Source organism: Streptomyces sp. NPDC026301, assembly GCF_055567935.1.
In genome coordinates this window covers 114,894-204,457 of the sequence record NZ_JBVHPN010000016.1, presented here as the reverse complement: position 1 = coordinate 204,457, position 89,564 = coordinate 114,894, and the positions used below count along the sequence as shown (strand labels likewise).

Here is an 89,564-nt window from a genome sequence, read left to right as displayed (position 1 = left end):
CCTCGTCCCAGCTAGTGCTGGAGACGGGGTATCAACATATCTGGCGTTGACTTTTGGCACGCTGTTGAGTTCTCAAGGAACGGACGCTTCCTTTGTACTCACCCTCGCGGGCTTTCCTCCGGGCGCTTCCCTTCGGTCTTGCGTTTCCGACTCTATCAGATCCTTGCGGGCCCGATTTTCGCCGGTGCGTTTCGGCCTTTCGGCTTCTTCGCGGTTCCGATCTTACCAGATCCGTTTTCGTTCCCTTTCGGGTCCGAATTTGTTTCCGGTGGCCGTTGGAGTGGCCTTGCCTTTCGGCTGATCCGACTTTATCAGATTTCTCTGGGCCGGATTTCCGCCTCCCTTTCGGGGGACGACGCCCGTGGGTCTCGGGACGCGTAGGCGTTCCCAGTTCCCCTCGGGCGGAGCCGTAAACGTACTGGAGCGGGGCTCCTGGATGCAAATCCGGGCGCCCCGCTCCACGCGTACATCCGACGGACCGTCAGACCTCCACGACGACCGGCAGGATCATCGGCCGGCGGCGGTAGTTGTCCGACACCCACTTGCCGACGGCGCGGCGCACGAGCTGCTGCAGCTGGTGCGGCTCCATGACGCCGTCCTGGGCGGACTTCGCCATCGCCTCGTCGAGCTTCGGCAGGACGCCGCCGAAGTCGGCGTCGTCGATGCCGGAGCCGCGGGCCTGGATGTGCGGCCCGCCGGTGATCTTGCCCGTGGTGCTGTCGACCACGACGAAGACGGAGATGATGCCCTCGTCGCCGAGGATGCGGCGGTCCTTCAGGGCGCTCTCCGTGACATCGCCGACCGAGAGGCCGTCGACGTACACGTATCCCGCCTGGACCTTGCCGGTGATCCGCGCCTTGCCGTCGACCAGGTCGACGACCACGCCGTCCTCGGCGATGACGATGTGGTCCTTCGGCACACCCGTGAGCGCGCCCAGTTCGGCGTTGGCCCGCAGGTGGCGCCATTCGCCGTGCACCGGCATCAGATTCTTCGGCTTGCAGATGTTGTAGAAGTACAGCAGCTCGCCGGCCGAGGCGTGGCCCGAGACGTGCACCTTGGCGTTGCCCTTGTGGACAACGTTGGCGCCCCATCGGGTGAGCCCGTTGATCACGCGGTAGACGGCGTTCTCGTTGCCCGGGATGAGCGACGACGCCAGGATCACCGTGTCGCCCGGGACGATGCGGATCTGGTGATCGCGGTTCGCCATCCGGGAGAGCGCCGCCATCGGCTCGCCCTGCGAGCCCGTGCAGACCAGCACGATCTCGTCGTCCGGGAGGTCGTCGAGGGTCTTGACCTCGACGACGAGGCCGGCGGGCACGTTCAGATAGCCCAGCTCACGGGCGATGCCCATGTTCCGGACCATCGAGCGGCCGACGAAGGCGACCCGGCGCCCGTACTCGTGCGCCGCGTCGCAGATCTGCTGGATGCGGTGCACGTGGCTGGCGAAGCTCGCCACGATGATGCGCTTCTGGGCGGTCGCGAAGACCTGGCGCAGCACGTTGGAGATGTCGCGCTCGGGCGGTACGAACCCCGGTACCTCGGCGTTCGTGGAGTCCGAGAGGAGGAGGTCGATGCCCTCCTCGCCGAGCTTGGCGAACGTGGGGAGGTCGGTGAGCCGACGGTCCAGCGGGAGCTGGTCCATCTTGAAGTCACCGGTGTGGACGACCATGCCCGCGGGGGTGCGGATGGCGACCGCGAGGGCGTCCGGGATGGAGTGGTTGACCGCGACGAATTCGCAGTCGAAGGGGCCGATGCGCTCGCGGTGGCCTTCGACGACCTCCAGCGTGTACGGCCGGATGCGGTGCTCCTGGAGCTTGGCCTCGATCAGGGCGAGGGTCAGCTTGGAGCCGATCAGCGGGATGTCCGGCTTCTCACGGAGCAGGTAGGGGACCGCGCCGATGTGATCCTCGTGGCCGTGCGTGAGCACGATGCCCTCGATGTCGTCGAGGCGGTCCCTGATCGATGAGAAGTCCGGCAGGATCAGGTCGATTCCGGGCTGCTCCTCCTCGGGGAAGAGCACTCCGCAGTCGACGATCAGTAGCCGGCCGTCGTATTCGAAGACGGTCATGTTGCGGCCGATCTCGCCCAGGCCGCCCAGGGGCGTGACGCGCAGGCCGCCCTCGGGAAGCTTCGGCGGGGCGCCGAGTTCGGGATGCGGATGACTCAAAAGACTCTCCTCACCACACGCGCCACGGGCCCTTGAGGCACGTGGCGCGCATGACATTCGTGCACTTGCTGTTGTGGCTGTGATGTTCGTCCTCAGCTGTGACGACCGTCGGGGTCGCGCGAGCCGTATTCAGTTGTGAAGTCTGGTCCTACAGGTGTACCCCGCCGGCGGCGAGATCGACCTTGAGCTGGTCCGTCTCCTCGGGCGAGAGCTCGACCAGGGGCAGCCGCAGCGGCCCGCCGGGCAGGCTCTGGAGGCTGAGCGCCGCCTTGGTCGTGATGACGCCCTGGGTGCGGAACATGCCGGTGAAGACCGGCAGCAGCTTCTGGTGGATCTCCTTCGCCTTCGTGACGTCGCCGGTCACGTGCGCTTCCAGGAGGGCGCGCAGCTCGGGCGTCACGACGTGGCCGACGACCGAGACGAAGCCGATGGCGCCGACCGAGAGCAGCGGGAGGTTCAGCATGTCGTCGCCGCTGTACCAGGCGAGGCCGGAGCGGGCGATGGCCCAGCTGGCACGGCCGAGGTCGCCCTTGGCGTCCTTGTTGGCGACGATGCGCGGGTGCTCGGCCAGCCGGACCATGGTCTCGGTGTTGATCGGTACGCCGCTGCGGCCGGGGATGTCGTAGAGCATGACCGGCAGGTCGGTGGCGTCGGCGATCGCCGAGAAGTGCCGGAAGAGACCTTCCTGCGGCGGCTTGCTGTAGTACGGCGTGACGGCGAGGAGGCCGTGTGCGCCGGCGTCCTGGGCGGCGCGGGCCAGCTCCAGGCTGTGGTGGGTGTCGTTCGTGCCGGCTCCGGCGACGACAAAGGCGCGGTCTCCCACCGCTTCGACCACGGCCCGCACCAGCTGGGCTTTCTCCGCATCGCTGGTGGTCGGGGACTCTCCGGTGGTGCCGTTGACGACGAGGCCGTCATTACCGGCGTCCACCAGGTGGGCGGCGAGCCGCTGCGCGCCGTCGAGGTCGAGAGCGCCATCCGCCGTGAAGGGCGTGACCATGGCGGTCAGTACCCGCCCGAAGGGGGTCTGCGGTGTGGAAGTCGGAGCCATGGGTCCCACGCTACTCGTAGCTCACCGCTGGTTGCTCCCCTGGGGAGGCCGGGATGTGGACCCGGCACTGCCTGCTCGGGGGTTCAGGCAGTGCCGGATCCGTGTGTTCAGCGTAGAGGAATTTCTCAAAACGCCGCAATACGGACACCTTCCGGCGTGACCCTCCGTCGGGCCGCGGAGATCTCCCTCGCGCGCCTTACGGAGCGACCCGCCCGTTCGCGTTGAAGGCGGCGTACGTGAGCGGCATGAGCTTGGCCCAGTGGGCCTCCATCTGCTCGCCGACCATCTCGATCTCGCGCTGCGGGAAGGACGGCACCTTCGCCTGCTCGTGCTGCGTGCGCAGGCCCAGGAAGTGCATCAGGGAGCGGGCGTTGCAGGTGGCGTACATGGAGGAGAAGAGGCCCACGGGCAGGACCGAACGGGCGACCTCGCGGGCGACGCCGGCCGCCAGCATCTCCTGATACGCCGCGTACGCCTGGCGGTAGGAGTCCTCCATCGTCCGAGTGGTCAGCTCGTGCTGCTCCTCGGTGCCCTCGACGAACACGTACTTGCCGGGGCGGCCCTGCTGGACGAGCTTGCGGTCGGTCGCGGGGACGTAGAAGACCGGCTCCAGCTGGCGGTAGCGGCCGGACTCCTCGTTGTACGACCAGCCCACGCGGTGCCGCATGAACTCGCGGAACACGAAGATCGGGGCGCTGATGAAGAAGGTCATGCTGTTGTGCTCGAACGGGCTGCCGTGCCGGTCGCGCATCAGGTAGTTGATCAGGCCCTTGGAGCGCTCGGGGTCCTTCTGCAGCTCCTCGAGGGACTGCTCGCCTGCGGTGGAGACCCGCGCGGCCCACAGGACGTCGCTGTCGCCGGCGGCGTGCTTGACCAGCTCGACCGTCACCTCGCTGCGGAATGCGGGGGGTGCGCTCTCGGCGCTCTCGGCGGGGGTGTGGGACACCGGCGGTCCTTTCGTTTCGTACGTCTTGCTGCGGCGTGCGCCCGTCCGTCAGCCGCCGTCTGCTGCGGCGCTCCTGCTGCTCATCGCCCGGGCGCGCCAAGCCTACGGCCCGCCACTGACAAGCCCGGAAATGCGCTGTGATGCGGCGCGATGCGACAAAAGGGACCCAAAAGGGACCCCCGGTGCGGACTGCACGCACGGCAGTTGATATTTTTCACAGAAGTCACGGAAAACGGGCACCTCACAGGTGCCTGTGACGTTGAACCATGTGACACTGCCCACTTCGAGGTTCCTAGGAGAGCCCGCTCATGTTCCGCCGGCGAGAGCCCGTCCCGTTCGCCTTTGTCGCCGAGGCAGACCGGTTCCGCAGCAATGTCACCCCTCCGCCGCGCCAGCGGGCGAGCCGTTCGCAGATCTTCGGCCGCACCCTGCTGGGTCTCACCGTAGTCGCCGGTCTGACCGGCTCTCTGCTGTTCGGCGTTCCCGCCCTGCAGCAGGACACGGTAGGCGGGCCGAATACGACCCACCAGTCCGAGGTCGCGCACGGCCGCTGAGCCGGCTGTGCGTTGCGCCGTTCGGGCGGGCAGCCCGGCGGTCCGGCACAGGATTGGTTCCGGCCGTCCTGCTGCCGCTAGCCTCACCGGTCACAGCTTTCGACCGTGTGCCCGTGCGTAACACGGGCCGTGAGTGAGGATCTGCCGTGCCCCTGCCCTTCCTGACGGCCGACCGCGACCTCGACGGGGACGCCGGAGACCCGGCGCCCCTTCCGTACGACGAGCGTGATCACTGGCGCCGTCCCTACCGCCCAGGACCGTGGCGGGTGGGGGCGGCGGCGGTGTTTCTGCTGCTCGCCTCCTTCGTCCTGCTGTCCGCGCTGATCATCGGGCTGGCCGGGGCGCCGGTCGGTGCCGCGGTGTGTGTCGTGCTGGCCGTCGTGATCATCGCGTGCGCGCTGCGGCTGCTGCGGATCGGCGTCTGGGTGAGCGCGGCGGGGCTGCGCCAGGTACGCCTGGTACGGACGACGACGCTCCCGTGGAGCGCCGTCACCTCGGTCCGTACGGTGCAGCAGCCGGTCCGCTGGCTGGGCCTGCCGCGGACGGTCCAGGGCCAGGCGCTGCTGATCGGCGGCCCGGGCGACGGCGAGCCGCGGACGCTCTTCACCGACCACAACGGCGACTTTCTGTCCCGCCCAGGAGCGTTCAACCGGGCGGCGGACACGGTCGAGGCGTGGGCCATGGACTACCGCGGCTGACGGCCGCGGCAGGAGCGCACGTACGCGAACGGGGCGCAGGCCGAAAGGCCCGCGCCCCGTTCAGCGCTGTACGGTCCCGTACGTGCCCACCTCAGGCGGCCCGTACCGGCTTCCCGTCGTGCAAGGCGATCGCCCGCTGCATCGCCTTCCGCGCGCGCGGGGTGTCCCGTGCGTCGTGGTAGGCGATCGCCAGCCGGAACCACGCCCGCCAGTCCTCCGGCGCCGCCTCGGCCTCGGCCCGCCGCCGTTCGAAGACCTCGTCGGCGGCGTCCCGGTCGATGCGGCCGCTCGGCGTCCGCCGCAGCTCGTCGACGGGCAGCCCGCCCTCGGCCTCCAGCTCCTTCGCCAGCAGCCCGGCCTTCCGGGCGAACTGGGTGGTGTGCCAGAGGAACCACACCCCGATCAGCGGCAGGACGAGGACGGCGACGCCGAAAACGACCGTGACCGGGGTGCCCTGCTGGATGAGCAGCACACCACGGTCGCCGACCAGGACGAAGTAGACGACCAGGACCGCCGCGAGGACGAAGTAAGTGATCTTTGCGCGCACTGTACGTACTGCCCTACTGCCCGTCAGGCAAGGTCGAGGAAGTTCTCCAGGCCCATGGTCAGGCCGGGAGTGTCCACCACGCGCCGCGCGCCGAGCAGGATGCCCGGCATGAAGCTGGAGTGGTGCAGGGAGTCGTGCCGGATGGTGAGGGTCTCGCCCTCGCCGCCGAGCAGTACCTCCTGGTGGGCCAGCAGGCCGCGCAGCCGTACGGAGTGCACGGGCACGCCCGCCACGTCCGCGCCGCGGGCGCCGTCCAGTGCCGTCGCGGTGGCGTCCGGCATCGGCGCGCTGCCGGCCTTCTCGCGGGCCGCGGCGATCAGCTCGGCGGTGCGCGCTGCCGTACCGGACGGGGCGTCCGCCTTGTTCGGGTGGTGCAGCTCGATGACCTCCACCGACTCGAAGAAGCGGGCCGCCTGCTGCGCGAACTGCATGGTCAGCACCGCGCCGATGGAGAAGTTCGGCGCGATGAGCACGCCGACCTGCGGCGCGGCGTTCAGCCAGGTCCGCAGCTGCGCGAGGCGCTCCTCGGTCCAGCCGGTGGTGCCGACCACCCCGTGGATGCCGTGCCGTACGCAGAAGTCGAGGTTGCCCATGACGGCGCCGGGGTGGGTCAGCTCGACCGCGACCTGGGCGCCGGCCTCGACCAGCGTCTCCAGCTTGTCCTCGCGGCCCAGCGCCGCCACCAGCTCCATGTCCTCGGCGGCCTCGACCGCCTTGACGGCCTCGGAGCCGATCCGGCCCTTGGCGCCGATCACAGCCACGCGCAGCTTGCTCATCGTCCTTGCTTCCTTCACGGTTGTGGCGCGGTCCGGGGACCGCCGGATGCGATCAGGCGACCGCTTCGTGCAGCCGGGCGGTCTGCCGGTCCTTCATCGGTCCGATGACGGACAGCGAAGGGCGCCGCCCCAGTACATCGCGCGCGACCTCGCGGACGTCGTCCGGGGTCACGGCCGCCATCCGGGCGAGCATGTCGTCCACCGACATCTGGTCGCCCCAGCACAGCTCGCTCTTGCCGATACGGTTCATCAGCGCGCCGGTGTCCTCCAGGCCGAGGACCGTGGAACCGCGCAGCTGCCCGATGGCCCGCTCGACCTCCTCGTCGGACAGGCCGTGCTCGGCGACCTCGTCCAGCTGGTCCCGGCAGATCTTCAGCACGTCGTGCACCTGGCTGGGCCGGCAGCCCGCGTACACGCCGAAGAGCCCGCAGTCCGCGTAGCCCGAGGTGTAGGAGTACACGCTGTAGGCCAGCCCGCGCTTCTCCCGCACCTCCTGGAAGAGGCGCGAGCTCATGCCGCCGCCGAGCGCGGTGTTCAGTACGCCCATGGCCCAGCGCCGCTCGTCCGTGCGCGGCATCCCGGGCATGCCGAGTATCACGTGTGCCTGCTCGGATTTGCGGCCCAGCACCTCGACCCGGCCCGCCGCGCGGATCGCCTTCGTGCCGCCGCGCGGGTCCATCGGCACCGCGTCCGTGCGGTCCAGCGCACCGGCCTTCTCGAAGGCGCGGCGGACCTGGCGGACGACCTTGGCGTGGTCGACGTTGCCGGCCGCGGTGACGACCAGGCGGGTCGGGTCGTAGTGCTTCTTGTAGAAGCGCCGTATGCGGCTCGCGTCCAGGGCGTTGACCGTGTCGACGGTGCCGAGCACGGGGCGGCCGAGCGGGCTGTCCCCGAGCATGGTGTGCGCGAAGAGATCGTGCACGCAGTCGCCCGGGTCGTCGTCCGTCATGGCGATCTCTTCGAGGATCGCGCCCCGCTCCACGTCCACGTCGTCCTCGCGGATCAGCGAGCCGGTGAGCATGTCGCAGACGACGTCGATGGCCAGCGGCAGGTCCGCGTCGAGGACCCGCGCGTAGTAGCAGGTGTACTCCTTCGCGGTGAAGGCGTTCATCTCGCCGCCGACCGCGTCGATCGCGGCGGAGATGTCCAGCGCGCTGCGCTGCTCCGTGCCCTTGAAGAGCAGGTGTTCCAGATAGTGGGTGGCGCCGTTCAGGGCCGGTGTCTCGTCGCGGGAGCCGACGTTCGCCCAGATCCCGAAGGTCACCGACCGTACGGACGGCAGGGTCTCGGTGACGACGCGCAGGCCGCCGGGGAGGACGGTCCTGCGGACGGTGCCCGCGCCGCCCTCGCCCTTGAGAAGCGTTTGGGTACGGGCGACGGCCCGCCCCTCCGAAGAGGTGCGGGCCGTCGTCCGGGAAGTACGGGACGTCACTTGGCGGCGTCGTCCTTCTTCTCCTCGTCGCCTTCCTCGCCCTCGATCACGGGGATCAGGGAGAGCTTGCCGCGCTGGTCGATCTCGGCGATCTCGACCTGCACCTTGGCGCCGACCGCGAGCACGTCCTCGACGTTCTCCACGCGCTTGCCACCGGCGAGCTTGCGGATCTGCGAGATGTGCAGCAGGCCGTCCTTGCCCGGGAGCAGGGACACGAACGCACCGAAGGTGGTCGTCTTCACGACCGTGCCCAGGTAACGCTCGCCGACCTCCGGCATGGTCGGGTTGGCGATGCCGTTGATCGTCGTACGGGCGGCCTCGGCGGCCGGGCCGTCGGCGGCACCGATGTAGATGGTGCCGTCGTCCTCGATCGTGATGTCGGCGCCGGTGTCCTCCTGGATCTGGTTGATCATCTTGCCCTTGGGGCCGATGACCTCACCGATCTTGTCCACCGGGATCTTGACGGTGATGATCCGCGGCGCGTTCGGGGACATCTCGTCCGGAACGTCGATCGCCTCGTTCATCACGTCCAGGATGTGCAGACGCGCGTCACGGGCCTGCTTCAGGGCCGCGGCCAGCACCGACGCCGGAATACCGTCCAGCTTGGTGTCCAGCTGCAGGGCGGTGACGAACTGCTTCGTACCGGCGACCTTGAAGTCCATGTCGCCGAACGCGTCCTCCGCACCGAGGATGTCGGTGAGGGCGACGTAGTGCGTCTTGCCGTCGATCTCCTGGGAGATCAGGCCCATGGCGATGCCGGCGACCGGGGCCTTGAGCGGCACACCGGCGTTCAGCAGCGACATCGTCGAGGCGCAGACCGAGCCCATCGAGGTCGAACCGTTGGAGCCGAGGGCCTCGGACACCTGACGGATCGCGTAGGGGAACTCCTCGCGCGTCGGCAGCACCGGCACGATGGCGCGCTCGGCGAGCGCACCGTGGCCGATCTCGCGGCGCTTGGGCGAGCCCACGCGGCCGGTCTCGCCGACCGAGTACGGCGGGAAGTTGTAGTTGTGCATGTAGCGCTTGCGCGTCACCGGCGACAGCGTGTCCAGCTGCTGCTCCATGCGGAGCATGTTCAGCGTGGTGACACCCAGGATCTGGGTCTCGCCGCGCTCGAACAGCGCCGAGCCGTGCACGCGCGGGATGGCCTCGACCTCGGCGGCGAGCGTACGGATGTCCGTCACGCCACGGCCGTCGATGCGGACCTTGTCCTTGATGACGCGCTCACGCACGAGGGACTTGGTCAGCGCGCGGTAGGCGGCGGAGATCTCCTTCTCGCGGCCCTCGAACTGCGGGAGCAGCTTCTCGGCGGCCACCGCCTTGACGCGGTCCAGCTCGGCCTCGCGGTCCTGCTTGCCGGCGATGGTCAGCGCCTGGGACAGCTCGTCCTTGACGGCCGCGGTCAGCGCCTCCAGGACGTCGTCCTGGAAGTCGAGGAAGACCGGGAACTCGCCGACCGGCTTGGCGGCCTTGGCGGCCAGGTCCGACTGGGCCTTGCACAGCACCTTGATGAAGGGCTTCGCGGCCTCGAGACCGGCGGCCACGACCTCCTCGGTCGGCGCCTCGGCGCCGCCCTTGACGAGCTCGATGGTCTTCTCGGTGGCCTCGGCCTCGACCATCATGATCGCGACGTCGCCGTCCGGGAGGACGCGACCGGCGACGACCATGTCGAAGACGGCGTCCTCGAGCTCGGTGTGCGTCGGGAAGGCAACCCACTGGCCGTTGATCAGCGCGACACGGGTGCCGCCGATCGGGCCGGAGAAGGGCAGGCCCGCCAGCTGCGTCGAGCAGGACGCAGCGTTGATCGCGACCACGTCGTACAGGTGGTCGGGGTTGAGCGCCATGATCGTCTCGACGATCTGGATCTCGTTGCGCAGGCCCTTCTTGAAGGAGGGGCGCAGCGGCCGGTCGATCAGGCGGCAGGTGAGGATCGCGTCCTCGGAGGGCCGGCCCTCACGGCGGAAGAAGGAGCCGGGGATCTTGCCGGCCGCGTACATGCGCTCTTCGACGTCCACCGTCAGGGGGAAGAAGTCGAGCTGGTCCTTGGGCGTCTTCGACGCGCTGGTGGCCGACAGCACCATGGTGTCGTCGTCCAGGTACGCCACGGCGGAGCCGGCGGCCTGCTTGGCCAGGCGGCCCGTCTCGAAGCGGATGGTACGGGTGCCGAAGGAGCCGTTGTCGATGACGGCCTCGGCGTAGTGGGTCTCGTTCTCCACCAGGAATATCTCCTCGTCTGCGTCCGCTGCCCGTGTGGCAGGGGACCGTCTTCGGTGGAGCGCCGGTGCGGGCCGGTCTTCGATCGAAGCACCCGGTGCGTGGGCCCGGAGGCCGTGCGCGTCACCGGAGGCCACTACCGAGGACCGGCGGCTGAGGGGCGCCCCACCGCTTTCGCTATGGCGTTATCGCGTATTGCGTTATCGCTTTTTGCGTCGTCGCGTATTGCGTTGTCGCGTTATTGCGTTGTCTGCACAGCGCGCCGGCTGTGAGCTCGGCGCGCGGCCACGGCGCTGCCGTTGCTGCGCCGTCGGTATGGCGTTGTGGGACCAGACTACAAAGCTTCCGTCCACCAGGGGGTGGTGAAGCGTCCGGTGTGTGGCGCGCGGGGTGTCCGCGCGTACGCCGTACACGGCGAACCGCCCGCGCGTACGGCAAAGGGAGCGGCTCCCGGCCCCGGGAACCGCTCCCCTCACGACGTCTTACTTGGCGCCCGCCGCGCCGCGGCGGATGCCGAGGCGCTCGACCAGCGCACGGAAGCGCGTGATGTCCTTCTTCGCCAGGTACTGCAGCAGGCGGCGGCGCTGGCCGACCAGCAGCAGCAGACCACGGCGGGAGTGGTGGTCGTGCTTGTGGGTCTTCAGGTGCTCGGTCAGGTCCGAGATGCGACGCGAGAGCATGGCGACCTGAACCTCGGGGGAGCCGGTGTCACCCTCCTTGGTGGCGAACTCGGCCATGATCTGCTTCTTCGTAGCGGCGTCGAGCGACACGCGGTACTCCTTAGGATTCTCACCCGCCGAGCGCCCCTGGTCCACTTCACAGGGGTTCTTCGATTACTCGGTCGGCGTGGCAAGGGTATCAGGGCGTGATGACTGCTCGTGACCGTCCGCAGCGAGCGGCCGGTCAGGGGGCTCTCCTCCCCGGTCCCCCGGTCCTCCGCCCCGCCGCGTCAGAAGACGGGCATGGCGGTGAGGGTACCGGCCTGGAGGAGGAAGACGCGGTTGTCGGCGGTGGCGAGGTGCCAGGGGCCTCGGGTGCCGGGGGCGTAGGTCCAGGCCAGGGCACCGGAGCGGGTGTCGGCGGTCGAGACGCCGTTCTCCCCTTCCTCACCGTCCGCGAGCCAGACGCTGTGGCCGATCGCAAGGGACGGTCCCACGGACGCCTCGGAGAGGTTCATCGGGAGGGTCCATGCCACCGAGCCGTCCTTGGGTCGGCGCGCTGACAGCTCGCCGCCCTGGGCGACGTACAGGGATCCGCCGCTCGGGACGGGCGCGCCGCAGCCGTCCTCGCCGTCCACCGGCTGCGCCCACTTTCGCGCGCCGTCCTTGAGCGAGAGCGCCGTGAGGCTGCTGCCGCCCAGGTACACCATGCCGTCCGCGACGGCCGGTGTCAGGGCCTTTCCGCCCTGTTTCCGCGGTCCCCACGCGGTCCCACCGCGGCCGGTCTCCAGCGCCGCCACACGCCCGTCGGTGCCGTGCAGGACGAGGCGCTCGGCCGCGAGCGCAGCACCCACGGCGGCCTCTGCGGCGGCCACGGGTGCGGGCACTGTCCAGCTGACCGTGTGCTCCTCCAGGCCGATCGCACGGATCCGGCCGCTGCCGGTGAGGACGTAGACCGCCGCGTCGTCGGCGGCCAGCAGGCGCTCGGCGTCGGCGTCGCGGACCGACCAGAGCCGCTTGCCGTCCGCCGCGCCGAGTGCGAGCAGGGTGCCGTCGGGGGCGGCGGTGAGCACCGTGCCGTCGGGGGTCTTGAGGGCACCGGCCGCCGTGGCGGCGGACGGCGAGGTCCAGCGGTGCTTCCCGTCCGTCACGGCGTACGCGCGCAGCACGCCGCTCGGCGCAGCGATCACGACGACACCGCGCACCGGCAGGGGTGCGGGCGCCTCGGCGTGGGCGACGCCGGGCCGGCTCCAGAGCGGTTCGGGCACGGCCCCCGGGGCGTACGTGGACAGCGGCTCGGCGTCCCAGGGCTGGCGGCCACCGTCCGCTTCCTGGCCGCGCAGGGCCCACCATAGGGCGCCGCCGCCCCCCGCGAGCAGGACGGCGCCGCCGGCCGCGAAGGCGCCGAGCAGCCTGCGCCGGGGCACGCCGGCGGCTTCGGCACCGGGCATTTCGGCGAGCCGGCGGGCATGTTCCTCACGCTGGGTGATCTCGGCCGCGAGCGGGCCGTTCTTCCAGGGAAGGGCGGGGCGGCGCGGTGGTGTCAGGGCGCGGGCGAGCCATACAGGGCTGGGGCGGGCGGCAGGGTCCTTGGCGAGGCAGTATGCGATCGGCTGCCGAAGGGCTCCCGGGACCGCGCTCAGGTCCGGCTCGCCGTGGACCACCTCGTACTGCACTGCGGCCACGTGCCCGCCGGTGAACGCGCTCCGCCCGCTCGCCGCATAGGCGAGCACCGCGCCCAGCGCGAAGACGTCACCGGCCGGTCCGGTGCGTTGCCCGAGCACCTGCTCGGGCGCGCCGTACCCGGGCGTCGCGGGGGCCTGTCCCGTGCTGGTCAGCGTCAGTCCGTGCTCGGGGCGGGCGATGCCGAAGTCGATGACCCGGGGCCCGCCGGAGGTGAGCACGATGTTCGAGGGCTTGATGTCCCGGTGGACCAGGCCGGCGGCGTGGACGTCGCCGAGCGTCGCGGCAAGTTCGCCGGCCAGGACCCGTACCGCGGACTCGGGCAGCGGGCCGTACTGCTGCACGGCCTGGTCGAGGGTGGGCCCCGCGAGGAATTCGGTCGCGATCCACTGCCGTCCGCCCTCGGTCTGCGCCCCGAGCACCCGCGCGACGCCCTTACCGGTCACCGCCTGGGCCGCCTGCGCCTCCCGGAGGAAGCGCCGCACCATCTGCTGGTCATGCGCCAGCTCCGGCCGCAGTACCTTCAGCGCGGCCGGCTGCCCCTGCCCGCCCCGGCCGAGGTAGACCTTGCCCATACCACCGGCACCGAGCACACCGAGGAGGCGGTACGGGCCCAGGCGGAGTGGATCGCCGGTGGAGAGGGGGTCCATGGGGAGAGCTCCTGGGGTGATTCGAGCGGGGCACGCGAGGGAGGAATGAGCGGTTATTCGAGGGGGATGGCGCAGACGGTGATGCCGCCCTCCATGAGGATCCGGCCGGCGTCAGGCAGCGCGGTCATCCGTGCGGTGTAGTCGTTCTCGCCCGGGCCTTGGAACGTCCAGGCCGCCCGGTGGGTGCGCAGGTCGATGGCCATGGCCCACTGGCTGCTCTCGGGCGTCGTGTAGAGGTACTTCTTACCGACGGCGGGCTGCGCCGCGTAGCTGGGGACAGGGCCGGCGCTCTTCTTCTGTTCCCAGAGGACCTTTCCGCTGGATTCCTCCAGCGCGACCACGCCGCTCTCCCGCTCGATGCAGTACACGACGCCGTCCTTGACGGCCGGCGGGCCGTAGAGGTCCTTGTCCTTGAGCGACTTGCGCCGGCTGACCTCGCGGTCCGTGCCGAAGTTCCAGCCCGCCTTGCCGTCGCTCAGCCGTATCGCGTGGAGCTCCCGGTCGTAGAGGAAGACGTGCGTCCGGCTGTACGCATGGCGGCCCGCGGTCTCCAGAACCTCGGTGTTCGAGTAGGACAGCTTGCGGGTCCACACCTGCAGGCCGTTGCGGGCGTCGAGCACGCCGATGTCATCGTCGGACGACACGATCAGCCGTTGGCCGACCGGAGTGATCATCCTGGTCGACTCGGCGGCCCGCTTGCTGATGAAGTGGCGCCAGCGTTCCCCGCCGGTCCGCTTGTCGTAGGCGATGATCCAGGCGCCCTTGCTGTTCGATGCCTGGACGAGGAACAACTCCTTGCTCACGGCCGGCAGCCGTTCCGTGCCGCTGTCGATGTCCTTGACACGGGCCACCGGCGTGCGACGGTTGCCGGTGACGGGATCGACCGGCGCGATGTGCGGATTGTCGCTTTCATCCAGGGCGAACAGCCGCTTTCCGTCAGAGGCGATGCGCTCCTTATCGGTGATGTCCTCGTTGCTACCGTGTTCGGCGCCGGTCCGTGCGTCCACGAACCTCAGGCCGTCGACGGCCGCCACTGCCACATTGCCGCCGATCGGATGCGCGGTCGCCCTGAACTCGTCGCGCGAGACGGACACTTTCCACGACATGGCCGGCGCGGTGCCGGGGCGGCGGCCTGTACTGCCCTTCGGTTTCGGAGCCCGGGCGGATTCGTCGGCGGACAGCCAGGCGACACCGCCGCCGATCGCTCCGACCGCGAGCACGCCGCCGCCGGCGCCGATCAGCGCACGGCGGGACAGCCGGCCGGTGCCGTGCTGCCCGGCCTCCTCGCTCCGGGCCACCGTGTCGTCGGTTTCCGGCGCGGGCAGCCGGGCCGGGCGGATCTCCCATACGGCCGCGCTGCGGCGCGCGATATCGGCGAGGAGAGGTGCGGGGAGACGATCGGCGAAGTGCGTGCCACCGTCATTGCCGTCCGCCAGCGCCTGCCCCAGCTCCACCGTGTGCGGGCGCTCGGCCGGATTCTTGGCCAGACATCGGGCGAGGAGCAGCCGCAATCCGTCCGGCACTCCCGCCAGATCGGGCTCGGCGTACCGCACCCGGTAGATCAGGTCGGCCGCCTGGCCGCCGCCGAAGGGCGCACGCCCGGTGGCCGCGAAGACCAGCACTCCGGCGAGCGCGAAAACATCGCCCGCCGGGGTGTGTTCCTGTGCCGTCGCCTGTTCGGGTGACATGAAGGCGGGGGTACCGGCCGCGGCGCCCGTACGGGTTAGCCGGTCGTCACCGGCCGCCTTGGCGATACCGAAGTCGATGACCTTCGGTCCGGCGGCGGTGAGCAGGATGTTGGACGGCTTGAGGTCGCGGTGGACAACGTCGGACCCATGAAGCTGGCCGAGCGCCTCGCACAGAGCGGCACCCAACGCCCGTACGGCGTCCTCGGGCAGGGGCCCGCACAGCGCGACGGCGTCGTCGAGCGGCGGGCCGAGCACGTACTCCGTGGCCAGCCAGGGTGTGGCGGCCAGCGGATCGGCGTCGACGACCTGTGCGCCGTACCGGCCGCCGATGACGCGGGCCGCGTCGACCTCCAGCCGGAAGCGGGTACGGAACTCCGTCTGCCCGGCGAGCGGCGCGTGCATGGTCTTCAGCGCGACCGCGCGGCCTCCGGGCGAGCGGCCGAGGTACACGGTGCCCATACCGCCGCCGCCGAGCCGGGCGACCAGGGTGTAGCGGCCCAGGCGTGCCGGGTCGTCGTGGGTGAGGGGGGAGGCCATGAGTCAGTCCACCGGCAGGGCGTAGAGGGCATTGGTGTGCAGGACGAATACCGCTCCGGGGGCGGAGCCGAGGAAGCTGCCTGCCCCGGCGGCCTCGTTGCCTCTGCCGGAGAGGGTGAGGCGCCAGCGCAGGGCGCCGTCCGCGGCGTCGAGCGCGTCGATCTCCGAGCCGTTGCTCTGAAGGAACATGCGTCCTGAATGGCTCACGGCCGTGCCGACGTCGATGCTCTCGAAACGGGAGCTCTTCGACCGACGGCGACGCCAGATGAGCTTGCCGCTGCGCATGTCGATGGCCTGTGCGCCTCCGTGGAAGTCCGCCGCGAACAGCGTGTTGCCGTGCCGCACCAACGCGTACGGAATCCGGCTGTCGCCCTGGTGCTTCCAGAGGTGCTCACCGCTGGAAAGGTCGACGGCATGAACGCCGTCTCCCAAGGCAAAGGCCACTCGGTTGCCCGGATCGACCACATACGGAACGGCAGTGTCGTTGACCGGCCAGCCGTCGACCTCCCGCGTCCACAGGCGCTTTCCGCTCCGCCGGTCGAGCGCGAGGAACGCCATCGGTGACTCGTCCGTGGCGCTGCCCGAACCGGGCAGCAGCAACGCGTCCTCGGTCGTCACCGCCGCCCCCGCGCCGTCTGTCGGGGCGATGCTCAGCTGGGTGACGAATTTTCGCGGAATCGGGGTACGCCACAGCTCCTTGTGTCCTGTGACGTCGTAGGCGATCACCATGTCGTTGTCGTCCGTGCTCCCCCCGAACCACAACGTCCGCCCGCGGGAGGCGATGATCTCCCCCAAGGACGGCTCCTTGACGCCGTCATAGCCCCGCTCGGACCGGAGGATGCGGCCGGTGCGGATCGAGGAGAAGGTCAGTTCGTCCAGGCCTCCCATCACCATCGACCCGTCCTCCAATGGCATGCTGGTGCCGTAGAGGTCGTCCCGCGACCATAGCTTCTTGCCCGTACGCAGATCCACGGCGACCCGGAGGCCGGCCGCGTCAAAGGCCGCGACCTTCCCCCGCCAGACGAACTGCGGTTCGGGATCGCTGACTTCCAGCTCGTAACGCCACAACGGGGCCGGTGCGGATCCGCGCGTGAGCAGGGGCCGCCGAGGCGTCGGCCGGCCCACGCCCGCTGCCCGGGCGGCCGCCACGCCGCCCATGCCCAGGGCCAGCCCGGCGGCGCCTCCGGCGAGGGCCGTGACCAGTGCACGGCGCGGATGGCTCGCGCCGGATGCGGCCCGCGGTCCCTCGGCAGGGCGGGTGGCGTGCAACGCCCCGCCGATATCGGCCGGATGGGCGGTTCTCTGGTCCTCCAGCGCACCGAGGAGGGCCGGGGGGAGCGCATCCGCACCTGGAGCGGGGCCACCGAACGCCAGCTCCCGGGCGAGGACGGCCGGAACGGGGCGCTGCTCGGGATCCTGCGCCGAGCAGGCCGTCAGAAGGTCGCGGAGCTCGTCCGGCAGTGCCGCGGGGTCGAGCACGGTCCGCCCGGTCGCGGCGTACGCGAGGACCGCGCCCAGCGCGAAGACGTCGCCGAGGGGACGCGGCCGGCCGCCGGTCCGCTGCTCGGGCGGCAGGGTGGCGGCGTCGATGCCCGGCACTCCGGTGCGGTCTGTGCCGTCCAGAGCAGCGGCCCGCACCAGGCCGTAGCCGGTCAGCCGCGGTCCGTACGGCGTGATCAGCACCGACGCACGAGAGATCCCACCGTGCACCATGCCCTGGGCGTGTGCGCGGGCCAGCGTCTCGGCGAGCACCGCACCCAGGGCCCGTACGGTGGCGGCGGGCAGCGGTCCCCCGCACGCGGCCAGCGCGGCCGGGAGGGGCAGGGCGGGGAAACAGTCGTAGGCGACCCACGGGCGTTCGGTGCCCTGCGGTGCGACGGCGGCCACAGGAGCGAGCCACGGACCGGTCAGCCGACGGGAGTTCTCCGCCTCGGCCCGGAAGCGGACACCGTACGCACGGTCGTCGGCCGATCGGTGTGCAGGGAGCATAAGCGTATGGACCCGGCCGCTGTGCGCGTCACGCGCCAGCGCGTACCGGATATCGGCGTCGGCGTGCTGACCAGCACCGTCCTGACCACTCCACTCGTGGAGGACCTGGTACGGGCCGATGTGCCGCTCGGCGCCCTGCTGCACCGCTTCCATGCGTTCCTTCCTGGTCGTGGCCGGTCGGCCCGGTCCTGTCGGTTCGTCGCGCCGGGCCGTTGCGTCAGTCCGCCGGCAGCGCGTAGACAGTGCGTCCGCTGAGTACGACGGCCATCTCGTCGGTCAGCGCTACCCTGCGGCGCAGCGGGACGCCTGCCTGTTTGCCACTGCCGTTCAGGTCGGCGAAGCGCCACCGGAGGGCGCCGTCGAGGGGGTCAAAGGCATCGACCTCGTAGTTGCCGGCCATGACGACCGTGTGCCCGGAAGGGCTGACGACCACGTCCGGCGGCGGCAGTACGCCCGGCATGTGGAAGCCGTTGTCGCGCTGCCATGTGATGTCTCCCGTAGCGGCCGCGACAGCGTGGACCATGTACCAGGCGTCCGCGGCGTACACCGTGCCGTCATGGACGGTGGGCGGCCCGAACGGTGGGACAACGCGCTGCCCTGCAGCCGTCGGGCGCCGCACGGTCCACTCGGCCGCTCCGCCATGACCCAGGTCGTAGCCTCGAAGGGCGTCGCCGGCGGCCACGATCAGCGTGCTGCCGTGCGCGGTGACCCGCTGTCCCTGCTTGGCGCCGTCGTACGTCACGATGCCGTGCCCGGAACCGTCCCGACGGGTCAGGGCGGTCGAACGCAGCGCTCCGCCGTCCGCCTTGTCCGCCGGCTCTCCCGAATCGGTTCCCGTCGTCACCACCAGTGCGTCGTCGGTGAGCCGCCCGTCGATGAACCCCGCAGCCAGCGGGCTGCGCCACATCTCCTTGCGGTGCCGGGTGTCGTACGCGACGGCGACGCGCTGTGCACCGCCTTCGCCCCCGACTGCGAACCAGACCGTGTCCCGGTCCATCGCCAGCAACCGCTCGAACGGGCTGTTTCCGTCCTTTCCGTACCGCTTCGCCTGCCAGGCGACCTTGCCGGTACGGGCGTCGAGGACGGTGAACGGCAGGCCCGGAATCAGCAGCAGGTCGTCGTTGATCGCCACCGCCACGCCCGTCGGCCGTACCGCGTCCTGGCTCCACAGCTGTTTGCCCGTGCGCAGGTCGAGGCCCACAACGGTGGTACGGCCGGTGATGACCGCGATCCGCTGCCGCCAGACGTACGGCGGGAAGAGCGGCGCCGGGCCCTTGAGGTCGTGGCGCCAGCGTGGCTGAGGCGGTGCACCCTTGAGCCGGTGGCGGGTGCGGTGGGCGGCAGCGAGGCGTTCGGCCGCGGTGGGCGGGTCGGGGGTCGGTAAGGTCGCACCCCAAACGGCGCCACCGCCGATCGCGAGACCGGCCGCACCGGCCGCCGTTCCCAGGAGGAGGGCGCGGCGCGAGGAGTCGAGGCGGGCGATTGCTGCGGGAACGTGCGAGCGCGTGACGGACGAACCTCCGGCCTCCGTCGGCGCGCCGTGCGGCGTGGTGTCCGCCCCGTGGGCGGGGGCCAACGCTACGGCCGGCCCGGACAGGGCCGTTGTCGGAGGTCCGGTGACCTCCTCCGTGGCCGGATGGACGCCTGCGGCGGCCGCAGCCGTCGCCGCTTCGCTCTCCGTGACGTCCGTCTCCGCAGCCAGCACGTCAGCGGACTGACCGGCGATCGCGGCGATCAGCCGACCGGGGAGCCAGCCCGGCCCCAGCAGGCTCGCCGCCTGACCGGCCGTTGCGTCGAGGCTGGTCGGTGTGGGAGCGCCGATGCCGGGTGCGACCACAGGCTGCCGTGCGCCGCGGACCAGCGACGTCGCGACGTCGTGTGCCTGAGGCCGGTGCGCGGGGTCGGCCGCGAGGCAGGCCGTCACGGTCGTGCGCAGTCCGACCGGGAGCCGGCCGGGATCGGGCGTGATCCGTCCAGTCGCCGCATAGGCGAGCACGGCGCCGAGCGCGTAGATGTCGCCGAGGGCGCGGGGGCGGCCACCCGTCAGCTGTTCGGGGGCCAGGAAGTCGGCGGCAAGGCCGGGGAGCCCGCGGCGCGGTGTGCCGTCCGCGGCCGCCGCCCGTGCGTCCCCGAAGCCGGTCAGCCGCGGGCCGTCGCCGGCCACCAGCACAGCGCCCGGGGTGACTCCTGCGTGCGCCTGCCCCGCCGCGTGCAGCACGGCCAGAGTCTCGGCCAGGGCAGCGCCCAAAGCCCGTACGGTTCCTTCGGGCAGCGGCGCTCCGTACAGCTCCAGCAGGGTCGGCAGCGGAAGAGCCGGGAGATACGGCGCCGCGTACCAGGGCAGCTCTGCGCCGGCCGCGCCCGCGGCCTCGTCGACGGCCCAGGACCATGGGATCGAATGGGCCTGCCGTATTCGGCGGGCGTTCTCCGCCTCGGCCGCGAACCGCACCCGGTGCTCCCGGTCGTCCGCCGCCTGCGGGTGCGGGCCGGTGACGACCACCGTACGGTTCCCGCTCACGTCCCGAGCGATGTACCGCCGACCCGGCACCGGCACTGCCGAGTACTCAGGATCGAGCCGCCCAATGACGCGGTACGGCCCGAACTGCCGCGGATCGTCCAGGCGTAGCGGTTCCATGACGTTCCTCCCCCGTGGCGCTGTGTTCCGTCCCCGTCCCCGTCCCCGTCTCCGCCCCCGTCAGCTCGTCATGCTGCGCACCGTGCCGTACACGTCCAGCACCGCGAGGCACAGCGGTACCAAGGACAACAGCACGAGGTTTTCGAAGAGTTCGGCCGTGCGACCCCAGAACGGCGTGAGGCCCTTGCGGGGGACGACGAGGCCGATCGCGGTGATCGCGGCCCCGAGGGCGGCGATGGTAACCGTCAGCCAGATGATCCGGATGTCGAAGGCGTTCCGCGCGTCCGGCAGCGCGACCGGCGCGTTCAGGGCCAGGCCCACCGCGAGCAGTACGAGGGCGACCAGGCCCGCGACCAGAGTGCAGCTGACCTGGCTGGTGTAGCGGAACAGGCGGGCACGCAGCAGCATCCCCAGGCCGGCGGCGAGGGCGAGGCCCTGGCCCCACGCGGAGTCGGAGAAGCCGAGGACACCGGAGGCCACAGTCAGCACCGCGGCGCAGCCCCCGACGAGACCGACCAGCATGTCGTGACCGCGACGGGCCTGGGCGGCGATGCGCTCGGCGTCGACCGGGCCCGGCCCGTCGGCGGAGGCGTCCAGATCGTCGTAGCCGCCGGTGCGCGGCGGCTCGTAACCGATCGGCAGCCGCGCGAAACGTGCGGAGAGTCCCGGCAGGAAGGCGATGACGCCGATGACGAACGGTACGCAGATCGCCGCGACGTCCACCGGGCGCAGATCGGTGAGGACGGCGGCGAAGGTCGCGAGGGTGCCGACGGCGGCGGCGAAGGCCGCGGCGACGAACGGTCCGCCGCCGCCCGGTGACGCGGCGATCAGTACCGCCGATGCGATCAGCACGGCGACGCAGCCCAGCAGGAACTGCAGCCGTCCCACGCCGTGTCCGTCGGCAGGCGGAAGCAGCCCGGAGCCGGCGATCAGTACGTTCGGCAGGGCGCCGAGCCCCAGGGCGATCGAGGAGGCCCGGTCGTCGTAGACCCGCGCGCGGACGGCGGACAGCGCGACCAGCAGCACGCCGGCGACCGCGGCGAGGATGCCCGCGAGGCCGTGCATGTCGTGGCGTACCGGGTCCGCGAACCACAGCACGAGCGCCATCAGCGACAGCAGCACCCCGCCGCCGGTGAGCCCGGCAACCCGCAGCAGGTCGTCGCTCCACAGCGTGCGGTCCCGGGTGACGGCGGTCGCGACCGCGTCGGACACCTCATCGAAGACGGCGGGCGGCAGCGATTCGCCGAACGGGCGGAGGATGAGCACCTCGCCGTCGAGGATGCGCTGCGCCGAAAAGGACCGGGCGCCGTCCAGGACGCTGCCGTCCCGGCGCACCAAGTGGTAACCGACGGGCGCGCCTTCGGCGGGCGTCTGCCCGCTCAGCCGCAGGATCTCGGGATAGATGTCCGCGGCCGGAATGTCGTCGGGGAGTGCCACATCGATACGACTGTCCGGCGCGACGATCGTGACCCGGCTGAAGCCCGTGGACACCCCCGCGGCCGTCGTCGTGGCCGTCGTACTCACCTGCTGGTCCCCCTCATTCCCGGTATTCACGCCTCAGTTCGCAATTGGGTACGCGCCTGTCTACGCGTCGCAACCCAAGGTCGCGCGGAGCTACCGCGCGTCACCCTAGCGCTCATCCGTCACTTCACTGCCCACTAGGATCTCCTGACCGGACGGAGGCCGTCGCCACGGGGGTGCCGGCAGCGAAGCGTCCCGTTCGTCAAGAGGGATTGGTACGTCGGTGAGCCAGATCGTCATGAAGCGTCCGCCGCGAACCCTTCCGGCGGAGGTGCCCACCGATCCGGTGGAACTCGAATCCCCGCCGGAGCTGCCCAGGGGGCAGCAAGAGGGCATGCTGATGCAGATCCTGCCGATGCTCGGCATGGGCGGATCGGTCGTCTTCTACTTCACCAGCGGCCAGCCGTTCATGCGCATCATGGGCATGGTGATGATGGCGTCGACGCTCGCGATGGCCATCGGCGCGATCGTCCGCTACCGCCGCGGTTCGCAGGGTCAGATGGCGGACGTCCGCCGCGACTACCTGAAGTACCTCGCCCAGACCCGGCGCAAGGTCCGCACCACTGCGGGCAAGCAGCGCGACGCGCAGTTCTACCTCCACCCCGCCCCTGACCAGCTGTGGTCGCTGGTGGCCGAGGGCAGCCGGGTATGGGAACGGCGCATCGGCGACCCGGACTTCGGCCAGGCCCGCCTCGGACTCGGCGCCCAGCAGCTCGCGACGCCGCTGATCGCCCCCGATACGGCACCCGTGGACGAGCTGGAGCCGCTGACGGCCGGCGCCATGCAGCAGTTCCTGTCCGTGCACAGCACACTGGACGGCCTGCCGATGGCCGTCTCGCTGCGGGCCTTCTACCACGTGACCATCTCCGGTGAGCGCGATTCCGTGCACGGAGCCGCCCGCGCGATGGTCGCCTCCCTGGCCGCCCTGCACTCGCCCGACGATCTGGTCATCGCGGTGGCCACCGGCGCGGACGCGGCCGGCCGCTGGGAATGGGTCAAGTGGCTGCCGCACGCGCAGGCGGCGGGCGCGGCCGACGGCGCGGGCTCTCCGCGCGTCATCTCCCAGAGCATGTACGACCTGGAGACGATGCTCGCGACCCACCTCGAGGGCCGCCCGCGCTTCAGCCCCGAGGGCCAGCCGCTGCTGGACAGTCCGCACGTACTGATCGTGCTAGACGGCGCCAACGTGCCTCCGACCTCGCTCCTGGCCTCCCCCGAAGGTCTGCAGGGCGTCACCGTCGTCGAGGTCGTGGAGGGCGAGCTGAGCGCCCCGCGCGGTGGCCTGTCGGTCGTCGCGCGCCCCGGAGCGCTGCGCCTGGAGTCCGGCCGCGGCATCGTCTACGACGGCACCCCGGACAGCCTCTCCCTGGAAGCCGCCGAGGCACTGGCGCGCCAGCTCGCCCCGCTGCGGATGGGCGCCGGCGGAGACGACGACGCCCCGCTCCTGGCCAACCTCGAGTTCACCGATCTCCTCAATTTGGGTGACGCCGCGTCCGTGGACACCCAGCGGACCTGGCGCCCCCGTTCGCAGGCCGAGCGGCTGCGCGTACCGATCGGCGTCGGCGAGGACGGCCAGCCGGTCATGCTCGACCTCAAGGAGGCGGCGCAGGACGGCATGGGGCCGCACGGCCTGTGCGTCGGCGCGACCGGCTCCGGCAAGTCCGAGCTGTTGCGCACGCTCGTCCTCGGCCTCGCGGTCACGCACACCTCCGAGACCCTCAACTTCGTCCTCGCGGACTTCAAGGGCGGTGCGACCTTCGCCGGCATGTCCGACATGCCGCACGTCGCGGCGGTCATCACCAACCTCGCGGACGACCTCACCCTCGTCGACCGTATGGGTGACTCCATCCGCGGTGAACTGAACCGCCGCCAGGAGATGCTCCGCGACGCGGGCAACTACGCCAACATCCACGACTACGAGATGGCCCGCGCGGCCGGCGCCCCGCTGGAACCGATCGCCTCCCTCGTCCTCGTGATCGACGAGTTCAGCGAACTGCTCACTGCGAAGCCGGACTTCATCGACATGTTCATCCAGATCGGCCGCATCGGCCGCTCCCTGGGTGTCCATCTCCTCCTCGCCTCGCAGCGCCTCGAAGAGGGCCGGCTGCGCGGCCTGGAGACCTACCTCTCGTACCGCATCGGTCTGCGCACCTTCTCCGCCGCCGAGTCCCGTGCGGCCCTGGGCGTCCCGGACGCGTACCACCTGCCGTCCGTGCCCGGCTCCGGATACCTGAAGTTCGGCACGGACGAGATGACCCGCTTCAAGGCGGCGTACGTGTCGGGCATCTACCGCTCCGCCGGCGCCCACACGGCCACGCCCGCGGGCCCGGTGCCGGCAGCACGCCGCCCGGTCCTGTTCACTGCGGCGCCCGTGGCCGTCCAGTACGCCGAGCCCGACCCGGCCGCCGTACCCGAACCGCGTAGCCCCGCCGACGACGACGCGCTCGCCGACACCGTCCTGGACGTCATCGTCCGCCGCCTGGAGGGCCGCGGCACGCCCGCCCACCAGGTGTGGCTGCCGCCCCTGGACAAGGCGTCGCCGCTCGACGAACTGCTGCCCGGCCTGACCACCACCCAGGACCGCGGGCTGACCGTCCCGGACCCCGCACAGCAGGGCCGCCTGATCGTCCCGCTCGGTCTCGTGGACCGCCCGTTCGAGCAGCGCCGCGACCCGCTCTACCGCGACTTCTCCGGCGCCGCAGGCCACATGCTGATCATCGGCGGCCCGCAGTCCGGCAAGTCCACGCTGCTGCGTACCCTCATCTCGTCCTTCGCCCTCACCCACACCCCGTACGAGGTGCAGTTCTACGGCCTGGACTTCGGCGGCGGCGGCATGTCCGCCGTCTCCGGTCTTCCGCACGTCGGCGGCATCGCCTCCCGCCTGGACCCCGAGCGTGTCCGCCGCACCGTCGCCGAGGTCGCCGGCATCCTCAACCGCCGCGAGGAGTACTTCCGCGCCCACGACATCGACTCCATCACCACGTACCGCCGGAAGCGGGCACGGGAGGAGATCACGGATCAGCCGTGGGGCGATGTCTTCCTGGTCATCGACGGCTGGGCGAACTTCCGCAGCGAGTACGAGTTCGCCGAGGCCCTGGTCTCCGACATCGCCGCGCGCGGCCTCGGCTACGGCATCCACGTCGTGATCGCGGCCTCCCGCAGCATGGAGGTCCGCGCCGCCCTCAAGGACCAGCTGATGAACCGGCTGGAGCTGCGGCTCGGCGACACCATGGACTCCGAGTTCGACCGCAAGGTCGCCGCCAACGTCCCGCCCGGCGTGCCCGGACGCGGACAGACGCCGGAGAAACTCCACTTCATGGCCGCGCTCCCGCGCATCGACGGCAGCAGTACCGCGGAGGACCTCTCCGACGGCACCGCCGCGATGGTCCGCACGGCGGCCGAGCACTGGCAGTACCAGCCGGCCCCCGCTGTCCGCCTCCTCCCCCGGGAACTGCCCGCGCACCACCTTCCGAAGGGCCACGAGTTCCCCGAGCGCGGCATCGCGTTCGGCATCGACGAGACCGACCTGCAACCGGTCTTCGTCGACTTCGAGACCGACCCGTTCTTCCTTGTCTTCGGCGAGAGCGAGTCGGGCAAGACGGCCCTGATCCGGCTGCTGACCAAGCAGATCTCCGAGCGGTACCACCCCGACGAGGCGAAGATCGTCGTCGGCGACTACCGCCGCTCCCTGCTCGGCGCCGTACCGGACTCCCACCTCCTGGAGTACGCGCCCATGGCGAACTCCCTGCAGCCCCATATGGAGGCACTCCAGGGCCTGATGAACCGGCGCGCACCGGCTCCGGACGTCACACCCCAGCAGCTGCGCGACCGCAGCTGGTGGTCGGGCCCCAAGGTCTTCATCGTCGTCGACGACTACGAACTCGTCGCGACCTCCAGCGGCAACCCGCTGGCCCTGCTCACCGAAAATCTGCCCTTCGCCCGGGACATCGGCATCCGCTTCATCATCGCCCGCAGTTCGGCCGGTGCCTCCCGCTCGATGTTCGAGCCCTTCATGCAGCGCATCAAGGAACTGGGTGCGCAGGGGGTCGTCCTTTCGGGCGACCGGAACGAAGGCGACGTACTCGGCGGGGTCCGCCCCCACCCGCTGCCCGCGGGCCGCGGCTACTTCGTCTCCCGCAAGCGGGGCACGCCACTGGTGCAGCTGGGGTGGATGCCCGAGCAGTGAGCACGATGGGGCCGGACGCCCGGATCCGGGTCCGGCCCCTTGATACGTTGATCAGACAGAACCGAAAATGACCCGCGACCCGCGCCGCACGAGGTACCCGCCGGTACCGCGAGGCCTCCAGGACCGGGTCCCGCACTACGGGGGAGCGGACATCCATGTCCTTCCACGACGAGTGGGCCTCGCTCAAGGCCGAGGCCGCGGCGTCCCGCCAGGAGAACGCCCGGATGAGCCTGGCGAGCGCCAATGGGGGTGGCGGCGGGGCCGATGACGGCAAGAAACTGCACGTCACACCGTCGGTGCTGAAGGAGCGGGCGAAGAATGCCATGACCGTGCGGCATGACTTCGCCACCGCCGACGACGCGGCGATGAAGGAGATCAAGTCGGCCCGGAAGGGACTCGACGGCTTCGAGTCGGCCACCGGCATCGACGCCTTCACCGAACGCTGGAAGAGCCAGATGGACTACCTCATGGGCGTACTGGAGCACCAAGTGGCGGGCCAGCTCCGCGGGGCCGCCCAGTCCTTCAAGTCCCAGGACCTCGCGCAGGCCGCTAAGCAGAAGCCCGACGAGGGCGACAGCAAGAAGAAGTGACCGGGGACCGGCCTCAGCCGGGCCCCGCAGCTCCCCCACTACGTCGCTCTGAACACCGGATCGGACCATGCTGAGCTACGCCACCGTCATCGGCGCCAATCTCTCCCACCTCTCCACCGCCGTCGAGAAGTGGAAGAAACTCCCCGGCGAATTCGACAAAGCCGCCACCGCCTTCCGCACGACCGTGACGAAGGGTCTGCAGGACTCCAACTGGAAGGGCGAGACCGCGAAGGCCGCCTTCCACAAGTTCGAGCTCGTCGAGAAGCAACTCAAAGCGGCGTCGGACGAGGCGAAGGACATCCACGGCCTTCTCGACGACGCCCTGGAGCGCTTCAAGTCCGCCAAGAGCCGCCTGGAGGCCGTGCGCACCGAGGTCGGTGACTCCGCCGACCTGCGCATCACGGAAGGCGGTCGCGTCGTCCCGAAGGGCGATCCCGGCGACAAGGACTACGAAAAGGCGGAGAAGAAGCACGCCGAGGACATCACGCACTTCCAGGAACGCATCACCCGCGCCCGCAAGGACGCCACCGATGCGGACGACGCCCTCAATTGGGCCCTCCAGCAGGACCCCAACGGTGCCAAGCACGGCTTCAACTCCAACGGCGCCGACAGCATGAAGGACGCGCTGGCCGGCGAGAAGGCGGCGGCGAAGGACGCCGACGCCGCGGTGAAGCTCGCAAGCCTGGACAAGCTGAGCGACAAGCAGTTGGCGCACCTCAACGCCTACCTGGCCAAGCACAAGAACGACCCGGTATTCGGCGAGCGCTTCGCCACCGAACTCGGCCCGAAGAAAACCCTGGAATTCTGGCGCAACATCGCCGATCCGGGCGGCGGAATGGGCCCGCAGGCCCACCCCGACCGCCTGAAGGCAGTCGCCAAACTCCAGGACAATCTCAGCTTCACCCTCGCCGCGGCCACCCGCACCGAAAGCCCGGCCATGCACCAGTGGGAAAACTCCGTCATCAAGTTGGGCGACAACCAGTTCAACGGTCCCGCCGCCAGCACGAACGCGCCCTTCGGCTACCAGGTCATGAGCAATCTGATGCGCAAGGGTGACTTCGACGACCAGTTCCTCGACAAGTACGGCAAGTCACTCCTGCACTTCGAGAACCAGCAGCAGGAAAAGAACGGCATGAGTCCGACAGACCTCTGGTCCCGCAACCGAGGCCAGCTGAACTTCGGCGCCGAGAACGACTTCGGCAGCGACCCCATGACCGGCCTCATGGAGTCCCTCGGCCACAGCCCCGACGCCTCCACCGACTTCTTCAACGATAAATTCGAAGGCGGCGACGGCAAGCAGCACTCCATCTTCAACTACCTGGTCAAGGGCGGCGACAACAACCGCGAATGGTTCGTCGACGGCGAACTCCAGGGCGAGGGGAAGGTTGTCGCCGGGTACAAGTCAATGGGGCATGCGCTGGAGGCGGCGACCATCGGCTACCCCTACGACGACAAGCCGTCGGGCGCCGAGCTGACCGACCATCGCAACAAGGACACTGCCGACGTCATGAAGAAGGTCATCGCCGCTTACACCGGCGACGGCGACCTGATGAACAAGCAGCAGGGCGTCGCCGACAGCCTGGGTCGCATGGGGGCGGCCTACATCGACGACATCAACTACGGCGTCTCGGATTACGAATTTGACCACTCGGGGGAATACGGCAGCCCTGAGGAGACCCGTGCGCACTCACCTTTCAAGGCCGGATACAAGGGCGCGCTCAACATCAGTAACGGCGACGCCGTCGACTTCCTCAGCGTCATCGCTCGCGACAAGGACGCCCACGCCGCCGTCTCCATGGCCAACAACAGCTACTCGCTCAGCACCATGATGGACAACCCGCCCGATCGGGACGAGCACGGAATGCTTCACTACTCGGAAGCCAAGCTGACAGCACGTGTCAATGCAACGACGCAGAGCGTCCTCGACTACACCTACGGCAACCAGGTGGCCAGCGACTCCGACGCCAAACTCGAGGATTACAAGAGCAAGCTGGAAACGGGAGGAGACTGGGCCGGACTCGTAGCCGGCGGCGCATCGGGGCTGGCCGTGGGGATGTTCAACCCGGCTGCCGGAGCGGTGGTCGCACCCGTTGCTGCGGACACCGCGGGAGAGGCGTTCAACACTTGGTTCGGCGAAGAGTACAGCGCCGGCGCCGATGCCTCATCGAAGAAGTTCGAGGATGCCCAAGACAAGGACGAAGTACTGAAGGCCTACTTTGAGACCGGGTCTCGGAGGGCACGCATTCCGGGCGACATCTACGCACAGAACAACGGTCTCTCGACGGATGATAGAAATACCGTAATGAACGAACTGCAAGAGTCGTCCATCCTTGGTTACACATCGGGCAAGAACATTACGAACGACATGGGAATCAAGCCGTACGAGCACAAGGAAGACCACAAATGGTTCGGAATCTTCTGATCGCCGCAACCGTCGGCGCACTGGCCCTCGGGGCGACTTCGTGTGCGTCCGGGCCTGCCGACGATGAGGCCACGGCCAAGGCAGGAGACCTTTGCGGAATTGCCGGCGACTCCACGGCGAAGAATGCCCTGACCGACCTGCTCGGTACCTCCGCCCTGGAGACCGACCATGACGGTGATGTCTCAGAGGCTGCCAAAGAGATGAAGGATGGGCTTACTCACCCGCTGGGTGCGGGTGACGAGTCGGGAAGCGACGTCTGCTCCATTGCACTTCGTGACCAGCACGCAGGGGACGATCTCACGTTCAGCTTCGCCTGGCGCTACGCCTTCTCTCTTGAAGAAACCTCTGAAACATCGCCCGGCTCCACCTTTTACAACCTGGACGGGGCGGTAGGAGAATCTTCCACCGACCGCGCACGCATTTACGTGCCTTGTACGCCGCCAGGCGACTCCGCCTCTCCGGATCGCGACAGGTTCCTTCTTGCCCAGTCCGAGAGCGCCCTGCCACGCAATCGCGATGCCAAAGCCAATCCCCGCGACAACCAGATGACGGCGCTCCACGCCGTTGCCCGCAAGATGGCACATGAAGTCGGCTGTGCGAATGAACCGCTGAAGGCCAAGACTGACCTGACGCACTACGACACGCTGCAGGATGCGGCCCGCGCCAAGGCGTAAGCCGTGTCGGCCTCCGCGTGAGGCTCTCATGGCGGTTCCGGTGACAAACCGGAACCGCCAGGGAGGAACATCGGAGGACAGCAAACGGGGTGGGCACCTCCCGCGTATGCCCACCCCGCTCAATCCGGCCTCTGTGCCGGGCCGTGTTCAGATGTCGAAGTACGACCGGCCCTTCAGGTCCGTATGCCGGTAGTCGTCGCTGGCCTGATTGACCTGGGCGGCGATCTTCAACATGACGTTGAAGAGTTCGTCAGCCTGCTTGTCCCAGTTCGTCTGGACCCGGGCGTACGCCTGCTGCGCTTCGCCTTCCCAGGATTCGACGACCGACTTCAGTTCGGACTGCAGCATCTCCATGTCGCCACGGAGACGCTCAGCGTTCTTCTTGATGCCTTCCGAGGCGTTGTGCAGCGAACCGTAGGACACTGCAATATCGTCGAGATTGTCCAAGGACACGTCCGACCTCCTTCATATGTGCTGTCCACAGGGACGTTGAGCATCGGCACGCGGCGGGCGCGCCGGGGGATTCAGAGCGCGTTGAGCTTGGAACCCTGGGCGTATTGAGCGTTGTGGGAGTTCTCCTGGTAGGAACCCGCACCGACCATTCCGTCGCCGGCCTTGGAACCGTTGAGGTCGATGCCGCCCAGCGAGGCACGGATCGCCTCGTCGTTGGCGCCCGAGCCCTTACGGTTGGCGGCGACAGCGTCCTGGACGTGGCCCATCAGGTTCTTCAGGTTGCGGTGGCGCTGATTGATCTCCGTCTGAAGGTTCTGGAACTGAGCGGCACCGAGACCACGCCACTGGGTCTTCAGCATCTCCAGCATCCGCTCCAGGTCACCGACCTGGTTGTTCATGGAGTCCAGCACGTGCTGGATATTGCTCTCAAGCTTCTGCAGCCGTGCTGCACTTACCCGCTGCTTGTCGGACATGACCTACCTCTCTTGTTGTCCCGCTGAATGCCCGGCGCCGTTGTCGCACCGGGTTCGATGCGTGTCAGGCGCGCCGGCGCCGCAGAAAGACAAATGCACCGGCCGCCACGACCACCACGGCAACGCCCCCACCCACGACGCCCCAGAGCAGGCCGTTGCCGGAGTCTTCCTTGTCAGCCGCGACGCTCGCCTTGTCGCCGGCCTTGGCACCGCTCTCCGACTTACCCTTGCCGTCAGCAGGATCGGACGGGTTTGGGGAAGGTGACTTCGTCGGTTTGGTGTAGAGCGGGCTGTGGTTCGGATCGCCTGGATCGCCCTTGCCCTCGAGAAGATTGATCCGCGGACGGACCGCGCCATAGCCGATGTACTTGCTCGCCGAGTCGCTCTTCGCCTTCCGCCCGGCGGTCTCGATCAGTACGCGAAGTACCTGGTTGGCCGTCCACTTGGGGTGCTTGGACCAGATGAGAGCGGCGGAGGCGGAGGCGATGGCGCTCGCGCTACTCGTACCGCCATCGCCGTCGCAGTAGCTCTTGAAGGAGCTGTCGCACCACCTGGGGAGGCTTGTGCCGGGTGCGGAAAGCGTCGTGTAGTCCCCGTGAGTGGAGGTCTCACTCACCTCGCCGGATTCTGCAATCGACGCGATCCCTGCGACATCCGGGTAGGCGGCAGGGTAATTCTTTTCATTCTTGCCGCCCCCTTCGTTCCCATTGCTGGCCATAAGCAGCTTGCCTTTGTTCGCTGCGTACTTGATGGCCTCGTACTCGTCGATCGTGGTCAGGTTACCGCCGAAGGACATGTTGATGATCTTGGCATCGCTATCCGCCGCTGCACGGATGGCATCGTCTACACGATCCACCTTGTTGTGCGATTTCGCCTTCATGTCGGACAGCTCAACCCTGAAAGGGATGATTTTCGCTCCCGGCGCGAGCCCTTGGAGTCCACCGTTCTTACCACTGCCGGCAATCAATTCGGCCATGGTCGTGCCATGTCCCATGTAGTCGTCGGTCTCGTCTCCCGAAGCCCCCGCGAAATCCTTCCCAGGGAGCACTTGACCACGCAGCGACGCCGTTTCCGCATTGACTCCGCTGTCGATGATCGCGACCTTCACGCCGCTACCGGTACTGACCTGCCACATCGCCTTGGCCTGCATGTCATCCAGGTACCACTGCCGAGAACGCATGTCGTCAGCGGTGACGGCAGGGGCGAGTCCGGCCAGCCCCACGGTCCATGTGCACGAAGCGACCAGCATCATGGTCCAGCGTCGTCGTGACGCGCGCCACGGCCTTTCGGCGCGGACTCGCCTGTTCAGCATCGTCATACCTGTTCTCATCTGGGCTAGTCGATTACTGGCGGAACAATGTCGCGCCGCCGTGACGTCCATGTCGCTTGGTCTTCAGAGAGGTAGTCCGGTCGCTTCGTCCCGTCCCGTTCGGGATCCCGCCTCACCGCTGAAGTTCGCGGTGACGACACCGCCCCATTCGTGTCCGACTGCGCTTTGGCTCCTCTCACCAAGCCAGTGCCGCCAGGCGTGAAGTCCTTCGTGCCACGGCTACGGCCGTTGGCTGCCCGCGGGGTGCCCACAGCCCCGCCCGGGCTCGAGGTCAAGCGGCGATTGGCTGCCCCCGCCGAACCGACACCGCCCTGTCCCGAAGTCCCGCGCTCCCCGCCGATGACCGTGCCACGAGGAAGATGTCCGGCAGTCCTGCGATCCGCCGACCGCTGAGGCGTACCGCCGACAACCCCGTCGGGGCGACCGGCACGAGCGGTCCCCGGAGCAGTCGATCGACCGCTGCCCATGCCTACAGGACCGGTCCCTCCCGGATTCGGGCGACCAGTGATCGACTGTGGGACACGCCCCATCTGACTGTTCTGTCCCACGGCGCCGGAGCGTCCGCCTGGCGTGAAGCGTGACGCCTTCCGCACCGCCTCGGGAGACTGGATCACGCCTGGCCCCAGCGGGCCCGGCTGCATGGGGCCCGTCCCGCCAGGAAGCGGCGAGGGGCCGCCAGAGGGCGTGGTCGGGCGCAGCGATGGCTCCGGCGAAGGAGCCTGAGGCAGGGCGACGCTGTCGAGATCGGTTCCGACCTCATGGTCGGGTACCGACGCTACGTCCGTGCGTCGCGCTGACGGACTGGTGACGTGGGGGCCGGGTGCTGAACCTGCGCTCGCGCCCGGCTCCGTGACAGACCCGTACTCGGCGCCCCTTCCTCCCCTGGGAGGCCGTGGCACACCCACGTCCTGTGGTGGCTTGAACACCGGCGCGTCCCGGGAGGCGACTTCGAGCTGTTCCTCAGACATCCGGTAGTAGGAGCTGAGCTTATTCATCTCGTTGATGGCCTCTTGCCGGGCGGCCTCGCGCTTCGCGTCATCAGCAGCCTTCGCCTTGACGTAAGCGTCGCTGGTGGTCACCTGGGCGGGCGTGGGGATCTTCTTGACCTCCGTGCCCTTGCCGTCAGCACGACTGGGCATGGATTTCTGGATCGTTGTCAGCCCGATGCCCACATTGTCCATTTCCTTGCCGACAGCAGCCGCGTACTCCCCCAGCTTCAGAGTGTTCTTCGCAAGGTCCTTGGCCCAGCTCCGGAACGCCTTGGCCGACTCCCCCTCCCACTCCACACCGTCGAGGTGGTCGATCAGCTCCTGACCCGCCTGGGCGATCTGCTGGGAGACAGGACCGAGCGCGGCGGCCACACCGATCATGTCGCTGGGCCTGGCCGACTCGACCAGGTCGATCATGTCGTCCAGGTCGTGATTTTCGAAGTTGGTGCGGCCTCGGCCGCCACCTTTTGCGTGTTTCCCCACTGCCTTCGCCTCCCGACCGTTAGAGAGTCGCGTGCTTGTCGTCTCCGGTGGCGCGCTTGGACTCACCCTGCTTGTGCTCCGTGCGGGTCTTGTCCTGTTCCTCGTACCGCTCCGCGGTCCGGCTCTGGATGTCCCAGAAGCGCCGCTTCAGATCGTCCTCGAGATTGTCGAACCCGATGTTCGCGCCGATGATGGCGATGCCCATGGCCTCGATCTGCTCGTTGAGAGTGCGGGACAGCGTCGTGAGGTGAGTGTGCACCTTGGTGAACTGCTGGTGCAGCCCGTCGGCCTCGGCGAATGTGCCCGGGCCGGAGAAGACGGATCGGGAGAGTTCCAAGAGGGAGACTTCGTTCTGGGGGCCGTGCTCCAGCGACCTCAGGATGTCGTCGATGCGTTGCCGGAACCTGACCAGTGTGGCGCGCGCCCGCTTGATGTCCGCCGCGCCGGCACCGGTCCCCAACGGTCCCGCGTAGTCGTGCGGCTGCGTCGTCGCGTCAGCTTGTGACTGCTGTCCCACGAGTATCCCCCTTTACCCGCTCATCGTTTCATAGCTACGGCAACAGGTCATTCCTGTCCAGCAGGTATTGCCGTTACTTGGTGCAAATCTTACGGCGCGTGATGCTTGTGCCAGGTAGCGGTTCTGATGCTTCGCCAGCTGCCGCCCGAGCGCGACTGAACTGTGAGGACTTGCCCTGCAGGTATGTCTGGCGCGCCGCCCCGTCCCATTTGTTGGTCGCAAATCGGTGGGCAAACCGACGCCCCTTCTTTCAGCCTTGTCGGGGACGCCGCCCGCTGAGGCGACGGCGCCAGTCTCTGTGGACCAGGGCAGCACCCGCGATCACGGCCACCACTATCGACGCTCCGACGACCGCATACGTGGCCAGGCGTGCGTTGCGCTGTTCCACGGTCTCGCCCACGGAGGCCGGCGGGACGTCCGGAAGTGCGGCCTTCTGTACGCCGCCGCTCGGGGTCGGCTTTTCGGCGGGTGGACTGTCGTCCGTGAGGGCGCGGACGGGGTCGACCACGCCCCAGCCGACGTGCATGTCGTGACCGGGGACGGTGCGCTCCGCGGTCTGTTCGATGCGGGTGATGATGTTGCGGGCCGTCCACTTCGGGTACTTGGCCTTGAGCAGGGCCGCCACGCCGGCGACGTACGGGGCCGAGAAGCTCGTGCCGTTGTCGATGCAGTGGCCCCCCTTCGGCACCGTGGAGACCACGCTGACACCGGGGGCCGCCACGTCGACGAACTCGCCGGACTGGGAGAACGGCGCCCGTTCGCCGTTACGGTCGGAGGAGGCGACGGCCAGGACGCCGTCGTAAGCGGCCGGGTAGGTCTTCTTGACGTTGCCGCCCAGGCCGTCGTTCCCGGCGGAGGCCACGACGACGATGCCGCGGTCCACGGCGCGGTTCACGGCGTTCTCCAGTGCCCCACCGGACGCCAGCGGTTTATCGGTGTCCTGCGAGATGTTGATGACGTCGACGTGCTGCGAAACGGCGTAGTTGATGGCCTGGGCCATCGTCCCGGTGTCACCGCTGCCGTTCTCGTCGTTCTGCTTGATCGGCAGGATCGTCGCCTCAGGGGCGATACCGACGAAACCGGTGTGCGCCTTGTCGGGGCGGGCGGCAATGATGCCTGCGACCTTCGTGCCGTGGCCCACCGTGTCGGTCGTGCCGTTCGACTTGCCGACCGGCGCCGTCTGGCCGGACTTGTCCTTCTTCGGCTTCAGGAGGTTCGTGCCGTTACGGGTGTCGACAGCGCCTTTGAGCTGTTTGTTGCTGGGGTCCACACCGGTGTCGATGACCGCGACGGTCGCGCCCTTCCCCCGGCCCTCCTCCCACAGTTGGTCCAGCTGTACGCGCTGCAGGGGCCAGGGGGTGCCTTTGAAGGGCTTGGCGGGGAAGGTGCACTGAGTACTGTCGTCGGCGTACGCGCGTGCGGGGCCGAGTACGGCGGCCGGACCGGTCGCCGGGGCCGCCACGAAGGCCGCGGCCATGACCGCCACCGTCGCGCGGCGCCGCAGCGGTGTGCCGCGGAGAATGGAATCGGACTTCAGCACGTTCCCCCGCCTCACGAGCCCTGCGGCTGCCGGGCACTGTTGGTGTCCAGGCGCGGTCCGGTCGGCAGCAGTTCCGACCAGCTGGCCGGTACCGGCACCGGGACGGTGTCCCCATACCCCAGCAGTTTCTGCGCCAGCCGCTCGGATTCCTGGGTCTCTTCGGTCTTCTTCTTGTCGTCCTTGCCGATGGCGGACTCGGACGTGTCACTGTCGTTGTTGCCCTGCACGGCGTACCGCAGGCCGGTGTCAGTGACGAGGAAGACCGGTCCGGTGGTCGGCTCCTTGCCCTGGAACTGGCGGAACAGCAGGCCCGTACCGGGGGTGACGTACGCGCTCGTGGTGCCTGCGGCGACCCGCTGCGGGTAATCGGTGCCCGCCCAGACGCTGAGGGTGGTGCCGCCGGTCTTGGTGTCCACGTGGCGCAGGACGTTGCAGACGGTGTCCCTGTCACCCTTGCCCGGCATCACCGCGTTGACGGGGGCGACTTCCTGCTTGGGCCATGTGAAGGTCTTGTCGGCCGCGAAGGGGAGGCCGGCGTGGAACTGGGCCCGGTTGATGCTCAACGCCTCGTCGCCCTGCCCGAGTACGGACAGTTCGTCGCTGCTCAGCAGCACCCGCGCCGTGAAGTTCGTGATCGGCGCGACGCGGTCCTTGAGGACGATGTAGTAACGCTCTTGCTGGCTCTCGGTGGTCTTGAGCACCGTACCGACCCGGCCGAGCCGCTCGCCGCCGGTGAAGCCCGGTGCCTGGGTCTGCGTGTTCACTCCCCCGCCGATCTGCGGGTACCGGATACGGCTGCCGTTCTTGAGGCTGTCCAGCCAGTCCTTGCTGACCCGCTGCGGCTTGGCGCCCTGGCCCATGAGGGTGCTGAGCAGCGCCTCGTCCTGGGTCAGCTCGTACTTACGACCGGTGCTGTCGACCATGTACGACGGTCCGCCCGAAGCCTGCACGTACAGCACGTCGCCGCCGCGCAGCCGACGCTCGTCGTCGACCTTCCTCGCGTCGGCCCCGGCCAGCACGAAGCTCTGCTTCTGTACGGCGCGGCCGCCCTGGCTCTGCTGTTCGCAGACCGCCCAGCGCTTCTGCTTCGCCGCTTCACCCGGATCGGGCAGGCGGTCGGGAGCGTACGGGATGCCGAGAGTCGGGCCGTGCGGGATCTTGCCGCTGTCGAGCATCTCTTCGTCGACGTTGAGAATGTCGCTGTTGCCCTCGGCCTTGGTGGCGAGGAGCTTGGCGGACGCGTAGTTCATCACCGGGTAGAGCTGCTTGTTCTTCTTCGTCCCCAGTACGACGTAACGCGTCGTCGACTTGTTGGCGACGATGACGTGAGCAGCCGTGTCGGCCCAGCCCTTCGGGGCCGTGGGCTTGAACATTCCCCACGCTCCGAAGACCGCCATGACGACGACACCCGCGATCGCGCCCGGCACGATCGCGCGCAGCGGGCGCGGGGCTCCTTCTTCTGTGCCGCTGGGGCTCGGTTGGAGGAATGACGCGACCAAGCGCCGCTTCGCGAAGGTGTAGGCGTTGAGTTCATCCCGCCGTGATGCCATGTCCGACCGTTATCTCCCGAATGGGCCCCGTAGTTCGGCATGCAGGCACACGCCGAGCGTCCCACTATGCCGAATCGTGGTGCGCGTACGTCGTCCGGGTCCCGGTTGGAGTGACGTAGGCGGGCAGCTGGTTGACGCGCGCTTCCCACGCTTCTACTGGACGGGAGATCTGGAGGGGAGGTATCGCTGGTTTCGACCTTCGGACCCACCTCGAGCAGGACCGCGAGCGTCCATGCAATGCCGTGCGTGGGTGGCGAACTCGCCGCCGCGACAGGGTTATCCACAGGCTGAAGGTGTCCGGCTCGGCGATCCCTCGCAGGTAGTAGTGTGATGCCCCTGTTCAAGGCCCTTGTCGAGAGGGATGAAGCGCGGATCACGAGGGGGCTGCGGGGGATGGCGACAGCGACGCGGGTGCGTTCCTCCGGATCGCACCGGAACAGGCCCGGCACGCCCCGGGGGGACCGGTCAGGTGGCACGACGGATGCCGCCTCCGTGCGGCGGGCGACCGCCCCTGCCTCCACGACTCTGGCGAAGAAGTCCCACAGCAACCGCATGGGGCCTCTCCAGCTGCAGCAACTGGTGCTGATCGAGCTGGCGTTGGCCGTGGTGCTGGTGGCTGCCGCGGTGGACATGCTGCTTCTCGTGCCGGCCGTGGTGGTTGCCGTGGCGCTCGTGTTGCTCGCGGTGTTGCGGCGGCGGCGGTTGTCGGTGCGGGACTGGCTGGCGACCGTGTTGGCGCTGCGGGCTCGGAAGAGTGCTGCGCGGCCGCTCGACCAGCGGGTGGATCCGAGTCTGGCGCCGGCCGCCGAGGCGGTGCCCGGGTTGCGGACGTACGGATATCTGGACCGGGACCGGCGGACGGTCGGGATGGTCGGGGACGGGACGTTCCTGACGGCCGTCGTGCGGGTCGAGGCCAAGGGGAGTGCGCTGCGGCCGCCGGGCGGGGCGCGGGCGTTGCCGATGACCTTGCTGCACGATGCGCTGGACGTGGACGGGATCCGGTTGGAGTCCGTGCAGGTGGTGCAGCATGTGCAGCCTGCGCCGGCGCCGCACCTGCCGGAGCATGCCATGGCCCGGCAGAGCTACGTAGCGCTCCAGCAGCAGACGGGGGCGCCGGCGCTGCGGCTGATGTGGGTGGCGCTGAAGTTCGACCCCGAGCTGTGCCGGGAGGCGGTCGAGGCGCGCGGTGGCGGCCTGACGGGCGCGCAGCGGTGTCTGACGCGCGCGACCGATCACTTGGCCAGCCGCCTCACCGGCGCCGGCTTCCTGGCCACGGTCCTCGACGAGCAGGAGCTGATAGCGGCCCTGGCGACCTCGGCGTGTGCCAATCCGGTCGCGACCGCGCGGGCCGGGCTGCCCGATGCCGGACCGGCACGGCGTACACAGGAGACCTCGCGGGTCTGGAAGTGCGACGACCGGCTGCACACGACGTACGGGGTCGGGCGCTGGCCGGAGTTGGGGCGGTCGGCGACGCCGCTGCCGCGCCTGGTGTCGGCGCTGACGTCCGTACCGACGCTGGCCTCGACGTTCAGCCTGACCGTGACGGCCGGTGACCGGCACGGCGCTGCCGGGGTGAGCGGTCACGTACGGCTGACCGGGCGTTCGGACGCCGAGCTCTCGCGGGCGCGGCAGCGGTTGGAGGCGGCGGCGCGCGAGGCGAAGCTGGGCCTGGTCCGGCTGGACCGGGAGCAGCTGCCCGGTGCGGTGGCGACGCTGCCGCTGGGAGGTGCGCGCTGATGGCTTCGGCGACTTCGGCCCTGCGGGGCCTGTACGGACCCCGCAGGGAACGGCATGTGGTGCCGGTCGACGACCTCGGCGCGCTGACGCTGCCGCTCGGCGACGACGGTCTGACGGTGGGCCACGACGCGGAGAACCGCCCGGCGGTGCTGGGGCTCTACCACCCCGCGCCGTTCGACGTGCTGCTGATCGGCGGGCTGTGGACGGCCCAGGCGCTCGCGCTGCGGGCGGCCGGTACGGGGGCGCGGGTCGCCGTCGAGACGGGCCGGCCCCACCTGTGGACGAACCTGGCGCATGCGGCGGGCGCGGGTCAGGAGTGCCTGACACTGCACGATGTCGGGCGGGTGCCGCCGATGGGTGCGACGGTCGGCAGCCCCGTACTGGTCGTGCGCGACTGCGGGATGCGGCCGCCGCGCGGGCGGGTCTCCTCGGCGCCCTGGCAGTCGGTGCTGACACTGCTGCCGTACATGAGCCCGGTGGCCCCTCGGCTGATGAACGCCGCCGGACTCGTCGGCCTGCAGCGGATCTCTCCCGATGAGGCCGCGCACGCCGCACGCATTCTGGGGCTCTCGCAGACAGATGTCGCCGCGCTGTCGTCGATCGGCGACGGGGTCACCCTCTGGTGCGGTGACAACCAGGCGCGGCAGTACGTCATGACCCAGCCGACGGAAGCGGAAATAGGGCTGCTGGGGAACCCTCGCCGGGTGGACTGAGGGTCGGGGGACTGACGGTCCGGGGGGGGCAATTCCGGACTGTCGGGGCGATCGGGATAGTTGGGGCGGTCGGTAGTGCTTCGGGGGTTGGGGCGGTTGGCCTGCTGTCCGGTGGAGCGGGCCGGGGGTGGGCGAGAGGGCGGCTGGGGTTGGTTGGTCTCTTTGCTGCTACGGCGTATGGGGACATGCGTAACCTGAGGCAACAGACAGGTATCGGGCGAAGGCGGGCCTGCCGGGCTGTCGGCGATGGCGTTTAGGCTTGGGTCCAAGCGACAGGGGAACCCACGGGAACGCCCGGCGTGTCAGGGGGATCCGGCGATTCGACGTACGTGTGTCGGCGATGCGCGTGAACGGTGCCGCGTCGCGGGATTCAGAGGTACCAGACCACAGCAGGAGGCGTAGTGAGCAGCGATCGGGACGAGATCCGCACGGGCGGCATCACCCCCGGCGAGGATCAGTCCGACGCGGATCCCGAAATGACGGGTGAGTTCACCATCGACTACACCCCGCCTGCTTGGTACACGCAGAACGCCGATACGGGAGCGGGCGCCGGGTCCGGCGCGGGTACGAGCGGTGCGGTGCCGCCGCCTCCGCCGCCGTCGGGTGAGCCGCTGCCGTTCCCTCCGGCGGTGCCGCCGACGCTTGCCACCGGTACGGGTGCCGGCGCGGGTTCCGGGACGGGTGCCGGCGCGGGTTCCGGGACGGGTGCCGACACGGGATCTCAGGGCGGTACGGGGTCCGGAGCGGGAGCGGGGGCCGGGAACGAGGCTTCGGCCGGGGGACGGGACTGGGAACTGCAGAGCCCGGACGGGGACCTGGTCAGCGGGTCGACCATGCGGTTCTCGCCCGATGCGCCGCCCCGCGAGATCAATGAGCGGGCGGCTGCGGGAGAGAAGAGTGAGGGGACGGCCGGGTCGACGACGTCGGCTGCTGGTGAGTCCGCTCGGGACGAGCAGAGCGACGACGACGGCCGGAGTGGCGGTGGCGTGGCGGCTGAGGCCGCGGACTCCGGCACGGACCAGAACGCCGACGCGGCTGATGGCAGTGCCGGTGAGGCGGAGCAGAGCGAGGACGGCGGTGGTTCGGAAGCCGTCGTCGAGCAGCCTGAGCCGTTGAGTGAGGGGGCTGCGCCCTCGGCTCCGTTCGGGCCGGGTGGGGCGCCGGAGGCTGCCTGGCCGCCGCCCGCGTCGCAGGGGTCGGCGCCTTCGTTGCCGCCGCTGCCGCCGGAGTTCCGGCCTGCCGAGCCGCAGGAGCAGGGGCAGGGGCAGAGCGGGCTTGCGGGTCCGGGTGTGCCGTCGTCCGGTGCGTGGCCCCCGGCGGGGCAGGCGCCGGCCGCCGATGGGTCTGCCGCACAGGGCGGCTATGGGTTCCCGCCGCCTGCGGGTGCCACGCCCGGACAGTCGGGGCAGCCGGCCGGGCCGCAGCCTGCTCCGGGGGCCGGAGGTGCGCCTTCCGTGCCGCATCAGGCCGCGCCGCAGAGTGGTTACGGCTACCCGGCTCCGCAGCAGCCGATGCCGGGACAGGGCGAACAGCCCGGACAGCCCGGGCAGCCGATGCCGCCGAGCGCGGCGGCGCCGTCGCCGCAGTCGGGCCAGGCCTGGCCGCCGGCGCCGAGCGCGCAGGGCGCCCCGGGTCAGCCCGTACCGTCGGGACAGCAGCCCGGCACCCAGCCCGGACAGCCCGGCCAGCAGCCCGGTGCCCAGCCGGGACAGGCCGCCCCCCAGCCCGGCGCGCAGCCCGGCGCCGAGGGCTCCCCCGGTACCGCCGGTGGGCCCGTGCCCCAGACCGGTGGGCCCGTGCCCCAGAGTGGTTACGGGTACCCGCAGCAGCCCGCCGCGCCCGGCCAGCCCAACGGACAGCCCGGCGCGCAGCCCGGCCCCTACGGTCAGCCCGGCAATCAGCCCGGTGCGCCCGGTGGCCAGGCCGCCCCCCAGGGTGCTTACGGATACCCCCAGCAGCCCGCCGCACCCGGGCAGCCGACCCCCTACGGTCAGCCCGGCAACCAGCCCGGCGCCCATCCCGGTGCCCCCGGCCAGCCGCCGCACGGCCAGCAGCCCCAGCCCCAGCCGCACGCCCAGCAGCCCCAACAGCCCGGCCCCCAGGGCTTCCCCGGCGCGCAGGGCGCCGGTCAGGCCCCCGGTGCGCAGAACGCCGACCCCCGCGCCGGCGCCTGGTCCGCGCAGGCACCCGGGCAAGCGCCCGGGCAGCACAACCAGTACGGACAACCCGGACCGCAGCAGCCCGGACCGCAGCAAGGTGGGCCGCAGCAGCCCGGGCCGCAGCAGGGTGCGCAGGGGCCGGCCGGGGCGCCGCTCGGGTACACCGCTGCCGTCGAGCTGTCCTCGGAACGGCTGATCAAGGGCAAGCAGAAGGTACGGAAGCCCGGTGCCAACCAGCCCGGCAACTCCCGGTTCAAGTTCGGCGGCAAGAAGGAGGAGGCCGAGCGGGCGCGCAAGCTGGAGCTGATCCGTACGCCCGTGCTCTCCTGCTACCGCATCGCGGTGATCAGCCTCAAGGGCGGCGTGGGCAAGACCACGACCACCACCGCGCTCGGCGCGACGCTGGCGACGGAGCGGCAGGACAAGGTCATCGCGATCGACGCCAACCCGGACGCCGGCACCCTCGGGCGCCGGGTGCGCCGGGAGACCGGCGCGACGATCCGCGACCTGGTGACCGCGATCCCGTACCTCAACAACTACATGGACATCCGGCGGTTCACCTCGCAGGCGCCGTCCGGCCTGGAGATCCTCGCCAACGACGTCGACCCGGCCGTCTCGACGACGTTCAACGACGAGGACTACCGCCGCGTCATTGACATCCTGGGGCAGCAGTACCCGATCATCCTGACCGACTCCGGTACGGGTCTGCTCTACAGCGCGATGCGCGGCGTGCTGGACCTCGCCGACCAGCTCATCATCATCTCCACGCCGTCGGTGGACGGTGCGAGCAGCGCCAGTACCACGCTGGACTGGCTCTCGGCGCACGGCTACGCCGACCTCGTCTCGCGCAGCATCACGGTCATCTCCGGGGTGCGCGAGACCGGCAAGATGATCAAGGTCGAGGACATCGTGTCGCACTTCGAGACGCGCTGCCGCGGCGTGGTCGTCGTGCCGTTCGACGAGCACCTGTCGGCGGGCGCCGAGGTCGACCTCGACATGATGCGGCCGCGGACCCGGGAGGCGTACTTCAACCTCTCGGCGATGGTCGCCGAGGACTTCTCGCGGGCGCAGCAGGCGCAGGGGCTGTGGACCCAGCACGACGGCGGCAGCCAGCCGCCGAATGCCGCGCCGCCGATGCCGCACGGTTACCAGCAGGTGCCGGGCCAGCCGCAGCCCCAGCCGGGCCAGTACCCCGGCCAGCCCGGTCCGCAGCCGGGGCAGCCGGGGCAGCCCGGTCCGCAGCCGGGCTGGCAGCAGCCTCCGCAGGCGTACCCGCAGCAGCAACAGCCGCAGCCCGGCGGCCAGTACGGCTACGGCTACCCCCAGCAGCCCGCCCAGCCGGCACAGCCCGGCCCCCAGCCGGGCTGGCAGCAGCAGCCCCCGCAGCAGTGAGCCGATAGCAGCCCGCAAAGCACTGAACTCCCCTGCCTGAGCAGGGGAGTTCAGTGCTTTACAGTTCAGCGCTCAGCGCTCAGCGCTTGAGAGAAAGCGCGCGAGCGTCTCAGTTCGTCGACTCGGAGCCCGAAGCGACCAGTGCGCGGGCCTGCTTGACGTCTATGGCCATGCGCTCCAGCAGCGCGTCCAGGGTGTCGAACTTCTCCTGGCCGCGGATGTACGCGACAAAGTCGACGGCGACGTGCAGGCCGTACAGGTCGAGCCCGACGCGGTCGATGGCGTACGCCTCGACGGTGCGGACCTTGCCGTCGAACTGCGGGTTCGTGCCGACCGAGATCGCGGCGGGCATCGCCTCGCCCTCGACGTGCAGAAAGCCCGCGTACACGCCGTCGGCGGGGATGGCGGTGTGCGGCAGCGTCTCCACGTTGGCGGTCGGGAAGCCCAGTTCGCGGCCGCGCTGGGCACCGCGTACGACGACGCCCTCGACGCGGTGCGGGCGGCCGAGCACCTCGGCGGCGCCGGCCATGTCGCCGGCCGCGACCAGGCGACGGGTCAGCGTGGAGGAGAACGGCTCGCCGTCGCCCGCCTCGCCACGCTCGAAGAGGTCGACGACCTCGACGTCGTAGTCGTACGTCCGGCCGAGCTCGGCCAGCGTCTCGACGTTGCCCGCCGCCTTGTGTCCGAAGCGGAAGTTGGGACCTTCCACGACGAGCCTGGCGTGCAACTTGTCCACCAGTACCTTCACGACGAAGTCGGCGGGCGCCAGCTTCGAGAACTCCTTGGTGAAGGGGAGGATCAGCACGGCGTCCACGCCCAGTTCGGCCATCAGCTCGGCCCGCCGGTGGTGCGGCGCGAGCAGCGGCGGGTGGGTGCCGGGCCGCACGACCTCGCTGGGGTGCGGATCGAAGGTGACCGCCACGGCCGGTACGCCCAGCTCGCGGGCGCGCGCCACGGCCTTGCCGAGGATCAGCTGGTGCCCGCGGTGTACGCCGTCGTAGGAGCCGATGGTGACGACGCTGCGCCCCCAGCCCTCGGGGATGTCCTCCAAGCCACGCCAGCGCTGCACTGTGCCCGCTCCTTGCCCGAACTCTTGACTGTTCACTACACCGATACGGCATTGCGCAGGTCTAAGACTGCCATGCCGGACGGTGTGGTTCGCGCGAAGGGTGGGCTCACCTCGGTCGCCCGCGCGGGGAGCGGCCGATGAGCGCAGGCGGGGCCGCGTGTGCGGACGGCTGCCGGACACGGCTCAGGCCGGATGCGGGGCGCCTTGGGAGGGCGTGCGGACGGCGCCGCGCGCCATGGGGCGTGTGGGGACGGTGGGAGTGGTGGGGGTGGCGGAGGCGGTGGGGGCTGCTGCCGGGTGGCGGGGGCCGAGCATGGCGCGGGCGCTGGGGCCGACGATGGCGGCCCACTCCGCGGGGGCCGCGGCCAGCCATGTCCCCACCATCGCGGCGAAGTCCGGCAGCAGGCGACCGAGCTCGACGAGCCGGCGGTCGAAACGGGCCGCGCCTTCGAGGGTGCGGACGTGGAGGAGGCCTGTGCGGTGCACGAGGTCCCGGGTCCGCGCCTCGGGGCGGCGGGCGGCGCCCTGCGCGGCCGCGCACAGCAGCGCGTCCAGCACGGTGGCGTCGGGGACGGTGGCGTCGGGAGCAGTGGCCCGGGGAACGGTCGCATCGGGCAGAGCCGCGTCCGGTGCGCGGACCGGGCGGCGGCCGTTGCGTTCCCGCTCCAGCAGGACGTCCAGCAGTTCCTGGCGGAGCGGGCGGGACGCGGTGCTGCCGGGCCCGGCCAGTACGGGCACGAGCGCGCACCGCACCGGCGCGGCGTGTGCGGTCAGCAGCCGTACGGCCAGGGGGTGGAGCACCGAGCGGGCGCCGGGCCCGGCCTCCAGACGGTGGGCGACGAAGTCCGCGACGGGGCGGGCGGCCGTCCACGGGAAGCGGATGGCGTACTCGTCCACGAGGGCGGCGGCACGCCGGGCGAGCGCGGGGGTCGAGACGCCGGCGAGCGTACGGAGCACGGCTTCGGCGCCGTCGGGCCCGGCGCGACCGGCGTCGGTGTCGGCGTCGGTGTCGGTGTCGCTGGGCTCGCCACCGGGGGCGCCCTGGAGCCTCGTCGGCGACCGGCGCAGGCGGGTCTGGAAGGCGGCGAGTACCGGCTCGGGGTGGCTGGTGAGCGCGGCGGCGAACGCGGCGGGCGGCAACGCCGGGTCGCCCGCCGCGAAACCGGCCAGCGCCCGGTCCAGGTAGCGGGAACGGGTGGCCCGGTCGCCGACGAGCACGGCCAGCGCGGCCCCGTGGACGCCGGGGTCGCCCGGGCGGTCGAGGAGGGTACGGGCGGCCTGCCGCAGCAGTTCGCGGTCCGTGTCGGTGGCGGCGTGTGCCGCGACGACCAGCGCGTACGAGGCGGCGGCCGCCCGGCGCGCGGGCCGGTCGTCGCGGGACCAGCGGTCCACGGCGCGGCACAGCGCGGCGGGCTCGTCCTCGGCGAGCGCGGTGAGGAGTTCGTCGGCGCGCGGGTGCGCGGCGGCGGCGAGCGCCTCGGTGAGGCCGTCGGTGGCGCGCCGGCGGTGGGTGTGCAGCAGGGCCTGCGCGGCGGCCGCGACGGTGGGTTCCCGGGGCGGCCCGGCGTCGGCGCCGGGCCGTGCGGCGCTCCGGCCGCGCTGCAACGGGCGCTCGTCGTCGAACCAGCGGCACAGCAGCGGCTGCACCCGCCGGGGATCGGCACACAGCAGCGCCGCCGCGAGCCCGAGGAAGCGGGGGCCCGGGGCGACGGCGCGTCCGGCGTCCTCGGTCCGCTCGACAGGGGCCGGCCCGCCCTCGTACGCCGCCGCGCCCTCGCTCACCGCCGCCGCGCCCTCGTTCACCGCCGTCGCGCCCTCGGCCGGCGGTCCGTCCGCCGGCAGCAGGCGGCGGACGAGGTCGAGGCGGGTCGCCGGGTCCAGCGGCAGCCGCCGCCAGAACCAGGGCCCGAACGCGTCCAGGCCCGTACGTTCGAAGCCGCCCGCCAGCGCCGAACGGTCCGTCACCCGGGCCGCGAGGAGATGGAGCACACGGGCGTACGGGGCGGCGTCGGGCAGCCGCAGCAGGACCTCGCCGAGCAGGTGCTCGGCCCACCACCGGGCGTCCCGCGCCGAGGCATCGGCCCCTCCCCCGCTGGGCCGCGTCCGCTCGCCGCTCTTCGCGGCCGGTGCCGTGACCACCGCCACCAGCCCCTCCAGCCTGCGGGTCAGCGCTTCGGGGCCCGCTCGGCGGCCGAGGAGCAGCAGGGCCTGGACCACCGGTCCGATACGGTGCCGCGGCACGGCGGGCGGAGCGAGGGTGGCAACGGGGGGTTGCCCGGCGGCGCGTCCCCCGGCCGGCCCCTGCACCAGCGCCTCCAGCGTCTCGTCCACGTCGAGGTGCGTGCCCTGCAGCCAGTCGGCGAACTCTTCGTGCGGGAAGCGGTAGCCCGCGCCGGCCGGCACCAGCAGCCCTTCGGCGAGCACCGCGGACGCCCACCCCGTACGCCACGGGAACAGCTCGTCGAACGACGCGCGGTCCAGTTCGCCCCGGCCGGGGCCGAGGCAGCGGCGGGCCGCCTCGTGGGCGCGGCCGGCCACCCGCGCGGCCGACCGGCGTACGTCCGCGCCGCGCTCCCCCGGCGCCAGCCGCTGGGCGACGCGCAGGCACAGCAGGTCCAGGTAGCCGCCGAAGATCTCGTGCCGGTGGGGCGTGCCCATCCCGCGCGCGTCCTCGCCCGCGGCGACCAGGGACGTCCGTACCTCGGTCAGCAGCCGCAGGGCCAGCGGGTGGCCGGCGTCCGCCGTGGTCAGCGCGCCGGCCGGCAGACCGTACCGGGCGCGCGCCCGGGCCGCCTCGCGCGGCGCCAGGTCGCCCAGGCGTACGCAGGGCGGCAGCGCGCCGGCCGGTGCGCCGGGCGGGGTCACCGCCGGGTGGCGCGGCCGGTGCAGGAAGGCGGCGGGGAAGAGGGCCCCGGCGGTCTCCCAGTACTCGGGGCGGCAGGCGACGACGAGCCGGGCCCCGGCGCCGTGCAGCCATTCCGCGGTGTCACGGGTCCAGTCGGCGAGTCGCCGCGCGAGGTCCGGTGGCAGCTCCTCGGGACCGTCGAGCAGGACCAGGAGGGGGCGCCCGGCGGCCCGCGCGAGCCCGGCCACCTCCTCGGGGGTGGCGGCCGCGGGGTCGCCCGGGGCCGGCCCCGAGGCGCTGAGCACCCGGCCGGCCGAACGCAGCGTCCGGCCCACCGCGTCCCGCAGACCGCGGTCGGCGGCCCGCAGGTCGGCGCCGCGGAGCCGGAGGGTCGGCGCGGGCGCGGCGGCCCGCGCGCGGCGGGCGGCGAGCGCGGCCAGCTCCGTGCTGCGCCCGGTACCGGGATCACCGACGAGGGCGAGGACCCGCGCCGCCGGGACGCCCACCGGAGTACCCGCCGAAGCACCCGCCGCCCCCGCCACCGCACCGGCCACCGGCTCGGCCACCGCAGCGCACGCCCCGAACGCCGCGAACTCCTCCGCCACATCGGGCCGTTCGACCGGCTCCCGCCACGGCCCGGGACCGCCCGCCGTTCCCATGGCGGTCGTGGTGAGCGCCAGCACGCCGGCCAGGTTGAGGTCGGGGCCGTACGCGGGAACGGTCGCGGCGTTACGGGCCAGCAGCGCGGCGAGCGGCCCCCGCGGATCGGCCGCCGCCGCGGCGTGCAGCGGGATCGCGAACCCGCGCGGCACGGCCTCGGGCCCGGCCTCCCCCGGCCACGCGGACGTGCCCTCTCCCGACGCGTACGCCAGTACCCCCGTGCTCCCCGCCCGCCGCCCGCAGTGCAGTGCCGTGCCCGCCACGGCCAGTACCGCGCCCGTTCCGGCGTCGGTCACCAGCCCGCCGACGGCCGGACCGCCCAGCCGCAGCGCCTCGCCGGCCGGCCCGGGCACGGCCAGCTCGACCGCGTCGGGCAGCTGGTGGCGGCGATCGGTCGCGGTGTAGACGACGGCCGCCCGCCCGATGACACGCGCCGCGTCCCGCACCCCGTCCACGTACAGCCGTACCTCCGTCCCCGGCCCCGGGCGGCCCGCTGCGACCGGTAGCGGCGGTACGCCGAGGCCGGTGGTCCGGACGAGGGCGAGGCCGGACTCCGGGAGCGGGGTGACGGCGTCCGCGCCGACCGCGCAGGTCCGCCCGGCCGCGCCGTGCAGGACCAGGCGGGCCAGCCCGTCGACCGCTTCGTGGCTGGTCAGCAAGGTGCCGTCGAGGTCGGCGAGGAAGCCCGTGCCGCGCGGCCGCCCGGCCAGGTCGTGGATGCGCACCAGCGCCTTTGCCGCGTCGGCCGCCTGCACCACCATCGCCGTACCTCCCGCCGTCGCCGAAGATCCGGCTCCGCGCGCCGCTCACCTGGAGCGACGCGCGTACCGGGTCATTTCGACCGTAGGCAGCCAGTGATCGTCCTGGACAGGGCGCACGGCGAACGCGCCCCCGTCCGCGCCCGCGGTTCGCTCCGAGCGCCCGCCCGATGGGGTGAATACGCATACGCCTGTGTCCCGTGAGCCACCGGCTCACGGGACACAGGGACCGGACGTCAGACGAAGACCGCCAGGCTCTTCGCCTTCCCGCCCTTGTTCTCCAGCAGCGCGAGGAACGTGCCGTCCGGCGAGAACGCGGCGACCGTGCCGTCCGTGTCGAAGAGCGGCATCGGGATGCGCGCGCCGTTGCCGAGCAGCTTGGCCTGCTGCGCGGTGACGTCCCAGCGCGGGAACGCCGCGGCCGCCGCCTCGCCGATCGGCATGATCGGCAGGCCGCCGCCCTCGGGCTCGTCCACGGCCGCCTGCAGCTGGTCCAGCGTGCGGGCCGCGTCGAGCTTGTACGGGCCGACGCGGGTGCGGCGCAGCGCCGTCAGGTGACCGCCGACGCCCAGGCCCGCACCGATGTCGCGGGCGAGCGCGCGGATGTACGTACCGGAGGAGCACTCCACGGAGACCAGCAGGTCCGTGACGGGGGTGCCGTCGTCGGCCTCGGTCTCGTGGACGGAGTGCAGCACGAAGGAGGAGACGGTGACCGGGCGGGCCGGTATCTCCACCTCTTCGCCGCCGCGCACCCGCGCGTAGGACCGCTTGCCGTCGATCTTGATCGCGCTGACCTTGGACGGCACCTGCATGATGGCGCCGCTCAGCTTGTCGATCTCCGCCTGGATCGCGTCCCGGCCGATGTCCTTGGCGCCCAGGGACTCGGTGATCTCGCCCTCGGCGTCGTCGGTGACGGTGGTCTGGCCGAGCCGGACCGTGCCGACGTACTCCTTCTCCGTCAGCGCCAGGTGACCGAGCAGCTTCGTGGCGCGCTCGACGCCGAGGACGAGCACGCCGGTCGCCATCGGGTCCAGCGTGCCGGCGTGCCCGATGCGGCGCGTGCGGGCCATGCCGCGCATCTTCGCCACGACGTCGTGCGAGGTGAAGCCGGCCGGCTTGTCGACGATGACAAGGCCGTCCGGCGGGGTGACCTTCTGCTTCATTCGGCGGCGCTGTCCTCGTCGTCGTCCTCGCCCGGCTTGCGGTACGGGTCGGCCTCACCGGCGTAGTCGGCGCCCGAGGACACCTCGCGGACCTTGGCGTCGGAGGCCCGCGCCTTGTCCAGCAGGTCCTCGATGGTCCGGGCGTTCTCCGGCAGGGCGTCCGCCACGAACGTCAGGGTCGGCGTGAACTTGGTGCCCGCGGCACGCCCGACCTCGGAGCGCAGGATGCCCTTGGCGCTCTCCAGTCCGGCCGCGGCGCTGGCCCGGTCCTCGTCGTCGCCGTAGACCGTGTAGAAGACCGTCGCCTCCCGCAGGTCGCCGGTGACCCGGGTGTCCGTGATGGTCACGTGCGTGCCGAGCCGCGGGTCCTTGACCCCGCGCTGCAGCTTCTGGGCGACCACCTCCCGGATGAGGTCCGCCAGCCTCTTCGCCCGCGCATTGTCGGCCACTGGTCTTCTCCTTCTGGTTTCTTTCCACCATGGTGCTTGCGGCGCCGACGGCCCGCACGGCCTGCCGGTCACCCGGCCGGCCGTCGCGTCAGTCGTCGTGGTCGCCGTGGAACCGCCGCCGTACCGACAGCAGCTCCACTTCGGGACGTGCGGCGACCAGTCGCTCGCAGCGGTCCAGTACGTCTGTGAGGTGCCCCGCGTCGCCGGAAACCGCCGCCAGGCCGATCGTGACCCGGCGGTAGAGGTCCTGTTCGCCGACCTCCGCCACGCTGACCGCGTACTTGCGGTGCAGTTCGGCGACGATCGGGCGGACGACGGAGCGCTTCTCCTTCAGCGACCGTACGTCGCCGAGGAGGAGGTCGAAGGACAGCGTCCCTACGTACATGCAGTCCGGGTAAGCCACCCGTGGGGCCTGAGGTGTAGCGGTCACTGGCACCGTACACGCAACGGCCGGGGCCGATCGACGGAATTCCTCCCGCCGACCGGCCCCGGATCGAGTGGTGCGATCAGCCGCGCGGCTTCTCGCGCATCTCGTACGTCGCGATGACGTCGTCGACCTTGATGTCGTTGAAGTTGCCGAGGTTGATACCGCCCTCGAACCCTTCGCGGATCTCGGTGACGTCGTCCTTGAAGCGGCGCAGACCCTCGATGTTGAGGCTCTCCGCGATGACCTTGCCGTCGCGGACCAGGCGCGCCTTGGTGTTGCGCTTGACCTCGCCGGACCGGATGAGGACACCCGCGATGTTGCCCAGCTTGGACGACTTGAAGACCTCGCGGATCTCCGCCGTGCCGAGCTCGACCTCCTCGTACTCCGGCTTCAGCATGCCCTTCAGGGCCGCCTCGATCTCCTCGATCGCCTGGTAGATGACCGAGTAGTACCGGACGTCGACGCCCTCGCGCTCGGCCATCTGCGTCGCGCGGCCTTCGGCGCGGACGTTGAAGCCGATGACGATCGCGTCGGAGCCGGACGCCAGGTTGATGTCGGACTCGGTGACCGCACCCACGCCGCGGTGCAGCACGCGGATGTCGACCTCCTCGCCCACATCGAGCTGGAGCAGCGAGGACTCCAGGGCCTCGACCGAACCGGACGCGTCACCCTTGATGATGAGGTTGAGCTGCTGGACCTCGCCGGCCTTGAGCACCTTGTCCAGGTCCTCCAGGGAGACCCTGCGGGTGCGCTTGGCGAAGGCGGCGTTGCGCTCGCGCGCCGCGCGCTTCTCGGCGATCTGACGGGCGGTGCGGTCCTCGTCGACAACCAGGAAGTTGTCGCCGGCGCCCGGCACGTTGGTCAGACCCAGCACCAGGACGGGGGTCGAGGGACCCGCTTCCTGGACGTTGTTGCCCTTGTCGTCGAGCATCGCGCGGACTCGGCCGTAGGCGTCGCCGACGACCATCGTCTCGCCGACCCGCAGGGTGCCGCGCTGGACGAGCACGGTCGCCACGGCGCCGCGGCCGCGGTCGAGGTGGGCCTCGATCGCAATACCCTGCGCGTCCTGCTCCGCGTTGGCCCGGAGGTCCAGCGAAGCGTCCGCGGTGAGGACCACGGCCTCCAGCAGGCTGTCGATGTTCTCGCCCTGCTTGGCGGAGATGTCGACGAACATCGTGTCGCCGCCGTACTCCTCGGCCACCAGACCGAACTCGGTGAGCTGGCCGCGCACCTTGGTCGGGTCGGCGCCCTCGACGTCGATCTTGTTGACCGCGACCACGATCGGCACCTCGGCCGCCTTGGCGTGGTTCAGCGCCTCGATCGTCTGCGGCATGACACCGTCGTTGGCCGCCACCACGAGGATCGCGATGTCGGTCGACTTCGCACCACGGGCACGCATGGCGGTGAACGCCTCGTGACCCGGGGTGTCGATGAAGGTGAGGCGCCGCTCTTCGTCGTTGACCTCGGTCGCGACCTGGTACGCACCGATGTGCTGCGTGATGCCGCCGGCCTCGCCCGCGATGACGTTCGTCTTGCGGATCGCGTCCAGCAGTCGGGTCTTACCGTGGTCGACGTGACCCATGACGGTCACGACCGGCGGACGGGAGACGAGCATCTCCTCGCCGCCCTCGTTCTCGCCGAACTCGATGTCGAAGGACTCGAGAAGCTCGCGGTCCTCCTCCTCCGGGCTGACGATCTCGACGACGTAGTTCATCTCGTCGGCGAGCAGCTGCAGCGTCTCGTCGGAGACGGACTGGGTCGCGGTGACCATCTCACCCAGGTTCAGCATGACCTGGACGAGGGACGCCGGGTTGGCGTTGATCTTCTCCGCGAAGTCCGTCAGCGAGGCACCGCGCGACAGGCGAACCGTCGCACCGTTGCCGCGCGGCAGCATGATGCCGCCGACCGACGGGGCCTGCATGGCCTCGTACTCCTGACGCCTCTGCCGCTTCGACTTGCGACCGCGACGCGCGGGACCGCCGGGACGGCCGAAGGCGCCCTGCGTGCCACCACGGCCACCGGGACCGCCGGGACGGCCACCGAAGCCGGGACGACCGCCGAAGCCGCCGCCACCGGGACGGCCCGGAGCGCCGCCGCCACCGCCGGGACGGCCGGCGAAGCCGCCGCCACCGCCGCCGGGACGACCGGCGAAGCCGCCGCCGCCACCCGGACGACCGCCGCCGCCACCACCGGGACGACCGCCGCCACCGGGACCACGGCCACCGCCGGGGCCACCACCGGGACGCGGGCCGGCAGCCGGACGCTGCGGCATCATGCCCGGGTTCGGACGGGCGCCGCCGCCGGGACGGGGACCGCCCTGGCCTGCGCCGCCGCCCTGCGGACGGGGCATGCCGCCCGGAGTCGGACGGTTACCACCGGGAGCCGCGGGACGGGGACCGCCCTGGCCGGCACCCTGCGGGCGCGGGCCGCCGGGGCCACCCTGACCGCCGGGGCGCGGCGCGCCACCGGGACGGGGAGCCTGCGGACGGGCCATGCCCGTGGAGCCGCCGGAGGTGAAGGGGTTGTTGCCCGGACGCGGACCGGACGGACGGTTGCCGCCGGGACGCGGGGCGCCGCCCTGGCGGTCGCCGCCGGGACGCGGGCCACGGTCGCCGCGGCCCTGGCCACGGTCCTGACCGCGGTCCTGACGCTCCTGGCCGGGGCCGGGACGGCCCGGACGCGGGCCGGGGGCGGCACCGCCGGGCTTGGGAGCCTGCGGCGCGGCCGGCGGAGCCTGGAACTCGGGCTGCGCGGGCGCGGCCGGAGCGGGCTTGGGAGCCGGCTTCGGGCCGGGCGTGGGGCGCGGGCCCGGAGCGGGCGCCGCGGAGGGGGTGCTGCTCTTCGGCTCCTCGGGGGCCTTCGGGGCCTCGGGGGCGGCCGGAGCCGCGGGGCCCGGCTTGGGGGCACCCGGCTTCGGGGCAGCGGGACGGGCCGCCTGCGCCGGGGACGGCGTGGACGGCTTTGCGGGCGCCGACTTGCGCGGCGCCGCGGGCTTGCCAGAGGCACGGCCGTTGCCGTTGCCTGCCTGGAAAGCGTCGGTCAGCTTGCGAACAACCGGCGCCTCGATCGTCGAGGACGCCGAACGGACGAATTCACCAAGTTCTTGGAGCTTGGCCATGACGACCTTGCTCTCTACTCCGAACTCCTTGGCGAGCTCGTATACCCGGACCTTAGCCACTTCGCTCCTTCTAGGTCCGGGTTGTCCACCGGACCGTCGCTACTTCATGGGCGTACTCATCGCGTACTCATCGAGTGCTCATCGCAATCTCGACCTACTTCCGACTCGCGAGGTACCTGACCGCACGGTTTTCCGTGCGACGTGCTGTCTTACGGTGTTGCCTGCTCGACGTACTGGCGCAGTGCCGTGGTGTCGAGCGGTCCTGGGCCTCTGAAGGCCCTGGGGAACGCCCGGCGGCGGACCGCCAGGTCGAAACAGACCAGTGTGGGGTGCACGTAAGCACCCCGGCCGGGCAGCGTACCGCGAGGATCGGGGGTGCACTCACCATCGATCATCACGATGCGCAGCAAATCGCCCTTGGCCGCTCGCTCCCGGCATCCCACACAAGATCGCTCAGGGCATGCGCGGGCATGCGTCCGGCCAGACACTGCTTAAGTCTACCTCCCCGTAGCGGCCTCACCCCTATGGGGTAAGGACCGAACGGCTGCTCATATTCCCTCGGTGGCTGACAATCGACGCCGGCGGCACCGGGCCGCCGGCGTTCGTGACGTCAGTCCCGCGGGTCCGGGGCCTCGGTGTCCGGGCGGATGTCGATGCGCCAGCCGGTCAGCCGGGCGGCGAGCCGGGCGTTCTGCCCTTCCTTGCCGATGGCCAGTGACAGCTGGTAATCGGGCACGGTGACCCGCGCGGAGCGCGCGGCCAGGTCCACGATCTCGACCTTCGAGACGCGGGCCGGCGACAGCGCGTGCGCGACCAGGTCGGCCGGGTCGTCCGACCAGTCCACGATGTCGATCTTCTCGCCGTTCAGCTCGGCCATGACGTTGCGGACACGGCCGCCCATCGGACCGATGCAGGCACCCTTGGCGTTCAGCCCCGACCGGGTGGAACGCACCGCGATCTTCGTGCGGTGACCGGCCTCGCGGGCGATGGCGGAGATCTCCACCGAGCCGTCCGCGATCTCCGGGACCTCCAGCGCGAAGAGCTTCTTCACGAGGTTCGGGTGGGTGCGCGAGAGGGTGACCGACGGGCCGCGGACGCCCTTGGCGACGCGGACGACGTACGAGCGCAGGCGCGTGCCGTGCTTGTAGTCCTCGCCGGGGACCTGCTCCTGCACCGGCAGCATGGCCTCCATCTTGCCGATGTCGACCAGGACGTTCTTGGGGTCCTTGCCCTGCTGGACGACGCCGGTGACGACATCGCCCTCACGCCCGGCGTACTCGCCGAAGGTGATCTCCTCCTCGGCGTCCCGCAGCCGCTGCAGGATGACCTGCTTGGCGGTGGTCGCCGCGATCCGGCCGAAACCCGACGGTGTGTCGTCGAACTCGCGGGCCTCCTGGCCCTCCTCGAGGTCGGCCGGGTCCTCCTTCGCCCACACGGTCACATGGCCGGTGTTCCGGTCCAGCTGCACCCGTGCGTGACGGCGGCTGCCCTCGGTGCGGTGGTACGCGATGAGGAGGGCCGACTCGATGGCCTCCACCAGCAGGTCGAAGGAGATTTCCTTCTCCCGCACCAAACCCCGCAGGGCACTCATGTCGATGTCCACGGCTACGCCTCCTCCTGGCTCTCGTCGTTGCTGTCGCCCTCGGCGGGAGCCGGAGCGGTCTTGCGGTTGAACTCGATCTCCACGCGCGCCTTGGCGATCTCGCTGAAGGCGACCCGGCGGGCGGTGGGCTTGCGCCCCTTCACGCCCGGCACTTCGAGATCCAGGCCCTCGTCGTCGACGGCGGTGATCCGGGCGACCAGCTCCCCGCCCTCGTGCAGCTGGGCCTTGATCAGGCGGCCGACGGCCCGGCGGTAGTGCCGCGGCTCGGCGAGCGGGCGGTCGGCGCCGGGAGAGGTGACCTCAAGGGTGTACGCGACGTCACCCATGGCATCCGCGTCGTCCAGGGCCTGCGAGATCTCGCGGCTGAGTGCGGCGCACTCGTCCAGCTGAACGCCGTCGTCGGAGTCGACCACGATCCTCAGCACACGCCGCTTACCCGCGGGGGTCACCTCGATCTCTTCCAGATCCAGGTCTCGCGCGGCGACCAGCGGTTCAAGCAGTCCGCGCAGCCTCTCGCTCTGGGTGGTGCTCATCCGGGTGACTCCTCGGCCGCGTGTGCTGTTGTGGGATGGTCGCGTGTCTGGCCAAAGCCTATCTGTTCCGGCGGGGTACTGACGATTCCGTGCGCGGGCGCGGTTACGCTCGCCTGCGGTGATCACCGGATCACCACCGCAGACCCCCGGGAAGAGGACAGTGCCGCAGCCTGGAACGCACACGAGGAGAAGCATCCTGCTGACCGGCGCCGCGCTCGGAAGCGCGGCGCTGCTCACGGGCTGCGCCGAGCAGTCCGCCGCGTCCGACGACATGGACAGCGCGGCCGGGCGTGCCCTGCTCGGCCGGGCGGCGCGGGACAGCGGCGCGCTGCTGGCCCGGTACGACGCGACGCTGACCGCGCACCCGGCCCTGGAGAAGCGGGTGCGCCCGCTGCGGGACCAAGTCGCCGCGCACATCACGGCGTTCGACGCGCCGGAGGCCACCGGCACCCCGTCCGGCACACCCTCCGCGACCGCTTCGCCGTCCCGTACGCCGGGGAAGCAGCCGCGCGCCCCGAAGGTTCCGGCAAGCGCGCGGCAGGCGCTCGCCGCGCTGGCCGACGCCGAGCGGGACACGGCCGACCGGCGCACCGCGGCCCTCGTCGGCGCCCCGCCGGAGGTCGCCCGGCTGCTCGCCTCGGTCGCCGCGGCCGGCGCCGCGCACGCCTACGTACTCGACTCGCACGGCAAGGGCGGCGGGACGACGGACGAGAAGGACGGGAAGAACGCCTGATGCCGGCGGAGAAGCACGAGAACACGGAGCACGCGGCCGAGCTGAAGGCCCTGCAGAACGCGCTGGCCGCCGAGCACGCCGCGCTCTACGGCTACGGCGTGGTGGGCGCGCGCGTCGACGACGGGCGGCGCAGAGAGGCGCAGGCCGGCTACGACGCCCATCGTGCGCGCCGGGACGAGCTGAGCCGCCGGGTGAGCGCGCTGGGCGGGCACCCGAAAGCCGCTGCCGCGGCGTACGCGCTGCCCTTCCCCGTGCCCGACGCGGCCGCAGCCGTCCGGCTCGCGGCCGAACTGGAGGACCGGGTGGCCGGGGCGTACGCGGACCTCGTACGCGCCTCCACGGGTGCCCGGCGGCGCACGGCGGCCGGATCGCTCCGCGAGGCAGCGGTGCGTGCGGTGCGCTGGCGCGGCAGCGGCGTAGCCTTCCCTGGGCTCGCCGAACGGACCACGGCCGGCGGCCCGTCGCCCACCGCGACCGGATCCGCCGACGCGCTCTGAGCGCGCGGCGGCCACCGGCCGGGACGGCCGCAGGCCCCGCCGGCACCCCGGCACCGCCGACGAAAGGGACAGCTCCAGCATGGCAACGGCACCCATCGAACCGCCGAGACGATTGGTGCGCGCGATCGGCGACGACCCCGCGAGCCCCGCGCGCGCCTGGCTGGACACGCTGCCGGACCGGGTGACGGAGCGGCTGGCGGCCTGGGAACTCACCCCGGAGCGGGTGCACGAGCCCGGCGGCCGCGCCAGCCTCCTGGTCCTGGTCACGCAGCGGGACGGCACGCCGGCCGCGCTGAAGTTCCCGCTCCCGGGACAGCCGGGCGCGGAGGCCGAGGCGGCGGCGCTGACGCGCTGGGACGGCTGGGGCGCGGTACGGCTGTTGGACGCCGACCTGGACAGCGGCGCGCTCCTCCTGGAGCGCCTGCGCGGCGCGGTGTCGCTGCGCTCGCTCCCCGAGGCGAAGGCCCTGCTGGAGGCGGCGGGGACGGTCCGCCGGCTCTGGGTCGCTCCCCCGGAGGAGCACCCCTTCGAGACGCTGGCCGCCCGCACGGAGGCCGCCGTGGCGGCGCTGCGGACCTCGGGCGCGGCGGTCCCCTCCGCCGCCCCGCTGGTCGAGGAGGCCGCGGAGCTGCGCAGCGCGCTGCCCGCCGACGCACCCGAAGAAGTACTCCTGCACGGCGCGTTCCGCCAGGGCAAGGTACTGGCCGGCCACCGCACGCCGTGGCTCGCGGTGGGACCGCGACCGGTCGTCGGGGAACGCGCGTACGACCTGGTCGGACTGGTCCTGGACCGCATGGAGGACCTGGCGGCCGGCACGGGGGCCGCGGCCGCGGCGCGCCGCCGGGTCGCCAAGCTGGCCGACTCCCTGGAGGTCGACCGGGACCGCCTGCGGGGGTGGGTCCTGGTGGGCGCGGCGGAAGCGGGCCTCCAGGCCCTGACGACGGGCGACCGCCCCCGCGGGGAACTGCTGCTGGAGTTTGCGACGTGGCTGTAGCGCCGACGAAGCCCAAATCAAGCCCGTCCGGCGATTGAGGACGAGCGGCCGCCAGGCCGCGATACACGGGGGACGGACGGCAGGCCCGCACCGAACGGCACGGGCCCGCCCCAAGGTCGGAAACTACGCGCTGAGGCGCGCAACGGCCTCCTCGACCGTGACCTCTTCCCGCTCGCCCGTCCGCCGGTCCTTGATCTCGACGACGCCCTCCGCGGCGCGGCGGCCCGCGACGACGATCGTCGGGACGCCGAGCAGCTCCGCGTCGGTGAACTTCACGCCCGGGGAGACCCCGGCCCGGTCGTCGACGAGCACGCGCAGCCCCGCCGCGCCCAGCTTGTCGCCGACCTCCAGCGCCAGCTCCGTCTGCTTGGCCTTGCCCGCCGCGACGACGTGCACGTCCGCCGGGGCGACCTCGCGCGGCCAGCACAGGCCGGACTCGTCGTGGGTCTGCTCGGCGAGCGCCGCCACCGCGCGGGAGACGCCGATGCCGTACGAGCCCATCGTGACCCGGACCGGCTTGCCGTTCTGGCCGAGTACGTCGAGCTCGAAGGCGTCGGCGTACTTGCGGCCCAGCTGGAAGATGTGGCCGATTTCGATCGCCCGGTCGATGACCAGCCCGGCGCCGCACTTCGGGCAGGGGTCGCCCGGCTCGACGACGACCACGTCGAGGTAGTCGTCCACCTCGAAGTCGCGGCCCGCGACGACGTTGCGCGCGTGCTTGCCGTCCTTGTTGGCGCCGGTGATCCAGGACGTGCCGGGCGCGACGCGCGGGTCGGCGATGTAGCGGAACGCCTTGCCGGCCAGGCCCTGCGGGCCGATGTAGCCGCGCACCAGGTCCTCGCGGCCGACGAAGTCCTCGGCGGTGACGACCTCGACGACGGCCGGCGCCAGGTGCTCGCCGAGCTTGCCCAGGTCGACCTCGCGGTCGCCGGGCACGCCCACCGCGACGATCTCGCCGTCCACCTTGACCAGGAGGTTCTTGAGCGTGGCGGAGGCCGGGACGCCCAGGTGCTCGGCCAGCGTCTCGATGGTCGGGGTGTCGGGGGTGTCCAGCTCCTCGATCTCCCCGACGCCGGCCGCGTCCACCGGGGCGACCTTCACGGTCACGGCCTCGGTGTTGGCCGCGTAGTCGCACTGCGGGCAGTCGACGAAGGTGTCCTCACCGGCCGCCGCGGGGGCCAGGAACTCCTCGGAGGCGGAGCCGCCCATCGCGCCGGAGACGGCCGAGACGATGCGGTAGTCGAGACCCAGGCGCGCGAAGATCTTCTGGTACGCCTCGCGGTGCAGCGCGTAGGACTGCGCCAGGCCCTCGTCGGTGGTGTCGAAGCTGTACGAGTCCTTCATCTGGAACTCGCGGCCGCGCAGCACACCGGAGCGGGGGCGCGCCTCGTCCCGGTACTTCGTCTGGATCTGGTACAGCATGACCGGCAGGTCCTTGTAGGACGTGCACTGGTCCTTGACCGTGAGGGTGAAGATCTCCTCGTGGGTGGGGCCGAGGAGGTAGTCGGCGCCCTTGCGGTCCTGCAGGCGGAAGAGCAGGTCGCCGTACTCCTCCCAGCGGCCACTCGCCTCGTACGGCTCCTTGGGGAGCAGCGCGGGCAGCAGGACCTCCTGGCCGCCGATGGCGTCCATCTCCTCGCGCACCACGCGCGAGACGTTCTCCAGCACCTTCTTGCCCAGCGGCAGCCAGGTCCAGATGCCGGCGGAGGTGCGGCGGACGTACCCGGCGCGGACGAGCAGCTTGTGGCTGGCGGTCTCGGCGTCGGCCGGGTCGTCGCGCAGCGTCTTGATCATCAATCGGGACATGCGCTGGACCTGGGCCATGGTGATTCTCCTGCGTAAGAACGGTGTCTGTGGCGAGGTTATCGGGCCGGGCATCGCGCACGGAAATGGATACCGCTCCCCCGGCCCTGGGGAACAGCGGCCGGCCACCCGCCGGACGCCCCAGCCGGCGTCCCGGGCCCGGCCCGTCAGCGGGCCAGCGGCAGCGGCGCGCCCATCACGGCGTACGGCGCGGGGGCGCTCGGGAAGAGCACCCGGCGGGCGAGGTCCTGGTAGCCGAGCGAGCGGTACAGCGCGCGGGCCGGGCTCTCGGTGTCGATCGCGGAGAGGATGCTGCGCGGGTAGGGCGCCTCGTCGGTGATGCGGGTGATCAGCGCCCGGCCGATGCCGCGCTTCTGGTACGCGGGGTGGACGTGCAGCTCGGTGATGACGAAGGAGTCGTCCAGCCAGAAGTCCAGGCCAGTGGCGCGCAGATACGGCTCGACGACGCTGGACCACCAGTGGGAGCGGTCGTTGGGCAGGCCGTACACGAAGCCGGCCAGCCGCCCCTCGGGCGTGGTGGCGCCCAGGGCGCGGGCCCCGGGGGTGGTGAGGTGGCGCAGCACGATGTGGCGCCGTACGCCGATCTCGTCGTCGGTCAGGCCGAAGGCGAGCGCCTGTACGGCCAGCGCTTCGTCCACGCGGGCAGCGAGGTCGAGCGGGCCGACCGCGACGTCATCCATGGTCGGGAGCGTACACAGCGCGGGCGGTGAACACGATCGGTCCGGCCAGTGGGGCCGGGAGAGGCCGCGGCGGCACGGCATCGGCCGGAACGTTACGGCGCCGTTGACCGGCGGCTCGCGTCAGAACAGTACGCTCATGAACGCGCCGACCTCTTCGAAGCCGACCCTGCGGTAGGCGGCCCGCGCCGCGGTGTTGAAGTCGTTCACGTACAGGCTCACGATGGGCGCGACGTCGGCGAGGGCGTAGCGCAGCACGGCCGCCATGCCGGTCTCGGAGAGTCCCTTGCCGCGGTACTCGGGCGCGACCCAGACGCCCTGGACCTGGCAGGCGCGCAGGGTGGCGGCGCCGATCTCGGCCTTGAAGACGACCCGGCCGTTCTCCACCCGGGCGAACGAGCGGCCCGCGCCGACCAGCTCGGCGACCCTGGCCTGGTAGAGCAGCCCGCCGTCGCCGGCCAGCGGCGAGATGCCGACCTCCTCGGTGAACATGGCCACGCACGCGGGCATGATCATGTCCATCTCGTCCTTGCGGATGCGCCGGACGTACGGGTCGGGGGGGATCTCCGCGGCGGGCCGCGTGGTGACCATCAGCGGCTGGTGGGCGCGGACCTCTCGGGCGGGCCCCCAGGCGGGCTCCAGCAGGGACCACAGCTCGGCGGTGGGGGCCGCGGGGCCGACGATGGAGGAGCAGCGGCGGCCCTGGCGGCGGGCACGCTCGGCGAAGGCGCGTACGGCATCAGGGGTGGCGCAGACGGGGACGAGATTGGCCCCGGCGTAGCAGAGGGATTCCAGCCGGCCGTTCTCGTACCAGCCCCACATCTCGCCGCCGAGTCGCCAGGGGTCGAGCCCGGCGACCTGGACCCGGGCGGCGACGAACGCGTTGGCGACCGGGTCGCGGTCCAGGACCGCGAGGGCGTCGTCGAGCTCCCCGGGCTCCAGGACCTTGGTGGTGGTCGTCAGCACGTGTCGGATTGCCTCACCGTGACGGGGCCGGGGGCCGTAAGAGAGCAGGTCCAGGCACTGTACCTCGCGTCCATGCGGCGCGCCCCCCGCCCATCTCGGAGAGAGGTGCGGGGGGCGCGTTGTCGCGGTTGTCCACAGGGGGCGCGAGGGGGTGGGGGCGGGGGCTAGGTTCGGGGGTAGTGCGGTGGAGGTGGGGGAGGGGCCTCGCACCGGGTGGCGGGGAGAGGGAGGGGCCCTGCCACGTAACGGACGAAGGTCAGCCCGCCACAGCCACCGAAGGCTCCCCCGACTCCACCCCGTCCTTCTCCATCTGCTCGGCGATCTTCATGGCTTCCTCGATGAGGGTCTCCACGATCTTCGACTCCGGCACGGTCTTGATGACCTCGCCCTTCACGAAGATCTGCCCCTTGCCGTTGCCCGAGGCCACACCCAGGTCCGCCTCGCGGGCCTCGCCCGGGCCGTTGACCACACAGCCCATCACCGCGACGCGGAGCGGCACCTCCATGCCGTCCAGCCCCGCCGTGACCTCCTCGGCCAGCTTGTACACATCCACCTGCGCCCGCCCGCACGACGGACACGACACGATCTCCAGGCGGCGCTGGCGCAGGTTCAGCGACTCCAGGATGGAGATACCGACCTTGATCTCCTCCGCCGGCGGCGCCGACAGCGAAACCCGGATGGTGTCGCCGATGCCCTCGCTCAGCAGCGCGCCGAAGGCGACCGCCGACTTGATGGTGCCCTGGAAGGCCGGGCCCGCCTCGGTCACGCCCAGGTGCAGCGGGTAGTCGCACTGCGCCGCCAGCTGCCGGTAGGCGTTGACCATCACCACCGGGTCGTTGTGCTTGACGGAGATCTTGATGTCCCGGAAACCGTGCTCCTCGAAGAGCGACGCCTCCCACAGGGCCGACTCCACCAGCGCCTCGGGCGTGGCCTTGCCGTACTTCTGCAGCAGCCGCCGGTCCAGCGAACCCGCGTTCACCCCGATCCGGATCGGCGTCCCCGCGTCATTGGCCGCCTTCGCGATCTCCTTGACCTTGTCGTCGAACTGCTTGATGTTGCCCGGATTCACCCGCACCGCCGCGCACCCCGCGTCGATCGCCGCGAAGACGTACTTGGGCTGGAAGTGAATATCCGCGATCACCGGGATCTGCGACTTCTTCGCGATCACCGGCAGCGCGTCCGCGTCGTCCTGCGTCGGGCACGCCACCCGCACGATCTGGCAGCCGGACGCCGTCAGCTCCGCGATCTGCTGCAGCGTCGACCCGATGTCCGCCGTACGCGTCGTCGTCATCGACTGCACCGACACCGGTGCGTCCCCGCCCACGGCCACCGGCCCGACGTGGATCTTGCGGCTGACGCGGCGGTCGGCGAGCTTGGTCGGTACGTCCGGCATTCCCAGCGCAATGGCAGTCATCTGACGAGCAACCCCAAGGTGTGATTCAGGACCCGAGATCGGCGGGCTCCGGGGCCGAGGTTACGTCACAGGGGTTGCCGGAGGCACATCGCACGGGTTTACACCGCCCGAAAGGACGGTTGCCGGACACCCGTACGCGGCCGTACGGGTGTCCGGCAGTCCGGAAGCGGTCCGCTAGCCCGTCAGCCGTACCGGGTTGACCACGTCCGCGACCAGCACCAGCAGCGTGAAGCAGATGAAGATGCCGGCGACGACGTAGGCGACGGGCATGAGCTTCGCCACGTCGAAGGGGCCGGGGTCGGGGCGCCGGAAGACCTTGGCGAAGGCGCGGCGCAGCGACTCCCACAGGGCGCCCGCGATGTGCCCGCCGTCCAGCGGCAGCAGCGGCAGCATGTTGAACAGGAAGAGGGAGAGGTTGAACCCCGCGACCAGGAAGAGCATGGTCGCCACCCGCTGCGAGGGCGGGATGTCCAGGGAGAAGACCTCGCCGCCGACGCGGGCCGCGCCGACCACGCCCATCGGGGAGTCCTGCTTGCGCTCGCCGCCGTTGAACGCGGCGTTCCACAGGTCGGGGACCTTGCCGGGCAGCGCGATCAGCGAGCCGACGCCCTGCTTGACCATGTTGCCCATGCGGTCGACGGACTGGCCGAGGTCCTGCCGGACGATGCCGCTGGCGGGCGTGAAGCCGAGGAAGCCGGCCGTGACGTACTGGCCGGCGACGTAGCCGCCGTGGCCATCGGTCCTGGCGACCTTGTTCTTGATCAGGTCGGCGTGCAGGACCTTCCGCGCGCCGTCCCGCTCCACGGTGATCGTCGCGGGTCCCGTGGTGTCGCGGATGGACCGCTGGAGGGTGTCCCAGTCGGGCACGGCGCGCCCGTCGAAGGCCACGATCCGGTCGCCGGCCCGCAGGCCCGCCGCCTTGGCCGGGGAGTCCTTGGCGTCGGACGGGCACTTGTCGGTCTTGGCGGAGGCCGCGATGACGCAGTCCGAGACCGAGCCGACCTGGGTGGTCTGGGTGTTGATGCCGAAGCCCATCAGGACGCTCATGAAGATCACGACCGCGAGGATCAGGTTCATGAACGGCCCGGCGAACATCACGATGACGCGCTTCCAGGGCTTACGGGTGTAGAACAGCCGCTTCTCGTCCCCCTCCTGCAGCTCCTCGAAGGCGGCCGAGCGGGCGTCCTCGATCATGCCGCGCCAGGGCGAGGTGGAGCGGGCCGAGAGCTTCCCGTCGTCGCCGGGCGGGAACATCCCGATCATGCGGATGTAGCCGCCGGCCGGGATGGCCTTGACGCCGTACTCGGTGTCGCCCTTCTTGCGGGAGAAGATCGTCGGACCGAAGCCGACCATGTACTGCGGCACGCGGATGCCGAACATCTTCGCCGTCGAGAGGTGCCCCAGCTCGTGCCAGGCGATCGAGAAGAGCAGGCCGACGACGAAGACGACGATGCCCAGGACGGTCATCCAGGTCGTCATGCGCGAGCCTCCGATGGTGTACGTGCCGCACGGGCGGCCAGTTCGCGGGCGCGGGCGCGCGCCCAGGTCTCCGCTTCCAGTACGTCCGAGAGGGTCAAAGACGTTCCCGGCGCGGGCGTGCCGTGCTCGGCGACGACTTCGGCGACCGTATCGACAATTCCTGTGAACGGCAGCCCGCCCTTCAAGAATGCGTCCACGCATTCCTCGTTGGCGGCGTTGAAGACGGCCGGTGCCGTGCCCCCGAGCGTGCCGACGTGGCAGGCGAGCGGTACGGAGGGGAAGGCGTCCTCGTCCAGCGGGAAGAACTCCCAGGTGTGGGCCTTGGTCCAGTCGATGCCCGGCGCCGCGTCCGGCACCCGGTCGGGCCAGCCCAGCCCCAGCGCGATCGGCATCCGCATGTCGGGCGGGCTGGCCTGGGCGAGGGTGGAGCCGTCGGTGAACTCCACCATGGAGTGGATGTAGGACTGCGGGTGGACCACGACCTCGATGCGCTCGAACGGCACGTCGTACAGCAGGTGTGCCTCGATGACCTCCAGGCCCTTGTTGACCAGGGTCGCGGAGTTGATCGTGATGACCGGGCCCATCGCCCAGGTGGGGTGCGCGAGCGCCTGCTCGGGCGTGACGGCGGCCAGCTCGGCCTTGCTGCGGCCGCGGAACGGGCCGCCGGAGGCGGTGACGACGAGCTTGCGCACCTCTTCGCGGCGGCCGCCCATCAGCCCCTGGAAGAGCGCGGAGTGCTCGGAGTCGACGGGGACGATCTGGCCGGGCTTCGCGAGCGCCTTGACCAGCGGGCCGCCCACGATCAGCGACTCCTTGTTGGCGAGCGCCAGGGAGGCGCCGCTCTCCAGGGCCGCGAGGGTGGGGGCGAGGCCGATGGAGCCGGTGATGCCGTTCAGTACGGTGTGGCACTTGGTGGCGGCGAGCTGGGTGGCCGCGTCGGGCCCGGCCAGGATCTCCGGCAGCGGCTCGCCCGTTCCGTACTGCGCCGACAGCGCCTCGCGCAGCGCGGGCACCACGTCCTCGCGGGCCACCGCGACCGTACCGACGCGCAGCTGCCGCGCCTGCTCGGCGAGGAGCGCGACCCGGCCGCCCGCCGCGGACAGGCCGGTGACGCGGAAGCGGTCCGGATTGCGCAGGACGAGATCGATCGCCTGGGTGCCGATGGAGCCGGTCGAACCGAGGATCACGATGTCGCGTGGCTCGCCGGGTGCGGCGGCCGGCGGGTCGAAACGCAGGTGCGGATGGGCGAGGGATTCCGTCATGGGCACCATTGTGGCCGGTCACGTCCGGAGTACGGACACCAGCTCGCAGGAGATCCGGCCGGACGGGGGCGCCGGGAGGCGCGACGGGTGGTGCGCGCGGGTGTCGGCCACGCCGTACGGGCCGGTCCCCTGCCTGCGGGGACCGGCCCGTCCCCCGTCCCGTCACCGGCGGCTCCGCCCGTCACCGGAGCCGCCGGTGCACGTTCCGTTCCTCAGCCCCGGATCCGGCGGTGCACGTTCTCCCTCCGCGCGGGCCCCGGCGTCGCGTCCGCGATCCACGGACCGTCGCCGCTGGGGTCGATGATGCCCTCCTCCAGCCAGGTGTACGTGCCGGTCAGCACCCCGGCCACGACCTTGCGGTCCAGCTCGTCGGTGTTGGTCCACAGCCGCGCGAACAGCTCCTCGACCCGGACCCTGGCCTGCCGGCAGAACACCTCGGCGAGCTGGTGCGCCTCGCGGCCGTGCTCGCCGGTGGCCAGCAGGTGCTCGGCCCGTACGCACGCCGCGCTCATCGCGAAGAGCTCCGCGCCGATGTCCACGATCCGCCCGAGGAAGCCCTGCTTGGTCTCCATCCGGCCCTGCCAGCGCGACATCGCGTAGAACGTGCTGCGCGCGAGCTTGCGGGCGTTGCGTTCGACGTACCGCAGGTGTGTCGCCAGCTCGCCGAACTCCGCGTACGTGCCGGGCACCTGGCCGGGCCCGGCGACCAGCTTGGGCAGCCAGCGGGCGTAGAAGCCGCCCGCGCGCGCCGCCGCCTTCCCCTTGTCCCCGAGCGATTTGTCGGGGTCGATGAGGTCGCCGGCGACCGAGAGGTGGGCGTCCACCGCCTCGCGGGCGATGAGCAGGTGCATGATCTCCGTCGAGCCCTCGAAGATCCGGTTGATGCGCATGTCGCGCAGTACCTGCTCGGCCGGTACGGCCCGCTCGCCGCGTGCCGCGAGCGACTCCGCGGTCTCGAAGCCGCGGCCGCCGCGGATCTGTACCAGCTCGTCGGCCATCAGCCAGCCCATCTCGGAGCCGTACAGCTTGGCGAGCGCCGCTTCGATGCGGATGTCGTTGCGGTCCTCGTCGGCCATCTGCGAGGAGAGGTCGACGACGGCCTCCAGCGCGAAGGTGGTGGCCGCGATGAAGGAGATCTTGCCGCCCACCGCCTCGTGCTGGGCGACCGGCTTGCCCCACTGCTCGCGCGCCGCCGACCACTCGCGGGCGATCTTCAGGCACCACTTGCCGACGCCGACGCACATCGCGGGCAGCGACAGCCGTCCGGTGTTGAGCGTGGTCAGCGCGATCTTCAGGCCGGCGCCCTCGGGGCCGATGCGGTTCGCGGCCGGCACCCGCACCCGGTGGAAGCGGGTGACGCCGTTCTCCAGGCCGCGCAGCCCCATGAAGGCGTTGCGGTTCTCCACCGTGATGCCGTCCGAGCCCGCCTCGACGACGAAGGCGGTGATGCCGCCCCTGTGCCCCTCGGACTTCGGGACGCGGGCCATCACCACGAGCAGGTCGGCGACGACCCCGTTGGTCGTCCACAGCTTGACGCCGTCCAGTACGTACTCGTCCCCGTCCGGTACGGCCATGGTGGCCAGCCGGGCCGGGTCCGAACCTACGTCCGGTTCGGTCAGCAGGAACGCGGAGATGTCCGTACGGGCCAGCCGCGGCAGGAACTGGTCCTTCTGCTCCTGCGTGCCGAAGAGCTTCAGCGGCTGCGGTACGCCGATCGACTGATGCGCGGAGAGCAGCGCGCCGACCGCCGGGCTGACGGAACCGACCAGTGCCAGCGCCTTGTTGTAGTACACCTGGGTGAGGCCCAGGCCGCCGTACTTGGTGTCGATCTTCATGCCGAGCGCGCCGATCTCCTTGAGACCGGCGATGGTCTCGTCGGGGATCCGCGCCTCGCGCTCGATGCGCGCACCGTCGATCTTCGTCTCGCAGAAGTCGCGGAGCTTGGCGAGGAATTCCTCGCCGCGCTGGACCGCGTCCGGGGCAGGGGTGGGGTGCGGGTGTATGAGGTCGAGCCGAAAGCGCCCCAGGAACAGTTCCTTGGCGAAGCTGGGCTTACGCCAGTCCTGTTCACGGGCCGCCTCGGCGACCTGCCGGGCCTCGCGCTCGGAGACGTTGCGGGTGGATGGAGCGGTCATGAGGAGGGTCACCTCACCGCGGAGTCGGGTCATCCGTACCGGTCCGCCGGGTTGGCTACCGGTCAGTTCGCCTGCCCGGGTTGGCTACCGGTCAGTGCTACTTGTGAGTCTCTACCCGATCCGCAGGACTTGCACCAGCCTTGGCGCAGGTTCGGCCGCCCGGCCGTACCTCACTTCGCCGGATCGATCAGCCCCCGCTGGTACGCCTTCACGAGGCGGCGCGGCACGGTGTACTGGCTGCCGTCGATGGTGATCGGCACCAGGTCGGGCTGCGCGGCCTTCCAGTTGGAGCGGCGATGACGGGTGTTGGAGCGGGACATCTTCCGCTTGGGGACGGCCATGGGAATCCTCCTGTCGGCAGGGCTCGGTACGGTCGCCAGCCTACCTGAAAATGATTCCCATATGCATCACGGCTGCTGTGCATCACGGGCCGTGCCGAGCGCCCGTGGGCGGCCAGGGCGTCCGTCCGGACACGCCGGAGGGCCGGGGCGCACCCGATATGCGCCCCGGCCCCTGCTGTCCGGTTGCCGGCCGTCCGTGCGGCCGGTGCGTCAGAGTTCCAGCCCGGTCATCACCATCACTCGCTCGTAGGTGTAGTCGTCCATCGCGTAGCGAACGCCCTCGCGGCCCACACCGGACTGCTTGGCGCCGCCGTACGGCATCTGGTCGGCGCGGTACGACGGCACGTCGCCGATGATCACGCCGCCCACCTCCAGCACCTTGTGGGCGCGGAAGGCGGTCTGCAGGTCGTGCGTGAACACGCCTGCCTGGAGGCCGTACTTGGAGCTGTTGACGGCGGCGAAGGCCGCGGCCTCGCCGTCCACCTTCTGCACCGACAGGACCGGCCCGAAGACCTCTTCGCAGGCGAGGGTGGTGCCCTCGGGGAGGTCGGCCAGCACGGTCGGCGCGTACGTGGCACCCTCGCGCTTGCCGCCGGCGAGCAGCTGGGCGCCGGCCTGCACGGCCTCGTCGACCCAGGACTCCACGCGCTGCGCGGCGGCCTCGCTGACCAGCGGGCCGACCTCGGTGGCGGGGTCCGTCGGGTCGCCGGTGACCTGCGCCTCGACGGCCGCGACGATCTTCGGCAGCAGCCGGTCGTACACGGCCGCGTCGGCGATCACGCGCTGCACGGAGATGCAGGACTGGCCGCCCTGGTAGTTGGAGAAGGTGGCGATGCGCTGCGCCGCCCAGTCCAGGTCCGCGTCGGAGGCGTAGTCGGCGAGGACGACGGCCGCGCCGTTGCCGCCCAGCTCCAGGGTGCAGTGCTTGCGCGGCACCGAGTCCATGATCGCGTAACCGACCGTCTCGGAACCGGTGAAGGAGATCACCGGCAGCCGCTCGTCCTGGACCAGCGCGGGCATCCGGTCGTTCGGCACCGGGAGGATGCTCCAGGAGCCGGCCGGCAGGTCGGTCTCGGCCAGCAGCTCGCCGAGGATCAGGCCGGAGAGCGGGGTGGCCGGGGCGGGCTTGAGGATGATCGGGACGCCGGCCGCGATCGCCGGGGCGACCTTGTGGGCGCTCAGGTTGAGCGGGAAGTTGAACGGCGCGATGCCGAGCACGGTGCCCTTGGGCACGCGGCGGATCAGCGCGAGACGGCCGGTGCCGCCGCCGTCGGTGTCCAGGCGCATGGCCTCGCCGGCGTTGAAGCGGCGGGCCTCCTCGGCGGCGAAGCGGAAGACCGACACGGCGCGGCCGACCTCGCCGCGCGCCCACTTGATCGGCTTGCCGTTCTCCGCGGAGATCAGCTGCGCGATCTCCTCCGTACGCTCCACCAGGCGCTTGGTGACGTGGTCCAGCGCGGCGGCGCGCACGTGGGCGGGGGTGGCGGCGAACTCGGCCTGGACCGCGACGGACGCGGCCACGGCCTCCTCGACCTGCTCCTCGGTGGGCACGCTCACGGTGCCGACGGTGCGGCCGTCCCAGGGCGAGGTGACCTCGAAGGTCTCCGTGCCGGTGGCGGCTCGGCCGGCGAGCCAGAAAGCCGTGGTGGCTGCGTCATTACGGTTCGGCACAGTGGATACCGGCCCTTCTCGGTGGCGTGGTGCGTGGCGTGCCGGCCGGTACGCGCGGCTGCTGCCTGCCGCTCCCGACCTCGGTCGCCCTTCCGGACGGGGTCCACGGTAGGGCGGCACTCCCGGACCGGTGTTTGTCCGGGACGTACTACTACGGGAGCGCGATCCGCCGGTTTGGCGAGTGCGGGGTCGGTTTCCCGCCGTCCGCGCGCTCTCCGCCGCGCCTCCGGCGGCTCAGGCGCGGGCTCTCAGGCGTCCGGGGACAGTGTCGTGGCCTTCAGGGCCAGCCACAGTTCCATCCGTACGTCCGGGTCGTCCAGCGAGCGGCCGAGGATCTCCTCGACGCGGCGCATCCGGTAGCGCAGCGTGTGCCGGTGCACCCCGAGGTCGGCGGCGGCCGCGTCCCACTGGCCGTGCCGGGACAGCCAGGCCCGCAGTGAGGCGACGAGGTCGCCGCGGCCGGTCGCGTCGTGGTCGTGCAGCGCCCGCAGCATGCCGTCGGCGAAGGCGCGTACCGCGTCGTCGGCGAGCAGCGGCAGTACGGAGCCGGCCGCCACGTCCTCGTGCTCGACCAGGACCCGCGCCCGCCGCCTGGCCACCGACAGCGCCTGCTCGGCCTGGCGGTACGCGGTCGCCGCCGCGGCCGGCCCGGACGGCGCGGAGAGGCCCACGGCCAGGCCCGGCGTGCCGCGTACCGTGTCGCCGCCGGCCGCGCCCTTGCGCTTGCCCGCGCCGTTCCCGGACCGGGCCTCCAGCGCGGCGGCGTGGTCGGCGCACGCCTCGATGGCGGCGCCGCCGTCCGTCGCGAGCACGGTCAGCCGGGTGCCGTCCGGGACCGCGAGCACCGCCTCGCCGCCGCGCGCCGCCGCAGACTCCATCGCGTCGGCCAGCGCGTCCAGCGCGGCCGGGGTTCCGTCGGCGGACCGGTCCTCGCCGTTCCCGTTCCCGTTCGCGTTCCCGTTCACCGGCTCGGCCACCAGTACCCGGAACGGCGCGTCCAGCAGCCCGCCGTACAGCCTCCCGGCCACAGCCCGCGCGTGGTCCGGCTCGCCGGCCAGCAGCATCCGCAGCACCGCGGCGCCGAGCCGCTGCTCGGCGTCCTGCAGCGCGCGGGACCGTTCGGTGGTCAGGGTCAGCAGGGCGACGGCGGAGTGCACGGCGTACCGCTCGGCTGTGCCCAGCGGGGCGCCCGTGCCGACCGCGAGGACGCCGCGCGCCCGGCGCCCGGTGCCCAGCGACTGCAGCTCCACCCGGTCGTCGCCCTCGGTGTCCGCCACCACCGAACTCGCGGGGGCCGGCCGCTCCCGCAGCCGCGCGATGTCGGCGGTGAGGCGGGCGGCGCGGCGGGCCGCCCAGTCGGGGGCCGCGGCGACGACCGTGCCGGAGGCGTCGTACAACGCGGCCCAGCCCTTGAGGTGCGCGGCGAGCCGGGCGAGCAGCTCCGCCGGGCCCTCGGCGCTCAGCGCCGCCCGCGTCAGCTCCCGCTGCGCCTCGAAGCCCTCGGTCACCGCCCGGTACTGATCGGCCGCCACGGCCGCCGAGACGGCCTTGCTGATCGCCACGAACGGCGTCCGGCGCGGCACCGCCAGCAGCGGGAAGTCCGCCTCGCGGGCCGCGGTGAGCAGCGCCTCGGGCACGTCGTCGTAATTCACCCCGACCGCGAAGCCCAGGCCGACCACCCCGGCCCCGGCGACGCGGTGTACGTAGCGCCGCGCGACCTCCGGGTCCTCCGCGTCCAGCTTGAGCGCGGTGATCAGCAGCAGCTCGCCGCCCTCCATGTACGGGACGGGGTCGATCAGCTCGCTCACGTGCGCCCAGCGCACCGGTGTGTCCAGCCGGTCCTCGCCCGCGAGCACGGTCAGCTTGAGCGCGGAGTGGTGGGCGAGGGAGGCGAGGGTGTGAGGCATGGGACCTTCGTTGCGCGTGAGGCGTGTGGCGGGGGTTTTCTCCGTCCCGTACGAACGGCCACCCCCGATTCTGCCTCAGCGGAGGAATCAAGGCGGCCACTTCGGGGGCCACGAGGGCCGTACGGAGCCGCGAGGGCCGCCGTACGGGACGGGTCCCGGCGCGGAGCCGCACCCGACAGCGCACGCCCCTCCGCCGCGCGCCGCCCCACGGCTCCCCGCCGCCCCACGGCATTCCGCCCCCGCGCGTCACCCCCGCAGATCCACCAGCACCGGTGGTGCCGACTCCCCCGTCACGGACGTCACCGACAGCACCGCGTGCCCGGCCGGTACGGCGTTGGCCAGGTCCGACGCCGACCACCGCTCCCGCTCCACGGTCCGCACCGTCACCGCCTTCGCCGTCACGTCCTTCCCCGTCACCAGCCGCCTGATCGAGTGCATCAGCTTGGTGAACGGCTCATCGGACACGATCTGCCGGTCGGTGACGTCCCGCGTCTCCACCCACGCCTTGCCCCACACCTCGGCGAAGCGCGCGCCGTCCCACGTCGTCACGCCCGCAAACGCCATCCGGCAGCCGACCGTCCCCAGCAGCGCGCCACGCAGCGCCTCGGGCACGTCGTCCAGCGCCCGCAGCGTCAGCACGACCCCCGCGTTCGCGGACCGCAGCCGTTGCAGCCCCCGCAGCGCCTCCTGCGTCACGACATGCGAGGCGTCGTCGAGCACCAGGCACGCGAACACCGACCGGTCGGAGCGCGCCACCGCGCACTCCGTGAACTGCGCCAGCACGAGTCGCGCGAGAATCCGCGACGCGTCGGCGTGCCCGCGCTCGGGCAGTTCGATCCGCACCCGCAGCGGGCGGTCCAGCGCCCGCAGCGACACCTGCCGCGACTGCCCCGAGGGGTCGAAGAAGCCGGCGAACGCGGGCCGGTCCAGCAACGCGATCCGGTCCGCGAGCAGCGCGCCCACGTCCCCGGCACGCGCCGCCTGCCGCTCCCGCGCGTCCAGCTCGCGCAGCGCACCGTTCTCCCCCGCCGCATCCAGCGCGCCCCGCAGCGCGGCCATCGCCTCCGGCGACCCGTCCAGCAACTCCCGCAGTTCCGCCACCCCGGGAAACCGCCCGTACGCCACCCGGAACGGCCCCAGCAACTGCCCCAGCACCGTCCCCGCCCGCCGACTCTCCCCACCCGGCGCCCCCGCCACCACATCCCCCACCAACGCCTCCGCCAACACGGCAGCGGCCTCATCGGGGTCGGTGGTACCGCCGTAGAGGTCGAGGTCACAGGGGGATTCGCGGTGCCCGACGCGGACGACGGCATCGAACGCGTCGTCCCCCGCCGGCCCGGTTCCGGCCGCCCCGACCGAGACCACCGCGGCCCGGCCGGCGAGCGCCTGCAGGCACATCGTCTCCAGGACGGGGCGCACCAGGCGGTTCGTCTTGCCCGCACCGGGCGGTCCGACCGCCAGCAGCGAGGTCCCGAGCACGGCCGGGTCGAGCGCGTACCCGACGCCGCGCCGCTCGTAGGGGTTGCGGACGTCGTCGGAGGCGGTGCCGATGCGTACCTGGCCGGTGAGCAGATCGTGCCGGGCGGTCCGCACCGGCAGGTCGCGGGCGCCGGAGGGGTGGCCGCAGGCGCCGGAGCCGTGCTGCTGGACGTTGTCGACGAACGCGGGGAAGCGGCTGGTCTGCACCCGTACGGACTCCCAGGCCCGGGTGATCCGCGCATGATCGACATCATTCATCAGCCCGGCCCGCGCCTCCCGGGCCAACCGCTCCGCAGCGTCCCCCGCCCCCGCGGCCCGCAACTCGGCCCATTCGGCGTGGTCGACCTGGAGGACGGGCGCGGCGGAGGCGGACCCGTCCGCGTCGTCGGCCCTACGGCGTTGACCCGCGGGGGTATAGCGGCGCCACACCTCGGCCCAGCACCCGAAGGGGCTGAAGAGCGCCAGCAGCAGCGCGAGGTCGATGAGGGAGTAGCTCGTGGAGTAGTAGAAGTACGACGCCGCGTCGCCCGAGACGGGGGTCAGATTCTCCAGCTGGAGCATGAGGAGCGACGCATCGCGCGACTCGTCGGTGCACCACTGCCAGAGGAACCAGACGACGGCCAGGGTCAGCACGGCACGCAGGATCAGCGCGCCACCGGGCAGGGCAGCGGGGGCCTTCGGGGCCAGCCAGCCGGGCAGCCTTTTCCACACCCGGCGGCCCGCGGGGGCGAGCAGCCGCCGGAAGAGGGCGGGCCACCGCCCGACCCGTCCGAAGACGACGACGATCACGCCGAGGATGAGCGCCATGTAGACGAACGAGGAGATGACGCCCGTATTACCCGTCTTCCAGGAATCGGGCAGCATCACTTCCAGGGGCCACTTCCAGTACGGCCCGAGATAGCCGTTCATCAGCAGCGACCACAGCAGCCAGGCGCACAGGAACGAGATGACGGCTCCGGCGATCAGCTGCGGCACCGCGATCTCGTGCGGCTCCTCCTTCGGCCGGGGCCGGTGTTCGAAGGACCAGATGCCCGGGCCCGCCAGGACGCGTGGGGCGCGGAGCCAGGTCATGAAGGGGGATTCCGGCGCGCCGGGCGCACCGCCGGGCACCGGTCCCGCACCAGGTGGCGCCTTCGGCATCGGCGGCACAGCCGCCGGAGCGGGCGGGGGCGCCGGATGCGGGATTCCGGGCGAGTGGGTGTTGCGTGCGTCGTGCGTGCCCTCGGTGTCCATCCGGTGTCCCTGTTCCCCCTAGTCAGCGGCGGCGGTGCGGCGAACGGCGATCGGTGTGCCGCGGATCAATCTACTGGCCGGACGCCGTCGTCATACCCGTCCCGCGCTATGTCCGGTGCGGACAACGCGGGGCGCGCACTTCTCCCGAACGGTGCATGCCGCTCCCGCCCCGCCGCCCCTAGCCTGCGAGGACAACCCCTCAGTACGTCCAGTACGCGCGGTACGTCCCGTAGTACGTCACCTCTGTGCGTCCTCGTTGCTTCCAGGAGACTCCCATGTCCGAACTGACCGGAGGCCCCGCCCTCCCCCAGGAGCGCCGCGTCGTCACCGCGATCCCCGGCCCCAAGTCCCAGGCGCTGTGGGAGCGCAAGCAGGCCACCGTGGCGGCCGGTGTCGGCGCGGTCCTGCCCGTCTTCATCAAGCGCGCCGGCGGTGGCGTCCTGGAGGACGTGGACGGCAACTCCCTCATCGACTTCGGCTCCGGCATCGCCGTGACCTCGGTCGGCAGCAGCGCCGAGGCCGTCGTGCGCCGCGCGACCGCGCAGCTCGCGGACTTCACCCACACCTGTGCCATGGTCACGCCGTACGAGCCCTACATCGAGGTCTGTGAGGCGCTCGCCGAGCTGACCCCGGGCGACCACGAGAAGAAGTCGGCGCTGTTCAACTCCGGCGCCGAGGCCGTGGAGAACGCCGTCAAGATCGCGCGTGCGTACACCAAGCGGCAGGCCGTGGTCGTGTTCGACCACGGTTACCACGGCCGTACGAACCTGACGATGGCGCTGACGGCGAAGAACATGCCGTACAAGCACGGCTTCGGGCCGTTCGCGCCCGAGGTGTACCGCGTGCCGCTGGCGTACCCCTACCGCTGGCTGACCGGCCCGGAGAACTGTGCGCAGGAGGCCGCCGACCAGGCCATCTCGCAGATCACCAAGCAGATCGGCGCCGAGAACGTCGCCGCGATCATCATCGAGCCCGTGCTCGGCGAGGGCGGCTTCATCGAGCCGGCGAAGGGCTTCCTGCCCGCCATCGCGAACTTCGCGAAGGAGAACGGGATCGTCTTCGTCGCGGACGAGATCCAGTCCGGCTTCTGCCGGACCGGTCAGTGGTTCGCGTGCGAGGACGAGGGCATCGTCCCGGACCTGATCACGACCGCGAAGGGCATCGCCGGCGGTCTGCCGCTGGCGGCCGTGACCGGGCGCGCGGAGATGATGGACGCCGCGCACGCGGGTGGCCTGGGCGGTACGTACGGCGGTAACCCGGTGGCCTGCGCCGCCGCGGTCGGTGCCATCGAGACCATGCGCGAGCAGGACCTCAACGGCAAGGCCAAGCGCATCGAAGAGGTCATGAAGGCCCGGCTGACCACCATGGCCGAGAAGTACGACATCATCGGCGAGGTCCGCGGCCGCGGCGCGATGATCGCGATCGAGCTGGTGCAGTCCGGCTCGAAGGACCCGAACCCGGAGGCGACCTCGGCGCTGGCCAAGGCGTGCCACCAGGAGGGCCTGCTCATCCTGACCACCGGCACGTACGGCAACGTCGTGCGCTTCCTGCCGCCGCTGGTCATCGGCGAGGACCTGCTGAACGAGGGTCTGGACATCCTGGAGAACGCCTTCGCCGCGCTCTAGAGCGAAGGAAGGCGTTCCTTCCCACGCGAGCCGCTGAGTGCCCGTACGGACATCCGTACGGGCACTCAGCGCTTGCCGGACGCGGAATCCGGGCTACCGGCCCGAAGTGGCGAGACGGCGTGAAGAAGATGTGCGGGGGCCATGGCGGGTGGGTGATCCGCCTGTCGGAGGGCCGCCGCTCTGCCGTACGGTTTCTGCAGATGAGAGAAACACCTCGCTCGCAGGGGACTGCGAGCGATGCCCGGTCGGCGCTTCCCCGGCTTCGACCTGGCTGTGCCCTCGCGCACACCACCGGAGCCTCCGGCTCCGGGAATCCTCACCGATCGGATGGACGCGCGCCCCAGACCCCCCGGGGCGCGCGGTTCGCCGGTCAGCACGGCCGTCCCGGAACCACCCCCCCTGTTCCGGGGCGGCCGGCCTCTCTTCACGCGCTCGCGTGCACACTGACCGCGACGCTCGCGCTCTTCGCGCTCCTCACCTGGCAGGTCGCGGCACACGGGCCGCTGCTGCGGCTGGACGCCCGGCTGGATCACGTACTCCTGGACCGCGCCCTCCCGGCGCCGCTCGCCGAACTCCTCGCCGACCTGGGCAACATGGCGGTGGCCCTGCCCGTACTGCTGGCCGCCGCCGCGTACGCCGCGTGGCGCGCCCGCGCCGCGGGACTCCCCCACTGGTGGCTGCCGCCGCTCGCCGCCGCCGTCGCAATGGCCGCGGTGCCGGCGCTCGTCGGGCCGCTGCAGGCCGCGCTCGCCCGGCCCGCGCCGCCGGGCAGGCTGGCCGGCGCGACCGGCTTCTACCCTTCGGGGCACGCCGCGACGGCCGCCGTCGCGTACGGGGCGGCCGCGCTGCTCCTGCTCCCGTACGCGGCCGCCCCGTTGTCCCGCCGCCTGCTGACCACCGCGGCGCTCGTCCTGGTCCTGGCGAACGGCCCGGGCCTGGTCGTCCGCGGCTACCACTGGCCGGTGGACGTCCTCGGCTCGTGGCTGCTCTCGGCGGCGCTGCTCGTCCTCCTCCACGGAGCACTGCACGAAGCGCTGTACGGAGAGGTCATCCGTCGCCGGCGCCCGCCACCCGGGCCGCCGCCTCGTGCAGGGCGAGTTCGAGGACGCCGGGGTCGGTGAGGGTGCCGTCGCCGTCCGGGGTGACGAGCCAGCGGGTGCCGCCGGTGATCCGGCCCGGGTAGGGCACGACGATCCAGGTGCCCAGGCCGGCCCCGCGCACCCCGGTGCCGACCCAGCGGGCCGTCGTGCCCGGCGGGACGAAGAAGCCCATGCGGCAGTCGCCGAAGTCGGCGAGCACGGGGCCGGGGCGGTCCAGGCAGCACGTGAGCACGTCGAGGGTGGGGTACCCCAGCGTTCCGGGGACGATCAGGACGTCCCAGCGCAGCCCGGCCGGGAGCAGGGTCACCCCGAGCGGGCTGCGCTCCCATTCGAAGCGGCAGGCCTCCGGGTCCGGTGCCACCGACACGAGCCATTCCAGGGCACGCTTGTCCCCCGCAGCATCCATGGCTGCCTCCCTCTTTCGCCCGTCGGCCCGTCGGGGCCGCGTTCCGAGAGGGAGAGCGGGAGGCCGCCGCCTCCTTACACGGGTTGATCAGGATCTTGGGGTGTCATGGATCACACCTGACCACTCGGTGGTGCGCGGGCGCGCCGTGTCGGCCCGCCCGCGCCGGGTCCGGACAGCCGGCCGGTCAGCCGGTCGGTCAGCCGGTCGGCCGGTCAGCTGTCGAAGCCCAGCCCCACCTTGTCCATCGCCTTCAGCCAGAGGTTCCGCCGGCCGCCGCGCGCGTCGGCGCGGGACATCGACCACTGGGTGATGCCGATGCCGGCCCAGCGCAGCGGCTCCGGCGGGAACGGCAGCGGCTTCGTGCGGACCATCTCCAGCTCCGTGCGTTCCGTGCGCGCGCCCGAGAGCAGGTCGAGCATGACGTCGGCGCCGAAGCGGGTGGCGCCCACGCCGAGGCCGGTGTAGCCCGCCGCGTACGCGACCCGTCCGGCGTGCGCGGTGCCGAAGAACGCCGAGAAGCGCGCGCAGGTGTCGATCGCGCCGCCCCAGGCGTGGCTGAAGCGGACCTCCTCCAGCTGCGGGAAGTGCTGGAAGAAGTGGCGGGCGAGCTTCTCGTAGGTGGCGGGGTGGTGGTCGTACTCGGCGCGGACGCCGCCGCCGTAGCGGTAGACGATGTCGTAACCGCCCCACAGGATGCGGTTGTCGGCGGTGAGGCGGAAGTAGTGGAAGTGGTTGTTGCTGTCGGACAGCCCCTGGCGGTTCTTCCAGCCGATCGCGGCGAGCTGCTCCTCGGTGAGCGGCTCGGTCATCAGCGCGTGGTCGTAGACCGGGACGATGTACGGGCGCACCCTGCGCACCAGGTTCGGGAAGGCGTTGGTGCCGAGCGCCACGTGGCGGGCGAAGACGCGCCCGTAGGGCGTGCGGACCGCCATGCCGGTGCCGTCGGAGGCCAGGTCGGTGGCGCGGGTGTGCTCGTAGATCCGTACGCCCAGGTCCAGGCACGCCTGCTTCAGGCCCCAGGCGAGGCGGGCCGGGTTGAGCATGGCGACGCCGTCGCGGTTCCACAGGCCGGCCAGGAAGGCCGGCGAGTCGACCTCGGCGCGCACGGCGTCCTGGTCGAGGAGGTCGTACCCGGTGAGGCCGAGGCGGGCGGCGTCCTCGGCGGCCTCGCGGAGCTCGGCGACCTGGTGCGGCTCGGTGGCCAGGTCGATCTCGCCGGTGCGCTCGAAGGCGCAGTCGATGCCGTACCGCTCGACGGCCGCCCCGATGGCATCGAGGTTGCGGGCGCCCAGCTCCTCGAGCTTCTTCAGCTCGCCGGGCCAGCGGGCCAGGCCGTTGCCGAGGCCGTGGGTGAGCGAGGCGGCGCAGAAGCCGCCGTTGCGGCCGGAGGCGGCCCAGCCGATCTCCTGGCCCTCGACGAGGACGACGTCGCGTTCCGGGTCGCGCTCCTTGGCCAGCAGCGCGGTCCACAGGCCGCTGTAGCCGCCGCCGACGACGAGCAGGTCGCACCGCTCGTCGCCGACGAGGACCGGGAGGGCCGCGGGGCGGTCGGGATCGTCCAGCCAGAAGGGGGTGGGGGCGGCGTCCGCGAGCGCCTGGGCGGCCGGTGCGGGCGTCCGGGCGGTCTGCCCGGCGGTGGGGTTCATGGCAGCTCGTGCCATGGTTCTCAGCTCCTCTTACGGCGTCCGGTGAACAATTGTCCGCCCAGTACGCAGAGCACGGCGATGAGGAACATCGCTGTTCCGATGACATTGATCTGAACGGGCGTGCCCCGTTGCGCCGATCCCCAGACGAACATGGGAAAGGTCACGGTGGAGCCCGCGTTGAAATTGGTGATGATGAAATCGTCGAACGAAAGGGCGAAGGAGAGCAGCGCGCCCGCGGCGATACCGGGTGCCGCGATCGGCAGCGTCACCTTCAGGAACGTCTGCACCGGAGTGGCGTAGAGGTCCTGAGCGGCCTGTTCCAGCCGCGGGTCCATGCTCATCACGCGGGCCTTGACCGCGGTGACCACGAAGCTCAGGCAGAACATGATGTGCGCGATCAGGATCGTCCAGAAGCCGAACTGGATGCCCATGTTGAGGAAGAGCGTGGCCAGCGAGGCGGCCATGACGACCTCGGGCATCGCCATCGGCAGGAAGATCAGCGTGTTGACGGACGCGCGGGCGCGGAAGCGGTAGCGGGCCAGCGCGAAGGCGATCAGGGTGCCCAGTACGGTCGCGCCGATCGTCGCCCAGACCGCGATCTGCAGGCTCAGCCCGAGGGAGCCGCACAGGTCGGCGACGCCGCAGGGGTCGGTCCAGGCGTCGGTGGAGAACCGCTGCCACTCGTAGTTGAAGCGCCCGTTCGGCTTGTTGAACGAGAAGACCATCACGATGACGTTGGGCAGGATGAGGTACGCCAGCGTCAGCAGGCCCCCGATCACCACCGCGTTGCGTCGAAGCCAGCGCATCAGACCAGGTCCTCCGTCCCCGACTTGCGGATGTAGATGGTGACCATGGCGAGGATGGCCGCCATGAGGATGAAGGAGAGGGCGGCCGCGGTCGGGTAGTCCAGGACGCGCAGGAACTGCGACTGGATCACGTTGCCGATCATCTTCTGGTCGGTGGAGCCCAGCAGCTCGGCGTTGATGTAGTCGCCGGCGGCCGGGATGAAGGTCAGCAGCGTGCCCGCGACCACGCCGGGCATGGACAGCGGGAAGGTCACCCGGCGGAAGGTGGTGACCGGCTTGGCGTACAGGTCGCCCGCCGCCTCATGGAGCCGGGGATCGATCCGCTCCAGGCAGGTGTAGAGCGGCAGGATCATGAACGGCAGGAAGTTGTACGTGAGGCCGCAGACCACCGCGAGCGGCGTGGCGAGCACGCGGGTGCCTTCAGTGAGGCCGATCGCGCTGGTGACGTCCAGGATGTGCAGCGAGTTGAGGACGCCGACGACCGGGCCGCTGTCGGCGAGGATGGTCTTCCAGGCGAGCGTGCGGATCAGGAAGCTGGTGAAGAACGGCGCGATGACCAGGATCATCACGACGTTGCGCCAGCGGCCCGCCTTGAAGGCGATCAGGTAGGCGAGCGGGTAGCCCAGGACGAGGCAGAGCAGCGTCGCGATGGCGGCGAAGGCCACCGAGCGGACGAACTGCGGCCAGTACTCCCCCAGCGCGTCCCAGTAGGTGGCCACGTGCCAGGTGACCTTGAAGCCCTCTTCGAGGGAGCCGGTCTGGAGCGAGGTGGACGCCTGGTAGACCAGCGGCGCGGCGAAGAAGACCAGCAGCCACAGGATGCCGGGCAGCAGCAGCCAGTAGGGGACGAGCCGCTTACGGGTGGGGGGCTTGCGTACTTCGAGGACGGGCGCGGGCGTCGGCTCCGGCGGCGCCTCGGTGGCGGCGCTCACGCGGCCTCCTCGTCGGCGTCCGCACCGGCGGTGATGTCCTGGTCGGCGGAGAACGCGAAGGTGTGCGCGGGGTTCCAGTGCATGACCACCTCGGCGCCCGGCACCAGCCGGCCGTCGCGCTCGATGTTCTGCTCGTACACGGCCAGTTCGCCGGCGCCCGGGGTCTCGATCACGTACTGCGTGGAGACGCCGATGAAGCCGGCGTCCTTGATGCGGCCCGGCAGCCGGTTGGCGCCCTCCGGTATGGACCCCGCGTCGTCGGCGTGCGCGAGGGTGACCTTCTCGGGGCGGACGCCCGCCAGCACCTTCTCGCCCGTACGGACGCTGCTCGCGGAACATCGCGCGGCGGGCAGCCGCAGCTTGGTGTCCCCGGCCGTCAGCAGCAGCTGGTCGCCGCCCGCCTCGGCGATCTCCGCCGCGATGAGGTTGGAGGTGCCGAGGAAGTTGGCGACGAAGGTGGTGCCGGGGTTCTCGTACAGGTCGGCGGGGGCGCCGAGCTGCTCGACCCGGCCGCCGTTCATCACCGCGACCGTGTCGGCCATCGTCATGGCCTCCTCCTGGTCGTGCGTGACGTGCACGAAGGTGATGCCGACCTCGGTCTGGATGCGCTTGAGCTCCAGCTGCATCTGGCGGCGCAGCTTGAGGTCGAGGGCGCCGAGCGGCTCGTCCAGGAGGAGCACCTGCGGGTGGTTGATCAGGGCGCGGGCCACGGCCACGCGCTGCTGCTGGCCGCCGGAGAGCTGGGTGGGCTTGCGGCGCGCCATGGGGCCGAGCTGTACGAGGTCGAGCATGTCCTCGACCTGCTTCTTCACGGACTTGACGCCGCGGCGGCGCAGCCCGAAGGCGACGTTCTCGTAGATGTCCAGGTGCGGGAAGAGCGCGTAGTTCTGGAAGACGGTGTTCACCGGGCGCTTGTAGGGCGGCAGCGCGGTGACGTCCTTGCCGGCGAGTTCGACGGTGCCGGTGGTGGGCTCCTCCAGGCCCGCGATCATGCGCAGGGTGGTGGTCTTGCCGCAGCCGGAGGCGCCGAGCAGGGCGAAGAAGGAGCCGGCGGGGACGGTGAGGTCGAGCGGCTGGACGGCCGTGAAGGAGCCGTAGGTCTTGCTGATCCCGGTGAGGCGGACGTCGCCGCCGCTGCTGTCGGTCGTCGCGAGGTCGGTCATGTATCAAGTCCCGGGGCGAGTGGTCGGATGGGGGGAAGGGCGAAGGGACCGGTCGGACGGTCAGGCGCCGGTGAGATCGGCGAACTTCTGCGAGAACTCCTTGCTTTCCTTGCCGTCGAGCGCGCGGAAGGTGTGCGACTTGGACGCCATTTCCTCGTCGGGGAGGATCAGCTTGTTGTCCGCCAGCTTCTTGTCGATCTTCGCGAGCTCCTCGCGCACCCCGTCGACCGGGCACACGTAATTGATGTACGCGGCGATCTGCGCGGCCACCTTCGGCTCGTAGAAGTAGTCGATGAGGCGCTCGGCGTTCTCCTTGTGGCGCGCCTTGTTGGGCACCATCAGGTTGTCCGCCGCGGTCGTGTAGCCCGCCTCCGGAATGGCGTACTCGATGTCGGCGTTGTCATTCTGCAGCTGGACGACGTCGCCCGCCCAGGCGAGGCAGGCCGCCAGGTCGCCCTTGCTGAGGTCGTTGAGGTAGTCGTTGCCGGTGAAGCGGCGGATCTGCTTGCTGTCGACCGCCTTCTGGAGGCGGGCGATCGCCGCGTCGAAGTCGTCCGCGGTGACGTCCTCGGGCCGTTTGCCCATGTCCAGCAGGGTCATGCCGATGCTGTCGCGCATCTCGGAGAGGAAGGAGACCTTCCCCTTGAGCTTGGGATCGTCCAGCAGCTGGCCGACGGAGTCGATTTTGCGGCCGCCGGTGGCCTTCTTGTTGTACGCGATGACGGTGGGGACGCCCTGCCACGTGTAGGAGTGGGCGCGCCCGGGATCCCAGTCGGGATTGCGGAACTGCTGCGACAGATTCGTGTAAGCGTGCGGCAGGTTCGCCGGGTTCAGCGGCTGGATCCAGCCGAACCCGATCATCCGCGCGCACATCCAGTCGGTCAGGCAGATCAGGTCGCGCCCGGTGTCCTGGCCGGCCGCGAGCTGCGGCTGGACCTTGCCGAAGAACTCGTCGTTGTCGTTGATGTCCTCGGTGTACTTGACCTTGATGCCGGTGCGCTTCGCGAACGCCTCCAGCGTCGGGTGGTGCTTCTCGTCCTCACTGACGTCGATGTACTCCGTCCAGTTGGAGAAGGCGAGCCACTTCTCCTTCTTGGAGTGGTCCTCGGAGTCGCCGGCGTCGGTACGGGCGGCGGGCGGGATGCCGCAGCCCGTCAGGGCGCCCAGCGCGCCGACCGACAGCAGACCGGCGCCGCTCGCGCGCAGCAGGCCGCGCCGGGTGAGCGCCATCCGGCCGTCGGTCATGCTGCGCCGCATCAGCTTCAGCTCCGCGAGGGAGAGCCGCTCGGGCCGCTCGTTGTGCTCCATACGGTGTGGCCTTTCAGGGGATCGAAGGTGAACCCGGGGGTCAGCCGGTGGAGTCGGACGTGCGCGCGGCCTCAGCCGCGGTCCCCGAAGACGGTGCGGTGCCAGTCCTTCCTGGCCACGCCCGTGATGTCGTACATGACGTGCTTGACCTGCGTGTACTCCTCGAAGGAGTACGCCGACATGTCCTTGCCGTAGCCAGAGGCTTTGTATCCGCCGTGCGGCATCTCGCTGATGATCGGGATGTGGTCGTTGACCCACACGCAGCCGGCCTTGATCTCGCGGACGGCGCGCCCGGTGCGGTACACGTCGCGGCTCCAGGCGGAGGCGGCGAGCCCGTAGGGGGTGTCGTTGGCGAGCGCGATGCCCTCGTCGTCGGTGTCGAAGGGCAGCACGACCAGCACCGGGCCGAAGATCTCGGACTGCACGATCTCGCTGTCCTGCGCGGCGTCCGCGATGAGCGTGGGCCGGTAGTACGCGCCCTTGGCCAGCCCGCCCCGGGGCGCCTCGCCGCCGGTGACGACGGTGGCGTACTTCCGCGCGCGCTCGACGAATTCGGCCACCCGGTCGCGCTGGGCGTGCGAGATGAGCGGGCCGAGGTCGGTGGCCGGGTCGAAGGGGTCGCCGAGCCGTACGGTCGCCATCAGGTCGGCGACGCCGCTGACGAACGCGTCGTACAGCGGGCGCTGGACGTAGGCGCGGGTGGCGGCCGTGCAGTCCTGGCCGGTGTTGATGAGCGCGCCGGCCACCGCGCCGTGCACGGCGGCGTCCAGGTCGGCGTCGTCGAAGACCACGAAGGGGGCCTTGCCGCCGAGTTCGAGGTGGAGGCGCTTGACGGTGGCGGTGGCGATCTCGGCGACCCGCTTGCCGACGGCGGTGGAGCCGGTGAAGGAGGTCATCGCGACGTCGGGGTGGCCGACGAGGTGCTCGCCGGCGTCCCGTCCGGCGCCCGAGACGATGTTGACGACGCCGTCCGGCAGGCCCGCGGCCTGCGCGGCCTGGGCGTACATCACCGAGGTCAGCGGGGTGATCTCGGCGGGCTTGAGGACGATGGTGTTGCCTGCCGCGATCGCCGGGAGGATCTTCCAGCTCGCCATCTGCAGCGGGTAGTTCCACGGCGCGATGGAGCCGACGACGCCGATGGGCTCGCGGCGGACCGAGGAGGTGTGGTCGCCGCTGTACTCGCCGGCCGCCTTGCCCTCCAGGTGGCGCGCGGCGCCCGCGAAGAACGCGGCGTTGTCCACCGAGCCGGGGACGTCGAACTCCCGGCTCAGCTTGATCGGCTTGCCGCACTGCAGCGACTCGGCGTACGCGAATTCCTCGGTCTGCTCTTCCAGTACGGCGGCGAAGCGGTGCAGCGCGTCGGAGCGCTCGCCGGGCGTGGCGCCCGCCCATTCGGGGAGCGCCTGCCGGGCCGCGCCGACGGCCGCGTCCACGTCGGCCGTGCCGGCCAGCTCGTACGTGTACACCTGCTCGCCGGTGGCCGGATCGGTGACGGCCTGGGTGCGTCCGGAGGTCCCCGGGCGCAGCTCTCCCGCGATGAACTGAGCCCCCTGGGCGAATCGTTCGGTGACATCGAATCGCTGATCCATGGCGCTCTCCTCCACCGGCGGCCGGGTTTTCACGGCACTGCCGGGCGTAGCTCTTTCCCGAATTGATGGCCGATCTTGACAGGAAAGGTGGACCCCAACAAGTGATTCCGTTGTTGCCTTTTGGTTACGCGACGGATTCTGCGAAATCCGTCGTTCCGACGCCCGACAGGTTGTCAGTGCCCGCTGACAGAATCCCGGCATGGTGCAGGACCGGGGAAGACCGGAGCGGGGAAGAGCGGGGGCGGCTGGGATGACGGAGGAGACGGGAGTGGCCGACGGGCCGCGATCGGTGGCGGAGCTGTGCGCGGCCCTGGAGTCGGGCGGTAAGCACGAGTACGTGTACTTCTGGGGCCACGCGCCGCGCCGGGACGGCAGCCTCGGGGCGAGCTGCTTCAGCCAGTGGTGGCCCGCGCCCTTCGAGGTGGACGGCGTGCGGTACGCCACGGCGGAGCACTGGATGATGGCCGGCAAGGCGCGGCTGTTCGGCGACCGCCAGGCGTGGCAGCGGGTGCTGCGCGCCGGCCACCCCAAGCAGGCGAAGGACGCGGGCCGTGCCGTGCGCGGCTTCGACGACGAGACGTGGCAGCGCCATCGGTACGACCTGGTGGTCGAGGGGAGCGTGCGGAAGTTCGGGCAGGATGCGGCCCTGCGCGACTATCTGCTGGGCACGGGGCAGCGGGTGCTGGTCGAGGCCAGCCCGCTGGACCGGATATGGGGCATCGGGCTCGCCGCCGACGACGAGCGCGCCGCCGATCCGGCCCGCTGGCAGGGGCTGAATCTCCTGGGCTTCGCGCTGATGGAGGCCCGGCAGCGACTGGCGGCGGAGCGGGGCTGAGCGGCCGGGGCCGACGGGGCGGGGACCGCGGGGGCGGGCCCCGGGGCGGAGGTCAGCGGCCGGGGGCGGGGGCCGCGCTGTAGGTGTCGGAGTAGCCGTCGTAGGTGTCACTGCCGGTGCGGCCGTTGGCCGCGACGACGATCGCGACGATCAGCAGGACGCTCACGAGGACGCCGGCCACGCCGCAGAGGAGACCGGCCAGCGCCATGCCGCCGTTGGTCGCCTCGCCCCGCTTGGCCTTGGCCCGGCCGAGGGCGCCGAAGATGATCCCGAGGACGCCCGTGAGGACACCGAAGAGGAGGGTGAGGCTGGAGAGGATGCTGAGAATGCCGAGGACGAGCGCGGCGATGCCCATGCCGTTGTTCGGCTGCCCGGGCCAGCCGGCCTGCGTACCGGGCCCGCCGGGCACGAGGCCGTAGGGGGCGGGGCCGGGTATGCCTGGGCCGGATATGCCGTATGCGGAGTGGTGGGGCTGAGTGCCGTACGGCTGGGGCCCGTAGTACGGCTGCGGCTGCTGGGGATACGGCGTTCCGTACCCGGTCTGCGGTCCGGCGGGCGCGGGGCCCGGGGCGGGGGCGTGGCCGGGAGCCGAGGCGTGGCCGGGGGCGGGCGGTGGGGCGGGGACGGCGAAGCCGGCGCCCGCGGTCTGCTGGTCGTGCGCCGACGTGCCGTACGGCGGCAGGCCGTGCGCCCCCGTGTCCGGCCGGTGCGGCGGCACTCCGTCCGCGGGCGGCGGCGCCCACGGGTCAAGCGGCTCGGGCTGCTGACTGTCGGACATGGCTCTCCCCCATTGGCTGCGCTCCATGCTAAGACCCGGCCACGCCCGACGGCCCCGCGGCCGTGCTCCCCAACGGCCCCGCGGCCACGCGCTCCCCGGCGGCCCGGCCGCCGTACGGCCCGGCACCCGCCCAACGCCCGGCGCCCCCGCCCACGCCGCATACGATGACGACCGACCGACACCACGACCGACCGGCACCCCGCCGCCCAGGAGGCACCGTTGTCCGACCTCGACGCATTCATCGCGGGCCTGCCCAAGGCGGAGCTGCACGTCCACCACGTCGGCTCGGCCTCCCCGCGCATCGTCGCGGAGCTGGCCGCCCGGCACCCCGACTCCAAGGTGCCCACCGACCCCGAAGCGCTGGTGGACTACTTCACCTTCCGCGACTTCGCGCACTTCATCGAGGTCTACCTCTCGGTCGTGGACCTGATCCGCGACGCCGAGGACGTGCGCCTGCTGACGTACGAGGTCGCCCGCGACATGGCCCGGCAGAACATCCGCTACGCCGAGCTGACCATGACCCCGTACAGCTCCACCCGCCGCGGCATCCCGGACGCCGCGTTCGTCGAGGCGATCGAGGACGCCCGCAAGTCCGCCGAGTCGGAGCTCGGCGTCGTGCTGCGCTGGTGCTTCGACATCCCCGGCGAGGCGGGCCTGGAGTCGGCGGAGGAGACCGCGCGCATCGCCTGCGGCCTCAAGCCCGAGGGCCTGGTCTCCTTCGGCCTCGGCGGACCCGAAATAGGGGTACCGCGCCCGCAGTTCAAGCCGTACTTCGACCGCGCCATCGCCGAGGGCCTGCACTCCGTGCCGCACGCCGGCGAGACCACGGGCCCCGAGACGGTGTGGGACGCGCTGACCGAGCTGCGCGCCGAGCGCATCGGCCACGGCACCAGCTCCGTACAGGACCCGAAGCTGCTGGCCCACCTCGCGGAGCACCGCATCCCGCTGGAGGTCTGCCCGACGTCGAACATCGCCACCCGCGCGGTCCGCACCCTCGACGAGCACCCGGTCAAGGAGATGGTGGCCGCCGGGGTGCTGGTGACGATCAACAGCGACGACCCGCCGATGTTCGGCACGGACCTGAACACCGAGTACGGCGTGGCCGCGCGGCTGCTGGAGCTGGACGAGGCGGGCCTCGCCGCGCTGGCGAAGAACGCCGTCGAGGCGTCCTTCATGGACGCACCGGCCAAGGCCCGCCTCGCCGCGGAGATCGACGCGTACACCACTTCCTGGCCCCGCTGACCCTCGGCCCTCCTCCGCTCCCTTCCGCTCTCTTCCGCCACAACGGCCGGATCTGCCCGGGTCATATCCGGCCGCACGCGCCTACCCTTCCGATGACGTGTACACGTACATCGGGAGGTGGCGTGGCCCAAGAAGACTCCTGGCTGAGGCGGCACGGCCCCGAAACGCTCGGCGGGGCCCTGATCCTGGCCGTGGTGACCACGGTCCTCACGGTGGGCATCCCGCTGCTGGCGGGCGACGACGAGAAGCAGGCACAGGGCAGCGGCAACGGCCCGCCGGCACCGACGGCGGCGGTCCGGACCGAGCCGCCGTCCTGCACGATGAACGACTGCGCGGGGCTGGAACCGGACGACACCCGCTGTGACGCGGGCGCCGTGACGCTGGCCGACGACTGGTCGGGCCCGCTGCACGTCTCGGTCCGCTACAGCCCCGCCTGCAAGGCCGTCTGGGGCAAGCTCACCGGAGCCGAGGTGGGCGACACGATCGAGATCGCCGTCTCGCCCACGAAGAAGGAGCGCCGGGCGGTCCGTACCGGGCACACCCAGTTCACGCCCATGCTCCCGGCCGGCCGGACCTTCTCCGCCGAGGCCGCCGGCACGAGTGTCAAGGGCGACCCCGACCACGACATCCCGGCCGGGCACCGGCTCCCGGTCGGCGCCGACCAGAACGACGTCCCCCCGGCCTGAGAGCCGGTGTCCGACCCCTCTCACAACCCCACGATCGCGTTCCACTCCTTCGCGAGTTCGGGGCGCTCCTGGGCGCCGATGTCCCGGGCGATGGCGAGCCGGCCGCGCATGCCGTCGTCCGGGAAGATCAGCGGGTCCTCGGCCAGCGCGGCGCTCTCCTTGTCCTTGGCGGAGGCCAGCACGTCGCGCGCGGCCGGCACCGGGCAGACGTAGTTGACCCAGGTGGCGAGCTCGGCGGCGACCTCCGGCTCGTAGTAGTAGTCGACGAGCCGTTCGGCGTTGCGCTTGTGCGCGGCGAGGTCGGGGATCATCAGGCTCTCCGACCACAGCTCGGCGCCCTCTTCGGGGACCACGAACTCGATGTCGGGGTTGTCGGCCTTGAGCTGGATGACGTCGCCGGAGTACGCCTGCGCGGCCAGCACGTCCCCCGAGGAGAGGTCCTTGATGTAGTCGTTGCCGGTGAAGCGGCGGATGTGCTTCGTGCGGACGAGCGCCGCGACCCGGTCGGTCATCCGGTGGAAGTCGTCCGCCGTCCAGCGCGTGATGTCCACGCCCTCACCCTGCATGAGCAGCGCGAACGCCTCGTCCATGCCGGCCAGCAGGGTGACCCGGCCCTTCAGATCGTCCGCCCACAGGTCGCCGGTGTGCTTGATCTCCCGGCCGAGCTTCTTGCGGTTGTACGCGATGCCGGTGATCCCGGACTGCCAGGGAACGCAGTGCTTGCGGCCGGGGTCGAAGGGCGGCTTCAGCAGCAGCGGGTCGAGGTGTTTCGCCACGTTCGGCTGGCGGGACCGGTCCATCTCCTGCACCCAGCCGAGCCGGACGAAGCGCGAGCACATCCAGTCGCTGATGACGATGAGGTCGCGGCCGGTGGTCTGGTGGTTCATCAGCGCCGGGCTGATCTTCCCGAAGAACTCGTCGTTGTCGTTGATCTCCTCGGTGTACGTCACCGAGATGCCGGTGCGCCGCTCGAAGGCGTCGAGCGTGGGGCGGCGCTGCTTGTCGTGGTCGTCGACGTCGATGTACAGCGGCCAGTTGGCGAAGGGGAGGGACTTGTCGGCCGCCGAGCGGTCGGCGGCGGCGCGCGCCCCGGGCCGTACGTAGGCCGCGGGCACCCCGCACCCGGCCACCGCCGCCAGGAATCCGACCGTACCGACACCTCTGAGCAGCGCACGCCGCGAAAGACGATCCATGTGAGGACTCTCATGCGTCGCGGGCCGGGGCGGCAACAGACAGATCGTCTGCCGCCGGGCCCCGGC

At 71.3% G+C, this 89,564-nt stretch carries 66 protein-coding genes; 17 read left to right on the top strand and 49 right to left on the bottom strand.

The genetic code is table 11. From position 1 onward, the window contains the following. Positions 1-481: 481 nt before the first annotated feature. The 3 genes from ACZ4MH_RS26715 to thyX form a co-directional block, all read right to left on the bottom strand. Positions 482-2,167 carry a ribonuclease J gene (locus tag ACZ4MH_RS26715; protein ID WP_351600671.1) on the bottom strand — a complete coding sequence of 562 codons (1,686 nt, stop codon included), beginning with the start codon at positions 2,165-2,167 and terminating at the stop codon, positions 482-484. A gap of 148 nt (positions 2,168-2,315) precedes the next feature. After that, a complete protein-coding gene (gene dapA, locus ACZ4MH_RS26710) occupies positions 2,316-3,215 on the bottom strand; it encodes a 4-hydroxy-tetrahydrodipicolinate synthase (protein ID WP_351600668.1) in 900 nt (299 codons plus the stop codon). 196 nt (positions 3,216-3,411) lie between these two features. After that, the gene (thyX, locus tag ACZ4MH_RS26705) at positions 3,412-4,161 is read right to left on the bottom strand and encodes an FAD-dependent thymidylate synthase (RefSeq protein WP_351600665.1); all 750 of its coding nucleotides are present in this window, start codon (positions 4,159-4,161) and stop codon (positions 3,412-3,414) included. Between the two features lie 308 nt (positions 4,162-4,469). Here thyX and ACZ4MH_RS26700 point away from each other — a divergent pair, with 308 nt between their 5' ends. Both ACZ4MH_RS26700 and ACZ4MH_RS26695 read left to right on the top strand, forming a co-directional pair. Next, entirely contained in the window at positions 4,470-4,715 is a 246-nt protein-coding gene (locus ACZ4MH_RS26700; protein ID WP_030266330.1) for a hypothetical protein, read from the top strand. A gap of 146 nt (positions 4,716-4,861) precedes the next feature. Next, positions 4,862-5,413, top strand: a complete 552-nt coding sequence (locus tag ACZ4MH_RS26695; RefSeq protein WP_351600660.1) for a hypothetical protein — start codon at positions 4,862-4,864, stop codon at positions 5,411-5,413. A 91-nt stretch (positions 5,414-5,504) separates the two neighbouring features. Here the strand turns inward: ACZ4MH_RS26695 and ACZ4MH_RS26690 are convergent, their stop codons facing one another. The 10 genes from ACZ4MH_RS26690 to eccD all read right to left on the bottom strand — a co-directional run bounded on the left by ACZ4MH_RS26690 (position 5,505) and on the right by eccD (position 21,747). Further along, a complete protein-coding gene (locus ACZ4MH_RS26690; RefSeq protein ID WP_351600657.1) occupies positions 5,505-5,960 on the bottom strand; it encodes a tetratricopeptide repeat protein in 456 nt (151 codons plus the stop codon). 23 nt (positions 5,961-5,983) lie between these two features. Further along, entirely contained in the window at positions 5,984-6,736 is a 753-nt protein-coding gene (gene dapB / locus ACZ4MH_RS26685; RefSeq protein WP_351600654.1) for a 4-hydroxy-tetrahydrodipicolinate reductase, read from the bottom strand. Positions 6,737-6,788: 52 nt separating this feature from the next. Continuing rightward, positions 6,789-8,168 carry a M16 family metallopeptidase gene (locus tag ACZ4MH_RS26680; protein ID WP_351600651.1) on the bottom strand — a complete coding sequence of 460 codons (1,380 nt, stop codon included), beginning with the start codon at positions 8,166-8,168 and terminating at the stop codon, positions 6,789-6,791. Beyond that, the gene (locus tag ACZ4MH_RS26675) at positions 8,165-10,384 is read right to left on the bottom strand and encodes a polyribonucleotide nucleotidyltransferase (RefSeq protein ID WP_351600648.1); all 2,220 of its coding nucleotides are present in this window, start codon (positions 10,382-10,384) and stop codon (positions 8,165-8,167) included. Before ACZ4MH_RS26675 ends, ACZ4MH_RS26680 begins: the two co-directional genes overlap by 4 nt. Positions 10,385-10,864: 480 nt before the next feature. Then, complete coding sequence (rpsO, locus tag ACZ4MH_RS26670; protein ID WP_006602744.1) at positions 10,865-11,152, bottom strand: 30S ribosomal protein S15; 288 nt, start codon at positions 11,150-11,152, stop codon at positions 10,865-10,867. A gap of 179 nt (positions 11,153-11,331) precedes the next feature. Then, positions 11,332-13,374 (bottom strand): serine/threonine-protein kinase, encoded by a 2,043-nt coding sequence (locus ACZ4MH_RS26665; RefSeq protein ID WP_467754726.1) that lies wholly within the window; start codon positions 13,372-13,374, stop codon positions 11,332-11,334. Between the two features lie 53 nt (positions 13,375-13,427). Further along, a complete protein-coding gene (locus ACZ4MH_RS26660) occupies positions 13,428-15,599 on the bottom strand; it encodes a protein kinase domain-containing protein (protein WP_351597703.1) in 2,172 nt (723 codons plus the stop codon). 3 nt (positions 15,600-15,602) lie between these two features. Further along, the gene (locus tag ACZ4MH_RS26655) at positions 15,603-17,741 is read right to left on the bottom strand and encodes an outer membrane protein assembly factor BamB family protein (RefSeq protein WP_351597700.1); all 2,139 of its coding nucleotides are present in this window, start codon (positions 17,739-17,741) and stop codon (positions 15,603-15,605) included. A 64-nt stretch (positions 17,742-17,805) separates the two neighbouring features. Beyond that, on the bottom strand, positions 17,806-20,106 hold the full coding sequence (locus ACZ4MH_RS26650; protein WP_351597697.1) for an outer membrane protein assembly factor BamB family protein: 2,301 nt from the start codon (positions 20,104-20,106) through the stop codon (positions 17,806-17,808). A gap of 177 nt (positions 20,107-20,283) precedes the next feature. Further along, complete coding sequence (eccD, locus tag ACZ4MH_RS26645) at positions 20,284-21,747, bottom strand: type VII secretion integral membrane protein EccD (protein ID WP_351597694.1); 1,464 nt, start codon at positions 21,745-21,747, stop codon at positions 20,284-20,286. 220 nt (positions 21,748-21,967) lie between these two features. Here eccD and eccCa point away from each other — a divergent pair, with 220 nt between their 5' ends. The 4 genes from eccCa (at position 21,968) to ACZ4MH_RS26625 (ending at position 29,616) form a co-directional block, all read left to right on the top strand. After that, on the top strand, positions 21,968-25,930 hold the full coding sequence (gene eccCa, locus ACZ4MH_RS26640) for a type VII secretion protein EccCa (protein ID WP_351597691.1): 3,963 nt from the start codon (positions 21,968-21,970) through the stop codon (positions 25,928-25,930). Positions 25,931-26,085: 155 nt separating this feature from the next. Next, positions 26,086-26,520 carry a hypothetical protein gene (locus ACZ4MH_RS26635; protein WP_351597688.1) on the top strand — a complete coding sequence of 145 codons (435 nt, stop codon included), beginning with the start codon at positions 26,086-26,088 and terminating at the stop codon, positions 26,518-26,520. 67 nt (positions 26,521-26,587) lie between these two features. Next, complete coding sequence (locus ACZ4MH_RS26630) at positions 26,588-28,942, top strand: hypothetical protein (protein WP_351597685.1); 2,355 nt, start codon at positions 26,588-26,590, stop codon at positions 28,940-28,942. Further along, positions 28,924-29,616, top strand: a complete 693-nt coding sequence (locus ACZ4MH_RS26625; protein WP_351597683.1) for a hypothetical protein — start codon at positions 28,924-28,926, stop codon at positions 29,614-29,616. The genes ACZ4MH_RS26630 and ACZ4MH_RS26625 overlap by 19 nt, the downstream gene beginning before the upstream one ends. Before the next feature lie 147 nt (positions 29,617-29,763). Here the strand turns inward: ACZ4MH_RS26625 and ACZ4MH_RS26620 are convergent, their stop codons facing one another. The 7 genes from ACZ4MH_RS26620 to eccB all read right to left on the bottom strand — a co-directional run bounded on the left by ACZ4MH_RS26620 (position 29,764) and on the right by eccB (position 36,951). Then, positions 29,764-30,069, bottom strand: a complete 306-nt coding sequence (locus ACZ4MH_RS26620) for a WXG100 family type VII secretion target (RefSeq protein WP_351597680.1) — start codon at positions 30,067-30,069, stop codon at positions 29,764-29,766. A 71-nt stretch (positions 30,070-30,140) separates the two neighbouring features. Continuing rightward, positions 30,141-30,542 carry a WXG100 family type VII secretion target gene (locus tag ACZ4MH_RS26615; protein ID WP_351597679.1) on the bottom strand — a complete coding sequence of 134 codons (402 nt, stop codon included), beginning with the start codon at positions 30,540-30,542 and terminating at the stop codon, positions 30,141-30,143. A gap of 64 nt (positions 30,543-30,606) precedes the next feature. Further along, complete coding sequence (locus ACZ4MH_RS26610; protein WP_351597677.1) at positions 30,607-31,860, bottom strand: S8 family serine peptidase; 1,254 nt, start codon at positions 31,858-31,860, stop codon at positions 30,607-30,609. A gap of 17 nt (positions 31,861-31,877) precedes the next feature. Continuing rightward, positions 31,878-33,344 (bottom strand): hypothetical protein, encoded by a 1,467-nt coding sequence (locus ACZ4MH_RS26605; RefSeq protein WP_351597675.1) that lies wholly within the window; start codon positions 33,342-33,344, stop codon positions 31,878-31,880. A 19-nt stretch (positions 33,345-33,363) separates the two neighbouring features. Continuing rightward, entirely contained in the window at positions 33,364-33,861 is a 498-nt protein-coding gene (locus ACZ4MH_RS26600; protein WP_351597673.1) for a hypothetical protein, read from the bottom strand. A gap of 250 nt (positions 33,862-34,111) precedes the next feature. Further along, a complete protein-coding gene (gene mycP / locus ACZ4MH_RS26595) occupies positions 34,112-35,401 on the bottom strand; it encodes a type VII secretion-associated serine protease mycosin (protein WP_351597670.1) in 1,290 nt (429 codons plus the stop codon). Positions 35,402-35,412: 11 nt separating this feature from the next. Continuing rightward, entirely contained in the window at positions 35,413-36,951 is a 1,539-nt protein-coding gene (eccB, locus tag ACZ4MH_RS26590; RefSeq protein ID WP_351597667.1) for a type VII secretion protein EccB, read from the bottom strand. Positions 36,952-37,344: 393 nt separating this feature from the next. Between eccB and eccE the strand changes: the two genes are divergently transcribed. From eccE to ACZ4MH_RS26575, 3 genes are all read left to right on the top strand, one after another. Next, positions 37,345-38,688 (top strand): type VII secretion protein EccE, encoded by a 1,344-nt coding sequence (gene eccE, locus ACZ4MH_RS26585; protein WP_351597664.1) that lies wholly within the window; start codon positions 37,345-37,347, stop codon positions 38,686-38,688. Then, positions 38,688-39,401: a hypothetical protein gene (locus ACZ4MH_RS26580; RefSeq protein WP_351597661.1), complete on the top strand. Its 714-nt coding sequence runs from the start codon at positions 38,688-38,690 to the stop codon at positions 39,399-39,401. The genes eccE and ACZ4MH_RS26580 overlap by 1 nt, the downstream gene beginning before the upstream one ends. A 401-nt stretch (positions 39,402-39,802) precedes the next feature. Beyond that, complete coding sequence (locus tag ACZ4MH_RS26575) at positions 39,803-42,952, top strand: SCO5717 family growth-regulating ATPase (RefSeq protein ID WP_467754725.1); 3,150 nt, start codon at positions 39,803-39,805, stop codon at positions 42,950-42,952. 109 nt (positions 42,953-43,061) lie between these two features. Here the strand turns inward: ACZ4MH_RS26575 and ACZ4MH_RS26570 are convergent, their stop codons facing one another. The 9 genes from ACZ4MH_RS26570 to rimP form a co-directional block, all read right to left on the bottom strand. Continuing rightward, positions 43,062-44,021: a bifunctional riboflavin kinase/FAD synthetase gene (locus tag ACZ4MH_RS26570; RefSeq protein ID WP_351602000.1), complete on the bottom strand. Its 960-nt coding sequence runs from the start codon at positions 44,019-44,021 to the stop codon at positions 43,062-43,064. A 183-nt stretch (positions 44,022-44,204) separates the two neighbouring features. After that, complete coding sequence (locus ACZ4MH_RS26565; protein ID WP_467754724.1) at positions 44,205-48,287, bottom strand: hypothetical protein; 4,083 nt, start codon at positions 48,285-48,287, stop codon at positions 44,205-44,207. 233 nt (positions 48,288-48,520) lie between these two features. Beyond that, positions 48,521-49,447 (bottom strand): tRNA pseudouridine(55) synthase TruB, encoded by a 927-nt coding sequence (truB, locus tag ACZ4MH_RS26560; RefSeq protein WP_351601790.1) that lies wholly within the window; start codon positions 49,445-49,447, stop codon positions 48,521-48,523. After that, on the bottom strand, positions 49,444-49,896 hold the full coding sequence (gene rbfA, locus ACZ4MH_RS26555) for a 30S ribosome-binding factor RbfA (protein WP_351601787.1): 453 nt from the start codon (positions 49,894-49,896) through the stop codon (positions 49,444-49,446). Before rbfA ends, truB begins: the two co-directional genes overlap by 4 nt. Positions 49,897-49,984: 88 nt before the next feature. Beyond that, positions 49,985-50,281, bottom strand: a complete 297-nt coding sequence (locus ACZ4MH_RS26550) for a DUF503 domain-containing protein (RefSeq protein ID WP_351601784.1) — start codon at positions 50,279-50,281, stop codon at positions 49,985-49,987. 121 nt (positions 50,282-50,402) lie between these two features. Then, positions 50,403-53,501 (bottom strand): translation initiation factor IF-2, encoded by a 3,099-nt coding sequence (gene infB, locus ACZ4MH_RS26545; protein WP_467754723.1) that lies wholly within the window; start codon positions 53,499-53,501, stop codon positions 50,403-50,405. Between the two features lie 149 nt (positions 53,502-53,650). Next, entirely contained in the window at positions 53,651-53,929 is a 279-nt protein-coding gene (locus tag ACZ4MH_RS26540) for a YlxR family protein (RefSeq protein ID WP_223732430.1), read from the bottom strand. Positions 53,930-54,051: 122 nt separating this feature from the next. Further along, positions 54,052-55,044, bottom strand: a complete 993-nt coding sequence (nusA, locus tag ACZ4MH_RS26535) for a transcription termination factor NusA (RefSeq protein ID WP_351599056.1) — start codon at positions 55,042-55,044, stop codon at positions 54,052-54,054. A gap of 2 nt (positions 55,045-55,046) precedes the next feature. Further along, a complete protein-coding gene (gene rimP / locus ACZ4MH_RS26530; protein WP_351599058.1) occupies positions 55,047-55,577 on the bottom strand; it encodes a ribosome maturation factor RimP in 531 nt (176 codons plus the stop codon). A 160-nt stretch (positions 55,578-55,737) separates the two neighbouring features. On the opposite strand from rimP, the gene ACZ4MH_RS26525 reads away from it, so the two are divergent. The 3 genes from ACZ4MH_RS26525 to ACZ4MH_RS26515 all read left to right on the top strand — a co-directional run bounded on the left by ACZ4MH_RS26525 (position 55,738) and on the right by ACZ4MH_RS26515 (position 57,801). Then, on the top strand, positions 55,738-56,310 hold the full coding sequence (locus ACZ4MH_RS26525) for a hypothetical protein (RefSeq protein WP_351599060.1): 573 nt from the start codon (positions 55,738-55,740) through the stop codon (positions 56,308-56,310). Further along, entirely contained in the window at positions 56,310-56,807 is a 498-nt protein-coding gene (locus ACZ4MH_RS26520) for a ferritin-like domain-containing protein (protein WP_351599062.1), read from the top strand. Before ACZ4MH_RS26525 ends, ACZ4MH_RS26520 begins: the two co-directional genes overlap by 1 nt. A 79-nt stretch (positions 56,808-56,886) precedes the next feature. Beyond that, entirely contained in the window at positions 56,887-57,801 is a 915-nt protein-coding gene (locus tag ACZ4MH_RS26515; RefSeq protein ID WP_351599064.1) for an aminoglycoside phosphotransferase family protein, read from the top strand. A gap of 123 nt (positions 57,802-57,924) precedes the next feature. Here ACZ4MH_RS26515 and ACZ4MH_RS26510 read toward each other — a convergent pair whose 3' ends face one another. The 11 genes from ACZ4MH_RS26510 to ACZ4MH_RS26460 form a co-directional block, all read right to left on the bottom strand. Further along, entirely contained in the window at positions 57,925-59,625 is a 1,701-nt protein-coding gene (locus ACZ4MH_RS26510; RefSeq protein ID WP_351599066.1) for a proline--tRNA ligase, read from the bottom strand. Between the two features lie 146 nt (positions 59,626-59,771). Beyond that, a complete protein-coding gene (locus tag ACZ4MH_RS26505; protein ID WP_351599068.1) occupies positions 59,772-60,305 on the bottom strand; it encodes a GNAT family N-acetyltransferase in 534 nt (177 codons plus the stop codon). 120 nt (positions 60,306-60,425) lie between these two features. Continuing rightward, positions 60,426-61,268 carry a GNAT family N-acetyltransferase gene (locus tag ACZ4MH_RS26500; protein ID WP_351599070.1) on the bottom strand — a complete coding sequence of 281 codons (843 nt, stop codon included), beginning with the start codon at positions 61,266-61,268 and terminating at the stop codon, positions 60,426-60,428. A gap of 256 nt (positions 61,269-61,524) precedes the next feature. Beyond that, positions 61,525-62,682 (bottom strand): flavodoxin-dependent (E)-4-hydroxy-3-methylbut-2-enyl-diphosphate synthase, encoded by a 1,158-nt coding sequence (gene ispG, locus ACZ4MH_RS26495; RefSeq protein ID WP_351599072.1) that lies wholly within the window; start codon positions 62,680-62,682, stop codon positions 61,525-61,527. 174 nt (positions 62,683-62,856) lie between these two features. After that, positions 62,857-64,161, bottom strand: coding sequence for a M50 family metallopeptidase (locus ACZ4MH_RS26490; RefSeq protein ID WP_351599074.1), 1,305 nt, complete (start codon positions 64,159-64,161; stop codon positions 62,857-62,859). Next, positions 64,158-65,423, bottom strand: a complete 1,266-nt coding sequence (gene dxr / locus ACZ4MH_RS26485) for a 1-deoxy-D-xylulose-5-phosphate reductoisomerase (protein WP_351599076.1) — start codon at positions 65,421-65,423, stop codon at positions 64,158-64,160. Before dxr ends, ACZ4MH_RS26490 begins: the two co-directional genes overlap by 4 nt. 212 nt (positions 65,424-65,635) lie before the next feature. Then, entirely contained in the window at positions 65,636-67,558 is a 1,923-nt protein-coding gene (locus ACZ4MH_RS26480; RefSeq protein WP_351599078.1) for an acyl-CoA dehydrogenase family protein, read from the bottom strand. Positions 67,559-67,728: 170 nt separating this feature from the next. After that, positions 67,729-67,899, bottom strand: a complete 171-nt coding sequence (gene rpmF, locus ACZ4MH_RS26475) for a 50S ribosomal protein L32 (protein ID WP_351599080.1) — start codon at positions 67,897-67,899, stop codon at positions 67,729-67,731. A gap of 210 nt (positions 67,900-68,109) precedes the next feature. Next, positions 68,110-69,570: an aldehyde dehydrogenase family protein gene (locus ACZ4MH_RS26470; RefSeq protein ID WP_351599082.1), complete on the bottom strand. Its 1,461-nt coding sequence runs from the start codon at positions 69,568-69,570 to the stop codon at positions 68,110-68,112. Positions 69,571-69,818: 248 nt separating this feature from the next. After that, a complete protein-coding gene (locus tag ACZ4MH_RS26465) occupies positions 69,819-71,477 on the bottom strand; it encodes a PucR family transcriptional regulator (RefSeq protein WP_351599084.1) in 1,659 nt (552 codons plus the stop codon). Positions 71,478-71,723: 246 nt separating this feature from the next. Then, positions 71,724-74,189 carry a type IV secretory system conjugative DNA transfer family protein gene (locus ACZ4MH_RS26460; RefSeq protein WP_351599086.1) on the bottom strand — a complete coding sequence of 822 codons (2,466 nt, stop codon included), beginning with the start codon at positions 74,187-74,189 and terminating at the stop codon, positions 71,724-71,726. A 275-nt stretch (positions 74,190-74,464) separates the two neighbouring features. On the opposite strand from ACZ4MH_RS26460, the gene gabT reads away from it, so the two are divergent. Beyond that, positions 74,465-75,814: a 4-aminobutyrate--2-oxoglutarate transaminase gene (gabT, locus tag ACZ4MH_RS26455; RefSeq protein ID WP_351599088.1), complete on the top strand. Its 1,350-nt coding sequence runs from the start codon at positions 74,465-74,467 to the stop codon at positions 75,812-75,814. A gap of 200 nt (positions 75,815-76,014) precedes the next feature. Then, a complete protein-coding gene (locus ACZ4MH_RS26450; protein WP_467754722.1) occupies positions 76,015-76,935 on the top strand; it encodes a phosphatase PAP2 family protein in 921 nt (306 codons plus the stop codon). Here the strand turns inward: ACZ4MH_RS26450 and ACZ4MH_RS26445 are convergent. The 7 genes from ACZ4MH_RS26445 to ACZ4MH_RS26415 all read right to left on the bottom strand — a co-directional run bounded on the left by ACZ4MH_RS26445 (position 76,862) and on the right by ACZ4MH_RS26415 (position 84,764). Further along, the gene (locus ACZ4MH_RS26445) at positions 76,862-77,320 is read right to left on the bottom strand and encodes a hypothetical protein (RefSeq protein WP_351599631.1); all 459 of its coding nucleotides are present in this window, start codon (positions 77,318-77,320) and stop codon (positions 76,862-76,864) included. The two genes, ACZ4MH_RS26450 and ACZ4MH_RS26445, sit on opposite strands and share 74 nt — an antisense overlap. A gap of 212 nt (positions 77,321-77,532) precedes the next feature. After that, positions 77,533-78,981, bottom strand: a complete 1,449-nt coding sequence (locus ACZ4MH_RS26440; RefSeq protein WP_467754721.1) for an NAD(P)/FAD-dependent oxidoreductase — start codon at positions 78,979-78,981, stop codon at positions 77,533-77,535. 5 nt (positions 78,982-78,986) lie between these two features. Then, complete coding sequence (locus tag ACZ4MH_RS26435; RefSeq protein ID WP_351599632.1) at positions 78,987-79,772, bottom strand: ABC transporter permease; 786 nt, start codon at positions 79,770-79,772, stop codon at positions 78,987-78,989. Beyond that, on the bottom strand, positions 79,772-80,704 hold the full coding sequence (locus ACZ4MH_RS26430; protein WP_351599633.1) for an ABC transporter permease: 933 nt from the start codon (positions 80,702-80,704) through the stop codon (positions 79,772-79,774). Before ACZ4MH_RS26430 ends, ACZ4MH_RS26435 begins: the two co-directional genes overlap by 1 nt. After that, positions 80,701-81,867: an ABC transporter ATP-binding protein gene (locus tag ACZ4MH_RS26425; protein WP_351599634.1), complete on the bottom strand. Its 1,167-nt coding sequence runs from the start codon at positions 81,865-81,867 to the stop codon at positions 80,701-80,703. Before ACZ4MH_RS26425 ends, ACZ4MH_RS26430 begins: the two co-directional genes overlap by 4 nt. Positions 81,868-81,927: 60 nt before the next feature. After that, positions 81,928-83,175: a polyamine ABC transporter substrate-binding protein gene (locus ACZ4MH_RS26420; RefSeq protein WP_351599635.1), complete on the bottom strand. Its 1,248-nt coding sequence runs from the start codon at positions 83,173-83,175 to the stop codon at positions 81,928-81,930. Between the two features lie 71 nt (positions 83,176-83,246). Next, positions 83,247-84,764, bottom strand: coding sequence for a gamma-aminobutyraldehyde dehydrogenase (locus ACZ4MH_RS26415; protein WP_351599636.1), 1,518 nt, complete (start codon positions 84,762-84,764; stop codon positions 83,247-83,249). 250 nt (positions 84,765-85,014) lie between these two features. On the opposite strand from ACZ4MH_RS26415, the gene ACZ4MH_RS26410 reads away from it, so the two are divergent. Continuing rightward, positions 85,015-85,599, top strand: coding sequence for an NADAR family protein (locus ACZ4MH_RS26410; RefSeq protein ID WP_351599637.1), 585 nt, complete (start codon positions 85,015-85,017; stop codon positions 85,597-85,599). A 52-nt stretch (positions 85,600-85,651) separates the two neighbouring features. Here the strand turns inward: ACZ4MH_RS26410 and ACZ4MH_RS26405 are convergent, their stop codons facing one another. Beyond that, the gene (locus tag ACZ4MH_RS26405) at positions 85,652-86,377 is read right to left on the bottom strand and encodes a DUF4190 domain-containing protein (protein ID WP_351599638.1); all 726 of its coding nucleotides are present in this window, start codon (positions 86,375-86,377) and stop codon (positions 85,652-85,654) included. Between the two features lie 219 nt (positions 86,378-86,596). Between ACZ4MH_RS26405 and ACZ4MH_RS26400 the strand changes: the two genes are divergently transcribed. Together ACZ4MH_RS26400 and ACZ4MH_RS26395 are read left to right on the top strand one after the other, a co-directional pair. Continuing rightward, positions 86,597-87,619 carry an adenosine deaminase gene (locus ACZ4MH_RS26400; protein ID WP_351599639.1) on the top strand — a complete coding sequence of 341 codons (1,023 nt, stop codon included), beginning with the start codon at positions 86,597-86,599 and terminating at the stop codon, positions 87,617-87,619. Between the two features lie 122 nt (positions 87,620-87,741). Further along, positions 87,742-88,305: a DUF2690 domain-containing protein gene (locus tag ACZ4MH_RS26395; RefSeq protein ID WP_351599640.1), complete on the top strand. Its 564-nt coding sequence runs from the start codon at positions 87,742-87,744 to the stop codon at positions 88,303-88,305. A 20-nt stretch (positions 88,306-88,325) separates the two neighbouring features. On the opposite strand, the gene ACZ4MH_RS26390 is transcribed toward ACZ4MH_RS26395, so the two are convergent. Further along, entirely contained in the window at positions 88,326-89,498 is a 1,173-nt protein-coding gene (locus ACZ4MH_RS26390) for a polyamine ABC transporter substrate-binding protein (protein ID WP_351599641.1), read from the bottom strand. Between the last annotated feature and the right edge of the window lie 66 nt (positions 89,499-89,564).

What these genes read in the sequence shown, in the direction of transcription:
- dapA (WP_351600668.1), bottom strand. Translation starts at nt 3,215, where the DNA reads ATGGCTCCGACTTCCACACCGCAGACCCCCTTCGGGCGGGTACTGACC.
- ACZ4MH_RS26700 (WP_030266330.1), top strand. Translation starts at nt 4,470, where the DNA reads ATGTTCCGCCGGCGAGAGCCCGTCCCGTTCGCCTTTGTCGCCGAGGCA.
- dapB (WP_351600654.1), bottom strand. Translation starts at nt 6,736, where the DNA reads ATGAGCAAGCTGCGCGTGGCTGTGATCGGCGCCAAGGGCCGGATCGGC.
- ACZ4MH_RS26665 (WP_467754726.1), bottom strand. Translation starts at nt 13,374, where the DNA reads ATGGACCCCCTCTCCACCGGCGATCCACTCCGCCTGGGCCCGTACCGC.
- ACZ4MH_RS26660 (WP_351597703.1), bottom strand. Translation starts at nt 15,599, where the DNA reads ATGGCCTCCCCCCTCACCCACGACGACCCGGCACGCCTGGGCCGCTAC.
- ACZ4MH_RS26655 (WP_351597700.1), bottom strand. Translation starts at nt 17,741, where the DNA reads ATGGAAGCGGTGCAGCAGGGCGCCGAGCGGCACATCGGCCCGTACCAG.
- ACZ4MH_RS26635 (WP_351597688.1), top strand. Translation starts at nt 26,086, where the DNA reads ATGTCCTTCCACGACGAGTGGGCCTCGCTCAAGGCCGAGGCCGCGGCG.
- ACZ4MH_RS26630 (WP_351597685.1), top strand. Translation starts at nt 26,588, where the DNA reads ATGCTGAGCTACGCCACCGTCATCGGCGCCAATCTCTCCCACCTCTCC.
- ACZ4MH_RS26625 (WP_351597683.1), top strand. Translation starts at nt 28,924, where the DNA reads ATGGTTCGGAATCTTCTGATCGCCGCAACCGTCGGCGCACTGGCCCTC.
- ACZ4MH_RS26615 (WP_351597679.1), bottom strand. Translation starts at nt 30,542, where the DNA reads ATGTCCGACAAGCAGCGGGTAAGTGCAGCACGGCTGCAGAAGCTTGAG.
- ACZ4MH_RS26610 (WP_351597677.1), bottom strand. Translation starts at nt 31,860, where the DNA reads ATGACGATGCTGAACAGGCGAGTCCGCGCCGAAAGGCCGTGGCGCGCG.
- eccB (WP_351597667.1), bottom strand. Translation starts at nt 36,951, where the DNA reads ATGGCATCACGGCGGGATGAACTCAACGCCTACACCTTCGCGAAGCGG.
- eccE (WP_351597664.1), top strand. Translation starts at nt 37,345, where the DNA reads ATGGCGACAGCGACGCGGGTGCGTTCCTCCGGATCGCACCGGAACAGG.
- ACZ4MH_RS26580 (WP_351597661.1), top strand. Translation starts at nt 38,688, where the DNA reads ATGGCTTCGGCGACTTCGGCCCTGCGGGGCCTGTACGGACCCCGCAGG.
- ACZ4MH_RS26565 (WP_467754724.1), bottom strand. Translation starts at nt 48,287, where the DNA reads ATGGTGGTGCAGGCGGCCGACGCGGCAAAGGCGCTGGTGCGCATCCAC.
- truB (WP_351601790.1), bottom strand. Translation starts at nt 49,447, where the DNA reads ATGAAGCAGAAGGTCACCCCGCCGGACGGCCTTGTCATCGTCGACAAG.
- ACZ4MH_RS26550 (WP_351601784.1), bottom strand. Translation starts at nt 50,281, where the DNA reads ATGTACGTAGGGACGCTGTCCTTCGACCTCCTCCTCGGCGACGTACGG.
- rimP (WP_351599058.1), bottom strand. Translation starts at nt 55,577, where the DNA reads ATGAGCACCACCCAGAGCGAGAGGCTGCGCGGACTGCTTGAACCGCTG.
- ACZ4MH_RS26520 (WP_351599062.1), top strand. Translation starts at nt 56,310, where the DNA reads ATGCCGGCGGAGAAGCACGAGAACACGGAGCACGCGGCCGAGCTGAAG.
- ACZ4MH_RS26515 (WP_351599064.1), top strand. Translation starts at nt 56,887, where the DNA reads ATGGCAACGGCACCCATCGAACCGCCGAGACGATTGGTGCGCGCGATC.
- ACZ4MH_RS26510 (WP_351599066.1), bottom strand. Translation starts at nt 59,625, where the DNA reads ATGGCCCAGGTCCAGCGCATGTCCCGATTGATGATCAAGACGCTGCGC.
- ACZ4MH_RS26505 (WP_351599068.1), bottom strand. Translation starts at nt 60,305, where the DNA reads ATGGATGACGTCGCGGTCGGCCCGCTCGACCTCGCTGCCCGCGTGGAC.
- ispG (WP_351599072.1), bottom strand. Translation starts at nt 62,682, where the DNA reads ATGACTGCCATTGCGCTGGGAATGCCGGACGTACCGACCAAGCTCGCC.
- ACZ4MH_RS26490 (WP_351599074.1), bottom strand. Translation starts at nt 64,161, where the DNA reads ATGACGACCTGGATGACCGTCCTGGGCATCGTCGTCTTCGTCGTCGGC.
- dxr (WP_351599076.1), bottom strand. Translation starts at nt 65,423, where the DNA reads ATGACGGAATCCCTCGCCCATCCGCACCTGCGTTTCGACCCGCCGGCC.
- ACZ4MH_RS26480 (WP_351599078.1), bottom strand. Translation starts at nt 67,558, where the DNA reads ATGACCGCTCCATCCACCCGCAACGTCTCCGAGCGCGAGGCCCGGCAG.
- rpmF (WP_351599080.1), bottom strand. Translation starts at nt 67,899, where the DNA reads ATGGCCGTCCCCAAGCGGAAGATGTCCCGCTCCAACACCCGTCATCGC.
- ACZ4MH_RS26465 (WP_351599084.1), bottom strand. Translation starts at nt 71,477, where the DNA reads ATGCCTCACACCCTCGCCTCCCTCGCCCACCACTCCGCGCTCAAGCTG.
- ACZ4MH_RS26460 (WP_351599086.1), bottom strand. Translation starts at nt 74,189, where the DNA reads ATGGACACCGAGGGCACGCACGACGCACGCAACACCCACTCGCCCGGA.
- gabT (WP_351599088.1), top strand. Translation starts at nt 74,465, where the DNA reads ATGTCCGAACTGACCGGAGGCCCCGCCCTCCCCCAGGAGCGCCGCGTC.
- ACZ4MH_RS26450 (WP_467754722.1), top strand. Translation starts at nt 76,015, where the DNA reads ATGAGAGAAACACCTCGCTCGCAGGGGACTGCGAGCGATGCCCGGTCG.
- ACZ4MH_RS26445 (WP_351599631.1), bottom strand. Translation starts at nt 77,320, where the DNA reads ATGGATGCTGCGGGGGACAAGCGTGCCCTGGAATGGCTCGTGTCGGTG.
- ACZ4MH_RS26440 (WP_467754721.1), bottom strand. Translation starts at nt 78,981, where the DNA reads ATGGCACGAGCTGCCATGAACCCCACCGCCGGGCAGACCGCCCGGACG.
- ACZ4MH_RS26435 (WP_351599632.1), bottom strand. Translation starts at nt 79,772, where the DNA reads ATGCGCTGGCTTCGACGCAACGCGGTGGTGATCGGGGGCCTGCTGACG.
- ACZ4MH_RS26425 (WP_351599634.1), bottom strand. Translation starts at nt 81,867, where the DNA reads ATGACCGACCTCGCGACGACCGACAGCAGCGGCGGCGACGTCCGCCTC.
- ACZ4MH_RS26420 (WP_351599635.1), bottom strand. Translation starts at nt 83,175, where the DNA reads ATGGAGCACAACGAGCGGCCCGAGCGGCTCTCCCTCGCGGAGCTGAAG.
- ACZ4MH_RS26415 (WP_351599636.1), bottom strand. Translation starts at nt 84,764, where the DNA reads ATGGATCAGCGATTCGATGTCACCGAACGATTCGCCCAGGGGGCTCAG.
- ACZ4MH_RS26410 (WP_351599637.1), top strand. Translation starts at nt 85,015, where the DNA reads ATGACGGAGGAGACGGGAGTGGCCGACGGGCCGCGATCGGTGGCGGAG.
- ACZ4MH_RS26405 (WP_351599638.1), bottom strand. Translation starts at nt 86,377, where the DNA reads ATGTCCGACAGTCAGCAGCCCGAGCCGCTTGACCCGTGGGCGCCGCCG.
- ACZ4MH_RS26390 (WP_351599641.1), bottom strand. Translation starts at nt 89,498, where the DNA reads ATGGATCGTCTTTCGCGGCGTGCGCTGCTCAGAGGTGTCGGTACGGTC.